Source organism: Vibrio cholerae (assembly GCF_008369605.1).
GTDB lineage: Bacteria > Pseudomonadota > Gammaproteobacteria > Enterobacterales > Vibrionaceae > Vibrio > Vibrio cholerae.
Genome location: NZ_CP043554.1, coordinates 1,568,601 through 1,683,943 on the forward strand (window position 1 = coordinate 1,568,601; position 115,343 = coordinate 1,683,943).

Below are 115,343 nucleotides of genomic sequence, written 5' to 3' on the forward strand. Positions count from 1 at the left end.
GTTAAAAACAGAATATTGCGTCCCGGAACAAAAGAATTCGGCAGTCCATTGGCTTGTAGCTCATGAGAAACCGGAATGTCATCACGCGTCAGCGAGCTGATGGCCAGCTCATTGAGTAAACTCACGTCCATGACTTTATGCGCAGTGACGCCAAGCTGCTTCGCCAGTTGCTGGGCCACTTCTATCTCTAATTTATGGCGCTGGCCATAATCAAAGGTGATCGCATGCACTTCATCAAACTCTTTTAACGCCTGAACTAAACAGGTGGTTGAATCTTGCCCACCACTGAACACGACGACGGCTTTTTTCATGATGCGCTCCCTTTAAGCAATGTTGAGATATTTATGGGTTTGGATAGATAAACGCCAATTGCGAGCAATACAGGTGCGAATGCACAACTCTGTCGCACGCGGCTTTTGGCTAATCGGCTGCAAAGCGATTGCGGTTTGAGCACTGACCTGAGCTCGTGCAAGCAACTCATCAAGATTGTCGATATCTTTCTCGGTCGCCACGGGATGTTTAATTTCGTTGGCACGTTGCAAGGCTGAATCCAGAATCGGTAACTTCCCTTTCATCGCGACCTTGGGTGACACTGTCACCCAAGTGTTCTCGGTCGCATAGACTTCGTAAGTACCACTGGTTTCAATTTGGCATCGGCAACCCATTGCCTCAAACGCTTGAGTTAACTCGGTCAAATCGTAAATGCAGGGCTCACCGCCCGTAATGACGATATGTTTTGCCTGATAGCCTTGAGCTTGATAGCGTTGAACCACCTCTTGCGCACTGGCCTGACACCAAGTTGGCGCGTCACTGGTTTTCAGCAAAATTTGTGAGAATGAGGTTTGGTCTGAGTCTAATGTTTCCCAAGTCTGCTTAGTATCACACCAAGCACAACCGACTGGGCAGCCTTGCAAGCGCACAAAGACCGCGGGCACACCAGTAAACACGCCTTCGCCTTGGATAGTCTCAAACATTTCATTAATTCGGTACAAGATGAACGACCTAACATGGATAAACAGTTGCAGGTGGCAGACCATAATGGAGATAGCGATCGAGGTCAAATTAAATGCGTCTATCCCCTTCTTAGTTCAAGCTTCAGCGATATTGGCGACCGTTGTTCACCCTAATTACATAGAGCATCTAGGTTCGTCATATACCGCCTGCCTACAACTCCAAGTAATTGGGGGATAACCAGACGACTTAGAGCAACAAATTGCTGCGAATGGAAAGCGCAAAATTGCTCTAATTTTCATTTTTTATCACTGTGGCTCACAGTTTAAGCACGATCTGTATATAATCGAGCTCGTTCTCTTTTTCCACTTTATGTAGGTACCCGATGTACAAACTGATTGCGCTCGATATGGATGGCACACTGCTCAATAGCCAAAAACAGATCTCTCCTCGCACCAAGCAGGCTATTGCTCAAGCTCGTCAGCAAGGCATTCAAGTGGTTCTGGCTTCTGGCCGCCCTCTTGATGGCATGCGCAGTAAATTGGAAGAGTTACATCTGACCACGGAAGATGACTATGTACTCTATTACAACGGCTCTATGGTCGCGAATGTCGGTACTGGGGAGATTATTCATCAGCAAATCATTGATGGCAAAGCGGCTAAGCGTGTGGCAACACTCGCGCAAGAGTTTGGGCTCAATACCCATGCCTTTAGCCAAATTCACGGTTTGATCACCCCTAAAACCAGCCAATATACCGAAGTGGAAGCCAGCATAAATGGCCTCAATATTACCGAAATGGACTTTGCACAATTGGCAGATGACCACCCGATCATTAAGGCGATGATCGTCGGAGAGCCAGAAAAACTCACTCAAGCCATCGCTCAATTACCAGCGCAATGGCGTGAAGAATTTACTGTGGTACAAAGTGCGCCCTTCTTTCTAGAATTTCTTAATACGGGCAGTAATAAAGGCATCGGCGTACAAGCGATTACGGAGCATTTAGGCATTCAAGCCAGTGAAGTGATTTGTATGGGAGATGCGGAAAACGATCACCACATGCTGCAATACGCAGGCCTCGGTATCGCGATGGCGAATGCCATGGAAGAGACCAAACACATTGCGGATCACATTACACTAAGCAACGATCACGATGGCGTGGCCGTGGCGATAGAACGCTTTGCGCTAGGCTGTTTCAGCGAAGCTTAAGTTTTGATGGGTAAGTTTGGGTAAGGCGTGTTATGCCTTACCTGCTCTCTTTTATCCTGGTCTTTTAACCTTGCTGAGCCATTTTGAGTACTGTGGCTTTGCCTTGTAGCAAGGCGTATTCACTGCTTCCGGAAGGGATCAACACACACACGTTTTGTGCTTCTTGCTGAGCTTGTAAGAGTAAAGTGCTCAATTCAACCGATGAGTTGAAGCTCTGTCGCTGTGCATCTCGACGACACAAATCCACAAACGCATATGGACAATCTTGGGTATGCAGCACCAACTCTGCTTGTTGCATATAGCGAAGCGCTTTCAGTGACAACAACTCAACATCCGCTCCAAACTCGATCCACGTCGTTGCAGAAACCTTGTCCGTGGATTGAGTAAGCAGATGAATATATATGCATTCTAATGACTCTCTATCTTGCGCATTTTTGACTTCCGGATGGGCAAAAAATCGCTCCCAAAATTGACGACGTAGATCAACACTCGGTAAGAAATCTTTGATCGAATTACGCTTTGATGCACCGAAATCCGCCAAAAGTGCAAGATTTTGCGCTAAAACGGCTTCCAAGGTTTCACGAATATTACGAATCAACACTGGAGATGCGCCGCCGCTGGAAATGGCGAGCTGAATGCGGCCTCTTTCAATCATTGAGGGGGTAATGAAGTCGCAGTATGGCTGATCATCCACCACATTGACTAATATGCCCTGTTCTTTCGCATCCTTGTACACCTGATGATTCAATTCTGGATTATCTGTGGTTGCCCATACTTGAACATAACGTTTATCTAACCAGTGTGATGAATAAAAATGCTGAATCCAGTGACATTTCCCCTGTTCAATCCAAGCCTGTAAAGCGGGAGCCACTTGCGGCGAAATCACGGTGACTTTAGCATCCGCTCTCAATAGCGCATCAATCTTTCGGCAGGCCACTTCGCCGCCCCCGACGACCAAAACGGGTTTATTGGTCAAATCCAAAAACAGAGGAAAATAGCGCATAGTACATCTTATGGTTGTTCATCCTTAACTGGCACTCATGCTACCAAAAATGGGGCAAGAAAAGCATCTAATAACCAGAATGAAATAAAATCTGTGCAAATTTCACCCATAAATTAGTAGATCCGACTAATCCTTAACAAATTAATAGAACTATTAATTAGAACTTCGTTCACTCACCGCCACGCCATCCTGTTGCACCACTCTGTCACTCAGTTGCACTATTTACATTTATTTAACACTTCGCCATTCTTGGCGCAGTTAAGGAATGGGGAAATTAAGCAACTCTTTTCACTCGTTGTTTGAGAAATCTGACATCCTTACCTACGCTTACAACTGGTTGATTTGTCAATGTGCAACCACATAGGCATCAACCTATAACTGAAGAAACACAACATAGCTGAACTCTTGTATCAGGTGTCACCTGGTCAAAAACGGATCAAACAGGAAGGATACAAATGGCGAATAAACTCACTGTTCTTGCTTCTGTCGTCGCAGCCTCGTCTGCCATGCTGAGCCTCTCGGCATCAGCCGCAGAAAGCACTCTAGACAAAGTGTTATCTCAAGGTTTTATTACTTGTGGCGTCAGTACAGGCTTACCGGGTTTTTCTAACCCAAATGCAAAAGGGGAATGGGAAGGGATCGACGTTGAATATTGCCAAGCAATGGCAGCAGCGGTTCTAGGCGATAAAACCAAAGTTAAATTTGTACCACTCACCGCAAAAGAGCGTTTCACTGCGCTGCAATCCGGTGAAATTGATGTTCTGTCTCGTAACACAACATGGACTCTGCAACGTGATAGCGCCCTGGGTCTTAACTTTGTCGGGGTGAACTACTACGACGGCCAAGGTTTCATGGTGAAAAAAGATTTGGGTGTGAAAAGCGCCAAAGAACTGAATGGCGCGTCAGTCTGCGTTCAATCGGGCACCACAACAGAACTCAACTTGGCAGATTACTTCCGCAATAGCGGTATGACTTACAAACCTGTGGTATTTGATACTGCAGCTCAAACTTCAAAAGGCTTTGATGCTGGTCGTTGTGATGTTCTGACGACTGACCAATCAGGTCTGTATGCACTGCGCCTCAATTTAGAAAAACCAGACTCTGCGGTCGTTCTACCTGAAATCATCTCTAAAGAGCCTCTAGGCCCTGTGGTTCGTCAGGATGATGATAAGTGGTTCAACGTCGCTAAATGGGTACTGTACGCCATGGTCAATGCTGAAGAGTACGGTATCACATCGAAAAACGTCGATGAGATGATGAAGTCAGACAACCCAGAAGTAAAACGTATCCTTGGTCTTGATGGTCCGAAAGGAACGGGTCTTGGCATTCGTGATGACTGGAGCTACCAAATTGTTAAGCAAGTGGGTAACTACGGCGAAAGCTTCGATCGCACGGTCGGCTCTGGCTCACCACTAAAAATTGACCGCGGTGTGAATGCACTCTGGAATGCGGGCGGCTTTATGTACGCACCACCTATCCGTTAATTGATAACTATAATCCCGACCACCTTAAAGCTGCAGTACGAGACGTGCGTACTGCGGCTTTAAGTAAAAGGAATCTGCGCTTGGCTTAGCTCCGAGCACAAAAATGGATAAGAGGTTATTGTTGTATGAAACCCACAAATAAAGCGACGCCAGAGACTTCTGACGCGCATTCCAAGCATACCAATTTGCTTTATAACCCAACCTTCCGTTCGGTTGTGTTCCAACTTCTCGCCGTTTGTGTACTCGCATTTTTTCTCTACACCATAGTGAATAATGCGTTAACTAACCTTGAATCTCGAGGGATCGCAACGGGTTTCGCTTTTCTAGATCAAACCGCTGGTTTTGGTATCAGCCAAAGCTTAATTCCCTACGATGAAACTTACAGCTATGGCCGAACGTTTCTGGTGGGTTTGCTCAATACCGCTCTGGTTTCAGTACTCGGCATCTTATTAGCGACCATACTGGGATTTTTGATTGGCATTGCTCGCCTCTCCAGTAACTGGCTAATCAGCCGCTTAGCAGCGGTCTACATCGAAACATTTCGTAATTTGCCACTGCTACTGCAAATATTCTTTTGGTATTTCGTTGTGCTTCAAGCCTTGCCATCGGCAAGGGAAAGCATGCATCTTGGCGAGTGGTTTTACCTCAACATAAAAGGGCTGTATCTCGCCAAGCCAATCTTTGAATCCGGTAGCATCTGGGTTCTGGTTGCCTTAATCGCTGGTATCATTGCCTGTTGGGTATTGAGTATCTGGGCTACAAATCGCCAACGTTTAACGGGACAGCAAACCCCGATGGGACGATACATACTCTTACTGTGTGTCGCTTTTCCAGTGTTGGTTTATTTTCTACTTGGCCAACCTATCACAGCAGAATATCCCGTACTACGCGGATTCAACTTCCAAGGCGGGATCTCGGTACTGCCTGAACTGGCGGCATTACTGGTCGCCTTGACAATCTATACCGCATCCTTCATCGCAGAGATTGTGCGTTCTGGGATCAATGCGGTCAGCCACGGGCAAACGGAAGCAGCAATGTCTCTCGGTTTAACTCGTACGAAAACCTTAAAACTGGTCATTATTCCTCAAGCACTCAGGATCATCATTCCACCGCTGACTAGCCAATATCTGAATCTAACCAAAAACTCCTCACTGGCCATGGCTATTGGCTACCCAGACTTGGTTTCTGTATTTGCGGGCACCACCCTCAACCAAACAGGACAAGCGATTGAGATCATTTCGATGACCATGTTGGTCTATCTCACGCTGAGTTTATTAACTTCAGCCTTAATGAACCTGTATAACCGTAAAGTGGCACTGGTGGAGAGATAATTATGGCAACACATCAATTTCAACCTAGCCTACCGCCGCCATCCAACACAACAGGGGTCGTCGGTTGGTTACGGAAAAATTTATTTAATGGCGTGTTTAACTCAATCGCGACCTTGGTGTTAGGTTACTTAGCTATTCAAGGTCTCCTAAATATCCTCGATTGGGCGATTTTCAACGCCAACTGGAGCGGAACCACGCGTAACGACTGCACCCTTGAGGGCGCTTGCTGGGTATTCATCAGTGTTCGCTGGGAGCAGTTCATGTACGGCTTCTACCCCGCGGCAGAACTGTGGAGACCAAGGCTATTCTTCTTCACTCTGGCTCTTTTTGTCGCACTGCTGGCTTATGAAAAGACACCAAAGCGAGGCTGGATTTGGCTGGTTTTCGTTAACATCTATCCCTTCTTCGCTGCCCTACTTCTTTATGGTGGTGTCTTCGGGCTGGAAGTGGTTGAAACCCATAAATGGGGTGGATTGTTAGTCACTTTGATCATCGCTTTAGTCGGCATCATCGCTTCACTACCAATTGGCGTTGCACTGGCTTTAGGACGTCGCTCCGACATGCCCATAATTCGCAGCTTATGTACCGTCTACATTGAGGTATGGCGTGGGGTGCCTTTAATTACCGTACTGTTCATGGCTTCGGTAATGCTGCCACTCTTTTTATCTCAAGGCAGTGAGATAGATAAGCTACTGCGTGCCTTGATTGGCGTGGTGATGTTCAGTGCCGCGTACATGGCGGAAGTAATCCGTGGTGGTTTGCAAGCGATTCCCAAAGGCCAGTATGAGGCAGCCGATGCGCTCGGTTTAAGTTACTGGAAAAAAATGGGGCTGATTATTCTGCCGCAAGCGCTGAAAATCACCATTCCATCGATTGTAAATACCTTTATTGGTCTGTTTAAAGACACCAGTCTGGTGTTGATTATCGGCATGTTTGATGTGCTCGGCATCGGACAATCCGCCAATACCGACCCGAATTGGCTCGGTTTTGCTACAGAAAGTTATGTTTTTGTCGCGTTAGTGTTCTGGATCTTCTGCTTTGGCATGTCGAGATACTCGATTTGGCTCGAAGGCAAACTCCATACCGGTCACAAACGATAAGTCACTTTGCAAGGAACGTATTATGACGCAACAACTCAACCAAGATTTTATGATTCAAATTAAAGACATGAATAAATGGTATGGTGAATTTCACGTCCTGAAGAACATCAACCTGAATGTCAAAAAAGGCGAACGTATCGTCATTTGTGGACCATCTGGCTCAGGAAAATCGACCATGATCCGCTGCATTAACCGCCTTGAAGAGCATCAAAAAGGGCAAATCATCGTAGCGGGGAATGAGCTCACTGAAGATTTGAAAAACATCGAGCTAGTACGCCGTGAAGTTGGCATGTGTTTTCAACACTTCAACCTCTTCCCTCATCTGACGGTGTTGGAAAATTGCACGCTCGCACCGATTTGGGTTAAGAAAATGCCTAAAGATAAGGCGGAAGAAATTGCCATGAAATATCTCACTCGGGTCCGTATTCCAGAGCAAGCGGATAAATATCCCGGTCAACTCTCCGGTGGTCAACAGCAACGCGTAGCCATTGCTCGCTCACTCTGTATGAATCCACAAATTATGTTATTTGATGAGCCAACCTCTGCCTTAGACCCCGAAATGGTGCGTGAAGTGCTGGATGTTATGGTTGAACTTGCCGAGGAAGGCATGACCATGTTGTGTGTGACCCACGAAATGGGCTTTGCGAAAGAAGTCGCAGACCGAGTTATTTTCATGGATGCCGGAGAAATCATTGAGGAAAACAATCCCAAAGAATTCTTTGAAAACCCGCAATCGGATCGTACACAGAACTTCCTTGCTCAGATCCTGCATCACTAATCGACGGTACTCACTTCATCGTCATTGATTCAGAAGCGTTAATCGCTTCTGAATTCTTTTAAAATCATGCAAATAAAAAGACATCATTCGGTGAATGAGATGAAATATCGTGTTACAACTGCACATAACCTTAACCACCGATTTTGATTATTATTGAGTTAGACAGCACAAGGGGCTTGAAATTTATGGCATTGAGCCTCATAACTGTCCCTGTAGCAATCAGTACTTTTAATAGAGGAAAAGTATGAATACGCCAATGTTTACCAGAACTTCCAGCTTGGAACGTACTCTTGAAACCAACAAGGTTTTGAAGAATACCTACTTCCTGCTTTCCATGACCCTTGTCACCAGTGCGATTGCCGCAATGGCGACTATGGCTATCGGCATTTCTCCTATCGTTGCTTTGGTGATGCAGTTGGCTGCCATTGGCATTTTGTTTTTCGTGATGCCAAAAGCGATTAACTCATCATCAGGCCTAGTATGGACGTTCGTCTTTACTGGACTGATGGGGGGAGCTCTTGGTCCAATGCTGAATTTCTATGCGGCGATGCCAAATGGCCCAATTGTTATTGCGCAAGCACTCGGCCTGACTGGCATGGTATTTTTAGGTCTGTCGGCTTACACCATTACTAGCAAGAAAGATTTCTCTTTCATGCGTAATTTCCTGTTTGCTGGCTTGATCATTGTGATTGTTGCGGCATTGATTAACATCTTTGTTGGCTCAACGGTGGCTCATCTGGCTATCAGTAGCGTTTCTGCACTGGTATTTTCGGGTTTCATTCTGTTTGATACCAGCCGTATTGTGCGTGGTGAAGAAACCAACTATATCTCAGCAACGATTTCTATGTACTTGAATATCCTGAACCTGTTCACTAGCTTGTTGAGCATTCTGGGTATCATGAACAATAACGATTAATCGCTTAGATTGTTTTACGGTAAGCCCGATGAATTCATCGGGCTTTTTTATGCTTGAACCACACCTTGAGCTTCGCTACCCTATGCGCAAATTGACAACCACAGACACTCACCATGCTGGAATACCAAGGCAAAACTATCGACACTGACGCCCAAGGCTATCTTCTTGACTTTACGCAATGGGAAGAAGGGATGATCGCTCTTTTAGCAGAGCAAGAAGGGATTGAACTGACAGATGCCCACTTAGAAGTGGTTCATTTTGTCCGTCGTTTCTATGAGGAGTTTAAAACCTCCCCTGCTATTCGTATGTTGGTCAAAGCGATGGAAAAAGAGCACGGCCCAGAAAAAGGCAACAGTAAATATCTGTTTAAACTCTTTCCGAAAGGCCCCGCCAAACAAGCAACAAAACTGGCTGGCTTACCAAAACCGGCGAAGTGCTTATAAGATTTAAAAACTCCATAGCGAAGTCATCGTATTAGGCTTCGCTTTGACACTCTTCCGACTTAACACTATAGAATTTCAAACCCTGGATAGTCATAATCTGTATCACTGCTTAAGCGGCGCACTTGCCGAACGCTGGCAGTTTTAGGACCTTCTTGCAACCATAGATACAACTCTTCTAATCTTTCAGGTGTGCCACAAGCCACGACCTCTACATCTCCGTTATTGAGATTTTTTGCGTAGCCCGTTAAACCCAACTTCAGACCTTGATGAGACGTGTGATAGCGGAAACCCACACCTTGCACATGACCTGAAACGATAAACTTACTGCACTGTTTTTCCATTTTTTTCATCCTGATTTATGCCATTGTTCAGACCACAGAATGCTCTCTTCCCTGTGGCATAAGAAAGCCAGATTCATCGATACGACTTTAATGAAACTGGTTCAAGCATAGCCGAAATCCACGTTATCCCAAAAAGAGTTGATAACCCCTTACCTTCGAATCATAAGGAAGGGGCTTTTCTTTTGCTTTTCTTCATCAGTTCCACGACAATAGCCGCCCATTTCTATTTCCATCTGAGTAGCGTAATGACTCCTGCAATTTATTTGGTCAAAGGTCGAGACAAATCTTTGCGTCGTAAACATCCGTGGATTTTTTCTCGTGGGATCAGCAAAGTCGAAGGGACTCCTGAACTGGGAGAAACTGTCGATGTTTACTCCTTTGAAGGCAAATGGTTAGCCAAAGCGGCCTACTCACCGCATTCACAAATTACTGCGCGTGTCTGGAGCTTTGAACAAGAGCCGATTGATCGCGATTTCTTCATTAAACGCATCGAACAAGCACAATTATTGCGCAACGATATTATCGAACGTGATGGCTTAACCGGTTACCGTTTAATTGCCGCAGAATCAGACGGCTTACCCGGCATTACTATCGACAAATATCAAGATTATTTGGTCTGCCAACTACTGAGTGCCGGTGCCGAGTATCAAAAACAAACTCTGGTCGAGGCATTATTACATTGCTTCCCTGAGTGCCATATTTATGAGCGTTCCGATGTTGCGGTGCGTAAAAAAGAAGGGCTGGACGAGCGCGTTGGGGTACTGCACGGTGAATTACCACCTAAATCAGTCGTAATTGAAGAAAATGGCGTTAAGATCAGCGTCGATATTGTGGGTGGACACAAAACGGGTTTCTATCTGGATCAACGCGACAGCCGCTTCCAATCCATGAAATACGTTAAAGAGAAAGAAGTGCTGAACTGCTTCTCTTACACGGGTGGTTTTGGTTTATACGCACTCAAAGGCGGAGCTAAGCGTGTGATCAACGCAGATGTCTCTCAACCAGCCTTGGATACGGCTAAGTTCAATGCTGAATTGAACGGTTTCGATATCAGTAAAAAGCGTGCGGTGTTCTTGAATGCCGATGTATTTAAACTGCTGCGCGAATACCGCGACCAAGGCACACGTTTTGATGTGGTGGTGATGGATCCCCCCAAGTTTGCCGAATCTAAAGCCCAGCTGGATGGTGCATGCCGCGGCTATAAAGACATCAACATGCTGGCCATGCAGATCTTAAACCCAGGTGGCACCCTGCTCACCTACTCGTGTTCAGGGTTAATGGATCAAGTGCTATTTCAGAAAATTATTGCCGATGCGGCTCTCGATGCTGGACGCGATGTAAAGTTTGTTGAGCGTTTTGAACAAGCGGCCGATCACCCAACCGATACCGCTTATCCTGAAGGTTTTTATCTCAAAGGCTTTGCTTGTAAGGTTTTATAAGCGATGGCGTGAGCGAACGTTAGCAAGCATAGAAAGCGGTCTCAATGGAGGCCGCTTTTTACTTGCCACTCTTCACTTTTCACCACGCGGTTACGCCCGAGTTTCTTCGCCGTCAATAATGCATGATCCGCCAGCTTCAAAACGGTTTCATAACTCTCCGCCTGCTGCGCATCGGCAAAGCCAATACTCACTGTCACGTTTAATCCCGGTGCTACTGCAGACAAATCAACCTGTTCAATCTTACAACGCAGCTTTTCAAAATAACCCCAAGCTTGCTTAGGATCTCCTACATATAAGATGGTGAACTCTTCACCGCCCCATCTCGCCACTCGGGTTTTGTCGCCAACATACCCAAGTAACTCTTGTGATACCGCTACAATGGCTTGGTCGCCGATAATGTGCGAATAACGATCATTAATCTGCTTGAAGTGATCAATATCCAGCACCGCAATACTGACTTGCTGATCTGGATTTTGCAGACGAGAAAAGGCTTGTTTGAGGTACATATCAAATGCGCGGCGATTGGCAAGCCCAGTTAAATCATCTTCTTTCGAGAGTCTCTCAAACTTTTCCGCTTGTAGGCGCAATTTTTGGGTTTGCAGCGCAACCTGCTCAACGAGATACAACTCACGCCGTTTCAAAATACGAATTCGCCACATCACCAGTGACACCGCCAGCGCCAAAAACAGCATGCCAGCCATGACAATCACCTCTTTACGCTGCCACCAATGAGGTTCAATGATAAATACGTAACTAAACGTGGCATCATTCCACTCACCATACGGATAACGGGCGCTGACAAAGAATCTATATTTACCCGGCGCTAAATTGGTGTATTCCGCTTGGGTACTATGGCCCCGATATGACCAATCTCGATCGAACCCTTCAAGTTTCGTGCGATATTGCAAACGCTCTGACATCACAAAACCTAGCCCCACGTATCCGAAGCTCACCCGATTGGTTCCAGCCGCAGCAATGTACTGCTGATCAGGATTGATAATCTCGCTGTCAAAACTGACCGATTCGAGAACGACCGGTAAACGCAGTTCACTCAGTTGCTGCAGACGCTGCACCTTGATGCTCGCCACCCCTTTCGCAGTGGCAAAAAGCAGCTCACCATTTGGCAAACTTGCAGACGCAGGGTTGGTCCCTCCATTCGCCTGACTGGTTGCCATGCCATCACCTTCATCAAAATGTTCGAATTCAAGCTGTGTGCTCATGCCATCAGCGACCGCTAACATCTGATCATAGTTGAGCTTCCATACCCCACGGTTGCTGGATAACCACACATGCCCTTCACTATCACGTAGCATTTGGAAGAATTTATCGATTGGTAAGCCTGCGGTACGACCGACAAGGGAAACGCTTGCATCACTCAAGCGATAACGCACGATGCCTCTGTCTGTGGCCATCCAGACATAATCGGATTCCATGTAGAAGCCAAACACATACTGTGCTTGCTCTTGCTTAGTAAGATCAACCGGACGAATTTTGCCTTGAGCATCAAAATAAGCCACACCAACGGCACTACCAACCCACAGCTTCCCTTCCGAATCCAAAGCGAGTGCCATGATGTAATCATCAGGCAAGGGGGAGTTGTTTTTGTTGTATGTCGTCAGCACACCTTGCGGCGTTCTTTTGACAATACCATTTGAAGTACCAATCCAAAGATTATCTTGTGAATCGGTGATGATGGCTCTGACTTCGCTGCTTGGCAAACCGTTATTTTCATCCAGCACAGGACGCAACTGGCCGTTTTGCCAAAGGAGCAATCCTTTTTGTACCGTTCCAACCCAGACTTTTTCACCTTGCTGGTCTGCTTTGGCCAGACTGAGTATCGAAGGACGAGCACCGACTTGAGGCATTAACGCGCTATGTGCCAAGCCCTCTTCAATAATGCTTAATCCACGACTGGTGCCGACCATGACTCGTCGGTCATCTAGAGGCAACAAGGTTCGGACATAATCGCCCACTAATCCTTTATCACTGTTGATATTAATGAAAGGCGCATCACGCAGTCGCATAATGCCAGCATTGGTCCCCACCCATACACTGCCTTCGATATCCTGATACCAAGAAAGCACTCGGCTATAAGGCAAACCTCGACTAGGCTCCAAAAATTGCAGTTGCTGATTTTTCAAACGTGCAATGCCGCGATTAACCGTGCCAATCCACCAGTTCCCGGCACGATCTTGCTCCGCCAGCGTCACCACTTCTTTTTCAAGCGGTACAAACAACGATTGGAAGCCTTCTTCAGTATTGATCCAAACACCTTGATCTGTTGCCACGACAAGTTCTTGATTCAAACTGATGGAAATATAGTTAATTCGCTCATAGCGCCCAATCGGCAGTTCCATGGCTGACGCTTGCCAATCATTAAAGCGATACAACCCTTTATCGGTGGCCGCAAAAATCACTCCATGCTGATTTTTTACTAAACGATACACACTGGCATCAGTCAGTAACCATCGATCAGGCCCATAGAGGTTATTACCCAAATAAGGTCGAACGACCACACCGAGACCTTCAATCGCGAGCCACAAGTTTTGCGCATCATCAATCAATGCACCATTGACTAAACTGGGCGCAGAACGAAAAGATTGCCAGCCATAACTCTGTCTGTGCGTGATACTCCCTCGAGCACCAGCCACCAACAACCCATTGTTGTCCATGGGTAATAAGGTGCGAGTTCCGGAGTCAACCATTCCAGTTTGTGGATTGCGATCAAACACTTGAAAATTGATGCCGTTATATCGCACCACGCCTTCCCAAGTGGCAAACCACAAATAACCATCGCGTGTCTGGGCAATACTATTAATACTGTTGTGCGGTAAACCATCAGTGGAAGTCCACGTCTCCACGAAATAGTCCGAAATATGTTCGACTACGGCATAAGCAGATGAACTGATGATCAGCAAAAACACTGAACAGATCTGCACTCCGCAGCAAGCTAAAAGCCTAATTCCTGTCATTATTCTAATGGTCCTTTATACTGGAAGACCGCCCCTTTAGGGTCTTATACACCTTGAACTTGAAGCGGCAGCGGTATTGGCGGCAACCCCAAGTTGTTTAGGTATAATGGCTTCCAGCATTAAGCTGGATAATCTTATTATTCGCTGATCATCTGGGCGTGAGCCAAGTGCACCATCACCAATGATGAAAAGCGGTTTTTTATTTTGAAGCCTAGCTTTCCTTTACTCACTTATCATAAAAAGTGATTCAGGTTTTAGTGACATTGCATGACGACAACGATATCCATTCAGGTACTTGGCTGTACCCATCCTTTTTATTATCCGCCAAGGTTTCGTTACTTATTCTTTCGTCGTCAATCGAAGTGGTGGATTATCTAATTTCTGATCACACTATTCACCGTGTTTTTCTCATTTTTGTCGCACACAATTCATTATAAAAAATAAACTTTATTGTCGAACTTTGCCAAGATTTCAACCGAAAGAGTGAACATGCGCATCCTATACTGAAACAGTATGTCGATCCTCTAAAATATATCCCCAATAACACTCTGTATTTGTTTGCTCGATAAGGGGCTACACTACGGCTAGACTCATTCCGAGCTAGGGCTCGAAATCGTGTAGAGATATACCACCTTCATAAGGAAAACATAATGATTCAAATCGGACAAACCTTACCAGATGTTCAACTGAGCCAAAGAACCAGTGAGGGTACACTGACTCACTCTGTAACCACCTTGTTTGCTAACAAAAAAGTCGTACTGTTTGCCGTTCCAGGTGCTTTCACTCCGACTTGCTCAGAAGCACATCTACCTGGCTATGTCGTCTTGGCAGACAAATTCAAAGAGAAAGGCGTCGATATGATCGCTTGCGTTTCAGTTAACGATGCTTTTGTGATGAAAGCGTGGGGCGAAGCGCAAAATGCGAGCGAAATTACCATGCTGGCTGATGGCGACGCGAGCTTCACTAAAGCCTTAGGTCTCGAAATGGACACAGGTAACTTTGGTGGCGTGCGCTCGCAACGCTACGCCATGGTTATTGAAAATAACGTAGTCACTCTGCTCAATGTTGAGCCACCAAAAACCTTTGAACTGAGCAAAGCAGAAACTGTACTAGCCAGTTTGTAATTCTAGTCCTCAAAAACCCGACACTGGATCTTTTGACCGCGTGTCGGGTTGATCGCCTTTCTTGAACAACTCTCGTTGCAAACCTTGAACACTATTACTTTAAAGCTACTGGCTTAAACGCTCACCGCTTAACTGCGGATAGCTGGCTAATAGCGTCTTTGCCTGCTCAAAATCAAAATCTTCAATTGCAGAAATTAAGGCGGCTTGCTGCGCCGAATCCCACTGGGAAACTTGGCGAATGGACTTACTCAGGCTTAATGCGGTGACATCATAATCATTGATCGCCTGTTGCAACTGCTGATACCACAAACCCCAATCTAGGTTCTCCGCCAATAGCGGCTCTTTATGCTGATGTTCCCACGCAGAGAGTTCATCATCGACTTGGGTTAGCAAGCTTTGAGCTTGTTGAAGCTGCTCAAGCGAAGGTGGGACTTGCTGCTCTAGACTCTGCTCCATCTCTGCCGCCAACTGAGCTAAAGCTTCCAATCCTAAATTCGCGGCAGAACCTTTCAGAGTATGAGCCACTCGGGTCGCAGAGCTCCAGTCTTGCGCTTCGATTAGCCCTGTTACACTGTTCAGCTCATCAACTTGGCTATCGATAAAGTGACGCAGAATTTCAAAATAGCGTTGTTGATTGCCCCCAATCCGGAAGATAGCTTGTTCCAAATCAACGCCCGTCAACTGAGGCAGATCCAACAAAGCGTTCATAGCAGGTTTTGATGCGCTGGGTTTATTTGGGGAATGCGATGAAAAGCTCTGCTCATCACTCACCTGAAGAAAATGCCTGAGTACCTGATAAAACTTATCCACTTCAATCGGTTTGGAAAGATGATCATTCATGCCTGCTTGCAAGCAGCGTTCAATATCTATCGCCATCGCATTAGCGGTCATAGCAACGATGGGTAAGCTCTGCCACCGCGGATTGGCTCGAATATGCTCAGTCGCGGTGATCCCATCCATGACCGGCATCTGCATATCCATTAACACCAGATCAAAATCGGCATGCTCTAACCTCTCAAGCGCTTCTTGACCATGATTGGCGACCACGACATTAAGGCCAGTGTCTTGGAGTAGGCCAAGCGCAACTTCTTGGTTCACCTCATTATCTTCGACTAACAACAGACTCTGGCCGACAAAATTCGGCCTGCTGTTGTGATGCGCTTCGTTCGTTTTATGGCGTACATGCTCAATTCCATAACTGGTCACAATCGCATCCAGCAGATTCGAGGGATTAACCGGTTTGACAATTAAAGCGTCAACCAACTTGCTGTTTTCGCCTTCAAGGTTAATCTCACGTCCATAAGCCGTCACTAAAAAGCTCTTCATGTGCCCACGAAGGCCGAGGGTTTTCACTCGCGTCAGTAGCTCAATGCCATTCATACCAGGCATGTTCCAGTCAACAAACAACATATCAAAGGGTTTCTGTTGAATTTCCGACAGCGCCTCAAACCCATTACTCACCGTTACGACGTTAAAACGCATAGCGGTCAGTAAAGAGTCGAGAATGTGGCGAGCAGAATCATTATCATCCACCACTAACACTCGCTTATCCGCTAGGCCATGCACAGGTTGGGAAATATCACGCATTTTGGCATCTTGCAGACCACACACCACAGAAAACTCAAAGGTGGAACCTTTACCTTCTTCACTATGAACGGTAATTTGCCCTCCCATAAGCTCGACCAATTGCTTACTGATACTCAACCCAAGCCCAGTGCCCCCATATTGACGCGTAATGCTGTTATCTGCCTGCGAGAAAGCATCGAACAAATCGTCCAGCTTGTCTTGGGCAATGCCAATCCCTGTATCTTTGACGGCAAATCGCAGCGTGACTTGCTGTTCATTCAATTGGCTCACTCGTGCAGACAGTACAATTTCGCCTTGTGAGGTAAACTTCACCGCATTACCACACAGATTGACCATCACTTGACCAAGCCTAAGTGGATCGCCAATCAGCCCTAGTGGGATGTGCGGGTCGATATCCATCAAAAACTCAATGCCTTTCTCTTGGGCTTTCAATGAGACGACTGCCGTCACATTATCCAGCACATCATCAAGATTGAAATCGATCCGTTCTACATTGAGTTTACCCGCCTCCATTTTGGAAAAGTCGAGAATGTCATTGATGATGCCCAGTAAGTTTTTGGCGGATTCATTAATACGAGTCACGTATTTGCGTTGTGTCGTATCGAGTGGGGTATTCAATGCCAGATGTGCCATACCCAAAATTGCATTCATTGGGGTTCGGATTTCATGGCTCATATTCGCTAAGAAGTCACCTTTGGCCTGACTCATCGCGTCCGCCGCCTCTTTGGCTTTGCGGAGTTCATCTTCCATCTCTTTGCGTTCGGTCATATCCAACAAAATACCGACGATACCATTGACCTTGTCCGCACGATCGCTAAAAGACGCCTCGTAAACCAGCATTTCACGCTGAACACCCGTGTAATCGACCAAAGAAACTTCGTAATTTTGGCTACTTTGTTGCTGAGTCAACACTTGGTGCGCCGCAGCAAAGCGCTCTGCAACCTCAGCGGGGAAAATCTCTTGCGGCTCTTTATCAATCACTTCGTTATTGTATAAACCCATGAGATCCAAGAACTTGGCATTGACAGTGAGGAATTTACCATCTGCACTCAAGCAGTACATCGGGTTGGGTGTAGCATCGAGGATCTCTTGATTGAGCTGTGATTGTTCAAGCACTTTTCTTTCTGCCAAACGTTGCTGCTCCGCATTTTGGCTAAGTTGAATCGCGACAGAGAGATCGTCAAGCATCTGCGATAACCAATGGTATTGCTGCATTGTCAGCATGCCTACAGTTCCTAACTCCAGTAACGCTATCGGCTGATTATTGACCTGTAGAGGTAGGTAATACACCTCATTGAGTGCAATCACTCCTGAGGTAGAAACCACTTGGAAGTTGCCATTGAGGGACTTCATTGCATAAGGCTTGCCCGAACGCAGCACACTATAATGCGTTGTCGTTGGATCACTGTAGTCACGTTGTGCAGACTCCGACTGACCAACACCGGCAATGCGTGTCAGTACACCATTTTGATAGAGATAAAGACCTATCAGTTCAACGGGGAAGTGGTGCAGTAAAAACTGTGTCACCTGATTGCACAAGGCTTCCGTGGTCGGATGGTTGCGAATGATGATGTTGAAGTCTTTCACCAAGGTATTAAAACTGAGCTGCTCGGCAATATGGTGAAACACCACATTCAAACTATCGATAAAGCGTTGTAATTCGCCATACGCTTTTTGAGTCAGGGTAAATTTATAATCTTCACTGCGAACTTGTCTCACCACCGTTTTCAGTAAAATACTCAATGGCGCAATATAAATAACCCAAAGTAGCATGAAAGAAGCGATGATGACCAACAGTGATAAACTGACTAAAACTAAATTAACTCGTTCATAAAATTGCGCTTTTTCATCAGCCGCTCGCACTTCAGATTCAATACGATCTACGATATTGGAGTGCGCAGATCCAATTGCAGCCATAATTTTAGCTTTCTCGAGAAAATACTTTTCGCTATAAAGCAAAGAACGGGCAAAGTTAAGATCAGGTTCCCCGGTGTAGCGGTATTCCCCCGCAAACTCTCTCTTCCACCCCTTCACCGCCATGAAGGCTTCACGCTCCAATGCGACTAACTGATCCGATAACGATAAAGCATTTTGTAATTCAAGAAACTCGACCGACCCAATGCCGGATTGACGAATGCGTTCAATCAATGTGGGATAGCGCTGATTAGCGTTTGGTGTAAGTTCACTCGAATCGTTAAGTACAACTACATCCCAAAACTCGTAATCATTATTGCTTGGTGCTGGCAGTTTGCCATTACGGACATTCAAAACTTGGTTAAACATACGCAACCATCGCTCATTGCCAGTGCTAGCATACGCTCGGGCAAACTTAGTCAAGTGGTCTGAGCTTTGTTTTAACTCTTGAGATAGACGATAAAAGTGAAAAAGCTGCTCGCTGTATTGATGGCTCTCTAGCCTAAGATCTGCGACTTGCCGAGTCACTTTAAACATGGCAACCGCCAATATCGCCATCATGCAAAACAGTAGTACGAACATCGCTTTTATCGAGCGCATGCCATCTCCTTCTCTACACAGGATTTTGTATAACCTATTTTCAAAGTTTAGCTATAGTTTAAGCAACTCATGTCACTTTAATCTTAAATGCCTAAACTTTGTGATGAATAGGATGTTTCACATGTCAATGGAAGACCTTAGCCAATGCACGATACTGATCGTCGATGACTCGCCAGACAATATCGCCTTTATGTCGCAAGGGCTGGCACAGTACTATCGAATCAAGGCTGCTCGCTCAGGAAAAGTGGCACTCGAGATTTTGGCGCAATACCCTATCGATCTGGTTTTACTCGATATTGTCATGCCAGAAATGTCGGGCTATGAGGTAATTAATCAAATCAAACATAACCCGCATACCGAGCATATTCCGGTGATTTTTCTTACAGGTAAAAGTAATCCCGAAGATGAGCAATTAGGCTTTGAGCTTGGTGCCGTTGATTACGTTTTTAAACCGGTCAGCATTCCGCTGCTGAAATCGCGCGTTCACACTCACTTACAAAATAAGCGCTCTAAAGACATTTTATTGAATCAAAACGATTATCTGGAAACCGAAGTGCTGCGACGGTCCGGAGAGTTGGATCGCATGCAAGATGCTGTGGTGTTTGCGCTGGCCAGTCTTGCAGAAACACGCGATCCGGAGACAGGTAATCACCTACTGCGTACCCAACATTACGTGAAAGTATTAGCCCAGCGTCTCGCCACCACGGACAAATACCGAGATGTACTGAGCCCGACCGTGATTGATACTTACTTTAAAGCGGCACCGTTGCACGACATAGGTAAAGTCGGCATTCCCGACAATATTCTGCTCAAACCGGGCAAATTGACCCCAGATGAGTTTACCACTATGCGCAATCACGCCTTGCTGGGTAAGCTTGCTCTCGAAAAAGCGGAGAAACTTTCCGGAGCCTGTACCGCGCTCATCAATGTCGCAAAAGAAATTGCCATGGGTCATCATGAAAAGTGGGACGGTTCAGGTTATCCACTAGGACTCAAAGGCGACGATATTCCTCTGAGTGCCCGCTTGATGGCTCTCGCCGATGTGTATGACGCTTTGATTTGCCGCCGCGTTTATAAAGAACCGATGAGTCATGAAGAGGCCAAAGCGATCATTTTACAAGGCCGAGGTTCACATTTTGACCCTATGGTGATTGATGCCTTTTTAATAGAAGAGCAGAACTTCATCGACATTGCACAAAAGTTTGCCGATGAAGAATCTGCTATGGTACCGATTCAACTGGGTCAACAAGCGTCAGGCTGATTTTCTGGAGCAGCCTGCGCAAACGCAGGCAAAGCACGTAACCTTGCTGCGATCTGCTGTAAGGTGGGATAACGACTCATATCGAGATCAAATCGCTCAGCGTTATAAACTTGAGGCACTAAACAGACATCGACCAGAGACAAGCGATTACCCACACAATATTCCCCTGCCGTATAGCGCAATTTCTCTTCCAAACCTTGAAAACCTTTATCAATCCAGTGGCGATACCAACGATTTTTTTCTTCATCGGCCACACCAAGCTTTGCGGTAAGATACTGCAAAATCCGCAAGTTATTGAGCGGATGGATATCCGCTGCGATGTCTAACGCTAACGCTTTCACCTGATAACGCTCGGCACCTCGCTCTGGGATCAAACGGGGGTCGGGATAGGTTTCATCCAAATACTCAATAATCGCCAGCGATTGATTCAAGCAGAGTTCACCATCGATAAGCACAGGAATCAACTCGTTAGGATTGAGGCGATGAAACTCGGCATGATGCTGCTCCCCTCCCTCACGGCTGAGATGCACGGCGCGTGACTCGTAAACCAACTGTTTAATATTGAGGGCAATACGCACTCGATAGGCGGCTGACGAACGCCAATAACCATAGAGAATTAAACTCATCACACTTCCTTGTTGTACTGCATCACCTGTTGCTCAATCGCACCAAAAATACTCTGTTGCTGTGGATTGAGCATCTCAATTCGCACCGTATCACCATAGCGCATGAAGGATGTTTTAGGCTCACCATCACGCAGCGTTTCTATCATTCGCAGCTCAGCAATGCATGAATACCCTACGCCACCTTCACGGATTGCACTGCCATAATCGGTTCCCTGCTTATTGGAAACGGTGCCCGACCCTATGATCGAGCCCGCACACAGTGCTCGTGTTTTCGCTGCATGAGCGATTAACTCTGGGAATGAAAAAGTCATATCCACGCCGGCATTGGGACAGCCAAACAGTTCGTGGTTATAGGTGGTACGTAATGGCAGGGCAAGGCGCGCGCCATCCCACGCCTCACCAAGCTCATCTGGAGTCACCGCGACAGGTGAAAAAGCCGAAGAAGGTTTGGATTGATAGAAACCAAACCCTTTAGCGAGTTCGTTGGGTATCAGACCACGCAGTGACACATCATTGACCAGCATCAGTAGCCGAATGGCCTGCGCCGCTTCTTGCACTGAGCTTCCCATCGCCACATCGGCAGTTACCACCGCCACTTCTGCTTCAAAATCGATTCCCCACGCTTCATCGCTCATCAGGATCGGACTCCGCGGGGCTAAAAACGTATCTGATCCCCCTTGATACATCAGAGGATCCGTCCAGAAACTGGCGGGCATTTCTGCGCCACGCGCTTTGCGCACCAATTCAACGTGGTTAACGTAAGCGGAACCATCCGCCCAATGATAGGCTCTAGGCAACGGAGATAAACACTGCTCTGGGTCGAACAAACGGGCAGTAATAGTACGTTCATTCAGTGCGAAATAGACATCTTGTAACGATGCCACCACCGCATCCCAATTATCCAACGCCTGCTGTAAAGTACTGGCAATCTCAGGTACCGCAACACAAAGGGTTAAGTCACGGCTGACAACCACCAACTGGCCATCTCGCGTACCATTATTCAGGGTCGCTAACTTCATATCGCCCTACTCCTTTTTACTCTGCCAACTGTAAACATACTGACGATTTTCCACCTGCTGCGCTGCGTCACTAAACTGTAGCGCATGGCGGGTATCAATCATGACCGCCACTTCATCGGTGAATTTTTTGCGATATTCCAAGCCTGCTTGGAACGCTTTCGGATGGGGGCCGTGAGTAAAACCCGCAGGGTGGAAGGTCACCATGCCGGCTTCAATATTATCGCGGCTGAAAAAATCGCCAGCGTGGTAAAACAGCACTTCATCATAATCATCATTGTTGTGATAAAACGGCACTTTCAGCGCGCCGGGATCACTTTCAATGGGACGAGGGACAAAAGTACACACCACAAAACCTTGGCCGACAAAGGTGGTATGTGCCGAAGGCGGAAGATGGTAGCGATGCGACATCAGCGGGCGAATATCACGCCAGTTGAGGCGCACGACAGAGAGATCGCCATGCCAACCCACCGCATCCAAAGGATTAAACGGGAAGGTGATGGTGCTTAGCTGCCCATGACGCTTCACCTGCACTTGCGTCTGCTGCTCAGAATATTGTGCGCGGAATTGATCATTGATCGAAGGCACGTCCAACACCGCAGGGTCAAAGACCGCGTGATTGCCGACTAAGCCTTTTTCGGGTAACGCATAAGCAGCATCGGTGTTTTCAATCATCAAAATAAACAAGGGCTCAATCGGCTCTAGACGCCAGTTGGTCGAGCGCGGGATCAGCACATAGTCGCCATCACTGACGACCATATGGCCATAGTCACAATAGAGATCCGCTTTACCTTGATGGATAAACAGCAGCTCATCACCATCGGCATTGCGCGCCAACGCTGGCATAGCTTGCTCTAGCTTCCACACCCGCACTTTCACTTCATGGTTGTGCAGTAACAGGGGCACTTGCCAAGGAGACAAAGCATGGATCCCTTGCACATGATTGAAGTTGAAGGCGCGTGGACGCAGTTCGCCTTCCCACTCGCTCCAACCTGTCGGTGCATGTTGATGATGAAAATGCGCTGCGGGGCCAAAAAAGCCACTGCGCCCCGCTTCACGTTCGTAAATCGCCTGCTCTGGGAAATCCGCATGCGCCTGCCTTGAACAAGTGCCTTCACGATGCGGAAAAGTGATCCATTTATGCATCAGTCAATACTCCACGGCGGATCTGATCTTCTTCAATCGATTCAAACAGCGCTTTGAAGTTACCTTCACCAAATCCTTGATTACCTTTGCGCTGAATGATTTCAAAGAACACAGGCCCAATCACAGTTTGAGTGAAGATTTGCAGCAAAATGCCATCTTTCATCGGTGCACCATCAATCAAAATACGTAAGTCACGCAGTGCTTGCACATCTTCTTGATGTCCCACCACTCGCTGATTCACCTTGTCGTAATAGGTGTCCGGCGTGGGCATAAAGTCCATGCCACGTTCACGCAAGGTTTTCACAGTGTGGTAAATATCCTCGGTACTGAGCGCGATATGCTGGATACCTTCACCTTTGTACTCACGAATAAACTCTTCGATTTGCGATTTATCGTCAGAGGACTCGTTGATCGGAATACGGATTTTGCCACAGGGCGCGGTCATGGCTCGGCTCACCAACCCCGTCAGTTTGCCCTCGATATCAAAGTAGCGAATTTCACGGAAGTTACCAATCCGCTCATAAAAACCGGCCCACAGGTTCATGTTGCCACGTTTCACGTTGTGGGTGAGGTGGTCAATTTCATACAACCCCACTTGCGCTTTGGCAAGGCGCTCTTTGCTATCAGGGTAGAAATGAAAATCGACATCATAGATGCTGCGATCGCCATAACGATCCACAAAATAGAGCAAGCTATCGCCAATCCCGATCACCGCCGGAATGCTTAACTCCATAGGCCCAATCTCAGTTTTGTACTCGACGGCACCATTGGCCTGCGCATGCTTGAGAGCAATCGCCGCGTCTTTCACGCGAAACGCCATCCCGCATACCGAAGGGCCATGCTGTTTAGCAAACGCTTCAGCTTGGCTACGAGGCTGTGCGTTGACAATAAAGTTGATGTCACCCTGACGATACAGCCAAGCTTCTTTAGAACGGTGTTTAGCAATTTCGGCAAAGCCCAGAGAGGTGAAGAGGTGTTTGAGGCTGGCAATGCCCTGCTCATCAGCGGCAGTATATTCCACAAATTCAAAGCCATCTGTACCGAGTGGGTTTACGCTATCCATCATCATCGTTTCCTTGGTGTGTTGAGTTGAAGTAACCATGGCTGAAATAATTCATAAAGAAAATCCCAGCTCTGCAAATGGTTTAACTCACCCCAAACCATCAAAAGGTAACAATTTTATTACATTCAACACATCTAAGATCAACGCCACAAAAACCCTTGCCCTAATCCTACAAAATTTAAACACAACCCATTGAATATTAATAAATAGTTAAAATTTCATGTCTAAATTTCGTGAATTCACACTCGCCTAAGGGGAGTAAAGCCAGGCTTACAATGTAACAATATTGTTACTTTCAATTCATGCCAGACGTGGCTGGAACCTCTCTATTGACACCATTAAGTCTTGCAACGCTCTGGTTTCTATTTCCCTCTGGTTTTCAGGCTTTTTTTGATTTAACGCATCATCAGTCAAGTCAATTGCAGGCATGGTGACAACTTCTGTTCCCTAAGAGGTATTCCTATGAGTCTGATTAATACCCAACGCCTTGTTGACCACTTCCTGCAACTGATTCAGATCGATAGCGAATCGGGCTATGAAAAAAAGATTGCTGAAACGCTCGCGGAGCAACTGGGCGAACTTGGTTTCACCGTACATAAACTCCCTGTTCCGGCGGAGGTGTCAAACGGCTTTAACCTGTATGCCCGCCTAGAAGGCACACTCAATGACAGTATTCTGTTTAGTTGCCACATGGATACGGTTAAACCGGGTATCGGCATTGAGCCTGTGATTGAAGATGGCATTATCCGTTCCAAAGGCAACACGATTTTGGGTGGCGATGACAAATCTGGCATTGCCGCGATCCTTGAAGCGGTACGTGTTCTGCGCGATAGCCAGCAAGCGCACAAAACCATTGAGATTGCTTTCACTGTGCATGAAGAAGGCGGTCTGAAAGGTTCTGAGCATTTTGATATGAGTAAGGTGCAAGCAGAGAAAGCGATTGTTCTCGACACAGGCGGCCCAATCGGCACTATCGTGCGTGCAGCACCGGGTCAGCAAAAAATCGTCGCACTGATCAAAGGTAAACCCGCTCATGCTGGTTTGGTACCGGAAGATGGGATCAGCGCCATTGCGGTGGCCGCTGATGCAATTACTCAAATGAAACTGCTGCGAATTGACGAAGAAACCACGGCTAACATCGGTATTGTGCAGGGCGGTCAAGCGACGAACATTGTGATGCCTGAGCTGAAAATCGTGGCGGAAGCGCGTTCACTCAACGATGCCAAACTCGAAGCGCAAGTTCAGCACATGATTGAAACTTTTGAACGTGCCGCGGAAAAGCATGGCGCAACCGTTGAGATTGAATCGACTCGCGCTTACAACGCCTTTAAGTTGGAAGAAGATAACGCGCATATCCAAGCGATCAAAGCGAGCTTTGAAACAATCGGTATTGAGCCGAAAACCAAGCTGAGTGGTGGTGGCAGCGATGCCAATAATTTCAATGCGAAAGGGTTAACTACGGTAAACCTCTCAACCGGTATGGCTAAAGTGCATACTACTGAAGAGTACATCGCGATTGCGGATATGGTGAAAATTGCCGAATTCGTCTGCGCTTACACTACCGCCTAATCAAGTACTTGAGTCATCAATAAAAACCGGAAGCAAATGGCTTCCGGTTTTTATTTAAACTGATTTTAATATGTGGAACTTACTATCGGAGCTTTTAAGCCGCGGCGAGCCAATAACACAAACAGTAAAATCAGCACGGGATAGCGCAGAGTTTCACCCACTAACATATAGAATGAACTGTGATTGAAGGGCTCAATCAACAAGGAGATTCCCTGATCGGCTAACAGTAACAGCGCGATCATTAGCAACACCCCACGCAATGAAAGCGTTGAAGAGCTTGGTGTTAAGAGGGTCACTAGACCAGAGATCGTCACCAATAACGCAAGCCATTGCGTAAAAATGGGTTGCGGCCAGATGATAGCAAGGATCACGCAAGCGACGGTCAATCCCCACCAAACCGACTTAGAGCAAAGTAGGCTCTCGACATTCACACCCGGTTTTAAATCGAGGCGAATAATGTGCCAAGCAACCAAGGCTCCCACTAAGGTACCAGTGGCAAGATCACTGAGAAAAGCACTACCCGAATAAAAAGAAGCAAATGAGAGCCAAGCAAACAGACCGACCCACACACGCATCACCCAACGCTGAGTGAACTCTTGTTGCACATGCCACAGCAGCACACCTAAGCAGCTCCAAAGCGCGATAGGCAAATTCGGGAAGGCAAAGCCGTAGCTTGGAAACAGCTCTAATGCAGGTTGGTAAACATGTGGTCTTGGTAACGCGAACCCCTGCTGAGCGACGAGGCACAGCAAGGATGTGACCGACATAGCAAACAGAATCTTGTAACAATAAGGTTTGCCAAGCTGCCAATAGAGCAAAGGAAACAGAACCAAAGCGACCACGGGAAGATTAAAAATCATCCCGCTTAAGATCAGGTTTTGTAACCAAGGCATACTCTTTTTTAGTTGGGCGACACCATGTTGTAATTGCCCCAACCACTCTAATTCCACCTGCTGAAATTGAGGAGCCGCTTTATGGAGCTCTGCCACATAATCTACCGCTTGCTCTTGGCTTACTTTGAATAAATCGGCAATAAAAGACCACTGTTCTGGATAACGATACTGCTCAGCCTTGATGAAACTTGGATTAACCAACATGGCAGAAACGGTTTCTACCCCATAATCCGGCGCAAACCAGATCGGCAGTTCATACCCTCCAAAACCATTTTGGTAAGAGTAAGCGATCACCTGAGATTCACTGACGCATTCATAGACTACCGCGGTCGATGTCTGGCCAATCAGGCGTCCAACAGAAACCACCATGCCAGTCTCTTGCCATGTTTCACGCTGAGCCGCCATTTGGGGTGTTTCACCCGCTTCAATCGTACCGCCGGGCAAGGAGAGTTTTCCGGTGAGCACTTCTTGGGTCATCACTAATTTATGATCACCACGGATCAGACATAAAGCGCCGCGATAAGCTGCCTCTTCTTCTTGGCTAGATAACGCCGAAAAAGAAAGCCCCATGCAGAATGTGAAACCCAACATTAACCAAAATGCGCGAACATGTGCCAACAAGATTGTTTCCTTTAAAAAAACGAACTGACCTAAACCAGCGGTTTACGCAACCAGTGAATATGCTGAACGAAACCAGCACACTGATAAAAATCTTGGGCAGACTGGTTAAAGTCCCAGACTTCAACAAACATCTGTTTTACCCCGTAATCTTTGAAAACCCGCTCTAATTTATGACATAGCTGACTGGCAATCCCTTGTCCACGAAAGGCCGGAAGCACATAAAGCTCATCGACACTTCCCATTGCAACCGCCTGACTCACGGTCGAAACCAGCTCACAAAAATGGCCCGTAATAAAGCCCACCACCTGCTCACCTTGTTTGGCGACATACACCAAACACTGCGGGTCATCCAAATAACGGGCAATACTCTTCTCTTGTTCAATCTCTTCCGCGGTCTTGAAATGTTCAGGGCATTGTTGATGGTGTTCATCATGCAGCTCAAACATCAACTGGTTGAGTTGTTGTAAATCTGCACTGCTTGCCGAAGAGAGTGAGATATTGGCCATTTTGTGATTTTTATCAATTTATAGTGGGGCGAAATTGTATATGAAGCTCGGAAAAAAATCAGCTTTCACTGTGGGGATTTTGTGCAATCAGATTGTTATCTGTGTCACAGAGATGAGATAGGCCATTAAAAAGTGCTCCATGAGGAGCACTTTATGTTTTGTTCATTGCATTTTCAGTGCTGAAACAGGTTTTCCAGCTCATTGAGGCTCATGGGATCGTCAATAGTCGACGGAATGGTGTAACTCTCACCATCGGCGATTTGGCGGATGATACGCCGTAAAATTTTGCCGGATCGCGTCTTCGGTAAGCGTTCGACCACTATGGCATGCTTAAAGCAAGCCACCGCACCAATTTGATTGCGCACACTGGCGACCAGCTCTTGCTCCAACGTTTGCGCATCAATCTTCACTCCATCTTTGAGCACCACTAAACCCAGTGGCAACTGCCCTTTCAGCTCGTCGTGGACGCCAATCACCGCACATTCCGCGACAGCCGGATGCGCGCCGACAATCTCTTCCATCTCGCCTGTCGATAGTCGATGCCCCGCAACGTTGATCACATCATCAATGCGTCCCATGATGAAGAGATACCCGTCGTCATCAAGATAACCGCCATCACCGGACACGTAGTAACCGGGGAATTGCGCCAAATAGCCCGACTCAAAACGGTCATGGTTGCGCCACACGGTTGGCAGGCAGCTTGGTGGCAGTGGCCGTTTCAGTGCGACAAAACCTTGCTGATTGGCGGGCATGTTTTCGCCAAGCTCATTAAGAATCTCCACCTGATAACCGGGGATCGGTTTGGTTGCCGAGCCCGCTTTGATGGGCATAGATTCAAGACCGGTGGGATTTCCAGCAATCGCCCACCCCGTTTCTGTTTGCCACCAGTGATCAATCACTGGCTTGCCGGTTTTGGCTTGTACCCATTCCAAGGTCGGCGGGTCAAGCCGCTCTCCGGCCATAAAAATGGTGGTTAACGCCGACAAATCGTACTGTTTTACATAATCGCCATTTGGATCTTCTTTTTTGATGGCACGAAACGCGGTCGGCGCAGAAAACAGTGCGGTGACTTGGTACTCCTGACACACTCGCCAAAACGCGCCGGGGTCGGGTGTGCGTACCGGTTTACCTTCATACAAAATGGTGGTGCAACCGTGAATGAGCGGCGCATACACAATATAGGAGTGACCGACTACCCAGCCCACATCCGAAGCTGCCCAAAACACTCCATCTTGCGGCATGTTGTAGATGATCTGCATTGAATACTTGAGCGCAACCGCGTGGCCGCCATTATCGCGCACCACGCCTTTCGGTTTGCCTGTGGTGCCTGATGTGTAGAGGATATACAGCGGATCGGTGGCGAGCACAGGCACACAGCCGTGCGGCGTGGCCGATTGCACGACCGTATTCCATTCCAAATCGCGTGCATGAGTGAGCTCGGCACGGCATTCGCTGCGCTGATAAACCAAGACTTTTTCAGGTTTCCAGCGGCTATCCATAATGGCTTTATCGACCATGGGCTTGTAGGGAATCACCTTATTGATTTCCACGCCGCATGAGGCGGTCATGATCACTTTCGGCTCCGCATCTTCAATCCGAACTGCCAGCTCATTCGGTGCAAAGCCACCAAACACCACCGAGTGAATCGCGCCCAAACGCGCACAAGCCAGCATCGCCATCGCCGCTTCTGGGATCATCGGCATGTAGATGATCACGCGATCACCCTTGCTCACCCCCTGTGCGGCCAGCATACCAGCAATTTTCGCGACACTGTCACGCAGTGCCGAGTAACTGTAGCGCTGCTTTTTGCCTGTCACAGGCGAATCATAAATCAGCGCCGTGTGATCACCACGTCCTTGTTCACAATGATAGTCGAGTGCTAACCAACAGGTATTGAGTACACCATCGGGAAACCAGCGCTCAATACCGTGCTCGTCATTGGCCAAAATGGTTTGCGGCGGTTGAAACCAGTCGATCAGCTGCGCTTGTTTGCGCCAGAAGGCTTCGGGCTGCTCTTTCGCCCATTGATATTGCTCTTGATAGGCAGACATCGCATTACTCCTTGCTCTCACTGAGGGCAGCGTAATTTTCGGGAACGCGTACCCATCCTTCCATTAGAATTCTGGCGCTGCGACTCATGATCGCGCGCTCTATTTGCCAGCCTTGTTCACCTTGCTTGGCTTTCGCTCCGACTTTTAACGTGCCGGAGGGATGACCAAAAGTGACTGACGTACGCTCACCGCCCCCGGCAGCCAAATTGACCAGCGTGCCCGGAACGGCGGCGGCAGAGGCAATCGCCACAGCGGCCGTGCCCATCATGGCGTGATGCAGCTTGCCCATCGAGAGCGCGCGCACCAACAGATCCACCGAATCCGCTTCTACTCGCTTACCGCTTGAAGCTAAGTAACTTTTAGCGCCACTGACAAAAGCAATTTTTGGCGTGTGCTGACGGTTTTGCGCTTCTTCAATGCGCTCAATCAGACCCATTTTCAGTGCGCCATAAGCGCGTAGCGTTTCAAACTTGGCCAAGGCTTGTGAGTCACTATTGATAGCATCTTGCAGCTCAATGCCTTGATAGCCGAGCGCTTCAGCATCCACAAAAATGGTTGGAATGCCCGAGTTGATGAAAGTTGCATTGAACGTACCGACACCCGGCACTTGCAAATCATCCATCACATTACCAGTTGGGAACATAGCGCCGCTGTCATCCGCAGGATCAACAAAATCAACCTGCACTTCGGCAGCCGGAAAGGTCACGCCATCGAGTTCAAACTCACCGCACTCCTGCACTGCGCCATTGACTATCGGCACATGCACCACAATGGTTTTGCTGATGTTGACTTGCCACACTTTCACCGCCACTACGCCATTATGCGGAATGCGCTCAGCAGGAATCAGCCCAGCATGGATTGCAAACGGCCCCACCGCAGCGGAAAGATTGCCGCAGTTTCCGCTCCAATCGACAAACGGCTTATCTATCGCCACTTGCCCGAACAAATAATCCACATCGTGATCAGCACGCGAACTGGCACTGACAATCACGGTTTTGCTGGTGCTTGATGTCGCGCCGCCCATGCCATCAATCTGCTTGCCGTAAGGATCTGGGCTACCAATCACTCTCAGCAACAATGCGTCACGAGCCGCACCAGGAAGCTGCGCTTCAAGCGGCAAATCGTTCAGACGGAAAAACACCCCTTTACTGGTTCCCCCACGCATGTAGGTGGCAGGAATACGAATTTGTGACACTGTCTCGTTCATACTGCCTCCTACTGCGCCAAAAAATCTTGCGCGAAGCGTTGCAACACACCACCCGCTTGGTATACGTGCACTTCATCGGCTGTGTCTAAGCGACACGTCACCGCCACATCGAGCCTTTCGCCGTTTTGTCTGGTCACGACTAGCGCTAAATCGGCACCGGGCTTGATCTCACCCACCACATCAAACAGCTCAGTACCATCGAGCGCTAACGAGTGGCGATTGACGCCCGATTTAAATTCCAACGGTAGTACGCCCATCCCAACCAAGTTGGTGCGGTGAATGCGCTCAAAGCCTTCGGCCACAATCACTTCAACGCCAGCTAAACGCACACCTTTGGCCGCCCAGTCGCGTGATGAACCTTGGCCGTAATCCGCTCCCGCAATCACAATCAGCGGTTGTTTGCGGTTCATGTAGGTTTCAATCGCTTCCCACATGCGGGTTACTTTGCCTTCCGGCTCAATACGCGCGAGAGAACCTTGTTTGATCTGCCCGTTTTCTTTGACCATTTCGTTAAACAGTTTCGGGTTGGCAAACGTGGCGCGCTGCGCAGTCAGGTGATCACCGCGGTGGGTAGCGTAAGAGTTAAAATCTTCCTCCGGCACGCCCATTTTAGTTAGGTATTCTCCAGCCGCGCTGCTCGCCAAAATGGCATTGGAGGGCGATAAATGATCGGTCGTGATGTTGTCACCCAAAATCGCCAGTGGTCGCATGGCTTTCAAGGTTCGCGGCGCCGCGAGCGCGCCTTCCCAATACGGCGGACGGCGAATATACGTACTCATCGGCCGCCAGTCATACAGCGGTGAGCTCGCGCTTTGCGTCTCATCGAGTTTGAACATCTGGATATAGATCTGCTTGAACTGCTCCGGTTTCACCGCGCGGCCGACGACGGCATCAATCTCTTCATCACTTGGCCATAAGTCATTGAGATAAATCGGCTTACCTTGCGCATCGTGACCCAGCGCGTCACGCTCAATATCAAAACGCATCGTGCCTGCTATCGCGTAAACCACGACCAGTGGCGGCGAAGCCAAAAACGCTTGCTTGGCATATGGATGGATACGGCCATCAAAGTTGCGGTTACCAGACAGCACAGCTGTTGCGTAGAGATCGCGTTCAATAATTTCTTGTTGAATGGCAGGGTCGAGCGCACCGCTCATGCCGTTACAGGTGGTACAGGCATACGCCACAATCCCAAAACCAAGCTGTTCGAGTTCAGAGAGCAGCCCAGCCTCTTCCAAGTACAATTTGGCGACTTTCGAGCCCGGCGCGAAAGAGGTTTTCACCCAAGGTTGGTGTTTAAGGCCGAGCTGATTAGCTTTTTTGGCGAGCAGCCCTGCCGCAACCACGTTACGCGGGTTACTGGTGTTGGTGCAGGAAGTGATGGCGGCGATGATCACCGCGCCATCAGGCATCAAGCCCTCTGCTTGTTGTGCGTCTCGTTGCTGAGCAGGTATGGCAATGCCGCGCGCGCTCAGTTCCTTGGTCGGCAAACGGCGATGCGGATTGGAAGGCCCCGCCAAATTGCGCTCAACGCTGGAGAGATCAAACTCCAGCACACGTTCGTATTCAGCGTGCTCTAAGCTGTCCGCCCATAAACCTGCGGCTTTGGCGTAGCTTTCGACCAAAGCGACTTGCTCTGGCTCGCGGCCAGTGAGTTTTAAATATTGAATGGTCTGTTCATCAATGTAGAACATGCCGGCGGTCGCGCCGTATTCCGGCGTCATATTGGAGATGGTCGCGCGATCGCCGATGGTCAGCGCTTTCGCTCCTTCGCCAAAAAATTCCAGATAGGCCGAGACCACGCGCTCACGGCGCAGAAATTCAGTTAAAGCCAACACAATATCGGTTGCGGTAATACCTGGTTGGCGCACTCCGGTCAGTTTCACGCCGACAATGTCTGGCAAGCGCATCATGGAAGGGCGACCGAGCATTACGGTTTCCGCTTCAAGGCCGCCCACACCAATTGCCAGCACACCGAGTGCATCAACGTGCGGCGTATGGCTATCCGTGCCTACGCAAGAATCAGGGAAAGCCACACCCTCTTTCACCTGTATCACCGGCGACATTTTTTCGAGGTTGATCTGGTGCATGATGCCATTACCGGCGGGGATCACGCTGACGTTTTTAAACGCGGTTTTACACCACTCGATAAAATGGAAGCGATCTTCGTTGCGTCTGTCTTCCACCGCACGGTTTTTCTCAAACGCATCAGGATCGCAGCCGGAATATTCCACCGCCAACGAGTGATCAACAATCAGCTGAGTCTCCACCACAGGATTGACTTGCGCGGGGTCGCCGCCTTGTTCGGCAATCGCATCACGCAAGCCCGCCAAATCAACCAACGCGGTTTGGCCGAGAATATCGTGGCACACCACGCGCGCGGGATACCAAGGGAAATCAAGATCGCGTTTACGCTCGATAATTTGCAGCAGACTTTCGCTCAATTGTTCCGCTGGGCAGCGGCGAACCAAGTTTTCGGCCAGAATACGTGCCGTGTAAGGCAAAGTTTGGTATGCGCCCGGTTTTAACGCCTCGACCGCCGCGCGCGTATCAAAAAAATCGACCTGAGATTGCACAGGGCTTGGCAATAAGGCTTTACGATACAGACTGTTCATGTTTTTGCTTCCATTGCTTAGCAACTAAAAGATAGGAACTAAAAGATGCTGCTGGCCATTCAAATGGCTCTGAACCCTCCACTGGAGGGTTCGTTGTACTTGTTCAGTGTTAGCCACGCTGTTCAATCGGCAACCAAGTTTGATGCTCAGGCCCCACATAATCGGCGCTTGGGCGAATAATTCGGTTGTTGACACGCTGCTCATAAACATGCGCCGCCCAGCCGGTTAAACGGCTCATCACAAAGATTGGCGTAAACAATTTGGTCGGAATGCCCATAAAGTGATAGGCCGAGGCGTGGAAGAAGTCCGCATTACAGAACAGATCTTTCTCGCGCTTCATCACCGCTTCCACACGCTCAGAAACAGCGTAGAGATGAGAATCCCCCACCGCTTCAGAAAGCGCCTTCGACCACTCTTTGATTAATGCATTGCGTGGGTCACTCTCACGATAAATCGCGTGGCCAAAGCCCATGATTTTCTCTTTGTTCGCCAACATGCGCATGATGCCCGCTTCCGCTTCATCGGCACTGTGCCACTGCTCAATCATCGCCATCGCGGCTTCATTCGCTCCACCATGCAAAGGCCCGCGTAGCGTACCAATCGCGCCTGTCACACAAGAGTGAATATCCGACAAGGTTGACGCGCAGACTCTTGCTGCAAAGGTAGAAGCATTGAATTCATGCTCAGCGTACAGAGTGAGCGAGCAGTGCATCACTTTTTTGAACAGCTCGCTCGGCGCTTGGCCAGTGAGCATTTTGAGGAAATAGCCGCCAATCGAATCTTCACTTTGATCGGCGGTATCAATACGCACCCCGTCATGACTGAAGCGATACCAGTAACAGATGATCGCCGGAAACAGCGCCAACATACGCTCGGTCGCCGCTTGTTGCTCAGCAAAGGTATGTTCAGGCTCAAGGTTGCCAAGAATGGAGCAGCCCGTGCGCATCACATCCATCGGATGCGCTTCAGCAGGGATCAATTCCAGTGCTTGTTTAAGTTTTTCGGGTAAACCGCGCAGGCCAATCAAACGAGTTTTGTACTGATCCAGCTCTGCTTGCGTTGGCAGATGCCCCACCAATAGCAGGTGCGCGACCTCTTCAAATTGAGCATGATGGGCCAAATCGGTAATGTCGTAACCACGGTAGGTTAACCCGGTTCCCGTTTTTCCCACAGTACACAAAGCGGTGCTTCCCGCGCTTTGGCCGCGCAGCCCTGCTCCGCCTAACTCTTTTGCAGCAGACATGTCGAACTCCTTTTCTGGCTCTCCTTTTGGTGCTAGCGCACCGACCTCTTAGTGTCCACCTTCAAGTGTTTTAGGAGAGCAATTTCACGTTATTGGATTTAATGTTCTCTTACTCGCGCAGCCACATTGGCTGTCAAACATAAGAGGGTTGTTTTCCTTGGGCTTCCCTCGACTTAAGAGGGTTGTGAAAACAGCTGATCCAGCTTGTCTTCGTATTCGTGGTAATGCAGATAAGCGTAGAGCTCTTTGCGCGTTTGCATTTGATCGAGCAGTGCTTCCTGATTCCCGTGTTCCAGCAAGTGGCGATACACATTTTCCGCCGCCTTATTCATGGCGCGGAAAGCGCTGAGTGGGTACAGCACCATATCCACATTCACCGCCGCTAATTGCTCACCGCTGTAAAGGGGAGTCTGACCAAACTCGGTAATGTTGGCCAAAATCGGCACAGGTTTACCTGTGGCACTACGCAGTGCAGTCGAGAACTGCTCGTACTGTTTCAGCTCAGTCATGGCTTCAGGGAAAATCATGTCCGCGCCCGCTTCCACACAGGCGATCGCTCGTTCAATCGCACTGTCCATGCCTTCTACCGCTAAGGCATCGGTGCGCGCCATGATCACAAACTCAGGATTGATGCGCGCATCCACTGCTGCTTTCACGCGATCCACCATCTCTTGCTGGCTAACAATCGCTTTATTCGGACGATGGCCACAGCGTTTTTGCGCCACCTGATCTTCCATGTGCACTGCTGCGGCTCCGGCTTTTTCCATCGCTTTGATGGTGCGAGCAATGTTAAATGCGCCGCCAAATCCGGTATCAATATCCACCAGCAAAGGCAAATCGCAGGCGTTGGTGATGCGTTCCACATCTACCAACACGTCATTGAGTGTGGTGATGCCCAAATCTGGCAAGCCGTACGAGGCATTGGCAATGCCACCGCCAGAGAGATAAATCGCTTGATGGCCGATACTTTTCGCCATCATGGCGCAGTAAGGATTGATGGTGCCGACGATTTGCAGTGGATGATGGGTTTTCACTGCCAGCCTGAATTTGGCGCCAGGACTTAAACTCATGGGATTCTCCTTAACCTTGTTGTTGGGCATCCAGCATTATTTGTTGTTCGATCAATTGACGACTGCGCGAGATGTGGCGACGCATCAGCATTTCGGCCAACTCTTCGTCTCGTTGGCGGATCGCACGCAGAATAAATTTGTGTTCTTCCAAAGCCTCTACCGGACGCGAATGCGAACGTGGCGATTGGTAACGATACATGCGCAGCAAGTGGTAAAGCTCATCACACAGCAAACCAATCAGTTGTTGATTGCGGCTGGCCTGAATAATTCGGTAGTGGAAATCGAAATCACCCTGCTGGTGAAAGTAAGAAGCGCCTTCAACCTGATCGATATGGGTCGAATGTGTCGACAATAGGCTTTCTAAGCCGGCCAGTTCGATTTCAGTAATATTGCGCGCTGCTAACCTTGCGGCCATGCCTTCCAGAGCTTCGCGCACTGCATACAGCTCAACCAATTTGGTGGGTGACAATTGAATCACTCGCGCACCGATGTGCGGAATACGCTCTATCAAGCCAAGCCCTTCCACTCGCATTAACGCTTCACGCAGTGGGCCACGGCTGACTTGAAACTGTTTGGCGAGCTCAGGTTCAGAGATTTTACTGCCCGGCGCGAGCTGACCTTCAACAATGGCTTCAATCAGATACTCAGTCAGATTCTCTGATTTGGTGCTCTCTTTTTCAGTGCTCGCTTGGCGGACTAACGGACTACTTTTCATCAATCGTGATTCTCATCTTCGCACCTAACTGTTCACAACTCACTCTGTGTTAAATGCGCATCGCTATCTTGGTCTGATGAAAAAATAGCCCATAAAAGTGTCGACAATCAAGACAATTGTCGACACTTTAGACTAAGGTATAAAGTTGAACACGGGGAGAAAGAAAGGGAAATTGAAGTAAAAACCTTTAAAAACAAATAGTAAAATAAAGACTTCTTTTTTATTTCTCACCGACTGGTTGCGTATCATGATTAATATCTGTCTACACAACACGCCTTTCCATGACGTCAACATAACCTCAATCAAGACCGTAAACTTTATGAACATAATTCACTTAATGCCCAATATTGCTTTTATTGACGGATTAAAGACATTTATTTAACAGCTTATTAACCTTGGTTACATGCTCATTATCAGGAGCAGTGGTACCCCAAACCTTGGCCACAGAATCCTCACGATTGACGATAATGACTGACAAGCGTTAATCATGTCTCTTTTCGTGAGGTCGTGGTGAAAAAGAGATACCCCAATGACTTGAATCGTAGCCGACACCGCTGCCGCTTCAGATCAAAAGGGGACAAAACAATAAGCATCAACGAGCTGTATGATGCGCCAACATAAGGAACGTGAACATGCTGAAGTTTTTTAAACCCTCCCTCACCGCCGCCATGCTGGCCGCTACTTTTTCTTTCTCTTCTCTCGCGGCTGACCTTGAAAAAATACACTTTATCGTACCCGGTGGTGCTGGTGGTGGCTGGGATATGACGGCACGCGCCACAGGCGATGCGCTTATGAAAGCGAAATTGGTCGGGAATGCTTCTTACCAAAACCTCTCTGGTGGCGGTGGCGGTAAAGCGATCGCACACCTGATTGAAACCGCCGATCGTCAGCAAGATACGCTGATGATTAACTCGACCCCGATCGTCATTCGTTCGCTGTCTGGTGTTTTCCCTCAATCTTTCCGAGATCTCACGCCAGTTGCCGAAATCGTCTCTGACTACGGTGCGTTTGTAGTGGCAGGTGATTCAAAATACACCTCTTGGGAACAAGTGGTCGCGGATTTCAAAGCCAACCCTAAGCAAATCAAAATCGCAGGCGGCTCAGCACGCGGCAGCATGGATCACTTAGTCGCTGCGGCGGCCTTTAAAGGCCAAGGCTTAGACCCGAAAGAAGTACGTTACGTGGCTTATGATGCGGGTGGCTCAGCCATGACTGCCCTGCTCTCTGGCGAAACTCAAGTCCTTTCAACAGGTCTGGGCGAAGTGCTGGAGATGTCGAAATCTGGTCAAGTGCGCGTTTTAGCGATCACCTCTCCAAAACGTTTGGACATCGCACCCGATATTCCAACCCTTGCCGACTATGGCAACCCAACCACCTTCGTTAACTGGCGTGGCTACTTTGCCGCACCGGGCGTGAGCGCAGAAAAAGTCGCGGAGTGGAACGAAGTGTTCAAGAAGATGTTTGCCAGCGAAGAGTGGAAAGTGATCCGTGACCGTAATGGCTGGATTGACAGCTACAAAGGTGACAAAGAGTTTTACGCTTTCCTTGAAGAACAAGAGAAGCAAATGGGCGACCTGATGCGTGAACTCGGCTTCTTGAAGTAATTGCAGCAGAAGCGGAGCAATCCGCTTCTCTCACACTGTTTGCCGAGTAAACGTAAACACCGTCACTCCTTTGTTTATGGGTAAAGTTTGTTTATGGATAAAGTTCCTTTGACTTGCAGTCATACCCAAACACCTTAATGCTGCCTGCATTTTTGCTGGTAGTGTGACAGGTTTGGTTAATCCCCATTTATTAACTTGTGTTTACTCGGCTCTTTCTCGCACACCGTTCACAAACCCAATGGAGTTGGATATGTCGGACCTGCCAACCAAAATTTTCACCAAAGAAAACTTACTCTGCCGTGACCGAGTGGGAGCCATGTTATTCCTGCTGTTCACCCTTGGTTACGGCTATCAAACCTCACTCATCACCATGTTTCCGGGCGATGAGTTGGAACCCTTTAACGCCCGGACTCTGCCTACTATTTTGACTTATGCGGGCATCGCCCTATCGCTGTTACTGCTTGTTGTTGGGCAACCCGATAAGAAAAGTGGTGCGGTATTGGAGTTTAATTGGAAGTTACTGATTGGCTTTTTGGTACTGATGGCGCTGTACGGCCTTGGCCTGACTTATCTCGGTTTTGTGCTGGCCACTTCCTTCTTCTTACTTGCTGGTTTTTACCTGCTGGGCGAACGACGTAAAAGCATCCTGTTTGGTGCTTCATTCCCCTTCGTGCTCGCTTTTTATTTGTTACTGACCAAAGGACTGGATGTGTATCTTGAACCTGGTCATCTGTTTACTTTCGGATAGGAAATCATCATGTTAGACGGAATTTTACAAGGGCTGGCAACGGCGGTAATGCCGACCAACCTGATGATGGTCATGATCGGCTGCTTTGTCGGTACCTTCATTGGCATGCTTCCCGGTTTAGGCCCCATTTCAGCGATTGCGCTGATGATCCCGATTACTTACGGATTAGAACCCGCTTCTGGCCTGATTTTGATGGCGGGCGTTTACTACGGCGCGATTTTTGGTGGCTCAACCTCATCGATTTTGATCAACGCACCGGGGTGTTCTTCAACCGTCGTGACCGCATTTGATGGCTACCCAATGGCGCAAAAAGGCCAAGCGGGTAAAGCACTGGCACTCGCCGCTTACGCTTCCTTCACTGGCGGTACACTGTCTGCCATTATGTTGCTGTTTGCCGCGCCTGCCCTAGCCAAAGTATCACTCAGCTTCCAATCGTCCGACTATTTCGCGCTGATGCTGGTTGGCCTTTCCGCCGTGGCCGCCTTTGCCGGCAAAGGCCAAGTCATCAAGGCATGGATGATGACTGTACTCGGTTTAATGCTTTCCACCGTCGGTATTGATAAAGGCATTGGTGTCGAACGCTTCACCTTCGGTCTGACCGATTTGATGGATGGCTTTAGCTTCCTACTCTTAGCGATGGCGACCTTTGCCCTTGGCGAAACCTTAATGGGCATTTTAAAACCAGATGCAGACAACAGTGCCAACGAACAAGAGCAGATGAAAAACATCGGCAGCATGAAACTGACTAAGGAAGAAGTCAAAGAAGCGGCTCCGGTTTCACTGCGCTCCTCAATCCTTGGTTTCTTCACTGGCGTACTACCCGGCGCAGGCGCAACCATTGCGGCTTTCTTGGCTTATGGAATGGAACGTAACCTCGCCCCCAAAGCTAAAAAAGAAGAGTTCGGTCAAGGCTCGCTTCGTGGCTTAGTGGCGCCAGAGTCGGCCAACAACGCGGCATCCAGCGGTTCATTCGTACCACTGTTAACACTGGGTATTCCAGGTTCGGGCACCACTGCGATTATGTTGGGCGCATTGATCGCTTACGGAATTCAACCGGGTCCGCGTCTGTTTGTTGAGCATCCCGATATTTTCTGGTCAGTCATCATTTCAATGTACGTGGGTAACATCGTACTGCTGATTCTCAACTTACCTTTGATCCCGTACATCTCCAAACTACTGGCAGTACCACGCACTGTACTGTTGCCGATGATTCTGTTCTTCTCCATCACCGGCGTGTATTTGGTGTCGTTCAATACCATGGATGTGTATGTGATGATTCTGGTCGCGATGGGCGCAATTGCCCTGCGTCTAGCGAACTTCCCACTCGCCCCCCTCCTGCTCGGCTTTATTTTGGGCGGTTTGATGGAAGAGAACTTACGCCGTGCATTGATCATTACGGATGGCGAAATCAGCTTCCTGTGGGAACGCCCAATCACTTTAGCCTTTACCGTATTGGCGATTGTGACACTCCTCAGCCCACTGTTTGGCCGCTTGATGGAGCGTAAAAAGCGTCCAACAGGAGTGAAGCTGCCGCACTGATTCTATTCTTTGCAAGAAGATAAGCGCGCCACCGCAAGGTGGCGTTTTTCTATATTTCGCGACGATCTGTTCACTACTCTTGGAACAATCGACGTTCTCAGTCATTGTTTAAAATATCTCAATAATTTCCATCATTAGAAATCAATCATTCGACCCGCAAAACCACAATTCCGGGTTTTGAACGGATATAATCCATAAAAGGAAGATCGACAACTTTATTGTATTTGGATAAGGATGAAGCGTTACGGTAGAGAATTTGATTATTTTCTTTAACGATAATGCCGGTATGAGTGACATCTAACCCGATTTTTGGAGAATAAACCCCGACTAAGTCACCATTTTGCAGATTATCGAGGACAGATTGAGTAATTTTATCACTCGGAATATAAGTGATCATTCGTGGAATAACTCCTAAACCTTGAATATATTCCCCGCCTTCTACTTTTTGATTTAACTGTTTAGGTACAGTGATAGCATCAGGACTCATCTTTTCAGTAATATCGATAGCAATCTGTGGTGATAATGCATACCAATCACTGAAGAAGTGCTTGCGATCATAAAAATGAATATGGGACTTTTTATAGCGAATATTCATCAGGGAACTGAAAAATGATGGTGTATCGGAAGCTTGGCTTAACGCTACGACATAATCTAAATAGGTAAAACAATCCATCCCATCAAAGTTCACTACTAGCGCGTATGGCTGGTCGGAATGATGAACTAATGTATTCGCTTGATAGGGAGTATCCATAAATAAGCGAGATGTATGAACGAGTAAGTCACCCGATGTTAAATATGCATTCGGTTTTATTTCACTTTCGATAATAGAGTTTACTTTCTCAAGAGTACGCTCGCTAATACTAATGGAATATTCATCTGAGTGATGTGTTGAACAGGCAGCGAGTAATATTATCAGCAGAGCAATAAAAGGCCGTTTGAGCATCGATTTTTTATCCTTATTATTGTGACTCATAAATCATGTCATTTATTCATAATGGCAATGCACCCTGCCTACTTGTACTTTGCACACTCTACCACTGTTCTATCCTTTGTCGACATTCAGTTTATGCTGTAAAAAAGCCGCCTAAATTGGCGGCTCGATTAGCCATCATACCCAAACGGCTTGGAGTTGCAGACAGCAAGTGAGTTCATCCCAATGAGCATAGATAAACACTGTGATTGGAGTGAACAAACGTAGCCATCACCGCTGCAGCTTCAAGTAGGAAAGGGATATTTTTCAAACTCGCTTTAGTTTGTAACTGATAACCCTAGCAAGTCTTTTAGAAAAATAGATTAGTAGTTATAGTTCACACCAAGAAATACTTGGCTGGCTTTAGTAAAGTTGACATTGTCCAAGCCATCAAATTTGTTGCTAGCCAGATATTGATACTTATAACCTAACTCTAAATTCCAATGTTCAGTGAACATAACGCCAGCACCAACAGACGCTGCGAGCAAAGCTCCAGTGTTACTTTGATTTTTGTCAGCACGACTTAAGCTTCTTACTGAGACATCTAATTCATCATGATATAGACCAATCTCTGCACCCGCTTTTACGTAAAACAGATCATTGAAGTTATGTTGAATATTCTGCCCTACACCAAGGATCGCGAGTTGACGCTCGACGACAAGCTTATTGTATGCATCAAATAGTGTAATTTCCGTATTACCATAATCTAAAAACACATAACGAGTGGTCAATTACTGTTCATTCAGTTGCTTGGTCGCTCCCCAATGAATACCTAGCATGGCGAACTTTTCATCGATATCTTTGAGATCTGAACTTGTATCTTTGCTGAAATCATTACCAAAATCAGAGCTTTTGAAACTAATACCAAATTGGTTGTTGGACATGGTTTCTTGGGTTGTTTCCGCTTGCACAGAGGACGCGAATAAAATGCTAGTAGCAAGCAAAGAAATAACTGTTTTCATAAAAAATAACCTTTAGGTATTTATAGTAATAACGAATATCTTTTGCACAAAATCGATTAAATTTCACTCATTAATTCACAATAATCAGATTATGAACCTTAGAGACTATCGACATTGAGAAAAGAGTCGGCATTTTACTCATAAACACAAAAAATGAAAGTCAAATAATTCATTCACTTTTTGTAAGTTAGTCTCTCATTTAACTTGTTTCTCTGCTCGGTGTAGAAAAATCAAAAGCTTTTAATTCCAATTACGCCCCAAAATATAAAAGCGTCACCATTATCGCAAATGGTGACGCTCTCGTTTTAACGTATCAATGTTTCGTTTTGGGATACAGGATAACCAAACTCATCAGACCGAGTAAGACCGCCGCAAAAACGGAGGTAAAACGCACCAGATCATCGGAAATTGCACTGATGCTGGTTGAGGTAATTCCGTAAAACACCAAAACGACATAGCTGGAATACATCAGTTGAATCGAGTTATAGCTGGCTTTCTTGGCTACCGCATGAATACCCATAAATAGCGAGCTCACCAGCGCAACACCCAAGGTCCCCACCAGATTTGCTTGCAATAAACTCATAGCAAGCGGTGGAATCGCATACAGCAAACTGGCATAGGTCGTCAGGAGTCTTCTTAAGCCATAATCTTTGCCAATACTAGGGTCAGGATCTTTAATCATTAACGCGACAACGATGGTAATGATGGTACTTTGCTCCAAGTCCAATTGGATAGTACACACCATCATGGTCATGACAATGATCGCTTTAAACAGGGTTTGCCAGTCAAGTAAGTATTTGGTGGTCGATGCTACAGGAGCCACACTCGTCGCCAGCGGCTCACCGCCCGGAAATAGCCAGTAAGCCAGATAGGCAGTAAATCCTGCGATAAAAATATTTTTTAGTAGCGCCATAGGGATTTGCTCAACGCTAATCCCTTTCTGCTGCGTAAAAACGGCAATCATAGCCGTGGAGACGATGAGCAAGATGGCAAACACGTCTTGTGGATTTTTCTTAGTACGCTCCATACACCAGTAAAAAATTCCAAACAAGAACAGGTAGTAAACATGCACATAATCGGTCAGCAGCTCACTCATTAGAGCCTGAAACCAAGCCGTAATGAACAAAATCCCGCCCATGATAAACACCATAATCACAGGCGGTGGTTCATGAGTTGTGGTGAGAAAAACCGCACACATCGCTGGCGCGAGTAAAGGCAAATCTGTCCCAAATACGTATTGCCAGAACAGCAAAAGTACTGGGAATACCGCAACTCTTATAATTGGGTTGGCGGCACTACGATACATAGCTGATATAACTCCATGCCCAGATCCACACATCTTGCAATCTTTCACCTAGGTAGCTTTCATCAGGATAAAAACCGACCACGGCGCGACCACCGTATCTGAGTTCCAAATCTGCCGGTAACTCAGTGAACTCGATATTCACAGGGAAACGTTGTGCTTTAGCACTGCTGGTTGGTGAAGTCATCAGGCCATTACTGGCATCTTGTGCAAGGCTACCATTACCGCTGCTTCCCCAACCGATGGAGGAGATTTGGCCGGTAAACACCTCTCCGGGATAGGCATCGAAAACAATTTTGACTTTATCGCCCGATTTTAAATGGGCCAGAGAGTTTTCTCTCACCATAGCGGTGAGCCATAGATTGTTGTTATTAATAAAAGTGAGTAGTGGTTGTCCTGCCGCAGCGTAATCACCGACGGCCACATTCATGTTAGTGATTACACCATCTGCAGGTGCGATAAGTTTGGTGTGATTAAGGTTGAGAAGCGCTTGTTCTTGTCGGTTTAACACTGATTGAATCTCAGGGTTATCAATGCCTCTTGGGCCAAACTCTTGTTTTGCTTTCTCTAGAGCGGAGGAGGCTTGAGCCAGTCCGGCTTGCGCTGTCTCTAGTTCAGCGAGGATATTGTCCATTGTCGCTTGGCTGATAGTGCCTTTGTCTGCCAAGACGCGGTTACGCTCGACATTCTTCTTGGCATTGGTGACCTTTACACGTGCCGCAACTTCATTGGCTTGAGCAACACTGATCGCGGCCGAATCAGCTTGATATGATTGCGCGGCTTGTTGCAAATCGAACTTCGCTGCTTTCACCGCCAGTTCAAATGGACGTGGGTCGATAGTGACCAGCTCATCTCCCGTCTTCACACTACTGTTGTTAGTAATATGCACTTGTGCAATTGGGCCAGAGACTTCAGGACTAATGCGGATCAATTGACCATTAACGCGCGCTTGATCGGTCATAGGCGTCATTCTGTCTGCCCACAAGGTGTATAGCCAAAGGGCTGCAACCAAAGCAAAAATATAGTAAGTGAAGGAGCGAGCTTGATTAATTTTTTTATCGCTTTTCTCAGCACTCGTTTTGGTATTATTTTCTGACATTTTCGGTTCCTATTTCTCGTTTACTGCTGTTGTTCCAGTAAATTGACTTTCTTATAGATAATACTTTTCTTGGTTCGTACTTCGACGGCAATCGTAATGATGAAAGCAAACAGGCCAACTAATAGCACGGCACTCGAAGAAGAAACCGACACCTCACCAACGTATTTGGTCCAGATTACAGCAAGAGCCACAAACCAACCAAATAGCGCCGCCGCCTGCCCAACCGCAATCGGCACAAGGTTAGACCAAAAACCGCTCTGAAGTTGCTGCACATGCTGTGGATGGGATTTGTTCAGTTGATGAAGAAACAGCTTGGAAGTGATCAGCGATAAAATAATCCCTAAACCGAAGGTGAGAGACACGGCCTGTCCCCACACGGTCACCTCAGAATTTGTGATCACATTAAGTGACATAGGAACGCTATCCATTCCTTTGAAATGGTAGCTCGCGATATAACCATTGATGGCTCCGTTAATCACCCCGCCCACCAATGAATCTTTCACTTTGATATCCACGTTTCGCACCTTGAATGTTATTCAATAAACTGCTGCTGAGTATAACGATAATGCTCGAACAAATGCATATTAAACATGGCCATTTTTCGATATTCTTTTGCCCCAGTGTGCTGATACGCAATGCAAAAAGCGAAAGGAAATCAACCATGAGGCTCAGTAAACCACTACCCAACATCAGTGAAAAAAATAATTTTATCTACTTCACGTTAGCCTTGATCATACTGCTGATCTCCTCAGCTCTTGTACAACTACTACAAGACAATGTGATGGACTACGTCATGCAGGGCATCATTGTCGTGATCTTTATTGTTTGCTTCGTTAGCTTGCACTTTGACCGCAAATGGACGCATTTTTTAAGAGGCTTGGCGTTGGTATGGGTAGGGGCTATCGTGACGCAACATCTCTTTTATATCAAAGAGATGAATATCTTGATGCTGGCACTCATTTTTGTCTTTTTTTATGGGACTTTCCAATCTTTAGTTAGGCAGATTCTATTTTCAGGAAAAATTGACACCAATAAGCTAATTGGCTCTCTCGCCTTATTCTTATTGCTTGGACTAATGTGGGCCGTGGCTTACCTACTCTTGTTAGAGTTAGACCCGCAAGCATTTCACGGTTTGCAAGCCATTCCGTGGGCTGATAACTTTTCTAACAGTGCTTACTTTAGTTTCGTAACGTTAACCACTCTCGGTTATGGGGATATTAGCCCCGTGACTCCCATTGCCAAAACACTCGTCTATTTAGAATCAGTTGTTGGCGTTTTCTATATGGCGGTGGTTGTATCAAGCTTAGTCAGCTCAAATTTAGACGGAAAACATCATCAATAAATGGCGATCGATTCGCCCTGCTGAGGAGATGTGAAGGTGAGATGAAAAAGGCCTGATAATCATCAGGCCTTAAAAACAGACAAATCGACAATCTGCTTACTTCTTATTGGCGTATTTCATTGAATCCAGCGCTACAGCGAAGATGATGATCGAACCTTTAATGATGTACTGCCAGTAAGGACTAACGCCGATGTAGGTCATACCGTAGTTGATTACGGTGAAGATCAGTACCCCGGTTACGACCCCAGCGATACTCCCCACCCCGCCAGCGAATGAGACACCGCCCACCACACACGCTGCAATCGCATCCAACTCATATAAGAAGCCTAAGTTGTTGGTAGCACTACCAATTCGTCCTGCTTCGAGCATACCGCCAAACGCATAGAACACACCGGAAAGCGCATACACTTTAAGCAGAGTCAGAGGCACGTTAACACCCGACACTTTCGCCGCTTCTGGGTTTCCACCAACCGCAAAAATGTTTTTGCCGAACACGGTTTTATTCCACAGCACCCACATAAAAATGATCGCGATAATGGCGTAGAAGGTGATGTAGGAGAACCTGAAATCGCCGATGCGGATAAAGCCTTGAGTGAAGGTAGTGAAGCGTTCATCAAAACCCGCAATCGGTGATGCACCGACCGAATCGTAGTACAGCGAGTTAATGCCGTACACGATGATCATGGTGCCTAAGGTCGCAATGAATGGCGTTACTTTGAGGTAAGCCACTATCACACCGTTCACCAAGCCGATAATCGCACCAATCAAGCAGACACTAATGATCACCGCCAGAATGGGAATTTCACCCAAGCTTGGGAATACTTTGTTCACGTTATCCATTGATTGCAACAAAGTAGCGGAAATCACCGCGGCGAGACCCACTTGGCGACCAGCTGATAAGTCAGTGCCTTGAGTCACGATCAAACCGGCTACCCCCAACGCAATAATCACGCGCACCGAGGATTGAGTCAGGATATTACTGAGGTTACGTAAGCTTAGAAATGAGGGCTCTTGAATCACAATAATCGCCAGCAGAATAAACAGCACTGCGTAGATTGCGCCCTCTTTTAAATGTTTAATTGCAAATGATTTGACAGCATCCATAGTCATTTCCTTAGAGGTATCGAGAGGCCAGTTCTAGAATTTCGTTCTGAGAAGTTTGTTTGGTATTCACAATGCCCGCATTGCGGCCGTTGCTCATCACCATGATCCGGTCGGTAATTCCGAGCAGTTCCGGCATCTCAGAGGAAATAATGATGATGCCTTTGTCTTTCTTGGCCAGCTCTAAAATCAGCTGGTAAATTTCGTACTTTGCGCCCACATCAATACCGCGTGTGGGTTCATCCAACATCAAAATCTCCGGTTGAGTCAGCAGCCAGCGCCCGATGATGACTTTTTGCTGGTTACCACCGGAAAGCGAACCGATATGAGTTTGATGCGACGGGGTTTTCACCCGCATAGAATCAATCACCCATTGCGTATCACTTTTCATCTTCTTGTCACTGAGTAGACCGTAAGGCGTTCTGTACTCGTCCACGTTGGCAACGAGAGAGTTAAAAGTGATGTCGAGGTTGGAGTAAATCCCCGTCGAGCGGCGCTCTTCGGTCACGAGTGCAAAACCGTTTCTGATCGCTTCATGCGCATCGTGATTTTTCATTTCACGACCATGGAGCAGAATATGTCCGGCACTGCGTTCACGCACACCAAAAATGGTTTCCACAATGTCGGTACGACGCGAACCGACGAGACCCGCCACGCCCAAAATCTCCCCAGCTCGTAGTTCAAACGAAATATCTTGAATCGAGGGTTGATTGAGTGCGGTGAGATTCTTCACCTCAAGAATGACATTCTTCGGTTCGTTGCTTTTTTCAGGGAAACGCTGGGTCAGTTCACGGCCAACCATCATCGAAATGATCTTGTCCATGTCCAACCCTTTCAACGGACGCGTATCGACCCACTGGCCATCACGCAAAATGGTGATCTCATCGCAAATAGAAAAGATCTCTTCCATTTTGTGCGAGATGTACACCACCCCACAGCCTTTTTCTTTGAGCTTTTTGATGATGGTAAAAAGATGGTTTACCTCTTTTTCGGTCAGGGATGAGGTAGGTTCATCCATGATCACCACTTTGGCATCGTAGGAAAACGCTTTGGCGATCTCGAGCATCTGCATCTGTGAAACCGACAAGGTCGCAACTTTGACCTTCGGATCGATATCAATATCGAGTTCGGCAAAAATCGCTTTGGTATCCCGATACATTTTGTCGTGATCGACAAAAAATCCTTTGGTGGGATAACGGCCAAGCCAAATATTATCCATCACCGAGCACTGTTTTACTTGGTTCAACTCTTGGTGAACCATAGAGACACCGGATTCCAGCGCCTCTTTTGATGAGGAGAAGTTCACATGCTGGCCAAGAAAAATGATATCGCCTTCATCTTTCTCATAAATACCAAATAAGCATTTCAACAAGGTAGATTTGCCTGCGCCATTTTCACCCATCAAGGCATGAACCGAATGCGGACGCACTTTTAAATTCACCTTATCCAGAGCTTTCACTCCGGGGAACTCTTTACTCACCCCTGTCATTTCCAACAGGAATTCATGTGTTTGATTGACCATGGCATCACTTTTATTATGCAAAAATTCAGACAACCCATATCAATGCGTGGTACACACGGCGTGATATCTCTGTGCGGCAAATCCGTTGATCTGTCGCTGAATCTTTCGATGTTGCAAAAATATATCCAAATTACTTAGCGTTGCGGCTTCAACTAAGAAGGGATTGTGAAGAGGGGAAGTCTCCTTCCCCTCTTCTCGCCAAGGTTATTCGACGTTATTGATGTCAACGCCTACGTAAGGTACGCGAACGACCTTATTATCAATCGTCCACTGAGTGCCTTCGGCAGCAGGTTTGCCATTGGCTAGATTACGCGCCAATTCAAAGGTCGCTTTAGCTTGGTTTTGCGCATCATTCAGTACAGTACCCGCCATGTCGCCGGACTTAATGAGTGCCAAGGCTTCTGCCAGAGCATCGACACCAAATACTGGGATTTTTTGGCCAGCACCGCGCAGAGCCTCAATCGCGCCCATCGCCATACCGTCGTTGTTGGCAATCACGACTTCGATTTTGCTGCCATTTGGACCTGAGAGCCACGCGTCCATTTTGTCTTTCGCCATCGCGGTATCCCACATGCCGGTATCCATGTGCAGCTCTTGGGTTTTAATACCGTTATCGTTGATGGTTTTCACTGCATAAGTAGTACGCGCTTCCGCATCTGGGTGGCCAGGCTCACCTTTGAGCATCACGTATTGCAGCACGCCATCGCCGTTTTTATCCCACGTTGGGTTAGCTTTCCACTGCGCAGAAATCAAATCGCCTTGAATGATGCCAGACTCTTTAGAGTCAGTTCCGACATAAAACGCTTTGTCATAACTGGCCATCGCTTCAGCGGACGGTTCTTTGTTGTAAAACACCACAGGAACGTCGTCGATTTTAGCTTTCTGGATGATGGTGGGTGCAGCCGCCGGGTCAACAAGGTTGATCGCGAGCGCTTGTACGCCACGCGCCAACATCACATCGACTTGGTCATTTTGCATCGACTGGCTATTTTGCGAGTCATTCATGAGGATACGCGTGTTGCTATCCGCCGCAGCTTCTTTTTCAATCGCTTGGCGAACAACCGACATAAAGTTGTCATCGTATTTGTAGATGGTAAAGCCAATGGTGGTATCTGCCAGAGCTTGTGTACCAAAACCCATACCAGCAGAAAGCATTGCTAAAACAGTTAACTTTCTCATTGAACAAGTCCTATTTGTTGTTTTGTATTACGTGTGTAGGGAACAACGCTTACTCGACCTTTTTGTACAAAAATCCACTTGCACAGTCAGTGAAAACGTTTACTCAGAAGTATAGTTTTAAAAAACACAATTAATGTGAACCAGTTAAAAAATTGTTCTTCAAACCGCCAAACTGTAACCATTTGTTTAAATAGTTTGAACTCAATAACAATTTAGCCCTTATATGATGACAATACCCGTGCTCACTCAGTGGCATAATGTCATATCTAAAAAATCAATGAGTGATAACGTTTACACCAAGCTAATGGTGGTGATAAAAATTGAGCTGCTTATGAAGTGATAGAAGTATAGATGGTGTTTTAACAAGATGACGAAAAATACCCATTCATTCGCTACTCACGCTCCACAGAGACGACAGATAAGTTTGCTGATTTCATTATTGGCATATGCCAATAATGAGCGCAAGATAGCGACGTAATCTTATTTAGGAGAACTAAAATGATTCTAGCCGTTCCTAGCCGCCACGGTGTGCCGTTTAACCATTTTGCCAAAGCGCCCTCATTTTCCGTTATCGATTCCAATACACAGCAGTTACAAGCGGAATTCCATCTTGAACTTGACCCATCAAAGTCCTGTGGCAAAAAGTCAGCGATTCTGCATCAGCTCCGCCACTATCAAGTCGAAGCAGTTGCGGTTCGCCAAATCGGACAATCCATGCTGCAAGCCTTGTTTAACGCAGGGATCCGCGTCTATGCTTTACCTAGGGGAATTGCTTTAACCGATCTGGTATTAACACAGTTACAGCCAATCACGGATTTAAGTTATGGCAAAGCCTCACCAAATAAAGTTCATGGTGAACGAGGATGTGGTAAACACAGTAGCAATCCTTCAGGCTCGCGTAGCACATTCGTTTCGCCATCGACACACCTGTTTCAGCGTGGGTTTTCCATCAAACGGTTATGGAAAGGAGAAGAGAGATGACGTATCTACTGGCTTTCGGTGCCTTTGTGCTCTTTGCGGTTTTAATGACGTTAGGGGTGATGGCTAAGCGCAAACCAATTCAGGGTAGTTGCGGTGGGCTAGCTAACGTGGGGATTGATAAAGAGTGTAATTGTGAAACCACTTGCGATACTCATCAGCGCAAGCTTTACCAAATTTCCGAACCCAAAAAATAAGCCCCCTCTGCAGCTTCAAGCAGGCAAGACATAAACGATTAAGGCAGGAAATCTCCTGCCTTAATCTTATTGTGCTTATATTTATTGTGTGCTTGAGGGGTTCATCGTAGGTCGGCACTCTTGCTCATTCGGAGCCAGATAAGGCGATAAAATCGGTGCCATACCTTTCAATACCTGCACCGGCAGTGCCGAGGTAAAGGTAAATTTCTCTGAATCACTTCCCGCGACGTACGCGGTTAGTGTTCCAAAGTGACGATCGCCCAAATAGAAAACAAAGGTGGCAGTTCGGTTACGCGCTAGAGATTGCACAACAGTACCAGCACGGTTGACCGTTTGTAAGCGGTTATCGCCCGTTCCGGTTTTACCACCCAATACTATCGGCGTACCATCCGGCAGTTTAAACACACCAGAGATCCGTCTTGCAGTACCACTGTCCACCACCTGAGATAACGCCCCGCGCAACGCTCTTGCGACTTCGACAGGCAAGACACGCACGCCTTGAGTTTCAACAGGCGTGAACTCGGTTTCAAACGGAGTATCTTGCGCAAAATGCAGATGGTTAATCCGTTTCGTCGGCACACGTACACCATCGTTTAAAATAATACCCATTAATTCAGACAAGGCGGCAGGCCTATCACCCGAGCTACCCAGTGCAGTAGCAAGAGAAGGCACAAGGTGATCAAACGGGTAACCTAAGCGTTGCCAGCTTTGGTGAATATCCGTAAAGGCTTCCACTTCCAACATGGTGCGCACTCGGCTGTCACGGGCATTACGGTGACGAGTTTTAAACAACCAGCTGTACACTTCTTGGCGTTTATCACTGCTGGCCGCAACAACATCGCTAAAAGATGCCTGATGGTGTTCATTGAGATACCCCAATAGCCACAGTTCAAGCGGATGTACCCGAGCGATGTAACCTTGATCCGGCAGTGAATATTTACCACGTCCATACTTGTTATACAGTTTCTCAAGCTGTTTATCGGTGAGCTTATCGCGCGTAATAGGCGGTAATTTATCATCCATAAAGTGCACAAACTCGCTAACAGATGCCTCTGGCAATAGGTAACGATGTACCGCTGCTAAGCGGTCGGCACTCGGTTTTAAACCTTCGAGCAGCGTCGCCATACGCTCGTCTGTCGTTTTGTCTTTGTATTTGCGCCAGAAGCGAAGTAGATATGCTCTACCCTCTTTATCCGCAAACTGACGCAAATATTCCATGCGGCGCGGATCTTTATCATCCTTCATCAATTGAGCTCGATACCCTTCACTGTATAGGGTGTAGCGCTCAATATCTTTCATTAGTCGCACGAAAGGCAGGTTGATCGACTCACGCAATGCATCACGCATCGTCACGATACGTTCATCATCTTCTTTACGGAAGTTATTGAAGGTATGGATACCTCCACCGGTAAAAAAGCGCTCTTTCGGATCTGCGGAATATTCACGTTCCAATGCCGCTTCTAACATAGTCGCCAAATCGCGTTTTGGACTCGTCAGTAACCATTCCAATGACCAGACGCTCAAAGTATCTTGTGCCTCTACCAGATGGCGGCGAAGTTCCATTACCGACAAGTCATGATATTTACTGTGTAGTTTGGCGATAATCTCAAGATAAGTCGTTAATACACGCAGCTTAGCGGTAGAGCCCAACTCCAACTTACTGCCTTCATTGAGGTCGAACGGTTGATTGGTGTTGTCGGTTTGCACACGCACTTTGAAACCTTCATCCGTTCGTTCAAACAGTGTGAAGCTGTAACGCACATCCGCCGTTTTTTCTGCCGCCAGTAAACGGAAACCAAGAATGCCCACTTGCGCTGCGTACTCAGGATTCGCCAATTTCTGCAAATAACGAGTAACTTCACTTTGTAATTCAAAGTTCAGCGTGGTTGAGGCGCTAAGATCCATTCGGTCAAGATCATACAAACTCACCCCAAGCTGACGGCTTAAATGGGTACGTGCCGCCAGTAAACCTTTATTGGTATTAATTCGAGTCACCGCAGGTTGACGCACAAAATCACGGAACTGTAATCTCGCGTTCAATGCCGCATCCATTAATGATTTTGAAATCATCTTTTCACGGTAGAAAAGTCGTATGTGACTGTCAGTTAAGGTATTTAAATCCGAACGACCCGATACCGCTAAGTAGTATGACGGGCGACGATGAGCAATCATCAGCGCAACCACCTGACGCAATGCCAAACCTTGTTCGGCGAGATCGACAGACTGATTGAGTCGAGTGTCCAGCAGTTGATTGACACGCTCTGGATCCGCTGCAAACCATACCCACAAACCATCACCTAAACCATGCACTTCACCATAACCGGGCGCAGCCGACAGCGGCACTGAGTTCAAATAAGCCCACACCACCAACTTACGTGCCTCTAAGGTATTGGCCCCAAGTCGATAAGCACGTACGCTCGCCGAAACCATTTGGCGAATTTTCTCTTGTGGGCTGTAAGTCAATCCATCTTCTGAGTGACGGTATTTCTCAACTTGAGTCGCCAGCGTACTTCCGCCCGCCGATTGCCCATCCAAATCGAGCGCTTTACCGACCTGAGTCAGAGCCGCTTTAAAAAAGCGTGGCCAATCTACAGCAGGGTTCACCAGCGGATTTTTATCGCTCAACAAATCGCGGTTTTCGATGAACAATAGCGACTGCACAATCAGATCAGGGATCGCGTTAAAGTCTGCATAGTGGTTGCCGGGATAACGGAATTGATAAACGGGTTCAGTACGGCAATCAAATAAGGTAAGTCCAGCTTGCACTTTTTCCGTGTAAGGCACATACAGTCCATATTGCGCATAACGCTGAAGCTCATCGGAAAAACGCACTTGCTGGCGAATTGTAAAACCACGCTGCAATAGACGCTCTTGAATATTCGGTAGCGCCACATAACCTAAACGCTGGTCGAAAGGCCCGTAACTCGGGAACGCAATTTTGTCGCTGGCTCCCGGCTCAACTTGATAGGTCAACCCAGCCGCATAACGACTGATTTCACGCGATTGCAGTGTTGAGGTTTCCATTTCATGGAACAGAGCAGCACCACCTGCTGTACCAATAAGCAGTACCGCAATTAGCCAGTATCGAGGTTTGTTTTTTTGTGCGCGTCGACGCTTTTTTAACACGCGGCGAGGAATTGAGTCAGAAGCCACTTAGTTGAATCCGTTTAATCACTGAGAGTGTAGCCATAAAGCAACAAGAAGAACTCATCGATAACCGATGATAATAGTGTAGAAGTGTAGAGAAGTTACTGAGTTTAGCGAACAGCATTTTCTTATCTGGTTAAAATCGTACCTGATGTATTTTTCGAACACTATGCATGGCGCACATCATTGCATAATGCCGATCGTGTGAACAGTACCTATGAAAAGAAAAAATACTCGTCGTGCCACATATACAGAACTCTATTTTGATAAACATTCCGTTTTCTGACAGAAACAAACAGAAATATTCGTTTTACTGATGATATTTTCAGTTAGTATTGGACGTTTGTTCCTTGATGGATAAACCGTAAATACGAGGTCCCCATGTCTAACCAACCCAGTCTCTACATTATCGAAGACGACACTAAACTTCGCGAAATGTTGGCCGAGTACATGACCAATCAAGGTTTCCAAGTAACCACTTTTGCAACTGGCGAAACCGCTCCCGAACAAATTCTGCTTAATCAGCCTGATCTGGTTCTGCTCGATCTTATGCTACCTGGCGAAAATGGTCTGACAATTTGTAGACAGATCCGTGCACAATTTCTCGGTAAGATTCTCATGCTTACCGCCAGTGATGATGATTTTGACCATGTTGCCGCCCTTGAAATGGGCGCCGATGACTTCGTCAATAAACCCATAAAACCCAGAGTGCTTTTGGCACGGATCCGCATGCTGATGCGCCGAGAAGAGCGAACCGCCGCCAGTGCCGATGCTACCCATTTATTGCAATTTGGCGGCTTGTTACTTAACCAAAGCCGACGCCACTGCGAATTGGATGGAGAAGTGATCAACTTATCGGATAGTGAATTCGATCTGCTGTGGCTCTTAGCTTCAGCGGCGGATCAAGTTGTATCACGCGAGTTTTTGACCAAATCACTTCGGGGGATTGAGTATGATGGGCTAGATCGGACAGTCGACAACAAAATTGTCACTTTACGTAAAAAGCTATGTGATGACTCTAGCACGCCGAAACGGATCATTACGGTACGCGGTAAGGGATATTTATTTGTGCCTGACACTTGGTAAACCTAAGTTGATTTAAAGGAAACCTATGCGCCGCATTTACATCGAGTCACTTGTCTCACTGATCGTGCTGTTTTTTGGCAGCTTGGTCAGCTATAGCTTTATTGTCTATGAATTAGATACCGACTATGACTACGTACTGGAAGATTATCAGGCAGAAGCCTTACAGACTTTATTAAGTCAAATTCGTCGGTTAGACAGTCCAGAAGCGGCGAAAACCGCACTGCGTGGCTATGCCGAACATATCCACAAAACGGTCGACTTACTACCAATCACCGAATTACCACCAGAGGTACAACAGCACTTTTCGAGTGAGGCAGCGCATTCTCCTATTTTCCACGATGATGACCGTCATTTATGGCTTCAGTTGGACTCCAACGAGCAAATTTATCTCCTCAAACCCGACAGCCACTCCCCTGTCTATCAAGCCATAGATCGCGCCGATAACCTATTGTTTGTCTTTATGTTAGGTGGGTTTGCTCTCTATTGTATGTTCTTAATTTGGTTTTTGAGTCGCCGGCTACGTGAGTTGGAGCGGGTCACTCACGATTTCGCAAATGGTAATTTGCAAGCGCGAGCGAGTACTAAAAGCAGTAAAAGCGTGGGTAAGCTCAACCATAGCTTTAACATGATGGCCGATAAAATCTCTCACCTGATCCTCAGTAACAAAGCGCTCACCAATGCCATCGCACATGATTTACGCACCCCGATCTTCCGTATCCAGTGGCAAGCTGAAGTGTTAGCCGAAAGCCAGTTGAATGCAAAACAGCAACAGCAAGTTGCGAGCATTATTGAGGACACGGAGGAAATGGAAACCATGGTGGATGAACTGCTGTATTACGCCAAACTAGAACACCCAGAAAGCGACATCCAGAGTCAGCATTTAGAAGTTAATCAGTGGCTTGCCGACTTTATTGACGAGCAAAGCCATAAAAGCAGTTTACAAATACAGTACCTCCCTTCTCTGCAACCCTTAATGCTGGATGCCGACCCTCAATTGCTCACAAGGGCATTGGTGAACCTCATCCGTAATGCAGAAAAGTACGCAGGTGATCGTCTACTGATTGAAGCGAGTACCGTTGACGCTAAGCTCTGCATCGCCATACACGACAATGGACCGGGGATTGAAGAGCAACATTGGCCGCATATCTTCGATGCCTTTTACAGCACTGACTCGTCACGCAACAAAGCGCAGTCAGGTTTTGGTCTTGGGCTTGCCATCGTTAAGCAGATCATGGCGCGTCACCAAGGTGAAGTCACGCTGACCAAGAGTCCATTGGGCGGAGCTTGTTTCTCGCTATGGCTACCTCTATACCCCAACAAACTGGAGTTGCCAGTAAACAAGCACTGAGTTGATCCCCATGAGCATCAATAGACGATGCGATTGGGGTAAACCCTCGCGACCCGCACATGATTTCAGCTTCAATTAGAAAAGATAAGTAGACAGGGATAAGCCGCTCTGACAAAAGTCAGACATAGCCATACAAACTATTGATATTGTCCTCGCTAGCGATTTTGTACAGTGTTCACATCCAAACATAAGCTCTTACTTGGAAGGACATAATGAAAAAGATCGCACTATTTATCACAGCATCACTTATCGCAGGCAACGCTCTAGCTGCCCAAACTTACATTCGTAACGGCAATATCTATACCCACGAAGGTCAATGGGCTGCGGAAGTGGGTGCTTTTGGCAGTACTGACCTACTCAAGGATCAAGACAAATCTTACGGTGCTTTACTGAACTTTGGTTACCACGGTGAAGATTTCAACGCTGATCTTTCAGGCCTCAACTACCGCTTCTTTGGCAACACAGGCGATATCGTGAATCTAGGCACTTATCTGACTGGCAGCGGCGTTGCTTATGACCAAGATTCAGCAAACAGTGTCAAAGGCATGGACAAGCGCAAAGCCACGGTTGACCTAGGTTTAAACGCCGATATCGCGCTGGGTGACGGTACGGTATCAACCTACTTCCAACACGATATTCTTAATGAGAACAAAGGCTACAAAACGGGCGTTAACTACTTCCATATCATCGATTTGGGTGTCGCTGACTTAGTACCTTTTGCTGGTATCAGTTACCAGAGTTCGGATTACAACAACTACTATTTCGGTGTAAAAGACAAAGAAGCGACCGCGCAACGTAAAGCCTACCATGCGGGTGGCGACTTCTCTTACAACCTAGGTTACAAATTGGTTTACCCAATTAATGACCGTTGGGAAATCACCCAAACCAGTGCGTACACTCGTTTAGGCTCTGATATCGCTCATTCCCCCATCGTCGACAGCGCAAACCAGTGGCTCGTTGGTGCAACCGTCGCTTACCACTTCTAGTCGGCTAGCACTTCTAAACGATACCGCCTTCAGACAGGAGCTCCTCCTGTCTGATTTTTCTGCTTGAACTGCCCTGCGCTACCGAAATGGCTTTGATATGAACCCACGCATTGATTATTTAAAAAGCTTATCCACTCTCGCTGCTGAAATTTATCCCGATATTCGCGGGGTCAAGAAGCTTCGCTATAACGCTCGTTTCTGTCTGTGGGGGATCTTGATGCCGGATACCTTGGCTCGTATCCAAGATTTACTGAATCAGCCCTCTTTTCATCCGGTTCGCCAACACTATCCACGCACCTTGGAAAAACCGTTGAAACCTTATGTTTGTGTGAAATGGTCACCCCAAGAGCGTGCACAACGGCTTATTGAACATTTTGCGTTTCTGGAAAAGCGCCATGCTCAACTGCTTCCACTCATTTATCGTCATCAAGGCTGGTCGCTGTTTCAACACGAGTTGTTTTCGATTCAGCTCTGCCACGGCCCAGAGCGCGAAGGTTCACTTGCTCTGGTCTTGCTCAGTCAAGATCACCAACCCCTGTTCACGCTCGCGTTCAATATCAGTGGTCGCAACAAACCTGTGATTCATATTGGCGCGTTGCAAGGCCCGGGACCCAACGTTGAAAATCGCCAAGAGATCATCCGTCAATTAACCCATCAGTTGCATGGATTGCGTCCTAAGGCGCTGATTATGGAAGTCCTGCTGATTTTGGCACGCTACTGGAGTGTAGAGAAAGTCTATGGTGTGACTAATGAGGGGCATGTTTATCAGGCGCTGCGTTACATCGGCTCAAAACGCAGTTCGGTACGCTTTCAGTATTCCGAGTTATGGCAAGAAATGGGTGGTGAAGCGATTAACCCTTATTGGCATTCGCTCCCAACGCATCCACCGCGTAAAGACCCTCTCAGCTTGTCGAAAACTAAGCGCCGACTCTATACCAAACGTTATGCTTGGCTAGCCGAGCTTGAACAGTCGATTCAAGCTAATTTGCAGCCTTGGGATAACGAGATTCACCACTAAGCTCACCTAACATCGCCTTTCCCGACTTCAACCACGCAGTCGGGAAAGCACAATGGTATTATCCAACTCGCTTTGCCATTCGGTGTAATCTAAACGCTGATCAAACACATAGTGAGTCACTAAACTGCGGACAGAATCCACCAAGGTTTTAGCGCTCCACGGTTTGTCAAAGTAGTGATGAATCCCAGCCGTGTTGATGGCATTAATGGTGTCGGTGTGGGTGGCTTGCCCAGTGAGTAAAACCTTTTTAGTGTGTATGAAGCGAGGGTCAGCGCTGATTTCACTGAGCAACTCGACGCCACTTTTGCCCGGCATCACGTGATCAGAAATCACGACCGCCACCCATTCCCCTTGGGCATCAAGGTCATCCATCAGCTCCAAAGCTTCGTCTGCCGATTCGCAGTCTTCAATATTGATCCAGCGGCTCAAGGGCTCTAAATCCTGTAACACCGCACTCAGTACTTCGCGTTGATCATCCACGCAAATGATGTTCAGTTTCTCCATGGTATCCCTCAACTGGTAATTTAATCCTAAAAATGGTTTTGTCCTGATCGCTTTTCACCGCAACGGTTCCGCCATAGCCAGAGACAATACGTTTGACAATCGCCAGCCCCAGCCCAAGCCCAAACGAGAGTCCCTCTTTCTTGGTGGTAAAACTGGGTTGGAAAATCTTACGCCGCGTGGCCTCATCTATTTCTGGTCCATTATTGGCGACCGTCACGTATAGACGCTGGCGAGAACAGCGGGTTTGAATATCAATCGTAGGTTCCGTGGTTTGCGCCATCGCATCACAGGCGTTTTTAATTAAATTGATCCACACCTGTACCCACTCGGTTTGCGAGCCTTTGATGATGGGTAAACTTCCCGGACGCATCCGCACGGACACACGACGTAAGTCACTTTGTAACAGGGCCAAAGCGCGATTGATGGTGCTGTTCAAATCCACTTCTTCATCCAAGCGAATATCCGCTCGACCGAGCTGCTTAACCGATTTGACTATCCCAACCGAATGTTTTGCGGCCAATCGCAAGTCATGCAAATCTCGCCCCATCTGCCAATAACGAATCGCTAAATGCGGATTTTTCAGCCAGTGAGCGGAAAGCTCATTAGCGGGAACCGCGCGGGCTAACTCGCGGGCGATATCTTTGGGTAGCTGATACTGCTTTTCAAACACAGCACCGCGTTCACGCGCTTCACTGGATGACACTTTCTGCCCAAACAGCAAGCCAAAATCAAAAAACTGACTCGCTTCTGGATGCACTTCTTCCAGTAATTCCATAAACAAGGCTTCTAGGCGTTCTGTTTTACTGCTGACCACCCCAATGGCATTGTTGAGCTCATGAGCAATGCCCGCCGCGAGCTGGCCCAGCGTCGTCATCTGCTCAGCAGAATATAGCCGCTCTAAAGCGCGTTCTTTGGCAACCGCTTCTTGAGTGGCTCTTCGCTGCCGCTGAGATAACTCAGCCACAATCACAGGCATGAATTGAGTGCTGAGTGAACCATACTGCTCCACATCCTGCACTGGTGTATCACGATCAATCCACGCTAACTCGACCTCACTATCGGCAATCACAGTGGATGACGCCGTCCACAAGCCAGAGAAAAAACTGTGTACCCCAATAAATGCGCCGGAAGCGGCAGAAAATACTTTAATGCGCCGCTCACCTTTTTCAGCAAAATAGCCAGAAACGTGGCCACTTCGTAAATAGTAAAGCCGATCGTTATAACCATTTTGGGCAAGCAAAATTGACCCAGCCGGTAAGGTAATACAGCGATCGGTATGGTTGAAATAGCGCTCAATAACGGCCGCTAAGTTGGACATAACGTTTCCTTAATGGCCGACCATGTTGAGGATCCACACCATCACAAAGCTCATCAGTACCCCCAAAATCCCCAAGATAATGCCCACTTTTGCCATTTGTTGGCTCTGTACATTCCCTGTTGCATGAGCCAGCGCATTCGGTGGCGTACTGATCGGCAATGACATCCCTAAAGACGCCGCAAAAGTGACCACCAGAATCAGCGTCACCTCACCGCCCAAAGGATTGAGTGACGTCATGGATGCCCCAAGCGCAGCCATGATAGGCATCAGCAAGTTAGCGGTTGCGGTGTGTGACATAAAATTCGCCATCAGCAAACAGAGGATGGCCGCACCGAGAATCACGACATAGGGCGAATATTGGTCAAACGGAATACTGTGGACAACCAGTTCTGCCAGACCGGTTTTATCTAAGGCTAAACCTAAAGCAATACCACCGGAAACTAACCACAACACATCCCAAGAGATCATTTTTAAATCTTCTTTGCCAATAATGCCGGTCACCGAAAAGACCGCGACAGGGATTAAGGCGACCGAATAGGAGTTCATACCGTGCAGTGAACCGAGCATCCACAATAAAATGGTCGATGCAAATGTGATGTAAACAACGATGGCTTTGGGCGTCTTTAAAAACTTACCTTTGATGGTTAATTCAATGGTTTTCTGCTCAGCGCGATACATAAACTCAATCAGCAGCCAAGCGAGCGCCATTAAAATCACCACGAATGGGATCCCAAATGCCATCCATTCGGCAAACGTAATTAAGTTATCGCCCACCAAATATTTCAACGCGATTGCATTGGGTGGCGTCCCTATTGGAGTACCAATACCTCCAATATTAGCGGCCACCGGAATACAGAGCGCAAACGCCACACGCCCCGGATCTTTAGGACCAAAAACAGCAATCACTGGCGTTAAAATAGAGAGCATCATGGCCGTAGTAGCCGTGTTCGACATAAACATCGAGAACACTGCGGTGATCATCATTAAACCCAACATCACGTACTTCGGATTATTGCCAAATGGTTTGAGCAGTACGCGGGCTAAGTTGACATCCAGCCGGTATTTGGTTGCGGCCATCGCGAGGAAAAAACCACCTAAAAACAGCATGATAATAGGGTTGGCAAAGGTTGCCATGATTTCAGTTGATTTCAGCAAAGCACCAAATTCGCTTGTCCCCTCGCCCAACCGAAACAAAATGAAGCCTTTATCGGACAGCATCAGCACTTCGAACACAATGATCACCACCGACGTGGAATAGATAGGAATCGGTTCAAATACCCACAAGAGCGCCGCTAATAGGAAAATCGCGATTACCCTTTGTTGTATGACAGTCAGCCCCTCGAAAGGGAATGCGGTGGTAGGAAGCATCAAGACCAACATGGGGATCAGCAACGGAATAATATATTTAAGATAAGGGCGCATCATATTCACTCTTCCTGAGAATCGATTATGTGTTTGGCGAGGAGCTGGCACGCTATCACCGCGGCAATCGTCATTATTGATGCTTAAAAAAGAAATGTTTGGTGTTAGATCAATGATTAAAGTTTCTTAACAGGGGAATACACAAAAGTGAGTCACAGTTAACAAATCGTTCACTGAAAATGGCTCTTAAGGCAGAAATAATAAAAACATAAATAAATTTATCTGCGCTTTCTGTGGCATTTGCTAACTTTATTTATAAGAGTCGTCAATTGACAATTGAAATGATAGTATGCGCCGACTTTGGGACATACGTAACTTTGTCGCAGATAAGGATGTTGTTATTCACGCGACTTTGAGTGACATCAATCTAAAGGTAAAACATTCATGTTTCTAAAAAATTTGTCGATAGGCAAAAAAATTGCAGCCTCGTTTTCGGTTATTGCAGTAATTAGCCTAGGATTCGCCATCTACCTGATTTCAGAGCTAGATAAAATCCAATCTGAATTACTCAACTACACCGATGACACCTTACCGGCAATGGAAAATGTCGATGCGATAAAAGACAAGATGTCTTACTGGCGGCGTACCCAGTTTGCGGTACTGCCAATGAAAGATGAAGCGCAAATTCGCCAAACTATCGAGCGTAATAATCGCGTTCAATCAGAAATCAACGATTCTCTGGTGGCTTACGGTAAAACCGTATGGCCGGGCGAAGAAGAGCAAACCTTCAAACGTCTCATGGGAAATTGGAATGCTTACACGGCGGTCACCGATCAATTTAACCAGACGCTTTTGACCCAAGGTGCCGATGAGGCTTACCCCATTTTGGCCAACTCACTCAGTACTTTCGAAGCGTTAGAGAGCGATTTCACGCTCCTGATCGGCATTTTGCATCAAGCTATGGACAGCAACAAAGTGCAAATCTTAAGTTCAGTGAAGACGCTCAACTCCACCTCAGTGGCCAGCAATATCGCTATCTTAGCCATCATGGTATTCATGACTTGGCTGTTAACTCGCCTAATCTGCGGTCCGTTGGCGATTGTGATGAAGCAGTCGAATGCGATTGCCAAAGGCGATCTGTCGCAGACAATGGATCGCTCCTCCATTGGTAATGACGAATTGGGAACCTTGGCCAATGCGTCTGAGCAGATGCAGCAAAACCTCCGTCAACTGATTGATGAAATCATTTCAGCGGTGACTCAGCTTAGCAGCGCAGTAGAAGAGATGACGCAGATCTCTAACCAGTCTGCAGACGGTATGAAAGAGCAGCAGTACCAAATCACTCAAGTAGCAACGGCAATGACGCAAATGAAAGCGGCAGTGGCGGACGTAGCTCGTAACACCGAAGATTCTGCTAGCCAAGCGATGGCAGCCAATCACAAGTCACAAGAAGGGGCTCGTGAAAATGCTTCTATGGTTCGCTCGATCCAACAAGTGGCCGATATTATCGGAGAGGCGGGTCAAACCGTGAGTGAACTTGAGCAGCAATCTAGCCAGATCAACGTTGTGGTTGATGTGATCCGCAGTATTGCCGACCAAACCAACCTCCTCGCGCTCAACGCGGCTATCGAAGCGGCACGTGCCGGTGAATCAGGCCGCGGCTTTGCGGTAGTTGCGGATGAAGTTCGGACTCTGGCGGGTCGTACCCAAGATTCAACCGGTGAAATCACCACGATTATTGAAAAACTGCAAGTCATGGCCAAACAAGCCAAAGATGCGACTGAACGTTCTCGCTCCAGTATCGATAAGTGTGTCGAACAAGGTAACCACTCTCAGTCTTTGATGATCTCTATCGAAGAGTCGATTGCCAATATCGCCGATGTGGGTACACAAATCGCCAGCGCATGTAGTGAACAAGATTCGGTCGCGGATGAACTCAGCCGCAATGTGGAAAACATCCACTTGGCGTCACAAGAAGTCGCGCAGGGTTCACAACAGACAGCCCAAGCTTGTCGTGAACTCACTCAGCTCGCAGTTTCGCTACAAGATACGCTACGCCGATTTAAGATTCGTTAATTTTCACGCCGCCTACAGGGCGGCGTCTTTCTCTATACTTCTTGCGACTTGGAGCAGCCGCTTCTCAGTCGCAAGAAGAATGTTCCATCAATGATAACCACAGGAGATATCATGCATTTTAAAGCCACGCTGCTTTCTCTCTCTATCGCGGCGACTTTGCCTTCTTTCTCTCTCTCTGCTGCGCCATTACACATCGACACCGCTTTACCGGATGCCGCTCAAATTCAGCAAAGTAATTCTTGGCTGGAGATTAGCTTAGGCCAATTCCAAAGCAACATCGAACAATTCAAATCACACATGAACGCCAACACCAAAATTTGCGCCATCATGAAAGCCGACGCTTACGGTAACGGTATTCGTGGTTTAATGCCGACCATTATCGCGCAAGGCATTCCTTGTGTAGGGGTGGCAAGTAATGCAGAGGCGCGTGCGGTGCGTGAAAGTGGATTTAAAGGTGAACTGATCCGTGTGCGATCTGCCAGCCTAAGTGAAATGTCCGCGGTACTCGATCTCAATATCGAGGAGCTGATTGGTACCCACCAACAAGCCCTCGATCTGGCGGAGCTTGCCAAACAAAGTGGTAAAACGATCAAAGTCCACATTGCGCTGAATGACGGCGGCATGGGCCGTAACGGCATTGATATGACCACGGAAGCAGGCAAGAAAGAAGCCGTCTCTATTGCGACTCAACCTTCGTTGAGTGTCGTTGGCATTATGACCCACTTCCCGAATTACAATGCGGACGAAGTGCGCGCAAAACTGGCTCAATTCAAAGAGAGCTCAACTTGGCTAATGCAACAAGCCAATTTGAAACGTGAAGAGATCACACTGCATGTTGCGAACTCTTACACCGCGCTCAATGTGCCAGAAGCACAACTGGACATGGTTCGTCCGGGTGGCGTGTTGTTTGGTGATTTGCCAACCAACCCTGAATACCCATCGATTGTTTCTTTCAAAACACGTCTGTCTTCGCTGCACCATGTGCCAAAGGGCTCAACTGTGGGTTATGACAGTACTTTTACTACCAGCCGTGACAGTGTGCTGGCGAACCTGCCTGTGGGTTATTCTGATGGTTACCCGCGCAAAATGGGCAATAAAGCCGAAGTACTGATCAATGGACAACGCGCCAAAGTCGTGGGAGTGACATCGATGAACACGACTGTGGTTGATGTGACCGAGATTAAGGGCGTGCTCCCCGGTCAAGAAGTGGTTCTGTTTGGTCAGCAACAGAAGCAAAGCATCGCGGTCAGTGAGATGGAAAACAACGCTGAGCTGATTTTCCCTGAGTTGTATACGCTGTGGGGAACCAGTAACCCACGTTTCTACGTGAAATAAGCTATACCCAAACAACTTGGAGAAACCACCCAATCGAGGTGGGCGCATACGCCCACCTATCTCCACAGACCTTTTTACGGCATAATCTCTTCGCACTTTCTGCTGAGTTTTTCATTATTTATGCCAACAATAAAATCTCCTTTACTCATTGCTATTCTTAGCTTGCTCGCCGCTATGATCACCATCCAATCCGGAGCATCGATTGCGAAACAGTTGTTTCCACTGGTCGGCCCGGGCGGTACCGTAGCGCTACGCATCAGCCTCTCTGCCCTGATTTTAATGCTGATTTTCCGCCCTTGGCGTGCACGCCTCAGCTGGCCACAATGGCGCTCTATGTGCATTTATGGTGCAAGTTTGGGTGGGATGCAGCTGAGTTTTTACTTCGCTATCGAACGTATTCCACTGGGTATTGGGGTAGCGTTAGAATTTTCAGGCCCACTGCTGCTCGCCTTACTCTCCTCTAAGCGTAAGAAAGATCTGATATGGGTTGCGTTGGCTATTCTCGGTATTGTGTTCTTATTACCGGATATGAACGGCGTTGATGCGTTAGATCCTATTGGCGTTGCGCTCGCATTAATTGCTGGCGGTTTTTGGGCTGGCTACATCTGGTTCGGACAACGTGCTGGCAGCGTAGGCTCAGGCGGTATGACGGTTTCGATTGGGATGCTGGTTGCCGCAGTCATCTATTTCCCAATCGCCACTCAATTGGCCGAAGCCTCGATTTTTAGCTGGTCGATTCTGCCGATGGCACTGCTGGTCGCCGTAATGTCGAGTGCCCTACCTTATAGCCTTGAGATGGTGGCACTCAGCCGACTCTCTACACAGCATTTCAGTGTATTAATGAGCTTAGAGCCTGCGATTGCCGCGATGGCGGGGTTAGCCATTTTGGGTGAAAACCTACAATGGAGCCAGTGGCTGGCGATTTTTATGATCATTACTGCGTCCATGGGCTCTACCCTGTCCGCGGCGAAATCACCGACTAAAGTGACTCAAGAGTAAAAGCACCGCGGTCAATCATAGGAAAGAAAGAGATAAGAAGAGAAAAATCCGGCCGATGCCGGATTTTTTATGGGCGCTGCCCGAATTTTACTTTGCCTTCGCTACTAAACCAGAGCGCTTCTTTACGCCGACGACCGAGCAAAAACGGGCCATCATCGTAAAACAGAAAGTTCTTCCAATGGCGCTTAAAGACTGACCATTTGGTCTCCAGTACGTTGTATTTCTCGTAACAGAAATACACGGTGACATCATCTTGCCATGGCAGATGGGCTGCCAATGCTTCCGGCAATTCTGGTTCATCGCTCTCCCACTCCGCCATCCAGCCTGTCTCACCAGACCAGCTATTGGCTTTGCGTGGCCAGTCGTGAGAACTCAAACGCTCAGCATCAGGGCTCATGTCACTGATGTTCTCTTTCCAAAATTGCGCCGCGCGCAGTGGTTCCATCGGTTTTATCTGAGCGAGATCAGCTTCAGGCACTGGCATCGACGCATGGGTAAAAATCCATTTTCTTTGGTATTGATCCAAAGGCAAATAAGACATTGAGTTTCCTTAAACTTTCAGCCAGCCGTTTTGGCTCGCTTGTTCAATAATGTGTTTTGCGTACTCCCAAAGGGTTTGGGGTTCGCCGAACGGGTTATTCTTTCCAATTGGGATTGATCAGCGAAGTCAGGTTGTGGTCTTCCCATTTACCGTTGATCAGTAAGTAATCTTTAGCATGGCCCTCAAGCACGAAACCCACGCGTTTGAGCACATTTTCACTGCGTTTATTGTGCGGAATGTAAGAAGCCATTATGCGATGCATGTTGTGCTCGCTAAACATGTACTGACAAGCCATCGTCAAAGCACGCGTCATGATCCCTTTGCCTTGCGCCTCATAGGCCAGCGAGTAACCGACATTACACGCATGGAATGGGAAGCGGATAATATTGCTAAATGAGATGGTGCCTAACATGGCATCATTTTGCGCATCCAAAATCAGTAGATAGTAACCGAGCTTCATTTTGTGCAATTCATTGAGCTTAATTAGCCTTTGCAGCCAGCCGGACTCAGTAAAAAACTCAGCTTCACGCCTTGGCTCCCACTCAATCAAGTGGCTTCGGTTATCCACAAAATACTGGCTTAAACGCTCGGCGTCGTTGATTTGCGCGCAGCGTACAACAATGTCACCATCGGTTTGATAGAAATGGCATTCGCTGTTTAATCCATTCATCAGCGCTTCCTTATTCCATAATCCCTCAGCTTATTCGCGATCGACGTGTGAGAAACATTGAGTCTTTTCGCCAACTTACGACTGGAAGGAAAAGATTGGAACAGACGATCCAACACTTGCGATTCGTACTCCTTCATGATGTCGTCGAGCGAACCATCGAGGTTGATACTAGGCGCAGAACTTACGCTGTCCACTTGCGGTAGGTGGAACGGTTCAATACCCAGCACATCCCCTTCAATTTCAGTTAAGGCACGCAGCACCATATTGTCCAGTTGGCGCATATTGCCCGGCCACTGATACTGACTGAGTTTATCCAGCAGATCGTCGGTCAACTTAGGTTTGAGCATGCCCAACTTGTTACAGTGTTTGGTGATGAAGAGTTCAAGCAGCGGCTGTACATCACTTGGGCGTTCACGCAGAGGTGGAATACGCAGCGTCAAGACATTGAGGCGGTAGAACAGGTCCTCCCGAAAACGGCGCGACTCGGCCAAATCCGCTAAATTATGACGTGTGGAGGCAATCACACGCACATCCACGTGGATTTCATGCTCCTCCCCGACACGGCGGAAAGTGCCATCTTGCAAAAAGCGCAGCAGCTTAATTTGCAAATGTGGACTCATTTCACCAATTTCATCCAGAAATACAGTGCCACCATTGGCTTGCTCAAAAATCCCTTTATGGCCTTGTTGATGGTTAAAAGAGCCCGGCGCATGACCAAACAATTCGGTTTCAGCCACATCATCCGGCATCGACGCGCAGCTCAGTACCAAAAAGGGTGCAGAAGAACGATCCGAACGGTTATGGCACGCCTTAGCGAGCATCTCTTTACCTGTGCCGGTTTCCCCTTCAATCAGTAGAGGTTGATCAAGCATGGCCAATTTTTTCGCTTGGCTCATCAGGCTTTTGTGTCGATTCGAAACACCCACAAAATGTTCAAAGCCTAAGTTGCTCTGTAGTGGGATTTGAGTTGTGCTAGTCAATCCCGCATTCGCAGCACGTAACATCATCATCGCGCTGGCTAAGGTGGATTGTTTGGCATCGCTCGAAATGTAGACGGGCATGATTTCCATCACATAATCCAGTCCATCCAAGACCACATCTTCACGCAGACGAGACTTACTGCCTTCCAGCCAACGTGTGAAGTTGAAGACGGGCATCAAGGCTGAAATTTGCTGGCCGATCATGCTGGATTCTTCACGATTGAACAATGCAGCCGCAGCGTGGTTAGCCATATCCACCGCGCCTTTGAGGTTGATCGCCAATACCGCATCAGGCAAGTTATTGAGCAGAGAAATCAATTCGGTGTTGTGCCGTTCAATCGGCATGAACTGGATTTTACGGACATCTTTCACCCCGGGAATGCGGCGAATTTCCGCCATCAGTTCACTGAAGGTTTCAAAATCAATATCAGGACAATTGAGGTAAATAATACCGATCACATCGATTTCGATCCCTCGCAGATCGATGCTTTTGGAGGCGAGAATATCCAGTAACTCGCGAGTCAGACCTAATCGGTCTTCACAGAGGACTTCAAGACGCACTTTAATAGGATCCTGTTTGAAAGTGTCACGAAAAGTTGACAGTAGTTTCGCCCAAGCCCAGATCGGCGTCAAGCGATCCGTGATAACGGATCGCAGTTTCCGAGAATGAAAGGTTATTTGGCGAGCAAAGCAGCAACTTTACTCACGACTTGCTTACGAACCGCACTCAGTTTGAGTTGACGATCGGGGTGCCATGGCAGTGGACGCAGCAACCCTACCGCTTTAATGCCCAAACGCGCTGTCAGAATACCCACGCCTACACCCTGCCCTGCACGGGCAGAAAGGCGTCCTGCTATATCCATCGAAAACAGATCAACGCTGGCATCGACAGCCAATTCGCTCGCTCCCGCTAACGCCATGTTGAGCAATACGGCTTTAAACAGTTTTATGCGTGACCAGTAACCGAGTTCAACGCCATACACTTTTGCCAGTTGATCCACCATGGAAAAGTTACGCCAAGCCACCAGCCACATATCAGCAATCGCGAGTGGGCTAATCGCCACTAATGCGGCCGCTTCAGTCGCATAACGAGTGACAATTTGGCTGGCTTGTTTATCTTGCTCCGCGACCACCAACGCATCGTATAAATCGATAATTTCTGCATCACTATGACTGCTATTGAGCGCCGATTGCCAACGCTGGTAACCCTGTTTATCAACCTGACCTTCTTTGGAGATCTGCTGACAAAAGGCTTGGCCTTGGCCAACTGCATCATTCTCCATTAAGATTTGCGCTTGTTCTTGAACACTAAAATGCTGACGTAGACGACGCAGTTTCCACAACTCTTTCGCGATAGCGCCCAATCCTAACGTCGCCAAAGCACTGATAAACCCCACCCATCCTAGGCTGAGCCAGTCCGAATCTTGAATGGCTTGTACTACGCTATCGATAGCCTGCCATGCGACTAAACCACTGAAAGCCGCAAACAAGCCACCGGCAAACCATTTGCGCCCTTTGCTGGGTCGAATGATGGTGTCGAGCTCTACTTCCAATGCCTCTTCTGCTGGCTCTTCCATGTTCATGGGCACAAACTTTTCTTGTGCGCTAAACTGCTGCTGGGCCGTCAAGCTCGGCGTTTCTAAACTACCTTGCAGTGGCTCGCTAAAAATCTGTTTGGTTTTAAGATCGCTCATCGCAGTTTATCTCCAATCAGAATGTCGAGGGCTTTATCGACTCGAATGTGCTGGCATGGCTCATCCATCGCCGTGGGCAGTGGGCGAAACGCCGTAAAATCAAACGCCTGACGCTGCCAATAATCGGGATCTGGCAGTTTGCGCGGAACCTCTCCGGGAAAGAGCGTGATGGATTCACCTTCCAGTGTGACACCTTGAATCGCCGCCACCTTCTGCTCTCCCTGCATGATGTAACCCGATTGAGTGGCGCGCACCGAAGCCATGCTGATGCAGTTCATTTCAATATTTTCATAGGCTGCATGCTGCCAGGCGGGATGGATCATCTGCTGCAATAGAGAAACCATATTGACATGTTGCTCCGGTGTCACATGGTCAGCCTTAGTGGCCGCAAAGACGACTTTATCGATTTTGGGTGCAAATAAACGGCTGAGCAAACCACTGCGCCCATAGCGGAAACTGTGCATGATTTGCTCCAGCGCGCTGCGCATATCCAAAAACGATTCATGCCCAACATTGAGCGGCGATAAGCAATCCACCAACACAATCTGGCGATCAAACGTCGCGAAATAGTCCTTATAAAAGACTTTTACCACCTTGTTTTGGTACTCCTGATAGCGCGCTTGCAGCAAAGCGTAATAGCTCTGCTTGCTCACTGAGCCCTGCGGCGCATGACACGGGAAAAATTGCAGCACAGGCGCACCTTCCAGCTCCCCTGGCAACACAAATCGTCCCGGCTGAACCCAATGCAGCCCACTGGCTTTACATTGATGCAGATAGTCGGTGTAACTCGCGGCAATCGACGCCAAGGTTTGCTCATTGGCTTCTTGGTGAAGATCAAGCTGCTCCACAGCGTCACACCAAGACTTAGCGAGCTCTTTGCGTAAGCCATGCAGAGCATGAAATTGCTGTGCTGACCAAGTGGCGTAATCCATCTCTAATAGCGGTAAATCGAGCAACCACTCTCCGGGATAGTCGATAATGTCGAGATAGAGAGTTGCACTACTGGTGAGTAGCTTTTTGCTGCGTTTTTTCGGCTTGTATTTGATCGCCAAACGAATTTCGCTCACATCTCGGGTTGGCACTGGCCAGTTTGCAGGGCTGCTTTGCAACTCGGTTAACGCTTCATCATAGGCAAAGCGTGGCACCATCATGTTGCTTTGCGGTACACGCTTTGCGCCAATCAAGCGCTGCTCACGATCCGCCGCTAACAGAGGGAGATTATGATGGCTGGACGTATGCAGCAGTTGATTGACGAGAGAGGTAATAAACGCCGTTTTACCTGCGCGCGAAAGTCCCGTCACCGCAAGACGGACATGAGAATCGAGGCCACGATGGATAAAGTCGCTCATTTCTTGACGAATACGCTGCATTGTTCACTCCAAATCAGGATTTCGCACAGCTTAATAAGCTCAAGCTTAATGTGAGATGAATATACCCTTCCTACTTAAAGTGGCAGCAGTGCTGACTAACTGAAACGCTAAGTCATTCGGGTATCGCTTTTGCTCAGGTAAGTACTAGGCACAGAGCAAAATCACAATGGGTAATGGCTCGCTCCTGTCTATAAGCTATAAGCCATTCAAGTCACAGGAGCGATAAGAGGAATTAATCTTCTTCGATCAGTTTGTAGATGACAAACAGTGCGATCTCAAGCAGCACAAATAAACCGCAGGTGATGGTGACGTATTTATCATTAAAAATGCTGATACCGTTCAAAATAAGGTCGTAACCGACCACAGCACCGATCACCACAGCAATAATGATTTGTAGAATCTGAATAAAACGAGGCATGCCTACTAACTCCTGACCTATCGATAACGAAATGAATTGTATACCAAAACTACAGCTTCGAGTAGGAAAGGTATCCTATTAAAAAGGTGCAACTTACGTGCACCTTTGTCATTTTTTTGCCAAGTTCCTCGCTGAGAAGAGAGAGGCAAGCCTTTACTTGGCCGCTTCAGCGATTTTGACCCGCCAAGTATCTGGGCCGATTTGGTGCGCATTCGCGCCCGTTGAATCCACAGCAACAGTGACTGGCATATCTTCGACTTCAAATTCGTAGATTGCCTCCATGCCTAAGTCTTCAAACGCGACTACACGAGCTTTCTTGATCGCTTTCGCCACTAAGTAAGCAGCACCACCGACTGCCATCAAATAAACGGCTTTGTGTTTTTTGATCGATTCAACGGTAGCTGGGCCTCGCTCAGCTTTACCAATCATGCCCATGACGCCGACCTCTTCCAGCATCATGTCGGTAAACTTGTCCATACGAGTTGAAGTTGTAGGACCTGCTGGGCCAACCACTTCATCGCCTACCGCGTCCACAGGGCCAACGTAGTAAATGAACTTGTCTTTCAAATCGACACCGTCAGGCAATTTTTCGCCCTTTTGCAGCATGGTTTGAATGCGTTTATGGGCGGCGTCACGACCAGTGAGGATCTTGCCAGACAGCAGAACCGTTTCACCGGTTTTCCACGTTTGGATCTCTTCACGGGTGATGTTATCAAGATTGACACGACGCGTATTCGCGCCCGCTTCCCAAGTGATTTGTGGCCAATCTTCTAACTTAGGCGGTGTTAACTGCGCAGGGCCGCTGCCATCGAGTGTGAAATGCACGTGGCGTGTCGCCGCACAGTTGGGGATCATGCAGACAGGCTTGGAAGCGGCATGTGTCGGTGCCGATTTGATTTTCACATCAACCACTGTGGTCAAACCACCAAGGCCTTGCGCGCCAATACCGAGCTTATTCACACGGTTGAAAATGTCTAAACGCAACTCTTCTTCCGCATTTTGCGGACCACGCTCGATAAGCTCATGAATATCAATGTGTTCCATCAAGGCTTCTTTGGCGAGGACGGCCGCTTTTTCCGCCGTACCACCAATACCAATGCCAAGCATGCCCGGTGGACACCAGCCCGCGCCCATCAAGGGTACGGTTTTTTCTACCCATTCCGCAATATCATCGGACGGATTGAGCATCACCATCTTGGTTTTGTTTTCACTGCCGCCACCTTTGGCCGCAATTTGAATATCCACTTTATCGCCAGGCACCATGTTGATGTGCACCACAGCAGGGGTATTGTCTTTGGTATTGATGCGCTTGCCCGCAGGATCCATCAATACTGAAGCACGCAGTGGGTTATCTGGGTTGGTGTACGCTTGGCGCACGCCCTCATCCACCATCTGCTGCACCGTCATGTCGGTCGAATCCCATTGCACGCCCATACCAATATTGACGAAACAAGTGACAATACCCGTATCCTGACAAATGGGGCGGTGGCCTTCTGCAGACATGCGCGAGTTAATCAAAATCTGCGCTATCGAATCTTTCGCCGCTTGGCTTTCTTCACGTTGGTAGGCTTTTTCTAGGGCTTTTACAAAGTCTAATGGGTGGTAGTAGGAGATGTACTGCAGCGCATCAGCGACACTGCTGATCACATCTTGCTTGCGTATTACCGTCATTGCTCGCCTCGTTATTGTTATGCTTCCGTGTACTGCGACTTGGGTGAATTACTGCTTCCAAAACCGAAGGAGACGCTCACTCTTTAAGTAGCAGCTTTGTATGAGATTTTTATGATACTCTTGCTTTCCCTGCGATGCTACGCAATGAACGGTTTCTCTGTCACAAATTACACAAATGAATAACAACCAAATTTTGTCAATTGAACACAAAAAATTAACTTATCATCCTGATATTGCTAAACAATTTTTCACATCCATTGAGCAGCAACCTTGGGCAATGCTGCTGCGATCCGCGTCTACCACCCATATGGATAGCCGCTTTGATATTCTGGTCGCCAATCCTTTCGCCACTTTAGTGACTTTTGGTGATGAAACTGAAATTCACGCCCAGAACGGCGTGACATTGTCACGAAAAGATCCTTTTGCGCTGCTTGCTGACATCCAAGAGCAGTATCTTCCTCAAGTGACTGATGCGTCGGATTTACCTTTTGTTGGCGGTGCTCTGGGGTATTTTGCCTATGATTTAGGACGCCGAGTCGAAGTCCTCCCTAGCTTGGCAGAACAAGACATTACTATGCCCGATATGGCCGTGGGCATCTATTCTTGGGCGCTTGTGGTCGATCACCAACAGCACACCGCGCAATTGGTCGGACAAAATGTTGAAGACGCTTGGGGTTGGTTAAACCAACAAGAGGCGATAAAGCCAAGCGAAGTAACTGACTTTGTTCTCACATCGCCTTGGCGCTCCAATATGAGCTATACCGCCTATCAAGATAAATTTGCTCGTGTGCAGGCGTATTTACGCTCGGGAGACTGTTACCAGATCAACCTCGCGCAGCGTTTTCAGGCTCACTACACTGGTAGTGAATGGCAAGCGTATTTGAAGCTGGAAAAAGGTAACCAAGCGCCCTTCTCCGCCTTTTTGCGTTTGCCGCAAGGCGCAATTTTGAGTGTATCTCCAGAACGTTTTCTGCAAGTTTGCGATCGAGTGATTGAAACCAAACCGATCAAAGGCACACGTCCACGCCATGCCGACAAGCAACAAGATGCCCTACTCAAGCAAGATTTAGTCAGCGCAGAAAAAGATCAGGCCGAGAATTTAATGATTGTCGATCTGCTGCGTAATGATATTGGTCGTGTGGCAAAGCCGGGTAGCGTGCATGTACCTAAGTTGTTTGATGTGGAGAGCTTTCCCGCCGTACACCATCTGGTGAGCACGATTCGCGCAACACTGGATGAGCAATACCAAGCCGCCGATCTGTTACGCGCCTGTTTTCCCGGCGGTTCGATTACGGGAGCGCCCAAAGTGCGGGCAATGGAAATCATTGAAGAGCTCGAGCCGCATCGCCGTAGCGCTTATTGTGGCTCAATTGGCTATCTCAGCCGTCATGGAAAAATGGATACCAGCATCACGATCCGCACTTTAGTGGCCTATCAGCAGCAGCTTTACGCTTGGGCGGGTGGCGGCTTGGTGGCTGACAGCGAAGGAGCTGCGGAGTATCAAGAAACGCTAGATAAGTTAAGCCGAATTCTTCCAACCCTAGAATCCTAACTCTTAGTTTGAACCACCGTCAGCACCGCCTATGCTCGCTGGCGGTTTTCTTCTCAAGCCATCCCCTTCCTACGTACAGCGTCAAGTCGGTAGAAAGGGGATATCATATCCGGCAAATGTGCAGTAACCGACAGCGCATCCTTTTGAAACACGCTATAACAGGTGTTATACGTTAATCACGGTATAGAGGCCTGCTTTGCAAAACATTAGCCGTCACGAGTTTATCCAGCAGTTTCAGCTCCATTTACCCGCCGCCTATCCTCAGGAAAGCTTGCGGCGCGTCGCACATTTAGCACCAGAGAAGCTACGTAAAGCGTCGGTATTGATTGGCGTAGTAGAACGCCCGCAAGGCCTACAAGTGATCATGACCAAGCGCGCAGCACATTTGAGGCATCATCCCGGGCAAATCAGTTTTCCCGGCGGAAAGTACGAAGAGAGCGACCACTCGTTACAGCAGACGGCAAAGCGAGAAGCACGAGAAGAGATTGGCATCCCAGAAGAGAAAATTCGTATTGTTGGTCAGTTGCCTGAGTTAGTGACCGTAAGCCAATTTGCCGTGACGCCTTTTTTAGCTTTTGTCGAATCCGACTACCCGATTCAGCTCGATCACAACGAAGTCGATGAAGTGTTTGAAGTGCCGATCAGTTTTTTGCTTGATCGAAAAAAGATCTACAGCGGGACTTTTCAGTTAAAAAACCACCGTCATAAACTGTTCGCCCTCTCCTATAAACAACATTTTATATGGGGTATGACCGCACAAATCATCCAATCCCTTCAAAAACAATTTATTAATTACAATGAGTTAGTTTGAAGGCCTATTTTTCTCACTTTGGGCAAGGCAATAAAAATCATTAGAAAATCTAATCAAAAAGACAAGCAAACGTTTTCCTGACCATTCACTGAGAATTTTTCACGCAAACATAACTAAATCTAATCCAACCCATTAACAATTCTCACATGTGGCACGCCAATTTCGTGATCAAAAATAGGTTTTTGATAGAAGTTTCAATAAGTACAACCAATCATGATTTAGATCTAGTTTTCTTATGTGAAAAATGTGCAAAAATGCGCTCCGACTTATTTCCTGTTCCCAAAATGAGTAAAAACATATGAATACTACAACAGCGGCTACTTCTACAGCACGTTCTGCTAGCAAGTGGACCTATAAAGATTTCACCTGGGCTCTGTCCCTTTTCGGTACAGCGGTTGGTGCAGGTGTCCTGTTCCTACCTATTAAAGCGGGTGCGGGTGGCTTCTGGCCATTAGTTCTTCTCGCACTGATTGCCGCCCCAATGACTTGGTTTGCACACAAGTCTCTCGCTCGTTTCGTATTATCTGCAAAAAATCCTGATGCAGACATCACTGACACGGTTGAAGAACATTTTGGTAAAGCTGGCGCTAACCTCATTACTTTTGCTTACTTTTTCGCCATCTATCCTATCGTTCTGATCTACGGTGTGGGCATCACTAACACGGTGGATTCTTTCCTCGTTAACCAAATCGGCATGGAGTCGATTCCTCGCTGGTTGCTATCTGGTGCACTGATCACGGCGATGACTGCTGGTGTGGTATTTGGTAAGGAGCTGATGCTGAAAGCCACTTCTGCCATGGTTTACCCTCTGGTATTTATCCTACTGGCGCTCTCTTTCTACCTGATCCCAGATTGGAACACTTCCATGATGGAAGTCGCACCTGACTGGTCAGCAATGCCTGCTATCGTATGGCTTGCGATCCCAATCATCGTGTTCTCTTTCAACCACAGCCCAATCATTTCTCAGTTCTCTAAAGAGCAACGCCAACAGTTTGGTGATAAAGCCGTACAAAAAACGGACATGATCACTGGCGGTGCAGCGATGATGCTGATGGGCTTCGTGATGTTCTTCGTATTCTCGGTAGTTTTGTCACTGTCTCCTGCAGAGCTGGCGATGGCAAAAGAACAAAACATCTCTGTTCTGTCTTACCTAGCTAATGAACACGCTTCACCGATCATCTCGTACTTAGGTCCAATCGTGGCATTTGCAGCGATCACCTCAAGCTACTTCGGTCACTTCTTAGGTGCTCATGAAGGTCTAGTCGGTCTGGTGAAATCACGCAGCAACATGCAAGTCAGCAAGATCGAAAAAATCTCTCTGGGCTTCATCGTCATCACCACTTGGATTGTGGCAATTGTGAACCCAAGCATCCTAGGTATGATTGAAACCATGGGCGCACCAATGATTGCTGCTATCTTGTTCCTGCTGCCTGTATTTGCAATGCACAAAGTGCCTGCAATGGCTAAGTTCAAGACTTCAGCACCTGTACAGATTTTTACAGTTATTTGTGGCTTGGCTGCGATTAGTTCTGTAATCTACGGCGCTCTTTAATCTCTACCTCTGCGTATGAGCTTAAAACACAAAACATAACTATACCAAAAGCCTCCCTACCCTTAGGGGGGCTTAGTTTTGAGGCATTCAAAATGATTAGTGTATTTGATATCTATAAAATCGGTGTTGGTCCTTCAAGTTCACACACGGTTGGACCGATGAAAGCGGGTAAAGAGTTTATTGACGAACTACGCTCAATGGGAAAATTGCGCGACGTCACTAAAATCACCGTGGACGTTTATGGATCGCTATCACTGACAGGGAAAGGTCACCACACGGATATCGCTATCATCATGGGTCTGGCAGGCAATACGCCAGAGAAAGTGGATATCGACTCGATTCCGAGCTTTATCGCTCGTGTAGAAGAAACAGAACGTCTTCCTGTTGGTATGCACTGTCATACCGTCTCTTTCCCTCGTGAAGGTGGGATGAATTTCCACCGCACTAATCTGCCTTTGCACGAAAACGGCATGCAGATTCACGCATGGATCAACGACGAGAAAATCTTCAGCAAAACTTACTACTCTATCGGTGGTGGTTTTATTGTTGATGAAGAGCACTTTGGTAAAGAGAACGAATCTCTTATTCAAGTGCCTTACGCTTTCCGTTCAGCGGAAGAGCTGCTGAACCAATGTAAAGAGAGTGGCCTCTCGATCAGCACGCTCGTTATGGCGAACGAAAAAGCCATGCATTCTGACGAAGAAGTGCGCACCTATTTCGCGAACATTTGGCGTACCATGCGTGAGTGTATGGAACGCGGGATGAACACCGAAGGCATCCTACCTGGGCCTTTGCGTGTACCACGCCGTGCGGCAGCGCTGCGTCAACAACTGCTGACGTCCGAAAAAACCACCAACGATCCAATGGCGGTGGTTGACTGGGTAAACATGTATGCGTTTGCGGTTAACGAAGAAAACGCAGCAGGCGGTCGCGTGGTAACGGCACCGACTAACGGTGCGTGTGGCATTATCCCTGCCGTACTCGCCTACTACGACAAATTCATCCAAACCGTGACGGAGAAAGACTACATCCGTTACTTCGCCGCGTCTGGCGCGATTGGTGGTCTGTACAAGCGTAATGCCTCTATCTCTGGTGCGGAAGTGGGCTGTCAAGGTGAAGTGGGTGTCGCTTGCTCTATGGCAGCAGCCGGTCTTGCTGAGCTTTTAGGCGGTAGCCCAGAGCAAGTCTGTATGGCCGCTGAAATCGCGATGGAACATAACCTTGGTTTGACTTGTGACCCAGTTGCAGGACAAGTACAAGTGCCATGTATCGAGCGTAACGGCATTGCAGCGGTGAAAGCGATCAACTCAACCCGTATGGCGCTGCGTCGTTCCTCTGCCCCACGCGTTTCACTGGATAAAGTGATTGAAACCATGCTGGAAACCGGCAAGGACATGAATGCTAAGTACCGTGAAACCTCACAAGGTGGCTTGGCAATCAAGGTGATCTGTTAATCAGAACCTTTTGTGGTTACAAAAACGCCCGGATATCCGGGCGTTTTTTTATGCTTTGCATAATCAGATTGCATCTCAGATCAATGCGCTATTCACCGCGATAAATACAACCCGCCGTGCAGGTTTCTTTGATCTCGACTTTGCTCAGCAGCGGTAAACTGGGCTTGAGCTGTTGCCAAATCCACTTTGCCAACACTTCACTAGTTGGGTTTTCTAACCCTTCGATATCATTCAGATAATAGTGATCGAGACGATCATAAATCGGTTTGAATGCGGCTTTAATTTCCGCAAAATCCACAACCCAACCTGTATGGGGATCAACCTCACCTTCAACATACAGACGAACTAAAAAAGAGTGTCCATGCAAACGACCACACTTATGACCAGCGGGCACATGCGGTAAGTGGTGAGCAGCCTCAAACATAAACTCTTTGTATAATTCTGTTTTCATCATCATTCTCGGGGCATAAAAAGAGCCGCAATACTAAGAAATCTCTGCTGCTGAAACAAGGCTATTCAAAACATAATTCGGACAAACCGCCCCTCTCACACCAGCGACTGAGAAACATTCCTCAATAATCAATGCAATATACCCAAACTACTTGGAGTTGCAGGTAGGCGGCAAGTGAGTGAGTCCCCATGAGCATAGATAGACTATGTGATTGGAGTGAACGAACGTAGCCAACACCGCTGCAGCTTCAAGTAGGAAGGGTATAGCTAAGAGTCATCCATGTGATAGGCTTTAACTCCCCCCTAAGAGTATGCGTCATACCTCATATTTAAACTCACACTTTGGTTAAGGTCACACTAACAATTGGTCTACGTTTGTCACCTAGTGAATTAACGCTATATTTACATAAGTCGGGGTCACTTATAATTACAAAACTATCATGAACTCATCCATTCTTAGTAAATTGCTGCTGACATTAATCACCGTGTTTGCCTTAGTTTTGGCGGGCTCAACGTCTTATCAATATTGGCAGCAAAAAGATCTCATTCATTCCGTGTTAAGTGAGCAGCTGCACGACAAAGCCAGTAACTACTTTGATAGCCTGAACATGATGATGCTGACTGGCACCATGGCACAAAAAGAGACGCTACGCCAAAAAGCATTAGCACAAGATGGCATTGAACAAGTTCGCGTCATTCGAGCGCCTTCTTTAAATAAGATTTATGGCCCCGGAAGCACGGATCAACAACCGAAAGATGAAATTGATCAACGGGCATTACAAGGCGAGACCATTATAGAGCCCTATCAAGCCGATTGGGGAAAAGGCATTGTGGTTGCCTTACCGATGAAGTCGAGTGAAAACTATCGTGGTACTAACTGTGTGGCTTGTCACATCGCACCAGAAGGTGAAGTGCTTGGTGTAATTCGTCTTGAGTTTAATCTTAACCACTTAACGCAAATGGTGAATCATCGCACTCTTATTGGCGTCGGCATTATGTCGGTTATTGCGCTGTTTGGTTTTATGTTGACGCTGTTTTTCATGCGTAGAATTATCGTTCTCCCTTTGCAAAAAACGTCGGCCTTTATGTGTGAGGTGAGTAAGAGTAAAGATCTTTCCCATCGACTCGAAAACGATAGAAAAGATGAACTCGGGCAACTGGCGGTATCCATCAACTCACTGATGGATACGGTGTCAGACAGCTTGCAACAAGTGCAAGACACTTCCCATTCCCTTGCTGATTCGGCTAAAAAGCTTACGAATGTTGCACAAGTCACCGATCAGGCGGCCAACAATCAACAAAAAGAAACTGCAGAAGTGCAAACCAACATCACGGATATGCAAGGTAAGCAGCAACAAGTGGAGTTTGCGACCGAAGAAGCGTCTAAATTGGTCAATCACACCACCAGTATTGTTCAGCAAAGTGCCAAGCAAGCACACGCAGCCAGTGAAGATATCAAAAATCTGGTGGGCGATATTGAGGCGGTCAAACAACGTATTGTGGAATTAAATAATCAAACTGGCCAAGTATCATCCATTCTTGGCGTGATCAAAGGCATTGCCGAACAAACTAACTTACTTGCGCTGAATGCCGCTATTGAGGCGGCGCGAGCGGGCGAACAAGGTCGCGGTTTTGCTGTCGTTGCAGATGAAGTGCGTCATCTTGCATCACGCACCACGGAAGCCACCGGAAATATTGAAAACATCATCGCAGGATTTCAGCGTGACAGCCAAGCCTCGCTCTCTTCGGTCGATACCGTCTGCTCTCATGCGCATCAGCGTTCATCCGAAGTGGAAGAGCTCTCAGCGGCCATGACTCGTGTGGTCAGCGAAATGCAACAAGTGCTAAGCCATGCTATGGGCATTCAAGAGCAGACCAAACGCACCACGGAAGTCAGTCATGAGATCCAAAATAAGGTTGATGTCATCACTCATCACGCGAACAACACATCACAATCGGCAAGTGAGACGCGTGAGATCAGCATCGATCTTGAACATTTATCACAACAATTAGAATCCTTGCTGAATCAATTTACTTTGATTGCTAAGAATTCTGCGCGGAAACCACATTAAAGGTTGAAGCTGACAAATTGACAGGTAATATGTTCCGTTGAATCTGTAAAACTCTCTACAACCCGATGTTTCGTCTATTTTTTGCGCAATGAATGCAGCAAATGGCATCGGGGTGTCTTTTATCTCAACGGAGACTGTAATAAACATGACTTACGCGCCTGTAAATGACGTACTCAGCGGCAAGCTCGCAGTAGACAGTGAAGTCACTGTTCGCGGCTGGATTCGCACACGTCGTGATTCCAAAGCTGGAATTTCGTTTCTTGCCATCTATGACGGCTCTTGTTTCAACCCGATTCAGGCCGTGGTTCCTAATAATCTCAATAATTACGACAACGAAGTTCTGAAACTCACTACGGGCTGTTCCGTTGAAGTAACCGGTAAGATTGTTGAATCTCCAGCTTCAGGCCAAGCATTTGAGCTAGCAGCAACCGACGTAAAAGTAGTCGGTTGGGTTGAAGATGCCGACACTTACCCAATGGCGAAAACTCGTCATTCAATTGAATATCTGCGTGAAGTGGCTCACCTGCGTCCACGTACTAACGTGATCGGTGCGGTTGCGCGTGTTCGTAACTGTTTGGCGCAAGCGATTCACCGTTTCTACCATGAGCAAGGTTACTTCTGGGTTTCAGCTCCACTGATCACCGCTTCTGATGCAGAAGGCGCAGGTGAAATGTTCCGCGTTTCAACGCTGGATATGGAAAACCTGCCGCGTACTGATGCAGGTAAAGTGGATTACAACCAAGACTTCTTTGGTAAAGAAACCTTCCTGACCGTATCAGGCCAGCTCAACGCGGAAGCTTACGCTTGTGCGATCAGCAAAGTGTACACTTTCGGCCCAACATTCCGTGCGGAAAACTCAAACACCAGCCGTCACTTGGCGGAATTCTGGATGGTTGAACCTGAAGTTGCATTCGCTGACCTGAACACTGTAGCAAAGCTGGCGGAAGATATGCTGAAGTACGTGTTCAAAGCCGTACTGGCAGAGCGTCGTGACGATCTTGAGTTCTTTAACGATCGTATTAATAACGAAGTGATTGCGCGTCTTGAGCAATTTGTTGAATCTGATTTCGCACAAGTGGATTACACTGATGCGATTGAAATTCTGAAAAACTGCGGCAAAACGTTTGAGTTCCCTGTTGAATGGGGCATTGATTTAGCTTCTGAGCACGAGCGTTTCCTTGCAGAAGAGCACTTCAAAGCACCTGTTATCGTGAAGAACTATCCAAAAGACATCAAAGCGTTTTACATGCGTATGAACGAAGATGGCAAAACCGTTGCAGCGATGGACGTCTTGGCACCGGGCATTGGTGAAATCATCGGCGGTTCACAGCGTGAAGAGCGTTTGGATATTCTTGATGCGCGTATGCGTGAATTTGGCATCGATCCTGAGCACATGGACTGGTATCGCGACCTGCGCCGTTACGGCACAGTGCCGCACGCGGGCTTTGGTCTGGGCTTCGAGCGTCTAGTCTCTTACGTCACTGGTATGGGCAACGTGCGTGACGTGATCCCATTCCCACGTACCCCACGCAGCGCGAGTTTCTAATTCCGCTCTGTTGAATGTAAAAACCGTCTCAAACGAGACGGTTTTTTATACCTCAAGCTCACTCTTATTGGCTTTTCTGTTGGCTTTTAGCCATTTGCAGTAGATAAAAATGGTGTATCGGCCCATAACCTTGGCCGATCCTCAATTGATCGGCATGCACAATCGCTTGGTGGATATACTGTTTGGCTTTATCCACCGCTTCCACTAACTCAGCCCCCTGCGCTAAGTATGAAGCAATCGCAGATGAGAGTGAGCAGCCCGTGCCATGCGTATTCTTCGTAGCAATACGGGGCGCACAGAAATGACGACTATCACCACTTTGAATCAGTAAGTCATCACTGTTGGCTTGCTGATGGTCGTGACCGCCTTTGAGCAGTACCGCTGGTGTGTTTAACTGACTAAGCACGGTAATACCCTGCTGCGGATTCTGCTGCCATTCTTGTTGTGTCATCCCCACTAAAACCGCCGCTTCTGGCAGATTAGGCGTAATGAGATTGGCTAACGGTAATAGCTCACGTATTAACGTCTCGACCGCCTCTGCCGCCAATAAATGATGGCCACTGGTTGAGATCATCACTGGGTCGAGCACAATCCATTTCGGTTGATATTGGCGTAATTTCTTAGCAACCAGAGCGATGATTGGGGCATCCGCCAGCATACCAATTTTGACTGCCAAGACGGGAATATCGCTAAACACGGCGTCTAACTGTTGCTCAACCACCGCTAATGGCAAAGGAAAAACGGCGGAAACACCCTGCGTATTTTGTGCGGTAATCGCGGTAATCACTGAGCAGGCATAACCCCCTGTCGCTGAAATGGCTTTGATATCGGCTTGAATTCCAGCACCACCACCGCTATCTGAGCCTGCGATAGTCAGCACTATGGGAGTATGAATAGAAGAGATTGTTGACATAAAAGCTCCTGTGAAAACAGGAACTGATCCCAAACTGCAAATCAATGGTGAGACAATACCAGCGGTTGAGGATAGTTCCCTACGTCAGTCCTAACTGAATCAGGTTCAACGGGTCTCGCTACGCGATCTCAGCCTTTAATTCGCACGTTGTTATACCCAAACTACTTGGAGTTGCAGGTAGGCGGCAAGTGAGTTCATCCCCATGAGCATAGATAAACTATGTGATTGGGGTGAACGAACGTAGCCAACACCGCTGCAGCTTCAAGTAAGAAGGGTATATACGCTCTCAGGCTCCCCGACTACAGGACGTATCTTAACAGTATTCCTTGATACAAAAAGCAATTATTGCTCCTCTCAATCGTTACACTCTGATACGACCACTCAAAAAATGTTCGTTTTAAAGTGGTCATCACCCAGCAATGTCTATAAAATCCGCGCCTTTATTCAAAATGATAATAAATCGCACTCACTTTAATGATGCTGCTTATACTTAACTAGCCGTAACTTATTGACCATTTGGGTTCTATCACTTGCTATGAAAAACACGATTTACCATGCCCCACTGACGTTTGGACTTTATGCGCTTGCTGGAGTGCTCTTTGCGCTTTACACAAGCCGAGTCTGTCCTTTTCTCGCGACATTAAGCACTCGTGAAATCGCCACTCAGGTGGGTGCTGTCTTCATCCTCGCATGGCTGATTCGGCATACTCTGCTTCGCCAGCACATTTGGGCAAGAAAACAGCAATTTATCCAATTGGACACGGCACTCCTCTTCGCAATGAGCCTGCCTTTAGCGCTTTACTACAATCTGCAATACCAGTTCACGTTAGACAGTAATTTAAAAGTACTGTTTGGAATGACCTTATTTGGTTTCTTCACCGGAGCGTTATTGCAATTAAGCAGTAAGTTAAGAACGCTGCGCCAAATGCCTCAAAGTCAGAACCTTGCTCTCTCTTCTGATGAGCGACGTTCCTTAGTCAAACAGCTGATTGGCTTGATCGTCCTTTTAATCAGCACACTGACGGTGATGCTCAGCATGGTCGCAATCAAAGATATTCACTGGCTGGAAAATAACCCTGCGCGCCTACTTGATGGCAGTGGCAAGATCAGCATTGTGAAAGAGTTTGCCTTTTTGTCCTTGGTGTTAGGCGGCTACATCACGGCCATTCTCGTACTCTGGAGTCGAGTGATGAAAGAGATCCTCGACCATCAGGAGCGCTCATTGCAAGCCGTGACGCAAGGCAACCTCCAAGTACGCCTTCCCGTCTACTCTAACGATGAGTTAGGCAATGTCGCCATGTTGACCAATCAGATGTTAGACAGCTTAGAAGCTACGCAAAATGAGGTCAAAACCACACGTGATGTGGCTATCGTCAGCTTATCGGCTCTTGCGGAATCACGAGATAACGAGACAGGGGCACATATTCTTCGCACTCAAGAATACGTCAAAGCGTTAGCAGAATATCTCGCTGCTTTTCCCCAATATTCAACGCTGTTAACCCCGGCTTATATCGAACTACTCTACAAATCCGCGCCATTACATGATGTAGGCAAGGTTGGCATTCCAGATTCGGTTCTGCTCAAACCGGGCAAACTGACCGATGAGGAGTTCTCCGTCATGAAAGAGCATCCGCGTATCGGGGCGCAAGCACTTGCGATTGCTGAGCGCCATTTAGGGACGAGCTCCTTCCTCGCCATTGCCAAAGAAATTGCTCTCACTCACCACGAAAAATGGGATGGCACGGGTTATCCGGCGCAATTACAAGGAGAAGCCATCCCGCTTTCCGGTCGCTTAATGGCGTTAGCCGATGTGTATGATGCCTTGATTTCAGCTCGGGTCTATAAACCGGCTTTTAGTCATGACAAAGCCAAAGCCATTATTGTCGAAGGCAGTGGTCACCATTTTGATCCTGCCGTGGTCGAGGCTTTTCTCGCGGTTGAGGAAAAGTTCGTGGCCATTGCAGCACACTTTAAAGATGCCGCATAAGGTTGTAGTTATACCCTTCCTGCTTGAAGCTGCAGCGGTGTTGGCGACGTTCGTTCACCCCAATGACATAGTTTATCTATGCTCATGGGGATGAACTCACTTGCTGCTTTGCTTTGCTTTGCTTTGCTTTGCTTTGCTTTGCTTTGCGGATGCTCAATCCATGACGATGGAAAGAAATGAAAATTTAATACGTAATGATCTGAACATCGCCAAATCTTATCTTATTGATGTATTGCCTCAATAACCGGACAAAAATTCATCTCGCCTTAGGCTGAAAAGCCTAAGACTTTTACATCACAAATGACCGACTATTCGCAGTTTTTCAGCCAAGTAAAAATTTTTCGATATTTTCTTTCAGGTGCTGTTGTCACCAGAATACGAGGGAGGTATAAATACGGTAAATTTTGATGAGTTCAATCATCCCTTCCCACCCTAACTTGACATGGATGTGCTTTATGTTCGAAAAAGTCGTTGCCGCTCCCGCTGACCCTATCCTAGGTTTAACTGAAGAGTTCAAAAAAGACCCTCGTACCGACAAAATTAACCTCGGTGTAGGTATTTATAAGAATGAAGCAGGTGAAACCCCGGTTCTCGCTACTGTAAAGAAAGCAGAAGCCGCACTGCTTGAGTCAGAGAAAACCAAATCTTATCTCACGATTGAAGGGACAGCTGAGTACGGTTTAGCAGTACAAAAACTGCTGTTCGGCGCGAATTCAGACATAGTGACACAAAAACTGGCAAAAACAGCGCAAGCCCCTGGTGGCACTGGTGCGCTGCGTGTGGCGGGTGAATTTATTAAGCGTCAACTGGGCGATGTGAAAGTCTGGATCAGTAACCCAACTTGGGCTAACCATCACGGTGTGTTCAATGCCGCTGGCTTAGAAACTACGCAATACGCTTATTATGATGCCAAAGCCAAAGACAAAGATTTTGCCGCTATGCTGGCAGATTTAGAGCAGGCAGAGAAAGGCGATGTGGTTTTACTGCACGGCTGCTGCCACAATCCAACGGGTATTGACCCAACAGAGCAAGAGTGGGAAGTACTGGCGAAATTGGTGGCTGACAAAGGCTTACTGCCTCTGTTTGACTTTGCTTACCAGGGCTTTGCTTCAGGTGTGGAAGAAGACGCGGCTGGCCTACGTATTTTTGCGAAATACAACTCTGAGATTCTGGTTGCCAGCTCTTTCTCAAAGAACTTTGGCTTGTACAACGAACGTGTCGGTGCCTTCACGCTGGTTGCACCTTCAACAACCGTTGCAGAAACGGCGTTCTCACAAGTTAAAGCGATTATCCGCTCTATCTACTCAAACCCACCGGCTCACGGTGCTGCCGTTGTCACTTATATTCTGAACAACCCAGAATTACGCGCAGAATGGGAAGCCGAAGTCGCGGAAATGCGTGAACGTATTCAAGAGATGCGCGTACTTTTCGTTAACACATTGAAAGAAGTGGGTGTAGACGCTGACTTTAGCTTTATCGAGCGTCAAAACGGCATGTTCTCTTTCTCTGGCCTAAGCAAAGAGCAAGTTGCACGCCTCAAATCAGAGTTGGGTATCTATATCGTCGGCTCTGGCCGCATCAGCGTAGCGGGGATGACCAAATCAAACATGCTACCTTTGTGCCAAGGCATTGCTGCGGTGATGTAATCGCATCGTCAATGACTCTCTTAAACCGGCTGGAATATGGCCGGTTTTTGTTTTTTTACTGTTCATATACCCAAACTACTTGGAGTTGCAGGTAGGCGGCAAGTGAGTTCATCCCCATGAGCATAGATACACTATGTGATTGGGGTAAACGAACGTAGCCAAAACCGCTGCAGCATCAAGTAGGAAGGGTATAGATAGACTCCTTTCCCTCTCTCTGCGTGCTCCGATTAGCCCTAAGGCAATAAATTGAGGTAGTATGGTCTGCCATACCGCCAAAAACATTGCCTAACGCATGTTTGTAACGATAGGAGCCTCCATGGACGCCGAGTTAATCGAGATTCAACAATTCCTGCAACAGCATCCGCCTTTTGATGCCTTACCCAACGAACGACTGCCTGAAATCGCTCAACAAATTGAAATTGCCTACTTTCGTAAAGACACACCGATTATTGGCTATAAACAAGCCATCAGTGATTTATATTTGGTTCGTAGTGGGGCGGTCGAAGTCTATCGACGTCATGGTGAGCTGTACAATCGACTGACGGAAGGCAGTCTATTTGGACAAATGGGGTTATTAACGAGTAACCAAGTGTCTTTCGCGGTCACTGCAATTGAAGATACGCTGCTGTACTGTTTGCCTGAAGCGCTCTTTCACCGTTTACACCAAGAGTTTGATAGTTTTGCCGATTTTGTTGAAGTAGAGCAAGCCGTACGCTTGCGTCAAACCGTTGCTAAACAAAAAGAACAAAATGATCTTATCACCAGCAAAGTCAAACAGCTGTTAACCCGTTCAGCACCAACGATAGACAAACAAGCCTCTATTCAACAGGCGGCACAGCGTATGGCAGATGAAAACGTCTCTGCGCTACTGATCCTCGATAACCAGATCCTGCTTGATACGGAAGATGACTCAACGCCCGTAGTCGGCATTGTCACGGAACGAGACCTCTGCCGACGCGTCTTGGCGCAAGGTATGGATGTCACACAGACCGTCAGCCAAGTCATGACTCATGAGGTCATCTCGCTGGATCATAACGCTTACGTCTATGAAGCTATGCTCGCCATGCTACGCAATAACGTTCACCACCTCCCTGTATTAAGAGAAAGGCAGCCGATTGGTATCATCGACATGACCGACATCGTACGCCATGAGTCGCAAAACTCATTGCTTTTAGTCAGTCGTATCTACCAGCAAACTTGTATTGATGATTTGGCTCAACTCGCCAATGAAGTCAAAGCAAGCTTCGTACGTTTAGTTAACGAAGACGCCAATTCACACATGATTGGTACTGCGATGTCGACCATTGGCCGCGCTTTCACGCAGCGCATCATTGAATTAGTCGAGGCCGAGTTGGGTGCTGCGCCACTACCCTACTGTTTTGTCGCCTTTGGTTCGATGGGACGCGATGAACAGTTGATTGTGACCGATCAAGATAATGCTCTGATTTTAGATGATCGCTACGATGTGCAGCAGCATGGTGCTTATTTTGCTCAATTTGCTGAGTTGGTGTGTAGGGGATTAGACCGCTGCGGATACCCATTGTGTGATGGTGAGATCATGGCTAGCAATCCAAAATGGCGCATGACTCGCAAAGAATGGGAAACCTGCTTTGCTGACTGGATTGATAATCCCAACCCGCAAGCTCTGCTCAATGCGTCGATTTTTTTTGATCTCGATGGTGTCTATGGCCGCACCAAATGGGCCGAGCAACTGTCTGGTTTTATTGTACGCCGCGCCAGACGCAATCAGCGATTTTTAGCCTGTTTGGCGCGTAATGCGCTCAATCGCACGCCGCCACTGGGCTTTTTTAAGAATTTCGTGATGGAAAAAGATGGACGCCATAACAACTCCATCAATTTGAAACGTCGCGGGACAGCACCACTGGCAGATTTAATCCGCGTACATGCCCTCGCCGCAGGTTCACGCGCTAAAAACTCGTTTGAACGTTTAGATGATGTAATTGAAGCAGGATTGCTCCCACAAGGTAAAGGCAAAGATCTGCGTGATGCCTTGGAATTCATCGCTATGGTGCGGATTCGCCATCAAGCGATTGATGTTGAACAAGAGCGTGAGGCCGACAACAGTATCGAGCCGGAACATCTTTCGGATTTTGAACGACGCAACTTAAAAGATGCGTTTCAGATCCTCAGTAACGGACAGAATTATCTTAAGTATCGTTACCAAGCCAACCAACATTTTAAGTGAGCGCCATGTTCGATTCTGCGATTTACTGGCCCGCTCGATTTGCTCACTTAGCCCAGCAGGCTTGGCAAACCCATTTACAGCGCTTTTATGCTCAACCTCTGGTTGAAGGCTCAACACCGATTCATCAGTGCTCACTGGTTGCCCTCGATTTTGAAACAACGGGACTGAATGCCGAGCAAGATGCCATTGTGAGTATCGGTTTAGTGCCTTTTACTACTCAACGGATTTTTCTTAGTCAAGCTCGGTATTGGTTAGTAAAACCCTCTCAACCGCTTGAAGAGGAGTCGATAGTGTTCCATGGGATCACGCACTCCGAGTTGCAGCATGCGCAAGCTCCAGAACAGGTGTTGAAGGAATTACTCGAGGCGCTGCACGGCAAGATTGTCGTCGTACACTTTAGGCATATTGAACGTGATTTTTTGCGCCAGATTAGCCTGAATATATGGGGCGAGGCGATCGAGTTTCCCGTGTTGGATACATTAGAAATTGAACGTCAGTTACTGGATAAGCAACGCTCGCTGTGGCAACGGATTGCACGTCGACCTTTACCCTCAATACGCCTTGGGCAATCACGGATGCGTTATCACTTACCGCCCTACTCACCTCACCATGCGCTGACGGATGCCATTGCGACCGCAGAACTTTTTCAAGCGCAGTGCGCACACCATCTCCCACCCCACACTGCCATTCAGTCTCTGTGGCTTTAGGCTCTGTGCTCTGTGGCTAAGAGCCCTATATAGGTCTTTGACCGCGAATCGAAACTCGAAACGACGAGATGCATAAGAACGAAAAAGGAGCGCATCAAGCGCTCCTTACTCTGACTTTGTCAGTGACGTCATTACAGTTTAAAACGACGGATCTCTTGTTCTAACTCATGAGACAGTTCAGACAACTCTGCAGCTTGTTCAGCAGCGGAGTGAGCTTCTTGCGCGAGATCATTTGAAACATCACGAATACCTACGGTATTGCGAGTGATTTCCGAAGTCACAGAGGCTTGCTCTTCAGCCGCTGACGCAATTTGCGTCGCCATATCACTGATACGTTCTACAGTTTTATGGATCTGCTCCAAGCTAACCGAAGCTTCATTCGCATCATCAACACTGGTGTCCGCGAGGCGACGACTGTCATCCATAATACCTACCGCTTTACCTGTGGTGGCTTGCAGCGTTTCAATCATCTGCTGGATTTCTTTGGTCGACGCGTGGGTACGTTGACTCAATACACGAACTTCATCAGCCACGACAGCAAAACCACGTCCTTGCTCACCCGCACGGGCAGCTTCAATGGCCGCATTCAGCGCCAGTAGGTTGGTCTGTTCAGCGATGTTCTGAATCGTCGACAGAATCGTACTGATTTGGTGACCATGTGCTTCCAGCTCTTGAATAACTTCGGTCGCGACTTGTACTTCTTCAGCCAAAGATTGAATCGAACGCTGCGTTTGAGTGACTTGACCCGCGCCATGGACACACGCCGTCACGGCTTCACCTGCGTTTTGCGCCGTGTGATCCGCATTACCCGCAATTTCTTGAGTGGCAGCAGCCATCTCATTAATTGCGGTAGCCACCATATTGATTTCGTCTTGTTGCAAGCGAATTCGGCTACTGCGCTCTTCCGCTTGTGCCGCCGTCACTTTCGACTGCTGCGCCAATGCGGCTGAAACATGGCTTAACTTGAGTACCATGGTGTGCATGTTGCTCACAAAGGTATTGAAGTTGCTTGCCAGTTGTCCAACTTCATCATCACTGCGAGGTTCTAAACGTTGTGTCAAATCGGCATCACCAGAGGCAATTTCCTCCAGCGCTTTCGATACACGACCCAAATCACGGAACAAGAAGCTGACGAGCCAAGAGACAATCACAACCACAATCACAGTGATCAGTAGCGCAGTAGTGATAAGGCCTGTTAACAACTCAGAATGAGAGGCGTATTCGGTATCGCTGTCCATCTGTACTGCGAAATACCAAGGTGTATCGGGTACCGCAGTGAAAAAGAAGAACTTCTCCACGCCATTCAGTTTAAGCGCAAGCAACTCACCTTGATTCGCAGCACGCTCGATAGTGCGCATGTCCAAAGCAGAAGAGAGCGTCGTCACAGGCTTCAGTAGCAAGGATTTGTCTGGATGCGCTAGGAACGAACCGTTTTGACCATCAATCAACATGGTTTGTGCATTTTTTCCTGCGTCCATGCTGATCACGTCCGCAATCAGCTGATCAATGAGAACATCTGCGCCAACTACACCACTCATATTACCGTTAAGGCGAACAGGTTCTGCAATCGTCACAAGCAGTGCGCCAGTTATCGCATCACTGTAAGCGGTGGTGATGATCTGCTTACCCGCACTGGCTGCATCTTCATACCAAGGGCGCGTACGTGGATCGTAATCCGCACGATTACGCTCTGGATGTGAGCGATACATCGCGCCATCAGTCGTACCGTAAAAAATATCGTCAAAACCACCCGCATTGCGCGCTTGTTGCAGATAAGGGACAACATTTTGTGCTTCAATGTGAGCATTAAACGCAGTACTAATTGATTTACGAATAGAAATCCAATCTGAGATGCCTTTAGCAGCGGTCGAAGAAATTGCGTCAGCACGAGTATAAACCGCATTGCTGGTTTGCTGTTGCAATTGACTGGCGGAAAACCAAGTCAATGCCGTCGCCATCACCACCACTGCCGATAAACTTGCGCCAATCAGTTTGTGTTTTAGTGTTAATTTCATTATGTCAAACAAAAGGTTGGAACGAAGGAGTCGCGATAGTAAACACTATTCGATTAAAGCGCACTCGTTTTGTCATTTTTTCTCACAACTTGTCACAGACCAGAATTAACCTTTTATGTTATAAGGTCTTAAACGACAAATTACTGGCTTATGCCAAACTTTTTGCTCTCACGCAACGTGATTTGCCTTCCAAAATCACATATAACTAAAGGATATAAGCTTATGAATAGAAAATATCTGATAAAGACAGTTCTCAACAACATATGTTGTGCATTTTTTTACAGTTCTGCTATCTTTCGCGCTTAATGAGACCTGCAATTTCCTGCGATACCGTCCGGTCAGCAAAATTGCAGTAAACTCTTAAGCTATCTTCGTATTTCACTTTGTTATCGGTTCATTTCTATATGATTCGTGTGTCCAGCGCCGTGCAACGTCATGCGCAAAAACTGATTGTACTTTTTTCCCTGCTGTTTGGGGCTTCTTTGCTGATGTCTGATAATGGTTTTGCTACAGACATTAAAAATACTAATGCCTCTTCTCCAGTGAATTCAGAGTCTACTAAGCCAACAAAAGCTGGCGAAGTTAAAAATGTGGTTCGCTTTGCCAAAACGGGATCGTTTGATAACGACACCGTTGTTCGCCTAGCTCGCCAACTGGCGAAAAAGCCTTATGTTGCCTTAAAAGATCCGCTACCAGAGAGTTTGGCCAATATCAGTTATGATGAGTACCGCGATATTCGTTTTAAACCCGACAGTGCAGTGTGGAAAGCAGATGGCCTACCATATCAAATGCAACTATTCCATCGCGGTTTCTTCTTCCAAGATCTGATTGAAATTGCACTTGTTGAAGGCAACCAAGCCACTCACCTAAGTTACGACCCCAATATGTTCACCGCTGGCGAAGTTCTACAACAGAACCTGCCGACTGAAGATATTGGTTATAGTGGTCTTCGTGTGCATTACCCTCTCAACAGCCCATCCTATTTTGATGAACTGTTTGTATTCCAAGGAGCAAGCTACTTCCGTGCTCTGGGTAAAGGCAATGCCTATGGCTTGTCTGCGCGTGGCTTGGCCATCAAAACTGCCGATCCAGCGGGTGAAGAGTTCCCTATTTTCCGTGCCTTCTGGGTGGAAAAACCAAACTACGACACCAACTTGATTGTGGTCCATGCCCTGCTGGATAGCCCAAGCGTGTCTGGTGCGTATCGTTTCTCTATTCGTCCAGGAGAAAATACTCGTATGGACGTTGAGGCGGTACTCTTCCCACGCGTGGAGTTAAGCAAAGTTGGTCTAGCTCCGGCAACCAGTATGTTCATGCATTCGCCAAATGGCCGTGAGAAGACTGATGATTTCCGTCCTTCTGTGCATGATTCTGATGGTTTATTGATGATCAACGGACGTGGTGAACGTTTGTGGCGTCCATTGGCTAACCCTAGCACACTGCAAGTGAGCGCCTTTATGGACAACTCACCGCAAGGCTTTGGTTTGATGCAGCGTGAGCGCGATTACGCCAACTACCAAGATTTGGAAGCCCATTACGAAAAACGTCCAAGTCTGTGGGTTGAACCGGTCGGTAACTGGGGTCCTGGTGCTGTCGTGTTGACAGAAATTCCAACTCAATCAGAAATTCACGACAACATTGTCGCCTTCTGGAAGCCAGCACAACCTCTTGCAGCAGGCAGTGAATATCGTTTCTCTTATCACCTCAACTGGGGTGCGCAACCAGAAGCGAATCCACAAGCGATCACTGTAAGCCGTACTGCGAGTGGACGTGCCGATATTGCCAAACCAACGCCAAAACGTTTGTTCGTGATTGATTACCAAGTCCAAGGTGCCAAGCCTGCACAGATGCCAGAACCGAAAGTGCGCAGCAATGCTGGGGTAATCAGTAACGTTGTACTGCGTGATAACCCTGCCAATAATGGCTATCGCCTCTCATTTGAATTTGATCCAGGCGAAGTGACGCTGGCTGAATTACGTGCAGAGCTCACTTTGCAAGAAGCGCGTCCTGTAGAAACTTGGTTGTATCGTTGGACCCTGTAGTAAGTACTCGGATTTTTTATGACAAACCCAATGGTTGAACAAGGAGCCTCCCAGTTAATGGGAGGCTCTGCCATGCCACCAGAACAACACGGCGAAATGCCGGAACAAAATCTTAAACGACTGAGTGAAGGTTTTCCGCGTGACGCTATTCAAACGGATGGGGTCAAATCCTGCTCGTGGCGACGTGTGTTTGTGGTTGGTTTTGCTTTACTCATTTCTGCTTTTGCCATCTTTGAAATGCGCGGCGTATTTTTGGTCGGTGGACTAACGCCTATCGAATATGCGGTACTGGTTCTCTTTGCTATCAACTTCTGCTGGATTGCCTTAGCCTTCTCAAGCTCGATTGCTGGATTTTTTGTTCTCGCGAGTCGTAAACACGCCCCCAATACAGAGCAACCCCTAACGACACGTACCGCAATTTTGATGCCGACTTACAACGAGGCACCCGATCGCGTCTTTGCCGCAGTAGAAACCATGGCTTTGGCTCTAGCGAAAACTGAACACGGACATGCCTTCGATTGGTTTATTCTCAGTGACACCACCGATCCTGAAGTGGCGTTATCTGAAGAGCAAGCCTTCTGGTTGCTGCGTCAACAAACCGCAGGCAAAGCTAACGTCTATTACCGCCGCCGTCGTAAAAATATTGCGCGCAAAGCGGGTAATATTGCCGATTTCTGCCGTCGTTGGGGCTCGGGGTACGACCACTTATTAGTATTGGATGCCGATAGTGTGATGCAGCCAAGTACTATGATTTCATTGGCTCAACGGATGCAAAGTGACCCAGATGCTGGATTGATTCAAACCATTCCGGCGCTGATCAATGGCACGACTCTCATGGCTCGTGTGCAGCAGTTTGCCGCTCGCATCTATGGTCCAGTGGTCGGTACTGGTCTGGCTTGGTGGGTACAAAAGGAAGGTAACTTCTGGGGTCACAACGCGATTATTCGTACGGAAGCCTTTATGAGTGCCGCTGGCCTACCGCATTTATCTGGTAGACCGCCTTTTGGTGGACATATCCTCAGTCACGATTTCGTAGAAGCCGCTTTAATTCGTCGCGCAGGTTGGAGTGTTACCATCGCCGCGGATCTGAGTGGCTCTTTTGAAGAGTGCCCTCCTTCGATTATCGATTTAGCCGTGCGCGATCGCCGTTGGTGTCAAGGCAACCTGCAACACAGCCGCATCATAGGCACCAAAGGTCTGCACTGGATCAGTCGTTTGCACCTGACTACGGGCATTATGTCCTATCTCTCTTCGCCATTTTGGCTGCTGTTGATTTTGTCGGGTTTGTTACTGGCACTGCAAGCGCACTTTATTCGTCCTGAGTATTTTACCGAGCAGTTTTCACTGTTCCCGACTTGGCCGGTCATGGACTCCGCACGCGCATTGCAACTGTTTTACATCACCATGGGTATTCTATTTAGCCCGAAAATTTTCGGATTACTGCTGCTGATGTTTGATGGTGAAATGTGTCGTACCTTAGGGGGACGACTGAGAGTCATACTCAGCGCGGTGACAGAGATCCTACTGTCTGCACTGGTCGCTCCCATCATGATGCTCATCCACTGTGGCGCGGTTGTGTCGATTTTGTTTGGACGTGATAGTGGTTGGGCTCCTCAACGACGTGATGACGGTAGTTTGCCAATCAAAGACTTGCTGTACCGCCACCGTTGGCATATGACAGCAGGAGTACTCCTTGGTTATGCCGCTATGCTCGACTCATGGACCCTACTGGCGTGGATGTCTCCAGCCTTAATCGGTTTGTGGTTCTCTGTACCACTCTCTGGGATCACGGCGTCATACACCATCGGAGCTTGGTTTAAACAAAAACGCATTCTTGCGACTCCAGAAGAAATTGAAACACCAGCGATTGTGCTTGCTGCGCAAGCTCGTCGTGACGAGTATGTGGTGGATCTTCAGGAAGTATGGAACGCACGCATGGTACTTGCTGATCACAACCTGATCGCTCTACATATTGCGATGATGGATAAACTGCCGTCGCGCCAACCTGGCACCGCGATTGAGCCTTTGGATGCGGTAGCACGCATTAAAGTACAGGAAGCGGAGAGTCAGGAAAGCCTACTGGCGCTACTGACCAAAGTCGAACTGAGTTATGTTCTGGGCAATCCCCTGCTGATCCAGCAGGTAGCCAAACTGCCGCCCAGCTTAGCGAACCAGACTGTCTAAACTGAAAGTGTCGTCTACACGATTGTGTTCGCGACACTTTTTTATCCGCTCTTACTTTTTATCCCCGCTGACTTTTTACTCCCCTATTACTTAACGCTTACAGCAGCGTTAGCGTTGGCTGTAAACTTCAAATCACTGAGGGTCGTTTATGAGTCTTGCCTTTCAGCTATTTTCGACAGTGGTTGATCGGCGTGACGCTTTTTTAAGATCGGGCGAAAGCTTTGCGGGCCGACTGTCGGTTGCTGTTTCACCATCGCAATCAATGACTGCACCGCCGCACGTGCCATTTCGCTGATCGGGAAATGTACCGCCGTCACCGTTGGATATAGACTCTCACACAAATCAACACTGTCAAAACTGACGATAGAAATCCGCCCCGGCACCGCAATACCTTGTTCATGTAAATACTGCAGCGCCCCAGTCGTCATCTCCTCACTACACGAGAAAACAGCCGTGATCTCGGGGTGGCGAGCGAATAGCTGCTGCATCGCAAAATAACCACTTTTGCGACCGTAATTGCCTTCTTCACACAGTGACTTGCTCGGGAGAATCCCCGCTTGAGCTAAGGCATCGAGATAGCCTTGCTGCCGTAGACGACTATTGTGTCTATGTAGCGGTCCGGTGATACAAGCAATTTTCCTGTGGCCTTGCTGAATGAGATGCTCCACCACTATCTGGCTTGCTCCACGATGGTCAAAAGTAATGCAGCGCTCTTCCAAACCTGCCACATAACGATCGAGAAGAACAAAGGGAGTCGGCTGCTGAGCTAATGCTCGCAAATCATCGTCTGATAAATACCGGCTGTGCAGAACATACCCATCGCAACGCAGATCGTGAAAGCGCTGTATCGCCTCTCTCTCTCCTTGTGCAGAGTGATGGCCTTGTGCTGTGATCAAAAACTTATGGTGCATATCCAACTCAGTTTGCACCTGTTCCATCATTTCACCAAAAAAGCCACCTGTGTAATACGTGACTAGAAGACCCATCATATTCGATGAGGAGGTCGCCAAAGAACGGGCTATTGCACTCGGCCGATAATTAAGTTGAGCCATTGCTTGCTCAACCTTACGCCGCGTTTCCTCTTTAAATTTCCCCTCACCATTGATGATCCTCGATACGGTAGAGCGGTTCACACCTGCAAGTTCAGCAACATCTTTAATTCTTGCCATATTAGAGCCTATAGGAAGTCAGAAACTTCAGAAAAACAAGGAACTGCGAGCTTGCACGACACTCCCTTACGGAAGTCTCCACTCGGCGAGACAGCTCCCATCATACACAGGAGTGCAGAGGAGCAGAAATCAAAGCCGAGTAATCCGTGATTTCGATATCATGCGCTACCAACAATTGTATTAATTGTGCGCTAGTTAGAATGCGCAACTCTTCTTCTCTTTGCTTGGCATAACCGCTGCACTTTTCGAGTAATGGATCCACGAACGCGGGATGGCACATAACCTCAACCAGATCGAAGCGTTCTTTTAGCTCAAGCAGATGTTTCATTAAAGGGTCGATGCCCAAACGTTGATCATAGAAAAAATCAGTGAAATGATAACGACAGCCGAACGCCTCCTCCCCTGCCATACCAATATCCCGCAGTGGAACATGGTATTTTTTAGCCACTTCATAAATGATCGGAGCCAATTGAGGATGAGTATGGGCGTGATGATGGCTATCAAGATGACTTAAAGTGAGTCCAAGCTTTAGAAAATGTTCAACCTGGGCGATAGCTTCATGGTATATCGCCTCAGGTTGATAGTCTCTACGCTGCCAAAAATCACGATAAGCGGTGAATACGCCATGTTCATCGGTTAAGTTTCTTTCTCCCGTTAAAGGGCGTCCTGCTGTAAACCTCAGATGAAGGCCAATTTTTAATTCGGGAAGCTGTTTTGCCAATTGAACTGCATGCTGCTCTGCAGGCATGCCCACCATTAAAGTGGTTGATTTTACGACCCCATCAAGGTGGGCCTTGACAATACCTTGGTTGACACCTTGAGTTAAACCAAAATCGTCCGCGTTAAAAATTACCTTCATTGAGAGATTCACCTTATTACCGTTACCATGTGGTGAGTTTAAATTGGGGTAGATAAACGGCATTTTCACGCAGAATATCATCCAAAATGGCTTTCGCCCGACCAATATCAGGCACCAATGGGTTATTCGTTAAAGCCATCAAAGCAAGGTGATAGTCACCGTGTACCGCAGCTTCTATCGCAAGCTGCTCATAGGCTTTCACTTGATGTAGCAATCCACTGATTTTTGGTGAAAGTTCTCCGACCGCAATCGGTTTTGCTCCCCAACTGCCCACCACCGCACTGCATTCAATCACAGCATCATGAGGTAATGAACTGATCGCTCCATGATTCTGCACATTAACCACATGAATACTATTGCGATTATTGTAGATGGCATCAACAAGATTTAACGAGGCATCCGAATAATAAGCACCGCCACGCGCTTCTAACTCTTTAGGCTTATGAGCCAGATTTGGATCTTGATAGAGCTCAAATAAGGCCTTTTCAGTGACCATTACTTGCTCAGCTCGCGTTCCTTTCTCTTGAGCACTTTTTTTCTCTTCTGCCAACATAGCATCCGTTTGGTAAAAGTAGCGGTGATAAGGGCAAGGAATCGCGCCTAACGCTTTTAAGAACTCAGGATCCCAAGGTTCTTCCCAGATATTTTTCATGCTGAAATTGGCGCCATCACCCACCTTTTCTAAAACGGTTTGAGTGATATTTTGACCATCCAACCAAGCTTGGTGCACCCAAACTAAATGGTTCAGCCCAGCGAACTCGAGCTGAAGGTCTTGAGGTTCACAGGCCATCATTTCAGCAATCATCATTTGCATAGAAACGGGAACATTACATAATCCTATGCTTTTGACTTTTGAGTATTTATTGACTGCTTCCGAGACCAAGCCCGCAGGATTGGTAAAGTTGAGCATCCAGGCATTGGGTGCTAGCTCTTCAATGTCTCGGCAAATATCCAGTATGACTGGGATCGTTCGAAGTGCTTTGGCAAAACCACCAGGCCCTGTGGTTTCTTGCCCAATCACATCATATTTCAGTGGAATTCGTTCATCATTCGCGCGAGCGGCAAGCCCCCCAACCCGAAACTGGGTCATAACGAAATCAGCGCCGGCAATCGCCTCTCGGCGATCAAAGCCCGCTTTAATTTCAATGTCAGCTCCAACTTTGTCGACCATTCTCTGCGCAAGATCTCGAATGATCTGTAATTTTTCCGCACCTGCTTCAATATCCACAAAGTGCAACTGCTTCACTGGCAGAAAATCCAATCTTTTGAGAACCCCTTCCACAAGCTCTGGGGTGTAACTACTGCCACCGCCGATGACTGCCAGCTTTAATGCATTTCGAGACATTTTGCTTCCTCACCCGCCAAGTGTTTGTGTAAAGCCACCATTTCAGTCGCCATTTCCTGTGCCAGAATTGTCGTCATTAAATGATCTTGAGCATGCACCATCACCAAGGTCATTGGTACTTTGCCTTCACCCTGATCGGCTTCAATCAATTGTGTTTGAATTAAATGAGCTCGGTTTAAGCACTCTTTAGCCTGACACAATTTCTCTTCTGCCTGCTCAAAAGATCGAGTACGCGCTAAACGTAATGCTTCATAACACAAGCTTCTCGCTTCACCCGCGTTGCAAATAATTTCCATCACGATAAGTTCTTGTTCCATTTCTCTCTCCCGAAGCTAAGGCTGCCCACCGGCAGCCTTAAACGGCTTATGCCGTGACACCTTGTCCACTTGGTTGCGCTGCTTTGACTTTACTTTCCACAGGTTGCTCTTGTTCAACCACTTGCTTCTCAAACATTTTGAAGAAAGGTAAGTAAATGAGCAGATCAAGGATGAGTAAACCCACGACCAGCAACACAGGCGTAAACGTCCAACCACTACCCCATGACGCACCGATAATGGCCGGTGTTGTCCATGGCGTGGTTGCCACTCCCATACCGACAAAGCCCAACTGAATCGCAAAATAAGCAATGGTGGCATTGATTACGGGAGCGAAAACGAAAGGCAGGAATAAAATCGGGTTCATCACCACTGGACTACCAAAAATCACAGGTTCGTTAATTTGGAAGAATCCTGGTACCGCACTCATACGACCGATGCTTTTTAAATGAGCTGAGCGGCTGAAGGACATCAAAATCACTAACGCTAAGGTTGCACCTGAACCACCGATAAAGATGTAAAAATCCCAGAATGGCTGTGTGAAGATATTCGGGACGGGCTGCCCAGTAACAAACGCATCAATGTTAGCACTGATATTGGTTAAGAAGATGGGAGATAGCAGACCGACCACAATCGCAGCCCCATGAATGCCCGCAAACCATAACAATTGACACACCAGCAGCGCGCCGATAATCGCTGGCAGTGTGTTTGACGCACTGATCAACGGTTTGAACATCGCCATCACTGCATCAGGGATCAACATGCCATATTCGGATTGTACAAAAAGGCTCAGCGGATAAAGCGTCAAGAAAATCGCCAAGACAGGCAACAAAACTTCGAATGAGCGAGCAATCGCAGGTGGAACTTGCTCTGGCATACGAATGGTAATGTTATGCTTTTTCATAAAGCGATACAGTTCGACGGCAAAAAAAGCACACATAACTGCCGTGAAAATCCCTGTGCCGCCCATATGCGCCATCGATAGACTGTCTTCTTTGGCGGGCGCCGCGACCAACAAAAAGCTCATCAGTGACAGAACTGCACTCGTGATACCGTCCATTTTGTAAGCTTTCGCTAAGCTGTATGCCACACCCAACGAGACAAATATGGTCATAATGCCCATCGACATATTGAACGGCATCATGATGATATCGAAATGCGTCGTAGCGAAGTTTAACCACACGCGACCAAAAACATTGGTGGTATCTTCAGCAAAAGGAGGGAATGCAAAAATTAAAATAAAACTACCCACAATAATAAATGGCATTGCCACAATAAAACCATCACGCATGGCACGTACATGGGGCTGATTCCCCACTTTTGCTGCAATGGGGGCTATATGCTTTTCTACGATTCCAATTATCGCATCATAAAGCTTCATAGGATTCACCTTATATTTAAGATAAAGAGTTCCCTATCCTCATTTAATTAATGAGGATTGAGTGAAAATATTGTCCGAAAAACAGATTTAGTTAATTAAATCTAAAGCTTGCTGAAGAACCTCGTCACCTTTCATCATGCCGTAAGCTTGAGGAGAGATAGCTGCAATGTTTTTGCCATATTCATCGGCCGTTTTGCGTAGCTCTTCCAACTGAAAACGGACTTGAGGCCCTAATAAGCAGACATCATATTCTTGGATGGCCTCTTCAAATGCATTCACTGATAACGCATCAATTTTGCACTCAATTCCTTTACTTTCAGCAGCTTGCTGCATTTTCTTCACTAACATACTGGTAGACATACCAGCACTACAGCAGAGTAGGATCTTTTTCATGCTCTACACTTCCCTTGTTTAAATATCGACCTAAAAACTGTAGCAAAATAAATCCGCATTAAAAAGCGCAACCGGTTGCGTTATTCGTGAACAAAATCCCATTTCGGATAGTTAGCGCTATTTTTATCGATACACTTCTGGATAGGATAATGAGAAGAAATATATAAGCCTACCTGAAGGACTTGTTATTTCTATCAATATAAACACTAACAACGTCACTCTTAAATTTCTGATTTAAAATAATGGATACTAAGATGAAATTAAAAAAATTGGCTCTATTTACCGCGATATCGTTAGCCATTTCCGGTCATTCTTTTGCAAACAGTACCCCTAAGGGCACGATTTATTTAACTTTTGATGATGGCCCGGTCAATGCTTCAGTAGAAGTCATTAAGGTTCTAAACCAAGGCGGGGTAAAAGCCACTTTTTATTTTAACGCTTGGCACTTGGATGGTATCGGTGATGAAAATGAAGATCGTGCTCTAGAGGCTCTAAAGTTAGCTCTAGATTCAGGTCATATTGTCGGCAACCACAGCTACGATCATATGATTCATAACTGTGTGGAAGAGTTTGGCCCCACCAGTGGCGCAGATTGTAATGCAACCGGTAACCATCAAATCCACTCGTATCAAGATCCCGTTCGTGATGCGGCCAGTTTTGAGCAAAACTTGATCACATTAGAAAAATACCTGCCTACTATTCGTAGCTATCCAAACTACAAGGGATATGAGTTGGCTCGCCTACCCTATACCAACGGTTGGCGTGTCACAAAGCACTTCCAAGCTGATGGTTTATGCGCGACATCCGACAATTTAAAACCTTGGGAGCCGGGTTATGTGTGCGATCCAGCTAACCCATCAAACAGTGTGAAAGCCTCGATTCAAGTGCAGAATATTCTTGCTAATCAAGGCTATCAAACTCACGGATGGGATGTGGATTGGGCTCCCGAAAACTGGGGTATTCCTATGCCTGCCAACAGCTTAACCGAAGCCGTTCCCTTTTTGGCCTATGTGGATAAAGCCTTAAATAGTTGCTCACCAACCACTATCGAACCAATTAACTCGAAAACACAAGAGTTCCCTTGTGGCACCCCACTGCACGCCGATAAAGTGATTGTGCTCACCCATGATTTCTTATTTGAAGATGGCAAACGCGGTATGGGAGCGACACAAAACTTACCTAAACTTGCCGAGTTTATCCGGATTGCCAAAGAAGCAGGTTATGTCTTCGATACGATGGATAATTACACTCCTCGTTGGAGCGTAGGTAAAACGTATCAAGCGGGAGAATATGTTCTGTACCAAGGTGTGGTGTATAAAGCGGTCATTAGTCACACTGCGCAACAGGATTGGGCTCCATCATCCACGTCAAGCCTTTGGACCAACGCCGATCCTGCGACAAACTGGACACTCAATGTCTCCTATGAGCAAGGCGACATCGTCAATTACAAAGGTAAACGTTATTTAGTCAGTGTCCCACATGTTTCACAACAAGACTGGACACCAGACACTCAGAACACCTTATTCACAGCTTTATAAAAAGCTGCTCCTATAGCCAACCTACAGATTCAAGTAGGGATGGTATCTCTATCGTCAGATAGTTTGCGCGGAGAGCTCTCCGCGCTTTTTTTTGAACATTTTGGCTAGGAAATGATTGATGCGGATTTTAGTTTGCGCCGCCCTTTTGACAACGCATACCGCGTATTAAGATTGGTGGAGACGCTTGCTGGAAGCCATGAACTCAGGTTCGGTTTTTAACCCTTTCCATAAGCTGACACACATCAGTAGCAAGATCACCGTAAATGGCAAAGCTGTAGAGATAACGCCCGCTTGCAGCGCTTGTACCGCTTCCGTGCCTCCAATCCATAGCAGTGCAACCGCGACTGCGCCTTCGAGTACTGCCCAAAATACACGCTGCAATACTGGTGAATCTAATTTGCCGCCTGAGGTAATACTGTCAATGACCAGTGAACCCGAATCTGACGACGTAATAAAAAACACCAAAACCAACACCACGGCAATCACGGATAGCACCTTACCGAAAACCAGCGAATCAAACATCTGGAACATGGCTAGCGAAACATCGGTTAAGCCATTTTGACCTAACACGCCGATTTCATTAATCACTTGATCCACGGCCAGACCACCAAATACCGACATCCACACCAGTGTCACTAACGTTGGGATCAGCAAGACCGCCACAATGAATTCACGAATGGTACGTCCTTTAGAAACACGTGCGATGAACATGCCCACGAACGGTGACCATGAAATCCACCATGCCCAGTAAAAGACCGTCCAACCTTGGAACCACACTTCATCTTCACGACCATGAGGATTACTCAGCGGGATTAGGTTTTGTAGGTAAGCCATTAAAGTCGTCGGAATCGAAGTCAATGTGACGCTATAACCAATCACAGCCACCAGTGCGAGCAATAAAAACGCGACAATCATATTGATGTTAGAGATGACTTTCACCCCGCCATCAATACCTCGAACCACAGACAATGTGGCTAAACCTGTCACCACACAGATCACCGCAATTTGTAGCCCGATGCCCGATTCAAAACCAAATACATGGTGGATACCAGAAGCCGCTTGCTGCGCCCCAAGACCGAGAGACGTTGCCAGACCAAACAGTGTGGCTAATACCGCAAGAATATCGACCACATGCCCTGCCCAACCCCAAGCGCGATCACCCAGTAACGGATAAAAAACCGAGCGCATTGAAAGTGGCAAGCCTTTGTTGTAGCAGAAAAAAGCCAATGATAGAGCAACAACACCATAAATGGCCCACGGGTGAAGTCCCCAGTGGAACATGGTTGCTCCCATCGCCAGTTGCGCAGCTTGAGGAGTGTTGGCTTCTACGCCCAGTGGTGTTTCATACCAGCCCGTATAATAGGCCACAGGTTCTGCGACACTCCAGAACATCAAACCAATCCCCATCCCTGCAGCAAACAACATCGCTAACCAAGATAGAAAAGAGTGATCCGCTTTCGCGGCCTGTCCACCTAACCGAATTTTGCCAAACGGTGAAATGACCAATCCGACACAAAACAGTAGGAATAAGTTACCCGACCAGATAAACAACCAGTCGAAGCTCGCAATAATGCTCTGCTTTACGGTATCAAGCCCAATCTTAGCTTGGTGGGCATCCACGAGTACGGTCAGTAGTAAAAATGCAGCAATCAAACCTGCACTGATCCCAAACACGGGATTGTGTACATCAAACCCCCATTTCTGCACATTATCTTGGCCTACGGTGTAGTCCGTATTATCGATACTGTACTTATCAATTTCTTTTGTCATGTATCCTCTCTGAGTCATTTAAATCGAGCTCAACAACAATGACAACAAAGCATTTTCGGTTTTTTAATCACAAATTGCTTTGTACTCATTGTTAATTCCATTCATTAAAAGCACGATTATTTTACATGGATCACAGAAAAGATCCAGTTTTCAGGCCATTTAAGTCAGTTAAAGATAGAAAACCCTTTGTTCATGTCAAAAAATAATATCAGAAATTAGCGAAATTTAATTCTTATTCAAAGCATCCATATAGAATGCAAAATTCAAAAAATGTCGCAATAACGCTATGGGTTACTGTTAGCTCAACACTTTAAAAATCCAGGTAAGTAAGGTATGGTTCGCGACAGATTCAGCACAAACTGGGTGAACCCTCTGTGGAAAAACACGAAGAAGTATTAGTCGCACTGCGCCAGATCATCCGCGCCATTGACCTACACTCCAAAAAACTTAATAAGGACGCCGGGCTCACCGGCCCCCAATTGATTTTGATGCGTTCAATTCATGACTTAGGTGAACAGGTCACCATCCGTGAGCTCGCGGTGCATACCAATATGAGCCAAGGCACGGCTACCACGATTTTGGATCGACTGGAGCGTAACGGCTATGTACAGCGCGTGCGCAGTAACAGTGATAAACGCAAAGTTCATGCTCACTTAACCGATGAGGGGCGTAAGCTGCTCGCACAAGCACCACAGCCTTTACAAGAGAGCTTTGTTGAGCAATTCCATCAATTACAAGATTGGGAACAGAGCTTACTGCTCTCTTCTGTACAACGCATCTCTGCCATGATGAACGCGCAAGATATGGATGCCGCGCCGATGCTGACGATTGGTAGCATCACGCAGCCAGAATAGTTCACTCCAGTAAACCATGTTGTAGCGCGTACTGAGCTAACTCTGCCGTGGAGTGGATGTCGAGCTTATGCTTAATATTTTGCCTATGGGTTTCGACTGTGCGATAACTGATATTCAGCAAGGTCGCGATTTTCTTACTGCTGCAACCTTGTGCAACCATACGTAAAATTGCCTCTTCACGACGGCTCAGCGGGTTTGGCTTATTCGCCACAGGTAAAATCTCTTGGCTAAACAGTGTCGAGGTGGTGGATTCGCAGAAGTACGTCGCGCCTTGATTAACTGTTTTGATCGCTTGCACCATTTTCAGTGCTGAGATTTCTTTGAGCATGTATCCCATTGCGCCGGCTTGCATCACTTGCATAATGTACTCGCGGTTATCATGCATGGTCAGCATCAATACTTTGGTGTGAGGAACTTCTTCTTTGATCAAGCGGGTGGCTTCAATACCGTTCATGATCGGCATACTCACATCCATCAGCACCACATCCGGTTGGTGAAGTTTGACCAATTCTAAAGCTTCCAATCCATTACTCGCCGTGGCGACGACCTCGATTTCCGGCTCTTGCTCTAAACGCGCAATAAAACCATCCAACACCACCTGATGATCATCCACCATCACCACTCTGATTGGTTTATCCATAAACACTTCCATCCAACTTCAGTAAAACCGTAATTTCGGTGCCCAATTGTGGCTCGCTGCTTAATTCAAATTCCCCACCAATAAACTCCACACGTTCGCGCATGTTACGTAAACCAATCCCGCGTTTTTGCAGCGCTTCTTTGCTGGAAAATCCTACCCCATCATCACGCACCATAAGCTGCAACATATCACCCATTTGCTGCAGTAACACCGTGACTTTCTCGGCTTTGGCGTGTTTTTCAATATTATTGAGTGACTCTTGCACCACTCGATACAGCGTGGTGGCCACTTCCGATTTTAGCTTGCCCGGTTGGGTATCAAACAACATCTCGATCTCCATTTGTGAATGCAGTTTGAAATCCTCAAGCAGCGTCGTGAGTGCCGCTTGTAAACCGAGATCATCCAGCGCACTGGGGCGCAAATGGTGTGAAATTCGCCGAACTTCATTAATTGCAGTCATCAACGAGTGCTGGGATTTTTCCAGATGCACGATCTGTTTAGGGTCGTTCAGTTGGTTGGCCAGTAACTCAAGATGACACTTGCTAGATACTAATAACTGATTAATTCCGTCATGCAGTTCGCGGGCGAGATGCTTCTTTTCATCTTCCTGAAACAACACGGTTTTGTGTACCAAATCTTTGAGATTCTTATCCGCCAAACGGTGTTCATGCAGGTTGATGGCTAAGGTCAACACAATGATCACCGCTACAGTGACTATCAAAATCACCACGACTGAAAAAAAGGTGGTGTCAATATTTGCGTTCACTGCCGCTTGCATCTTCTCGACTTCATGACTGAGATCTTCAATGTACAAGCCAGTGCCGATCATCCATTCCCAGTCGTCAAGCCAAGCCGAATAGCTGAGTTTAGGGACCGTCTCTCCACTTGAGGGTTTGCGCCACAAATATTGGTGATACCCACCACCCGATTGAGCTTGGAAAAGAAGCGCTTGGATGAGAAAGTCACCGCGTTCATCTTGCAACTGCCATAAGTTTTTCCCTACCAGCTCAGGCTGGATCGGATGCACCAAGTTCGTGCCCTGAGCATCATAAGCGAAAAAATAGCCATCAGATCCATAACGAATATTGGTTAATACTGCTTTGACCTGCTGTTTGGCTTCCGCTTCACTTAAGTTGGGATTACTGGCAATCAACCTCACCGCATCAAACGCCACCTCGACGCTGTCTTTGAGTGAGGTTTCGCGCTCTTCCATCAGCTTAGCTCGGAAGATCTCAATTTCACGCTGGCCTAAGGTTTTAGCCTGATGGATCGAAATCCAACTGATGCTTGCTGTGGAAATTAAGAGAGGCAGTAAAGCCAGCAAAATCAATTTGGCTTTGAGAGGCATTCCATTTCCCCATAAAAAAACTGCTTTCCGACCCTTCGAAAAGCAGTTTCACTCTAACAACTTGTTGTTGTGGATTGAATTTCGATACGCTCACTCTTGAGTCGGATCACATTCCATAAAAGCTTGGGAATACCATCAACGAAATCAACACCAAAATCTGGATCAGGATAAAGGGCACCACGCCGCGATAGATGTCCATGGTGGTGACCGACTTTGGCGCAACCCCTTTCAGATAGAACAAACTAAACCCGAACGGCGGAGTTAAGAACGACGTTTGCAAGTTCATCGCAATTAAGATAGCAAACCACGTCATATCCACATCCATCAGCACGGCGACTGGAGCCAAAATCGGTACGATGATGAAACAGATTTCTACGAAGTCGATAAAGAAACCCAGAATTAAGATCACCAACATAGTGACAATCAAGAAGCCCCATTTATCTCCGGGCAGATTCATCATCCACTCTTCGACCAGCTCATCACCACCAGTATAAGTAAACGCCATCGAGAACGCGGTCGCGCCGAGCAAAATAGCAAATACCATGGCGGTCACTTTGACGGTTTCTTTAGAGGCATCATAGACCATTGACCAACTGAATTGACCATACGCCAATGCCAGTAAAATCGCGCCCGCACCACCAAGTGCTGCGGACTCTGTGGGCGTCGCCACACCAGCGAAAATCGAGCCCAGAACCACCACAATCAGCGCCAACGGCGGGATAACCGCTTTCAGTGCTTTCACCACTTCTTGACGACGTGATAAATCGGCATCAGGTTCAATAGGCATCGCCGCTTGCGGATTCAGCTTGGCGTAAATCAGGATGTAGATGATATACGCCGCCACCAGCATCAAACCCGGCCAGAGTGCGGCTTGGAACAGATCGCCAACCGGAACCCCAAGCACATCCCCCAATAGAATCAATACGATAGAAGGCGGGATGATTTGTCCAAGGGTCCCCGAAGCACAGATGGTGCCACACGCCAACCCTTTGTCGTAACGGTATTTGAGCATCACAGGCAGTGAGATTAGTCCCATCGCCACAACCGATGCCCCCACTACCCCTGTCGAAGCGGCGAGTAAAGTGCCCACCAATACGGTAGAAATCGCCACACCACCGTGAATGCCACCAAATAAGCGCCCCATCGACTCTAATAGCTGCTCCGCCAGCTTGGTTTTTTGTAGCACCAAACCCATAAACACAAACAGCGGCACCGCCATTAACACGGTGTTTTCCATGATCGATTGAATGCGGTAAGGCATGAACGCAAACATCTCTATGCCTTCAGCCCACACGCCAAAAATCAGCGCAATGCCACCAAAAGTAAAAGCGACGGGGAAACCCAGTAGTAGCGCAAACAGGGCAACGAAAAACATCACAATACCAATCATACGTTTCCCTTACTTAGTTTGGTCTGCGTGCATCAGACGTGGGTTAAACACTTTATTGAGCGAGTGGATGATCAAGCCGACGCCACTTATCGCCATGAAAGTGAAAGAGACTGGGATCATCGCCTTGATAATCCAACGATATGGCAAACCACCCGGGTCACCGGACGTTTCACCCAGCGCGTAGCTTTCTTTGGCAAAGTCGATCCCGAAATAGACCACCAACAAGCAAAACGGCAACAGGAAAAACAGAGTGCCAAGAATGTCGATCACCGCCTGTGCTTTCATCGATAAACGTTCATAGAACAGATCGACTCGTACATGGCCGCCCGCTTTAATGGCGTAAGGAATACCAAGTAAAAAAACCGTGGCAAACAGATGCCACTCTAATTCTTGAAAGGCGATAGAAACATCGTTAAAGGCATAGCGCATCACAACGTCATACACGACGTTGGCCACCAACAGAATAAACAGAATACTGGAGAGCCACCCCAGTAGATCGCTAAGACGGTTAAATAACCGCTCAACATAAATCAGACTTCTCATTACACACTCCCTGTCTAATCAAATTGCTCCGTGTCACGAATGTGCACGGAGCTTATCGTTATGTGCTTTTCTTGGGCTTCCTGCACACGCAGTTCAGCTTATCATTGTGATTCGCTATTGAGGTAGGCTCGCAGTGAAATATCTGTCCAACTACGTGTTTGTTTTAGATAGTTGGCTTGCGATTCTTGGATCTCTTTAGCCAGTGGATCTTCTGCTGCGTGTTTCGCCAGTAGTCGGTCGTTAACCTCACGGAGGGCTTTAATCACAGGCGCTGGGAAGGTCTTCACTTTCACATCTGGGAACTCTTGGGTAATCGAAACCCAGTTTTTGCCACTTTCATGAACTGATTGAACATACATGTCGTAAGCGGCTGTGCGCATCGCAACACGTAAGATTTCACGCAGATCTTCAGGCAATTTATCCCACGTCTTTTGGTTGACTAAGAATTGCAGCTCAGTTGCTGGCTCATGCCAACCGGTGTAGTAATAAGGCGCAATCTTGTGGAAACCCATACGTAGGTCAAGTGACGGTCCTACCCACTCTAGCGCATCAATGGTGCGACGCTCGAGCGAGGTGTATAGCTCTCCCGGAGCAATGTTGGTGGGTTTGGCACCGAGCTCCGCTAACACTTCTCCGGCAAAACCGGGAATGCGCATTTTCAGCCCTTGCAGATCTTCAACGCTGTTGATCTCTTTTTGGAACCAGCCGCCCATCTGCACGTCGGTGTTACCACCGGGGAATGAGAGCATATTGTGTGGAGAGTAAACCTTCTCCATCAGTTCCATACCACCACCGTGGTAGAACCATGCGTATTGCTCGCCCGTCGTCATACCAAAAGGCATAGAGGTAAAATACAAAGTGTTCGGAACTTTGCCTTTCCAGTAATAAGACGCGGAGTGTCCCATGTCGTATTGGCCCGATTTCACCATATCAAATACACCCAGTGGCGCTTTATGTTTGTTGGCAGAATCAATGCGAATTTGTAAACGGCCATTGGACATTTTCTCCGCCATTGCCGCCATATTCTTTGTGGTGTCGCCGAAGATTGGGAAGTTAGGTCCCCATGTCTCAGCCAGTGTTAAACGGTAAACTTTCTCTTCTGCAAAAGCGGAAGTTGTGAACAGCGCAACACCCGCTGCAATAAGCAGCACGCTTCGCTTCATAACTCGTGATACAGATTGATGAATCAGACTCATGGTTTGACGTCCTTGGTTATCCATACCTGCGCACCCTGCAACAGGCTCGTCAACAATGTGGTCGATATTCGTAAGACAAGAAATCGGCGAGACCACGCAGCAAAGTAACACCCCAACCGCACGACTTAGCCATTCGTCTTAAGTATTACTACGTAGGACAGAAAACAAAACCTATTGAAAAACAAAATGATAAAGAAAGATTAATGAATATATGATAGGGAAATACGTAGTCATTTCTACGTGAGAGGATTTTAAAGAAAAGAGTAAAAAATGTGACAAAGGCATAGCTATCACTTGCAAGACGATAACAGCTCAAGTGAACTAGGAGCCAGTAGATACCTTGGTCAGCAGTAGTAAAGCTCCGATAACGGAGCTTTACTTAGAACTTACACCGCCAGAGTGTAAGTCACTTTATTGCCGACTTGGTTTTTCTCAACCAGCTTTTCATCGAGCAGTTTTTTTAGCGCGCCCGCGGCCCATGCAGAAGCTTTCGCTTCCTCTTGGCCTGCAAGCAAACCAATCGCTTTGGGGTTAATCCCCTCAACTGCACCACGCACAATCTCGAGGACTTGCTGCTGTTTTGGCGTCAGTTGACAAGTCACCGTTGGCGTTGCCGCTTGCTCAGATTGGTGTGCCGAAAGGGCCTTTGAGTGCACGGATTGCGCAGGTTGCTGCACAGAGGTGCTCGATTTTACCGTGGCAAGGTTAGCAACGATCGCTTTAATGCGTTTTTGCAGCTTAGCCTGCACTTTACGCTTATGAGCTAGTCTCATCGGGTCGGTCTCCATTTCACTGCCCAAAGGCAGTCATAAAATTTTGAAGCGCGCTTTATAGCAAATTACGTTCGACGTTTGTAGGGATGAGGTCAAGTTCTCGGCGACAAATGATCTTTAGCCCGCTTAGATGACTATAATTTGGGCGACACGGCCAAAGAGTGAGAAGGGCATGCCCACTTTGCAACTTTACAATCATCAGATCCATTTCACGCCTTTCGTGATAAAGGGACTGTTAGCCTTGGCTGGCCTTATCACTTTAGTAGTGATTGGCATCGCCGAATCCCTTTTGCAAGCCGTGGTCGGAATACTCGCGCTCATGGCTTGGGCAGGCATTGCCTACTGGTTGATGTTAAAAGGACAAGTGGCTTACACATTAACGGCAACCCATCTCCAGCAGCATTTTTATCAAGGCGGTTGGGTGGTGAAATGGAATAATATCAGCCAGATTGGTGTTTGCAGTTACGAGCGGGAAGGCTGGCATCAACCTCTACCTTGGGTTGGCATTCGTCTTAAACATTACGCGCCCTACCTCAACAGTATTTGCCCTCGCTTATCGACCCAACTGTTGCTCAGTCAACGCGCCTTACTCTATCTCGGTGCTCAACAAAAAGCGCGGCATCATCAATTTGAAGATCTGGTATTGGATTCCACACCCTATGTGGACGCCGAGGGTAAACAATACACCGGACTGCAAGCCATGCTGGCCAATCGAATGCAGTATCAACGTGACTTCTTTGGTTACGATATTTTTATTTCAGAGCAGGACTTAGATCGCAGTGCGGAAGAGTTTGTCGGATTGGCTCGGCGCTATCTTGCCGCTGCCGAGCCAGGGCATCTTCAGTAGAGCGGCATTTCGTCCGCGACAAATGGGTTGCTGGCACGTTCACGGCCAAAGGTAGATTGGGGGCCATGACCGGGGATGAAAGTGACATCGCTGCCAAGCGGCCAGAGTTTATTTTTGATAGACGCAATCAGAGTATTGAAATCCCCTTGTGGGAAATCCGTACGGCCAATACTGCCGTTAAACAGCACATCACCCACAAACGCCAAACGTGCCGCTTCACTAAACAGCACAACATGACCTGGTGTATGTCCGGGAGTATGGATAACTTGCAGAGTTTGCTGACCAAAGTGGATCACATCACCATCATCGAGCCACTCATCAGGTTCAAAGGCTTCCGTAAGCGGAAAGCCAAACATTTTGCTTTGCCCTTCGAGCCCTTGTAGCCAGAAATTATCCGCTTTGTGCGGCCCGACAACCCGAGTTCCACCGAGAGCTTGCGCCAGTGACTGCGTACCACCAACGTGATCAAGGTGACCATGAGTCAGTACCAGTTGGGTTACTTTTACGCCTAGCTCCGCGATCAACATCGCGAGCTGTTTCACATCACCACCCGGATCCACCACTATGCCTTCCATGGTTTCATCACACCACACGATAGAGCAGTTCTGAGCAAAGGCCGTAACAGGCACCACCTGATATTGTAAAGACATAAACCTATCCTGTCTGATTCTTAACTGGCAGGCACTATGTCATTAACGCCCGCCTTTGACAAGTTAGGCACCGACCCATTGGCGTACAGGGCCGGTATCAATGTGGATAAATTGGCTTTTCGGATAGTAACCAACACCGCCCGCTTGCAAACTGATCGCCGCTTCACGGATTTTCTTTAGCGACACACCATCCAAACGGAAATCGATGGCTTGCCCAGACATGTGGTAACTTTTCTTCGCCACGCCTTTTGATTTACTGCGTAGCTGCTTGTTGGTCGCGGGAGAGCGGTAACCAGAGACAATATGCACCTCGGCTTGAGTGCCAAGTAGCAATTGGATTTGGCACAGTTGATCAAACAGCAACTTATCCATGGCATGCACTTCGTCACGACGAAAATCACGGCATAAATGATTCAGCCGTTTCAATTCAGAACGAACGTAATTTTTGCCATTAAAATAGCGCGTTTCAATGCTTTCGCCTGTATGTAAGTTGCTTAATGCCAATTCTCTTGGCTTGGCGGCATAACTCGCGAACGCGATGCTGGGCGTACAGGCGGCTAAAATTAATCCGCCCGCAGTCAGTTTTAAGAAATCTCGACGTGTTGTTTGCACTTTAATTACCTACCGAACTGGGCTCTATCGATACGGAAAGTACCGGACTCTGGGTTCGATATCAAATGCATAAAACGTGCTAACTATCACTGATTCTAGAGAGAATCTCGCTTATTCCTTGAGCAGAAAGGAAAAATATCTGCTGTCAAATTTTAGTCAAATTTGGAGACGCGTCACCATTGCCGAGAGCTAAAGCATCATAGTGATAAATATCATCACGATAATGTAGCACACCTTCTTCATACCACACGGTCTGATAGATGATGTGGACTGGAATGCGCTTTTTGAGCGCAATCGCTTGGGTGCTCACTGGAAAATCGTCGAGCGTAATGCCCTGATTAGCGAGCAAGGTTTGCGCAAACTTTTCAGCGTTTTCTACCCGAATACAGCCAGAACTGAACGCCCGAGACGCGTTATTAAATAGATGCTTGCTCGGCGTATCATGCAGATAGATAGCGCGTGAATTGGGCGTATTAAACTTATAGGTCCCAAGCGCATTTTGCACGCCAGCCTGTTGGCGCAGACGGTATGGGAAGGTTTCCGGTTCAACGGTTTCCCAATCAATCAGCGCAGGGTCAATCACTTCTGGATCGCTCCAACCACGAATGATTTCCATATGATGATTGGCGAGATACTCACTATCACGTTTCACCATGGGTAGGATGTCTTCCACCATGATTTTATGCGGCACATTCCAAGTTGGATTGATGATCAGTGAATCGAGT

Annotated in this window: 94 protein-coding genes and 1 pseudogene (2 of these 95 cut by a window edge); 39 read left to right on the forward strand and 56 right to left on the reverse strand. The window is 47.4% G+C overall.

Annotated elements, in window-relative coordinates:
• On the reverse strand, positions 1–311 hold the beginning of the coding sequence (gene queC / locus F0316_RS07305; protein ID WP_000710448.1) for a 7-cyano-7-deazaguanine synthase QueC. It extends 385 nt beyond the left edge of the window; the window shows 311 of its 696 coding nt (coding positions 1–311); it begins with the start codon at positions 309–311; its stop codon lies off the left edge, out of view.
• A gap of 12 nt (positions 312–323) precedes the next feature.
• Positions 324–974 carry a 7-carboxy-7-deazaguanine synthase QueE gene (queE, locus tag F0316_RS07310; RefSeq protein ID WP_000464248.1) on the reverse strand — a complete coding sequence of 217 codons (651 nt, stop codon included), beginning with the start codon at positions 972–974 and terminating at the stop codon, positions 324–326.
• 362 nt (positions 975–1,336) lie between these two features.
• On the opposite strand from queE, the gene F0316_RS07315 reads away from it, so the two are divergent.
• Entirely contained in the window at positions 1,337–2,158 is an 822-nt protein-coding gene (locus F0316_RS07315) for a Cof-type HAD-IIB family hydrolase (protein WP_148505121.1), read from the forward strand.
• Positions 2,159–2,222: 64 nt separating this feature from the next.
• Here the strand turns inward: F0316_RS07315 and F0316_RS07320 are convergent, their stop codons facing one another.
• Positions 2,223–3,161: a precorrin-2 dehydrogenase/sirohydrochlorin ferrochelatase family protein gene (locus F0316_RS07320; protein WP_114732796.1), complete on the reverse strand. Its 939-nt coding sequence runs from the start codon at positions 3,159–3,161 to the stop codon at positions 2,223–2,225.
• Between the two features lie 455 nt (positions 3,162–3,616).
• Here F0316_RS07320 and F0316_RS07325 point away from each other — a divergent pair, with 455 nt between their 5' ends.
• The 6 genes from F0316_RS07325 to F0316_RS07350 all read left to right on the forward strand — a co-directional run bounded on the left by F0316_RS07325 (position 3,617) and on the right by F0316_RS07350 (position 9,213).
• Complete coding sequence (locus tag F0316_RS07325) at positions 3,617–4,645, forward strand: amino acid ABC transporter substrate-binding protein (protein ID WP_001284567.1); 1,029 nt, start codon at positions 3,617–3,619, stop codon at positions 4,643–4,645.
• A gap of 125 nt (positions 4,646–4,770) precedes the next feature.
• A complete protein-coding gene (locus tag F0316_RS07330) occupies positions 4,771–5,976 on the forward strand; it encodes an amino acid ABC transporter permease (RefSeq protein ID WP_000805340.1) in 1,206 nt (401 codons plus the stop codon).
• A gap of 2 nt (positions 5,977–5,978) precedes the next feature.
• Positions 5,979–7,076 (forward strand): amino acid ABC transporter permease, encoded by a 1,098-nt coding sequence (locus F0316_RS07335; RefSeq protein WP_000190761.1) that lies wholly within the window; start codon positions 5,979–5,981, stop codon positions 7,074–7,076.
• 22 nt (positions 7,077–7,098) lie between these two features.
• On the forward strand, positions 7,099–7,854 hold the full coding sequence (locus F0316_RS07340) for an amino acid ABC transporter ATP-binding protein (protein WP_000193736.1): 756 nt from the start codon (positions 7,099–7,101) through the stop codon (positions 7,852–7,854).
• A 244-nt stretch (positions 7,855–8,098) separates the two neighbouring features.
• Positions 8,099–8,770 carry a Bax inhibitor-1/YccA family protein gene (locus F0316_RS07345; RefSeq protein WP_001095848.1) on the forward strand — a complete coding sequence of 224 codons (672 nt, stop codon included), beginning with the start codon at positions 8,099–8,101 and terminating at the stop codon, positions 8,768–8,770.
• A 113-nt stretch (positions 8,771–8,883) separates the two neighbouring features.
• Complete coding sequence (locus tag F0316_RS07350; RefSeq protein WP_000895407.1) at positions 8,884–9,213, forward strand: TusE/DsrC/DsvC family sulfur relay protein; 330 nt, start codon at positions 8,884–8,886, stop codon at positions 9,211–9,213.
• 65 nt (positions 9,214–9,278) lie between these two features.
• Here the strand turns inward: F0316_RS07350 and yccX are convergent, their stop codons facing one another.
• Positions 9,279–9,554, reverse strand: a complete 276-nt coding sequence (gene yccX / locus F0316_RS07355) for an acylphosphatase (protein WP_000414771.1) — start codon at positions 9,552–9,554, stop codon at positions 9,279–9,281.
• A gap of 245 nt (positions 9,555–9,799) precedes the next feature.
• Between yccX and F0316_RS07360 the strand changes: the two genes are divergently transcribed.
• Entirely contained in the window at positions 9,800–10,993 is a 1,194-nt protein-coding gene (locus tag F0316_RS07360; RefSeq protein ID WP_000186571.1) for a class I SAM-dependent methyltransferase, read from the forward strand.
• A 41-nt stretch (positions 10,994–11,034) separates the two neighbouring features.
• Here F0316_RS07360 and F0316_RS07365 read toward each other — a convergent pair whose 3' ends face one another.
• Positions 11,035–13,965: a ligand-binding sensor domain-containing protein gene (locus F0316_RS07365; protein WP_002023053.1), complete on the reverse strand. Its 2,931-nt coding sequence runs from the start codon at positions 13,963–13,965 to the stop codon at positions 11,035–11,037.
• 650 nt (positions 13,966–14,615) lie between these two features.
• Between F0316_RS07365 and F0316_RS07375 the strand changes: the two genes are divergently transcribed.
• Positions 14,616–15,089, forward strand: coding sequence for a peroxiredoxin (locus tag F0316_RS07375; protein ID WP_000614591.1), 474 nt, complete (start codon positions 14,616–14,618; stop codon positions 15,087–15,089).
• Positions 15,090–15,194: 105 nt separating this feature from the next.
• Here F0316_RS07375 and F0316_RS07380 read toward each other — a convergent pair whose 3' ends face one another.
• On the reverse strand, positions 15,195–19,190 hold the full coding sequence (locus F0316_RS07380; protein ID WP_114725156.1) for a PAS domain-containing hybrid sensor histidine kinase/response regulator: 3,996 nt from the start codon (positions 19,188–19,190) through the stop codon (positions 15,195–15,197).
• A gap of 121 nt (positions 19,191–19,311) precedes the next feature.
• On the opposite strand from F0316_RS07380, the gene F0316_RS07385 reads away from it, so the two are divergent.
• Positions 19,312–20,451 (forward strand): response regulator, encoded by a 1,140-nt coding sequence (locus tag F0316_RS07385; RefSeq protein WP_000061358.1) that lies wholly within the window; start codon positions 19,312–19,314, stop codon positions 20,449–20,451.
• Here F0316_RS07385 and maiA read toward each other — a convergent pair.
• The 4 genes from maiA to hppD are packed head-to-tail and all read right to left on the reverse strand — an operon-like array spanning position 20,433 to position 24,305.
• Positions 20,433–21,077 (reverse strand): maleylacetoacetate isomerase, encoded by a 645-nt coding sequence (gene maiA, locus F0316_RS07390; RefSeq protein ID WP_172625985.1) that lies wholly within the window; start codon positions 21,075–21,077, stop codon positions 20,433–20,435. The two genes, F0316_RS07385 and maiA, sit on opposite strands and share 19 nt — an antisense overlap.
• A complete protein-coding gene (locus tag F0316_RS07395; protein WP_148523375.1) occupies positions 21,077–22,096 on the reverse strand; it encodes a fumarylacetoacetate hydrolase family protein in 1,020 nt (339 codons plus the stop codon). The genes maiA and F0316_RS07395 overlap by 1 nt, the downstream gene beginning before the upstream one ends.
• 6 nt (positions 22,097–22,102) lie before the next feature.
• Positions 22,103–23,239 (reverse strand): homogentisate 1,2-dioxygenase, encoded by a 1,137-nt coding sequence (locus tag F0316_RS07400; RefSeq protein WP_000549758.1) that lies wholly within the window; start codon positions 23,237–23,239, stop codon positions 22,103–22,105.
• The gene (gene hppD / locus F0316_RS07405) at positions 23,232–24,305 is read right to left on the reverse strand and encodes a 4-hydroxyphenylpyruvate dioxygenase (protein WP_000969495.1); all 1,074 of its coding nucleotides are present in this window, start codon (positions 24,303–24,305) and stop codon (positions 23,232–23,234) included. Before hppD ends, F0316_RS07400 begins: the two co-directional genes overlap by 8 nt.
• Positions 24,306–24,764: 459 nt before the next feature.
• Here hppD and F0316_RS07410 point away from each other — a divergent pair, with 459 nt between their 5' ends.
• Entirely contained in the window at positions 24,765–25,871 is a 1,107-nt protein-coding gene (locus F0316_RS07410; RefSeq protein ID WP_000052821.1) for a tripeptidase T, read from the forward strand.
• A gap of 65 nt (positions 25,872–25,936) precedes the next feature.
• On the opposite strand, the gene F0316_RS07415 is transcribed toward F0316_RS07410, so the two are convergent.
• The 8 genes from F0316_RS07415 to F0316_RS07450 form a co-directional block, all read right to left on the reverse strand.
• Complete coding sequence (locus F0316_RS07415) at positions 25,937–27,334, reverse strand: bifunctional NUDIX hydrolase/phosphatase PAP2 family protein (protein ID WP_001891844.1); 1,398 nt, start codon at positions 27,332–27,334, stop codon at positions 25,937–25,939.
• Between the two features lie 80 nt (positions 27,335–27,414).
• The gene (locus tag F0316_RS07420) at positions 27,415–27,891 is read right to left on the reverse strand and encodes a GNAT family N-acetyltransferase (RefSeq protein WP_001284194.1); all 477 of its coding nucleotides are present in this window, start codon (positions 27,889–27,891) and stop codon (positions 27,415–27,417) included.
• A gap of 173 nt (positions 27,892–28,064) precedes the next feature.
• Positions 28,065–29,942 (reverse strand): propionyl-CoA synthetase, encoded by a 1,878-nt coding sequence (locus F0316_RS07425; RefSeq protein WP_172625986.1) that lies wholly within the window; start codon positions 29,940–29,942, stop codon positions 28,065–28,067.
• 4 nt (positions 29,943–29,946) lie between these two features.
• Positions 29,947–31,149, reverse strand: coding sequence for a 2-methylaconitate cis-trans isomerase PrpF (prpF, locus tag F0316_RS07430; protein ID WP_149560365.1), 1,203 nt, complete (start codon positions 31,147–31,149; stop codon positions 29,947–29,949).
• Positions 31,150–31,157: 8 nt separating this feature from the next.
• A complete protein-coding gene (acnD, locus tag F0316_RS07435) occupies positions 31,158–33,764 on the reverse strand; it encodes a Fe/S-dependent 2-methylisocitrate dehydratase AcnD (RefSeq protein ID WP_149560366.1) in 2,607 nt (868 codons plus the stop codon).
• A gap of 109 nt (positions 33,765–33,873) precedes the next feature.
• Positions 33,874–35,007, reverse strand: a complete 1,134-nt coding sequence (prpC, locus tag F0316_RS07440) for a bifunctional 2-methylcitrate synthase/citrate synthase (protein WP_114731685.1) — start codon at positions 35,005–35,007, stop codon at positions 33,874–33,876.
• Between the two features lie 173 nt (positions 35,008–35,180).
• Complete coding sequence (prpB, locus tag F0316_RS07445; protein ID WP_000059217.1) at positions 35,181–36,077, reverse strand: methylisocitrate lyase; 897 nt, start codon at positions 36,075–36,077, stop codon at positions 35,181–35,183.
• Between the two features lie 10 nt (positions 36,078–36,087).
• Positions 36,088–36,792, reverse strand: a complete 705-nt coding sequence (locus F0316_RS07450; RefSeq protein WP_000842742.1) for a GntR family transcriptional regulator — start codon at positions 36,790–36,792, stop codon at positions 36,088–36,090.
• Positions 36,793–37,424: 632 nt separating this feature from the next.
• On the opposite strand from F0316_RS07450, the gene F0316_RS07455 reads away from it, so the two are divergent.
• From F0316_RS07455 to F0316_RS07465, 3 genes are all read left to right on the forward strand, one after another.
• Positions 37,425–38,396 (forward strand): tripartite tricarboxylate transporter substrate binding protein, encoded by a 972-nt coding sequence (locus F0316_RS07455; protein ID WP_000911050.1) that lies wholly within the window; start codon positions 37,425–37,427, stop codon positions 38,394–38,396.
• A gap of 250 nt (positions 38,397–38,646) precedes the next feature.
• Positions 38,647–39,144: a tripartite tricarboxylate transporter TctB family protein gene (locus tag F0316_RS07460; protein ID WP_001281721.1), complete on the forward strand. Its 498-nt coding sequence runs from the start codon at positions 38,647–38,649 to the stop codon at positions 39,142–39,144.
• Between the two features lie 9 nt (positions 39,145–39,153).
• Positions 39,154–40,683 carry a tripartite tricarboxylate transporter permease gene (locus F0316_RS07465; RefSeq protein ID WP_002052089.1) on the forward strand — a complete coding sequence of 510 codons (1,530 nt, stop codon included), beginning with the start codon at positions 39,154–39,156 and terminating at the stop codon, positions 40,681–40,683.
• 145 nt (positions 40,684–40,828) lie between these two features.
• Here F0316_RS07465 and F0316_RS07470 read toward each other — a convergent pair whose 3' ends face one another.
• From F0316_RS07470 to F0316_RS07490, 5 genes and pseudogenes are all read right to left on the reverse strand, one after another.
• Positions 40,829–41,626 carry a DUF1460 domain-containing protein gene (locus F0316_RS07470; protein WP_001959506.1) on the reverse strand — a complete coding sequence of 266 codons (798 nt, stop codon included), beginning with the start codon at positions 41,624–41,626 and terminating at the stop codon, positions 40,829–40,831.
• 350 nt (positions 41,627–41,976) lie between these two features.
• A pseudogene (locus F0316_RS07475) lies at positions 41,977–42,615 on the reverse strand (outer membrane protein).
• A 313-nt stretch (positions 42,616–42,928) separates the two neighbouring features.
• On the reverse strand, positions 42,929–43,921 hold the full coding sequence (locus F0316_RS07480; RefSeq protein ID WP_149560367.1) for a DUF2955 domain-containing protein: 993 nt from the start codon (positions 43,919–43,921) through the stop codon (positions 42,929–42,931).
• Positions 43,911–45,017: an HlyD family secretion protein gene (locus tag F0316_RS07485; RefSeq protein WP_148536888.1), complete on the reverse strand. Its 1,107-nt coding sequence runs from the start codon at positions 45,015–45,017 to the stop codon at positions 43,911–43,913. The genes F0316_RS07480 and F0316_RS07485 overlap by 11 nt, the downstream gene beginning before the upstream one ends.
• Positions 45,018–45,037: 20 nt before the next feature.
• Positions 45,038–45,532, reverse strand: coding sequence for a hypothetical protein (locus F0316_RS07490; RefSeq protein ID WP_059260656.1), 495 nt, complete (start codon positions 45,530–45,532; stop codon positions 45,038–45,040).
• Positions 45,533–45,678: 146 nt separating this feature from the next.
• Between F0316_RS07490 and F0316_RS07495 the strand changes: the two genes are divergently transcribed.
• Entirely contained in the window at positions 45,679–46,359 is a 681-nt protein-coding gene (locus tag F0316_RS07495; RefSeq protein WP_001239780.1) for a potassium channel family protein, read from the forward strand.
• 96 nt (positions 46,360–46,455) lie between these two features.
• Here the strand turns inward: F0316_RS07495 and mglC are convergent, their stop codons facing one another.
• From mglC to mglB, 3 genes are all read right to left on the reverse strand, one after another.
• Positions 46,456–47,463 (reverse strand): galactose/methyl galactoside ABC transporter permease MglC, encoded by a 1,008-nt coding sequence (mglC, locus tag F0316_RS07500; protein ID WP_000340252.1) that lies wholly within the window; start codon positions 47,461–47,463, stop codon positions 46,456–46,458.
• 10 nt (positions 47,464–47,473) lie between these two features.
• Positions 47,474–48,982 (reverse strand): galactose/methyl galactoside ABC transporter ATP-binding protein MglA, encoded by a 1,509-nt coding sequence (gene mglA, locus F0316_RS07505; protein WP_001891850.1) that lies wholly within the window; start codon positions 48,980–48,982, stop codon positions 47,474–47,476.
• Between the two features lie 204 nt (positions 48,983–49,186).
• On the reverse strand, positions 49,187–50,161 hold the full coding sequence (gene mglB / locus F0316_RS07510) for a galactose/glucose ABC transporter substrate-binding protein MglB (RefSeq protein ID WP_114812511.1): 975 nt from the start codon (positions 50,159–50,161) through the stop codon (positions 49,187–49,189).
• A gap of 498 nt (positions 50,162–50,659) precedes the next feature.
• Between mglB and F0316_RS07520 the strand changes: the two genes are divergently transcribed.
• Both F0316_RS07520 and nqrM read left to right on the forward strand, forming a co-directional pair.
• The gene (locus tag F0316_RS07520; RefSeq protein WP_000599446.1) at positions 50,660–51,142 is read left to right on the forward strand and encodes a NifB/NifX family molybdenum-iron cluster-binding protein; all 483 of its coding nucleotides are present in this window, start codon (positions 50,660–50,662) and stop codon (positions 51,140–51,142) included.
• Positions 51,139–51,336 (forward strand): (Na+)-NQR maturation NqrM, encoded by a 198-nt coding sequence (gene nqrM / locus F0316_RS07525; protein ID WP_000221701.1) that lies wholly within the window; start codon positions 51,139–51,141, stop codon positions 51,334–51,336. Before F0316_RS07520 ends, nqrM begins: the two co-directional genes overlap by 4 nt.
• Positions 51,337–51,417: 81 nt before the next feature.
• On the opposite strand, the gene F0316_RS07530 is transcribed toward nqrM, so the two are convergent.
• Positions 51,418–54,489: a transglycosylase domain-containing protein gene (locus tag F0316_RS07530; RefSeq protein ID WP_000135539.1), complete on the reverse strand. Its 3,072-nt coding sequence runs from the start codon at positions 54,487–54,489 to the stop codon at positions 51,418–51,420.
• Between the two features lie 375 nt (positions 54,490–54,864).
• On the opposite strand from F0316_RS07530, the gene carR reads away from it, so the two are divergent.
• The 4 genes from carR (at position 54,865) to F0316_RS07550 (ending at position 58,921) form a co-directional block, all read left to right on the forward strand.
• Complete coding sequence (gene carR / locus F0316_RS07535) at positions 54,865–55,569, forward strand: response regulator transcription factor CarR (protein WP_000070849.1); 705 nt, start codon at positions 54,865–54,867, stop codon at positions 55,567–55,569.
• Positions 55,570–55,594: 25 nt separating this feature from the next.
• Positions 55,595–56,917, forward strand: coding sequence for a histidine kinase CarS (carS, locus tag F0316_RS07540; protein ID WP_149560368.1), 1,323 nt, complete (start codon positions 55,595–55,597; stop codon positions 56,915–56,917).
• A 212-nt stretch (positions 56,918–57,129) separates the two neighbouring features.
• Positions 57,130–57,903, forward strand: a complete 774-nt coding sequence (gene ompV, locus F0316_RS07545; protein ID WP_000717059.1) for an outer membrane protein OmpV — start codon at positions 57,130–57,132, stop codon at positions 57,901–57,903.
• A gap of 97 nt (positions 57,904–58,000) precedes the next feature.
• Complete coding sequence (locus tag F0316_RS07550; RefSeq protein WP_032474690.1) at positions 58,001–58,921, forward strand: VirK/YbjX family protein; 921 nt, start codon at positions 58,001–58,003, stop codon at positions 58,919–58,921.
• Between the two features lie 27 nt (positions 58,922–58,948).
• Here the strand turns inward: F0316_RS07550 and F0316_RS07555 are convergent, their stop codons facing one another.
• Genes F0316_RS07555 through F0316_RS07565 form a run of 3 tightly spaced genes read right to left on the reverse strand, consistent with a single transcriptional unit; the run spans position 58,949 to position 62,165 of the window.
• A complete protein-coding gene (locus tag F0316_RS07555) occupies positions 58,949–59,425 on the reverse strand; it encodes a response regulator (protein ID WP_046121658.1) in 477 nt (158 codons plus the stop codon).
• The gene (locus tag F0316_RS07560) at positions 59,394–60,743 is read right to left on the reverse strand and encodes an ATP-binding protein (RefSeq protein WP_000067031.1); all 1,350 of its coding nucleotides are present in this window, start codon (positions 60,741–60,743) and stop codon (positions 59,394–59,396) included. The genes F0316_RS07555 and F0316_RS07560 overlap by 32 nt, the downstream gene beginning before the upstream one ends.
• Before the next feature lie 9 nt (positions 60,744–60,752).
• Entirely contained in the window at positions 60,753–62,165 is a 1,413-nt protein-coding gene (locus tag F0316_RS07565) for an SLC13 family permease (RefSeq protein WP_172626043.1), read from the reverse strand.
• 384 nt (positions 62,166–62,549) lie between these two features.
• Here F0316_RS07565 and F0316_RS07570 point away from each other — a divergent pair, with 384 nt between their 5' ends.
• The 3 genes from F0316_RS07570 to F0316_RS07580 all read left to right on the forward strand — a co-directional run bounded on the left by F0316_RS07570 (position 62,550) and on the right by F0316_RS07580 (position 66,515).
• Positions 62,550–64,181, forward strand: coding sequence for a methyl-accepting chemotaxis protein (locus F0316_RS07570; protein ID WP_000478915.1), 1,632 nt, complete (start codon positions 62,550–62,552; stop codon positions 64,179–64,181).
• Positions 64,182–64,292: 111 nt separating this feature from the next.
• A complete protein-coding gene (gene alr / locus F0316_RS07575) occupies positions 64,293–65,516 on the forward strand; it encodes an alanine racemase (protein ID WP_000545500.1) in 1,224 nt (407 codons plus the stop codon).
• Between the two features lie 120 nt (positions 65,517–65,636).
• The gene (locus tag F0316_RS07580; RefSeq protein WP_002052047.1) at positions 65,637–66,515 is read left to right on the forward strand and encodes an EamA family transporter; all 879 of its coding nucleotides are present in this window, start codon (positions 65,637–65,639) and stop codon (positions 66,513–66,515) included.
• Between the two features lie 67 nt (positions 66,516–66,582).
• On the opposite strand, the gene F0316_RS07585 is transcribed toward F0316_RS07580, so the two are convergent.
• The 7 genes from F0316_RS07585 to F0316_RS07620 all read right to left on the reverse strand — a co-directional run bounded on the left by F0316_RS07585 (position 66,583) and on the right by F0316_RS07620 (position 73,859).
• Positions 66,583–67,056 (reverse strand): DUF2947 domain-containing protein, encoded by a 474-nt coding sequence (locus F0316_RS07585; protein ID WP_000121064.1) that lies wholly within the window; start codon positions 67,054–67,056, stop codon positions 66,583–66,585.
• A gap of 94 nt (positions 67,057–67,150) precedes the next feature.
• Entirely contained in the window at positions 67,151–67,726 is a 576-nt protein-coding gene (rimJ, locus tag F0316_RS07595; RefSeq protein WP_001013815.1) for a ribosomal protein S5-alanine N-acetyltransferase, read from the reverse strand.
• On the reverse strand, positions 67,726–69,267 hold the full coding sequence (gene tyrR / locus F0316_RS07600) for a transcriptional regulator TyrR (RefSeq protein ID WP_001888682.1): 1,542 nt from the start codon (positions 69,265–69,267) through the stop codon (positions 67,726–67,728). The genes rimJ and tyrR overlap by 1 nt, the downstream gene beginning before the upstream one ends.
• A gap of 113 nt (positions 69,268–69,380) precedes the next feature.
• Complete coding sequence (locus F0316_RS07605) at positions 69,381–70,400, reverse strand: YcjF family protein (RefSeq protein ID WP_149560370.1); 1,020 nt, start codon at positions 70,398–70,400, stop codon at positions 69,381–69,383.
• The gene (locus tag F0316_RS07610) at positions 70,397–71,770 is read right to left on the reverse strand and encodes a YcjX family GTP-binding protein (protein WP_149560371.1); all 1,374 of its coding nucleotides are present in this window, start codon (positions 71,768–71,770) and stop codon (positions 70,397–70,399) included. The genes F0316_RS07605 and F0316_RS07610 overlap by 4 nt, the downstream gene beginning before the upstream one ends.
• A gap of 232 nt (positions 71,771–72,002) precedes the next feature.
• The gene (locus F0316_RS07615) at positions 72,003–72,188 is read right to left on the reverse strand and encodes a hypothetical protein (RefSeq protein ID WP_001137099.1); all 186 of its coding nucleotides are present in this window, start codon (positions 72,186–72,188) and stop codon (positions 72,003–72,005) included.
• A 153-nt stretch (positions 72,189–72,341) separates the two neighbouring features.
• Positions 72,342–73,859 (reverse strand): fumarate hydratase, encoded by a 1,518-nt coding sequence (locus F0316_RS07620; RefSeq protein WP_000216111.1) that lies wholly within the window; start codon positions 73,857–73,859, stop codon positions 72,342–72,344.
• Between the two features lie 175 nt (positions 73,860–74,034).
• Here F0316_RS07620 and pabB point away from each other — a divergent pair, with 175 nt between their 5' ends.
• The 4 genes from pabB (at position 74,035) to F0316_RS07640 (ending at position 79,228) form a co-directional block, all read left to right on the forward strand.
• Entirely contained in the window at positions 74,035–75,411 is a 1,377-nt protein-coding gene (pabB, locus tag F0316_RS07625; protein ID WP_149560372.1) for an aminodeoxychorismate synthase component 1, read from the forward strand.
• A gap of 196 nt (positions 75,412–75,607) precedes the next feature.
• Entirely contained in the window at positions 75,608–76,222 is a 615-nt protein-coding gene (locus F0316_RS07630) for a CoA pyrophosphatase (protein ID WP_001179677.1), read from the forward strand.
• Between the two features lie 298 nt (positions 76,223–76,520).
• On the forward strand, positions 76,521–77,774 hold the full coding sequence (locus tag F0316_RS07635; protein ID WP_001098618.1) for a serine transporter: 1,254 nt from the start codon (positions 76,521–76,523) through the stop codon (positions 77,772–77,774).
• Positions 77,775–77,866: 92 nt separating this feature from the next.
• Complete coding sequence (locus F0316_RS07640; RefSeq protein ID WP_000626426.1) at positions 77,867–79,228, forward strand: L-serine ammonia-lyase; 1,362 nt, start codon at positions 77,867–77,869, stop codon at positions 79,226–79,228.
• 88 nt (positions 79,229–79,316) lie between these two features.
• Here the strand turns inward: F0316_RS07640 and queD are convergent, their stop codons facing one another.
• Complete coding sequence (gene queD, locus F0316_RS07645; protein WP_000845978.1) at positions 79,317–79,679, reverse strand: 6-carboxytetrahydropterin synthase QueD; 363 nt, start codon at positions 79,677–79,679, stop codon at positions 79,317–79,319.
• Between the two features lie 439 nt (positions 79,680–80,118).
• Between queD and F0316_RS07650 the strand changes: the two genes are divergently transcribed.
• Both F0316_RS07650 and asnS read left to right on the forward strand, forming a co-directional pair.
• Complete coding sequence (locus tag F0316_RS07650) at positions 80,119–81,750, forward strand: methyl-accepting chemotaxis protein (RefSeq protein WP_001088888.1); 1,632 nt, start codon at positions 80,119–80,121, stop codon at positions 81,748–81,750.
• Positions 81,751–81,895: 145 nt separating this feature from the next.
• Positions 81,896–83,296, forward strand: a complete 1,401-nt coding sequence (asnS, locus tag F0316_RS07655; protein WP_069730374.1) for an asparagine--tRNA ligase — start codon at positions 81,896–81,898, stop codon at positions 83,294–83,296.
• Positions 83,297–83,360: 64 nt separating this feature from the next.
• Here asnS and thiD read toward each other — a convergent pair whose 3' ends face one another.
• Positions 83,361–84,209, reverse strand: coding sequence for a bifunctional hydroxymethylpyrimidine kinase/phosphomethylpyrimidine kinase (gene thiD, locus F0316_RS07660; protein WP_118089982.1), 849 nt, complete (start codon positions 84,207–84,209; stop codon positions 83,361–83,363).
• A gap of 535 nt (positions 84,210–84,744) precedes the next feature.
• On the opposite strand from thiD, the gene F0316_RS07665 reads away from it, so the two are divergent.
• The 4 genes from F0316_RS07665 (at position 84,745) to F0316_RS07680 (ending at position 90,755) form a co-directional block, all read left to right on the forward strand.
• Positions 84,745–86,196, forward strand: coding sequence for an HD-GYP domain-containing protein (locus tag F0316_RS07665; RefSeq protein ID WP_053055794.1), 1,452 nt, complete (start codon positions 84,745–84,747; stop codon positions 86,194–86,196).
• 455 nt (positions 86,197–86,651) lie between these two features.
• Complete coding sequence (locus tag F0316_RS07670) at positions 86,652–87,842, forward strand: amino acid aminotransferase (RefSeq protein ID WP_000462147.1); 1,191 nt, start codon at positions 86,652–86,654, stop codon at positions 87,840–87,842.
• Positions 87,843–88,158: 316 nt separating this feature from the next.
• Positions 88,159–90,048, forward strand: coding sequence for a CBS domain-containing protein (locus F0316_RS07675; protein WP_162808153.1), 1,890 nt, complete (start codon positions 88,159–88,161; stop codon positions 90,046–90,048).
• Positions 90,049–90,053: 5 nt separating this feature from the next.
• Complete coding sequence (locus F0316_RS07680) at positions 90,054–90,755, forward strand: 3'-5' exonuclease (protein ID WP_172625987.1); 702 nt, start codon at positions 90,054–90,056, stop codon at positions 90,753–90,755.
• A 131-nt stretch (positions 90,756–90,886) separates the two neighbouring features.
• Here F0316_RS07680 and F0316_RS07685 read toward each other — a convergent pair whose 3' ends face one another.
• Positions 90,887–92,770 (reverse strand): methyl-accepting chemotaxis protein, encoded by a 1,884-nt coding sequence (locus F0316_RS07685; RefSeq protein ID WP_172625988.1) that lies wholly within the window; start codon positions 92,768–92,770, stop codon positions 90,887–90,889.
• Positions 92,771–93,174: 404 nt separating this feature from the next.
• Here F0316_RS07685 and F0316_RS07690 point away from each other — a divergent pair, with 404 nt between their 5' ends.
• Both F0316_RS07690 and mdoH read left to right on the forward strand, forming a co-directional pair.
• Positions 93,175–94,812 carry a glucan biosynthesis protein G gene (locus F0316_RS07690; protein ID WP_000621906.1) on the forward strand — a complete coding sequence of 546 codons (1,638 nt, stop codon included), beginning with the start codon at positions 93,175–93,177 and terminating at the stop codon, positions 94,810–94,812.
• Between the two features lie 72 nt (positions 94,813–94,884).
• Positions 94,885–96,996 (forward strand): glucans biosynthesis glucosyltransferase MdoH, encoded by a 2,112-nt coding sequence (gene mdoH, locus F0316_RS07695; protein WP_002023035.1) that lies wholly within the window; start codon positions 94,885–94,887, stop codon positions 96,994–96,996.
• A gap of 146 nt (positions 96,997–97,142) precedes the next feature.
• Here the strand turns inward: mdoH and F0316_RS07700 are convergent, their stop codons facing one another.
• The 6 genes from F0316_RS07700 to F0316_RS07725 all read right to left on the reverse strand — a co-directional run bounded on the left by F0316_RS07700 (position 97,143) and on the right by F0316_RS07725 (position 102,457).
• Positions 97,143–98,165 carry a LacI family DNA-binding transcriptional regulator gene (locus F0316_RS07700; RefSeq protein ID WP_000101062.1) on the reverse strand — a complete coding sequence of 341 codons (1,023 nt, stop codon included), beginning with the start codon at positions 98,163–98,165 and terminating at the stop codon, positions 97,143–97,145.
• Positions 98,166–98,265: 100 nt separating this feature from the next.
• Complete coding sequence (gene chbG / locus F0316_RS07705; protein ID WP_000864268.1) at positions 98,266–99,024, reverse strand: chitin disaccharide deacetylase; 759 nt, start codon at positions 99,022–99,024, stop codon at positions 98,266–98,268.
• Positions 99,025–99,046: 22 nt separating this feature from the next.
• Complete coding sequence (locus tag F0316_RS07710; RefSeq protein WP_084981695.1) at positions 99,047–100,369, reverse strand: 6-phospho-beta-glucosidase; 1,323 nt, start codon at positions 100,367–100,369, stop codon at positions 99,047–99,049.
• Positions 100,351–100,686 carry a PTS lactose/cellobiose transporter subunit IIA gene (locus tag F0316_RS07715; protein WP_000434480.1) on the reverse strand — a complete coding sequence of 112 codons (336 nt, stop codon included), beginning with the start codon at positions 100,684–100,686 and terminating at the stop codon, positions 100,351–100,353. The genes F0316_RS07710 and F0316_RS07715 overlap by 19 nt, the downstream gene beginning before the upstream one ends.
• A 46-nt stretch (positions 100,687–100,732) precedes the next feature.
• The gene (locus F0316_RS07720) at positions 100,733–102,064 is read right to left on the reverse strand and encodes a PTS sugar transporter subunit IIC (RefSeq protein ID WP_060779496.1); all 1,332 of its coding nucleotides are present in this window, start codon (positions 102,062–102,064) and stop codon (positions 100,733–100,735) included.
• 87 nt (positions 102,065–102,151) lie between these two features.
• Positions 102,152–102,457 (reverse strand): PTS sugar transporter subunit IIB, encoded by a 306-nt coding sequence (locus F0316_RS07725; RefSeq protein WP_000722179.1) that lies wholly within the window; start codon positions 102,455–102,457, stop codon positions 102,152–102,154.
• A 242-nt stretch (positions 102,458–102,699) separates the two neighbouring features.
• Between F0316_RS07725 and cod the strand changes: the two genes are divergently transcribed.
• A complete protein-coding gene (gene cod / locus F0316_RS07730; RefSeq protein WP_001881046.1) occupies positions 102,700–103,995 on the forward strand; it encodes a chitin oligosaccharide deacetylase in 1,296 nt (431 codons plus the stop codon).
• Positions 103,996–104,160: 165 nt separating this feature from the next.
• Here cod and F0316_RS07735 read toward each other — a convergent pair whose 3' ends face one another.
• The gene (locus F0316_RS07735; protein WP_000159494.1) at positions 104,161–105,765 is read right to left on the reverse strand and encodes a BCCT family transporter; all 1,605 of its coding nucleotides are present in this window, start codon (positions 105,763–105,765) and stop codon (positions 104,161–104,163) included.
• A 374-nt stretch (positions 105,766–106,139) separates the two neighbouring features.
• Between F0316_RS07735 and F0316_RS07740 the strand changes: the two genes are divergently transcribed.
• The gene (locus F0316_RS07740) at positions 106,140–106,619 is read left to right on the forward strand and encodes a MarR family winged helix-turn-helix transcriptional regulator (RefSeq protein WP_000410818.1); all 480 of its coding nucleotides are present in this window, start codon (positions 106,140–106,142) and stop codon (positions 106,617–106,619) included.
• Between the two features lies 1 nt (position 106,620).
• Here the strand turns inward: F0316_RS07740 and F0316_RS07745 are convergent, their stop codons facing one another.
• The 6 genes from F0316_RS07745 to F0316_RS07775 form a co-directional block, all read right to left on the reverse strand.
• A complete protein-coding gene (locus F0316_RS07745) occupies positions 106,621–107,259 on the reverse strand; it encodes a response regulator transcription factor (RefSeq protein ID WP_033930894.1) in 639 nt (212 codons plus the stop codon).
• On the reverse strand, positions 107,252–108,607 hold the full coding sequence (locus F0316_RS07750; RefSeq protein WP_149560375.1) for a cache domain-containing protein: 1,356 nt from the start codon (positions 108,605–108,607) through the stop codon (positions 107,252–107,254). Before F0316_RS07750 ends, F0316_RS07745 begins: the two co-directional genes overlap by 8 nt.
• Positions 108,608–108,713: 106 nt before the next feature.
• Complete coding sequence (locus F0316_RS07760; RefSeq protein ID WP_000579495.1) at positions 108,714–109,997, reverse strand: TRAP transporter large permease; 1,284 nt, start codon at positions 109,995–109,997, stop codon at positions 108,714–108,716.
• A gap of 9 nt (positions 109,998–110,006) precedes the next feature.
• Positions 110,007–110,540, reverse strand: coding sequence for a TRAP transporter small permease subunit (locus F0316_RS07765; protein WP_001257145.1), 534 nt, complete (start codon positions 110,538–110,540; stop codon positions 110,007–110,009).
• A gap of 101 nt (positions 110,541–110,641) precedes the next feature.
• Positions 110,642–111,736 carry a TRAP transporter substrate-binding protein gene (locus F0316_RS07770; protein ID WP_001995160.1) on the reverse strand — a complete coding sequence of 365 codons (1,095 nt, stop codon included), beginning with the start codon at positions 111,734–111,736 and terminating at the stop codon, positions 110,642–110,644.
• A 386-nt stretch (positions 111,737–112,122) separates the two neighbouring features.
• A complete protein-coding gene (locus tag F0316_RS07775; protein ID WP_172625989.1) occupies positions 112,123–112,509 on the reverse strand; it encodes a hypothetical protein in 387 nt (128 codons plus the stop codon).
• Between the two features lie 172 nt (positions 112,510–112,681).
• Between F0316_RS07775 and F0316_RS07780 the strand changes: the two genes are divergently transcribed.
• Positions 112,682–113,356 (forward strand): DUF2982 domain-containing protein, encoded by a 675-nt coding sequence (locus F0316_RS07780; protein ID WP_172625990.1) that lies wholly within the window; start codon positions 112,682–112,684, stop codon positions 113,354–113,356.
• Here the strand turns inward: F0316_RS07780 and F0316_RS07785 are convergent.
• The 3 genes from F0316_RS07785 to F0316_RS07795 form a co-directional block, all read right to left on the reverse strand.
• The gene (locus F0316_RS07785) at positions 113,350–114,006 is read right to left on the reverse strand and encodes an MBL fold metallo-hydrolase (RefSeq protein WP_000058362.1); all 657 of its coding nucleotides are present in this window, start codon (positions 114,004–114,006) and stop codon (positions 113,350–113,352) included. The genes F0316_RS07780 and F0316_RS07785 overlap by 7 nt on opposite strands.
• A 63-nt stretch (positions 114,007–114,069) precedes the next feature.
• Complete coding sequence (locus F0316_RS07790) at positions 114,070–114,618, reverse strand: DUF882 domain-containing protein (protein ID WP_001195150.1); 549 nt, start codon at positions 114,616–114,618, stop codon at positions 114,070–114,072.
• Positions 114,619–114,763: 145 nt separating this feature from the next.
• Positions 114,764–115,343 carry the end of a L,D-transpeptidase family protein gene (locus tag F0316_RS07795; protein WP_172625991.1) on the reverse strand. The gene runs 992 nt beyond the window's last position, so the window shows 580 of its 1,572 coding nt (coding positions 993–1,572); its start codon lies off the right edge, out of view; the stop codon is at positions 114,764–114,766.

Coding starts and splice junctions, on each gene's coding strand:
- queE (WP_000464248.1), bottom strand. CDS start 974: ATGTTTGAGACTATCCAAGGCGAAGGCGTGTTTACTGGTGTGCCCGCG.
- F0316_RS07315 (WP_148505121.1), top strand. CDS start 1,337: ATGTACAAACTGATTGCGCTCGATATGGATGGCACACTGCTCAATAGC.
- F0316_RS07320 (WP_114732796.1), bottom strand. CDS start 3,161: ATGCGCTATTTTCCTCTGTTTTTGGATTTGACCAATAAACCCGTTTTG.
- F0316_RS07325 (WP_001284567.1), top strand. CDS start 3,617: ATGGCGAATAAACTCACTGTTCTTGCTTCTGTCGTCGCAGCCTCGTCT.
- F0316_RS07330 (WP_000805340.1), top strand. CDS start 4,771: ATGAAACCCACAAATAAAGCGACGCCAGAGACTTCTGACGCGCATTCC.
- F0316_RS07335 (WP_000190761.1), top strand. CDS start 5,979: ATGGCAACACATCAATTTCAACCTAGCCTACCGCCGCCATCCAACACA.
- F0316_RS07340 (WP_000193736.1), top strand. CDS start 7,099: ATGACGCAACAACTCAACCAAGATTTTATGATTCAAATTAAAGACATG.
- F0316_RS07345 (WP_001095848.1), top strand. CDS start 8,099: ATGAATACGCCAATGTTTACCAGAACTTCCAGCTTGGAACGTACTCTT.
- F0316_RS07350 (WP_000895407.1), top strand. CDS start 8,884: ATGCTGGAATACCAAGGCAAAACTATCGACACTGACGCCCAAGGCTAT.
- yccX (WP_000414771.1), bottom strand. CDS start 9,554: ATGGAAAAACAGTGCAGTAAGTTTATCGTTTCAGGTCATGTGCAAGGT.
- F0316_RS07360 (WP_000186571.1), top strand. CDS start 9,800: ATGACTCCTGCAATTTATTTGGTCAAAGGTCGAGACAAATCTTTGCGT.
- F0316_RS07365 (WP_002023053.1), bottom strand. CDS start 13,965: ATGACAGGAATTAGGCTTTTAGCTTGCTGCGGAGTGCAGATCTGTTCA.
- F0316_RS07375 (WP_000614591.1), top strand. CDS start 14,616: ATGATTCAAATCGGACAAACCTTACCAGATGTTCAACTGAGCCAAAGA.
- F0316_RS07380 (WP_114725156.1), bottom strand. CDS start 19,190: ATGCGCTCGATAAAAGCGATGTTCGTACTACTGTTTTGCATGATGGCG.
- F0316_RS07385 (WP_000061358.1), top strand. CDS start 19,312: ATGTCAATGGAAGACCTTAGCCAATGCACGATACTGATCGTCGATGAC.
- maiA (WP_172625985.1), bottom strand. CDS start 21,077: ATGAGTTTAATTCTCTATGGTTATTGGCGTTCGTCAGCCGCCTATCGA.
- F0316_RS07395 (WP_148523375.1), bottom strand. CDS start 22,096: ATGAAGTTAGCGACCCTGAATAATGGTACGCGAGATGGCCAGTTGGTG.
- F0316_RS07400 (WP_000549758.1), bottom strand. CDS start 23,239: ATGCATAAATGGATCACTTTTCCGCATCGTGAAGGCACTTGTTCAAGG.
- hppD (WP_000969495.1), bottom strand. CDS start 24,305: ATGATGGATAGCGTAAACCCACTCGGTACAGATGGCTTTGAATTTGTG.
- F0316_RS07410 (WP_000052821.1), top strand. CDS start 24,765: ATGAGTCTGATTAATACCCAACGCCTTGTTGACCACTTCCTGCAACTG.
- F0316_RS07415 (WP_001891844.1), bottom strand. CDS start 27,334: ATGGGGCTTTCTTTTTCGGCGTTATCTAGCCAAGAAGAAGAGGCAGCT.
- F0316_RS07420 (WP_001284194.1), bottom strand. CDS start 27,891: ATGGCCAATATCTCACTCTCTTCGGCAAGCAGTGCAGATTTACAACAA.
- F0316_RS07425 (WP_172625986.1), bottom strand. CDS start 29,942: ATGTCTGCCTATCAAGAGCAATATCAATGGGCGAAAGAGCAGCCCGAA.
- prpF (WP_149560365.1), bottom strand. CDS start 31,149: ATGAACGAGACAGTGTCACAAATTCGTATTCCTGCCACCTACATGCGT.
- acnD (WP_149560366.1), bottom strand. CDS start 33,764: ATGAACAGTCTGTATCGTAAAGCCTTATTGCCAAGCCCTGTGCAATCT.
- prpC (WP_114731685.1), bottom strand. CDS start 35,007: ATGTCTGCTGCAAAAGAGTTAGGCGGAGCAGGGCTGCGCGGCCAAAGC.
- prpB (WP_000059217.1), bottom strand. CDS start 36,077: ATGAGTTTAAGTCCTGGCGCCAAATTCAGGCTGGCAGTGAAAACCCAT.
- F0316_RS07450 (WP_000842742.1), bottom strand. CDS start 36,792: ATGAAAAGTAGTCCGTTAGTCCGCCAAGCGAGCACTGAAAAAGAGAGC.
- F0316_RS07455 (WP_000911050.1), top strand. CDS start 37,425: ATGCTGAAGTTTTTTAAACCCTCCCTCACCGCCGCCATGCTGGCCGCT.
- F0316_RS07460 (WP_001281721.1), top strand. CDS start 38,647: ATGTCGGACCTGCCAACCAAAATTTTCACCAAAGAAAACTTACTCTGC.
- F0316_RS07465 (WP_002052089.1), top strand. CDS start 39,154: ATGTTAGACGGAATTTTACAAGGGCTGGCAACGGCGGTAATGCCGACC.
- F0316_RS07470 (WP_001959506.1), bottom strand. CDS start 41,626: ATGCTCAAACGGCCTTTTATTGCTCTGCTGATAATATTACTCGCTGCC.
- F0316_RS07480 (WP_149560367.1), bottom strand. CDS start 43,921: ATGTATCGTAGTGCCGCCAACCCAATTATAAGAGTTGCGGTATTCCCA.
- F0316_RS07485 (WP_148536888.1), bottom strand. CDS start 45,017: ATGTCAGAAAATAATACCAAAACGAGTGCTGAGAAAAGCGATAAAAAA.
- F0316_RS07495 (WP_001239780.1), top strand. CDS start 45,679: ATGAGGCTCAGTAAACCACTACCCAACATCAGTGAAAAAAATAATTTT.
- mglC (WP_000340252.1), bottom strand. CDS start 47,463: ATGGATGCTGTCAAATCATTTGCAATTAAACATTTAAAAGAGGGCGCA.
- mglA (WP_001891850.1), bottom strand. CDS start 48,982: ATGGTCAATCAAACACATGAATTCCTGTTGGAAATGACAGGGGTGAGT.
- mglB (WP_114812511.1), bottom strand. CDS start 50,161: ATGAGAAAGTTAACTGTTTTAGCAATGCTTTCTGCTGGTATGGGTTTT.
- F0316_RS07520 (WP_000599446.1), top strand. CDS start 50,660: ATGATTCTAGCCGTTCCTAGCCGCCACGGTGTGCCGTTTAACCATTTT.
- nqrM (WP_000221701.1), top strand. CDS start 51,139: ATGACGTATCTACTGGCTTTCGGTGCCTTTGTGCTCTTTGCGGTTTTA.
- carR (WP_000070849.1), top strand. CDS start 54,865: ATGTCTAACCAACCCAGTCTCTACATTATCGAAGACGACACTAAACTT.
- carS (WP_149560368.1), top strand. CDS start 55,595: ATGCGCCGCATTTACATCGAGTCACTTGTCTCACTGATCGTGCTGTTT.
- ompV (WP_000717059.1), top strand. CDS start 57,130: ATGAAAAAGATCGCACTATTTATCACAGCATCACTTATCGCAGGCAAC.
- F0316_RS07550 (WP_032474690.1), top strand. CDS start 58,001: ATGAACCCACGCATTGATTATTTAAAAAGCTTATCCACTCTCGCTGCT.
- F0316_RS07555 (WP_046121658.1), bottom strand. CDS start 59,425: ATGGAGAAACTGAACATCATTTGCGTGGATGATCAACGCGAAGTACTG.
- F0316_RS07560 (WP_000067031.1), bottom strand. CDS start 60,743: ATGTCCAACTTAGCGGCCGTTATTGAGCGCTATTTCAACCATACCGAT.
- F0316_RS07565 (WP_172626043.1), bottom strand. CDS start 62,165: ATGCGCCCTTATCTTAAATATATTATTCCGTTGCTGATCCCCATGTTG.
- F0316_RS07570 (WP_000478915.1), top strand. CDS start 62,550: ATGTTTCTAAAAAATTTGTCGATAGGCAAAAAAATTGCAGCCTCGTTT.
- alr (WP_000545500.1), top strand. CDS start 64,293: ATGCATTTTAAAGCCACGCTGCTTTCTCTCTCTATCGCGGCGACTTTG.
- F0316_RS07580 (WP_002052047.1), top strand. CDS start 65,637: ATGCCAACAATAAAATCTCCTTTACTCATTGCTATTCTTAGCTTGCTC.
- F0316_RS07585 (WP_000121064.1), bottom strand. CDS start 67,056: ATGTCTTATTTGCCTTTGGATCAATACCAAAGAAAATGGATTTTTACC.
- rimJ (WP_001013815.1), bottom strand. CDS start 67,726: ATGAATGGATTAAACAGCGAATGCCATTTCTATCAAACCGATGGTGAC.
- F0316_RS07605 (WP_149560370.1), bottom strand. CDS start 70,400: ATGAGCGATCTTAAAACCAAACAGATTTTTAGCGAGCCACTGCAAGGT.
- F0316_RS07610 (WP_149560371.1), bottom strand. CDS start 71,770: ATGCAGCGTATTCGTCAAGAAATGAGCGACTTTATCCATCGTGGCCTC.
- F0316_RS07615 (WP_001137099.1), bottom strand. CDS start 72,188: ATGCCTCGTTTTATTCAGATTCTACAAATCATTATTGCTGTGGTGATC.
- F0316_RS07620 (WP_000216111.1), bottom strand. CDS start 73,859: ATGACGGTAATACGCAAGCAAGATGTGATCAGCAGTGTCGCTGATGCG.
- pabB (WP_149560372.1), top strand. CDS start 74,035: ATGAATAACAACCAAATTTTGTCAATTGAACACAAAAAATTAACTTAT.
- F0316_RS07635 (WP_001098618.1), top strand. CDS start 76,521: ATGAATACTACAACAGCGGCTACTTCTACAGCACGTTCTGCTAGCAAG.
- F0316_RS07640 (WP_000626426.1), top strand. CDS start 77,867: ATGATTAGTGTATTTGATATCTATAAAATCGGTGTTGGTCCTTCAAGT.
- queD (WP_000845978.1), bottom strand. CDS start 79,679: ATGAAAACAGAATTATACAAAGAGTTTATGTTTGAGGCTGCTCACCAC.
- F0316_RS07650 (WP_001088888.1), top strand. CDS start 80,119: ATGAACTCATCCATTCTTAGTAAATTGCTGCTGACATTAATCACCGTG.
- asnS (WP_069730374.1), top strand. CDS start 81,896: ATGACTTACGCGCCTGTAAATGACGTACTCAGCGGCAAGCTCGCAGTA.
- thiD (WP_118089982.1), bottom strand. CDS start 84,209: ATGTCAACAATCTCTTCTATTCATACTCCCATAGTGCTGACTATCGCA.
- F0316_RS07665 (WP_053055794.1), top strand. CDS start 84,745: ATGAAAAACACGATTTACCATGCCCCACTGACGTTTGGACTTTATGCG.
- F0316_RS07670 (WP_000462147.1), top strand. CDS start 86,652: ATGTTCGAAAAAGTCGTTGCCGCTCCCGCTGACCCTATCCTAGGTTTA.
- F0316_RS07675 (WP_162808153.1), top strand. CDS start 88,159: ATGGACGCCGAGTTAATCGAGATTCAACAATTCCTGCAACAGCATCCG.
- F0316_RS07680 (WP_172625987.1), top strand. CDS start 90,054: ATGTTCGATTCTGCGATTTACTGGCCCGCTCGATTTGCTCACTTAGCC.
- F0316_RS07685 (WP_172625988.1), bottom strand. CDS start 92,770: ATGAAATTAACACTAAAACACAAACTGATTGGCGCAAGTTTATCGGCA.
- F0316_RS07690 (WP_000621906.1), top strand. CDS start 93,175: ATGATTCGTGTGTCCAGCGCCGTGCAACGTCATGCGCAAAAACTGATT.
- mdoH (WP_002023035.1), top strand. CDS start 94,885: ATGCCACCAGAACAACACGGCGAAATGCCGGAACAAAATCTTAAACGA.
- F0316_RS07700 (WP_000101062.1), bottom strand. CDS start 98,165: ATGGCAAGAATTAAAGATGTTGCTGAACTTGCAGGTGTGAACCGCTCT.
- chbG (WP_000864268.1), bottom strand. CDS start 99,024: ATGAAGGTAATTTTTAACGCGGACGATTTTGGTTTAACTCAAGGTGTC.
- F0316_RS07710 (WP_084981695.1), bottom strand. CDS start 100,369: ATGTCTCGAAATGCATTAAAGCTGGCAGTCATCGGCGGTGGCAGTAGT.
- F0316_RS07715 (WP_000434480.1), bottom strand. CDS start 100,686: ATGGAACAAGAACTTATCGTGATGGAAATTATTTGCAACGCGGGTGAA.
- F0316_RS07720 (WP_060779496.1), bottom strand. CDS start 102,064: ATGAAGCTTTATGATGCGATAATTGGAATCGTAGAAAAGCATATAGCC.
- F0316_RS07725 (WP_000722179.1), bottom strand. CDS start 102,457: ATGAAAAAGATCCTACTCTGCTGTAGTGCTGGTATGTCTACCAGTATG.
- cod (WP_001881046.1), top strand. CDS start 102,700: ATGGATACTAAGATGAAATTAAAAAAATTGGCTCTATTTACCGCGATA.
- F0316_RS07735 (WP_000159494.1), bottom strand. CDS start 105,765: ATGACAAAAGAAATTGATAAGTACAGTATCGATAATACGGACTACACC.
- F0316_RS07745 (WP_033930894.1), bottom strand. CDS start 107,259: ATGGATAAACCAATCAGAGTGGTGATGGTGGATGATCATCAGGTGGTG.
- F0316_RS07750 (WP_149560375.1), bottom strand. CDS start 108,607: ATGCCTCTCAAAGCCAAATTGATTTTGCTGGCTTTACTGCCTCTCTTA.
- F0316_RS07760 (WP_000579495.1), bottom strand. CDS start 109,997: ATGATTGGTATTGTGATGTTTTTCGTTGCCCTGTTTGCGCTACTACTG.
- F0316_RS07765 (WP_001257145.1), bottom strand. CDS start 110,540: ATGAGAAGTCTGATTTATGTTGAGCGGTTATTTAACCGTCTTAGCGAT.
- F0316_RS07770 (WP_001995160.1), bottom strand. CDS start 111,736: ATGAGTCTGATTCATCAATCTGTATCACGAGTTATGAAGCGAAGCGTG.
- F0316_RS07775 (WP_172625989.1), bottom strand. CDS start 112,509: ATGAGACTAGCTCATAAGCGTAAAGTGCAGGCTAAGCTGCAAAAACGC.
- F0316_RS07780 (WP_172625990.1), top strand. CDS start 112,682: ATGCCCACTTTGCAACTTTACAATCATCAGATCCATTTCACGCCTTTC.
- F0316_RS07785 (WP_000058362.1), bottom strand. CDS start 114,006: ATGTCTTTACAATATCAGGTGGTGCCTGTTACGGCCTTTGCTCAGAAC.